This is a genomic window from Huijunlia imazamoxiresistens, assembly GCF_037132455.1.
GTDB lineage: Bacteria > Bacteroidota > Bacteroidia > Chitinophagales > Chitinophagaceae > Flavisolibacter > Flavisolibacter imazamoxiresistens.
Genome location: NZ_JBBBEI010000003.1, coordinates 1 through 115,343, shown reverse-complemented (window position 1 = coordinate 115,343; position 115,343 = coordinate 1). Strand labels below are relative to the sequence as shown.

Annotated in this window: 81 protein-coding genes; 41 read left to right on the top strand and 40 right to left on the bottom strand. The window is 59.2% G+C overall.

Annotation, left to right across the window (positions count from 1 at the left end; genetic code table 11):
- Positions 1–177 precede the first annotated feature (177 nt).
- The 9 genes from V9K67_RS04360 (at position 178) to V9K67_RS04320 (ending at position 11,654) form a co-directional block, all read left to right on the top strand.
- Positions 178–435 (top strand): hypothetical protein, encoded by a 258-nt coding sequence (locus tag V9K67_RS04360; RefSeq protein WP_336720357.1) that lies wholly within the window; start codon positions 178–180, stop codon positions 433–435.
- A gap of 508 nt (positions 436–943) precedes the next feature.
- Positions 944–1,075, top strand: a complete 132-nt coding sequence (locus V9K67_RS04355) for a hypothetical protein (RefSeq protein WP_336720356.1) — start codon at positions 944–946, stop codon at positions 1,073–1,075.
- Between the two features lie 35 nt (positions 1,076–1,110).
- Positions 1,111–2,610, top strand: coding sequence for a calcineurin-like phosphoesterase C-terminal domain-containing protein (locus V9K67_RS04350; RefSeq protein ID WP_336720354.1), 1,500 nt, complete (start codon positions 1,111–1,113; stop codon positions 2,608–2,610).
- Between the two features lie 716 nt (positions 2,611–3,326).
- Entirely contained in the window at positions 3,327–3,806 is a 480-nt protein-coding gene (locus tag V9K67_RS04345) for a hypothetical protein (RefSeq protein ID WP_336720352.1), read from the top strand.
- 547 nt (positions 3,807–4,353) lie between these two features.
- Positions 4,354–6,018: a T9SS type A sorting domain-containing protein gene (locus V9K67_RS04340; protein WP_336720350.1), complete on the top strand. Its 1,665-nt coding sequence runs from the start codon at positions 4,354–4,356 to the stop codon at positions 6,016–6,018.
- Between the two features lie 215 nt (positions 6,019–6,233).
- Positions 6,234–8,885: a PAS domain S-box protein gene (locus V9K67_RS04335; RefSeq protein ID WP_336720349.1), complete on the top strand. Its 2,652-nt coding sequence runs from the start codon at positions 6,234–6,236 to the stop codon at positions 8,883–8,885.
- Positions 8,878–9,321: a response regulator gene (locus V9K67_RS04330; RefSeq protein WP_336720347.1), complete on the top strand. Its 444-nt coding sequence runs from the start codon at positions 8,878–8,880 to the stop codon at positions 9,319–9,321. The genes V9K67_RS04335 and V9K67_RS04330 overlap by 8 nt, the downstream gene beginning before the upstream one ends.
- Positions 9,314–10,918: a sensor histidine kinase gene (locus V9K67_RS04325; RefSeq protein ID WP_336720346.1), complete on the top strand. Its 1,605-nt coding sequence runs from the start codon at positions 9,314–9,316 to the stop codon at positions 10,916–10,918. Before V9K67_RS04330 ends, V9K67_RS04325 begins: the two co-directional genes overlap by 8 nt.
- Positions 10,919–11,231: 313 nt before the next feature.
- Complete coding sequence (locus V9K67_RS04320) at positions 11,232–11,654, top strand: response regulator (protein WP_336720345.1); 423 nt, start codon at positions 11,232–11,234, stop codon at positions 11,652–11,654.
- A gap of 66 nt (positions 11,655–11,720) precedes the next feature.
- On the opposite strand, the gene V9K67_RS04315 is transcribed toward V9K67_RS04320, so the two are convergent.
- Positions 11,721–12,614, bottom strand: coding sequence for an aldo/keto reductase (locus V9K67_RS04315; RefSeq protein ID WP_336720344.1), 894 nt, complete (start codon positions 12,612–12,614; stop codon positions 11,721–11,723).
- Positions 12,615–12,709: 95 nt separating this feature from the next.
- Complete coding sequence (locus V9K67_RS04310) at positions 12,710–13,747, bottom strand: LacI family DNA-binding transcriptional regulator (RefSeq protein WP_336720343.1); 1,038 nt, start codon at positions 13,745–13,747, stop codon at positions 12,710–12,712.
- A gap of 548 nt (positions 13,748–14,295) precedes the next feature.
- On the opposite strand from V9K67_RS04310, the gene V9K67_RS04305 reads away from it, so the two are divergent.
- Positions 14,296–14,595, top strand: a complete 300-nt coding sequence (locus tag V9K67_RS04305; RefSeq protein WP_336720342.1) for a hypothetical protein — start codon at positions 14,296–14,298, stop codon at positions 14,593–14,595.
- Positions 14,596–14,816: 221 nt separating this feature from the next.
- On the opposite strand, the gene V9K67_RS04300 is transcribed toward V9K67_RS04305, so the two are convergent.
- Genes V9K67_RS04300 through bamJ form a run of 3 tightly spaced genes read right to left on the bottom strand, consistent with a single transcriptional unit; the run spans position 14,817 to position 17,401 of the window.
- Positions 14,817–16,373: a protein adenylyltransferase SelO gene (locus V9K67_RS04300; protein WP_336720341.1), complete on the bottom strand. Its 1,557-nt coding sequence runs from the start codon at positions 16,371–16,373 to the stop codon at positions 14,817–14,819.
- Between the two features lie 54 nt (positions 16,374–16,427).
- Positions 16,428–16,907: a DUF4112 domain-containing protein gene (locus V9K67_RS04295; protein ID WP_336720340.1), complete on the bottom strand. Its 480-nt coding sequence runs from the start codon at positions 16,905–16,907 to the stop codon at positions 16,428–16,430.
- Positions 16,908–16,966: 59 nt separating this feature from the next.
- Positions 16,967–17,401, bottom strand: coding sequence for a BamJ family beta-barrel-assembly machinery protein (gene bamJ / locus V9K67_RS04290; protein WP_336720338.1), 435 nt, complete (start codon positions 17,399–17,401; stop codon positions 16,967–16,969).
- A 193-nt stretch (positions 17,402–17,594) separates the two neighbouring features.
- Between bamJ and pfkA the strand changes: the two genes are divergently transcribed.
- The gene (gene pfkA / locus V9K67_RS04285; protein ID WP_336720337.1) at positions 17,595–18,578 is read left to right on the top strand and encodes a 6-phosphofructokinase; all 984 of its coding nucleotides are present in this window, start codon (positions 17,595–17,597) and stop codon (positions 18,576–18,578) included.
- Positions 18,579–18,656: 78 nt separating this feature from the next.
- On the top strand, positions 18,657–22,010 hold the full coding sequence (locus tag V9K67_RS04280) for a DEAD/DEAH box helicase (RefSeq protein WP_336720732.1): 3,354 nt from the start codon (positions 18,657–18,659) through the stop codon (positions 22,008–22,010).
- Between the two features lie 20 nt (positions 22,011–22,030).
- Here the strand turns inward: V9K67_RS04280 and V9K67_RS04275 are convergent, their stop codons facing one another.
- The 4 genes from V9K67_RS04275 to V9K67_RS04260 form a co-directional block, all read right to left on the bottom strand.
- Positions 22,031–22,483: a hypothetical protein gene (locus V9K67_RS04275; protein ID WP_336720336.1), complete on the bottom strand. Its 453-nt coding sequence runs from the start codon at positions 22,481–22,483 to the stop codon at positions 22,031–22,033.
- 220 nt (positions 22,484–22,703) lie between these two features.
- Positions 22,704–25,124, bottom strand: coding sequence for an ABC transporter permease (locus V9K67_RS04270; RefSeq protein ID WP_336720334.1), 2,421 nt, complete (start codon positions 25,122–25,124; stop codon positions 22,704–22,706).
- Between the two features lie 36 nt (positions 25,125–25,160).
- Positions 25,161–25,838, bottom strand: coding sequence for an ABC transporter ATP-binding protein (locus tag V9K67_RS04265; RefSeq protein ID WP_336720333.1), 678 nt, complete (start codon positions 25,836–25,838; stop codon positions 25,161–25,163).
- 29 nt (positions 25,839–25,867) lie between these two features.
- Positions 25,868–27,127 (bottom strand): efflux RND transporter periplasmic adaptor subunit, encoded by a 1,260-nt coding sequence (locus V9K67_RS04260; protein WP_336720332.1) that lies wholly within the window; start codon positions 27,125–27,127, stop codon positions 25,868–25,870.
- Positions 27,128–27,362: 235 nt separating this feature from the next.
- On the opposite strand from V9K67_RS04260, the gene V9K67_RS04255 reads away from it, so the two are divergent.
- Complete coding sequence (locus V9K67_RS04255; RefSeq protein WP_336720330.1) at positions 27,363–28,709, top strand: sigma-54-dependent transcriptional regulator; 1,347 nt, start codon at positions 27,363–27,365, stop codon at positions 28,707–28,709.
- Positions 28,709–30,049 (top strand): sensor histidine kinase, encoded by a 1,341-nt coding sequence (locus V9K67_RS04250; RefSeq protein WP_336720329.1) that lies wholly within the window; start codon positions 28,709–28,711, stop codon positions 30,047–30,049. The genes V9K67_RS04255 and V9K67_RS04250 overlap by 1 nt, the downstream gene beginning before the upstream one ends.
- A 12-nt stretch (positions 30,050–30,061) precedes the next feature.
- On the opposite strand, the gene V9K67_RS04245 is transcribed toward V9K67_RS04250, so the two are convergent.
- The 3 genes from V9K67_RS04245 to modA are packed head-to-tail and all read right to left on the bottom strand — an operon-like array spanning position 30,062 to position 32,106.
- Positions 30,062–30,679, bottom strand: coding sequence for an ATP-binding cassette domain-containing protein (locus tag V9K67_RS04245; RefSeq protein WP_336720328.1), 618 nt, complete (start codon positions 30,677–30,679; stop codon positions 30,062–30,064).
- Positions 30,676–31,347: a molybdate ABC transporter permease subunit gene (gene modB / locus V9K67_RS04240; protein WP_336720327.1), complete on the bottom strand. Its 672-nt coding sequence runs from the start codon at positions 31,345–31,347 to the stop codon at positions 30,676–30,678. The genes V9K67_RS04245 and modB overlap by 4 nt, the downstream gene beginning before the upstream one ends.
- 9 nt (positions 31,348–31,356) lie before the next feature.
- Entirely contained in the window at positions 31,357–32,106 is a 750-nt protein-coding gene (modA, locus tag V9K67_RS04235) for a molybdate ABC transporter substrate-binding protein (RefSeq protein WP_336720326.1), read from the bottom strand.
- On the opposite strand from modA, the gene V9K67_RS04230 reads away from it, so the two are divergent.
- Positions 32,105–32,254: a hypothetical protein gene (locus V9K67_RS04230; RefSeq protein ID WP_336720325.1), complete on the top strand. Its 150-nt coding sequence runs from the start codon at positions 32,105–32,107 to the stop codon at positions 32,252–32,254. The genes modA and V9K67_RS04230 overlap by 2 nt on opposite strands.
- Here V9K67_RS04230 and V9K67_RS04225 read toward each other — a convergent pair.
- Both V9K67_RS04225 and V9K67_RS04220 read right to left on the bottom strand, forming a co-directional pair.
- Positions 32,251–32,676, bottom strand: coding sequence for an SRPBCC family protein (locus V9K67_RS04225; protein WP_336720323.1), 426 nt, complete (start codon positions 32,674–32,676; stop codon positions 32,251–32,253). The two genes, V9K67_RS04230 and V9K67_RS04225, sit on opposite strands and share 4 nt — an antisense overlap.
- A gap of 46 nt (positions 32,677–32,722) precedes the next feature.
- On the bottom strand, positions 32,723–33,823 hold the full coding sequence (locus V9K67_RS04220; RefSeq protein ID WP_336720322.1) for an AI-2E family transporter: 1,101 nt from the start codon (positions 33,821–33,823) through the stop codon (positions 32,723–32,725).
- A 151-nt stretch (positions 33,824–33,974) separates the two neighbouring features.
- Here V9K67_RS04220 and V9K67_RS04215 point away from each other — a divergent pair, with 151 nt between their 5' ends.
- The 4 genes from V9K67_RS04215 (at position 33,975) to V9K67_RS04200 (ending at position 42,891) form a co-directional block, all read left to right on the top strand.
- A complete protein-coding gene (locus V9K67_RS04215; RefSeq protein ID WP_336720321.1) occupies positions 33,975–37,331 on the top strand; it encodes a PAS domain S-box protein in 3,357 nt (1,118 codons plus the stop codon).
- A gap of 200 nt (positions 37,332–37,531) precedes the next feature.
- Positions 37,532–38,470 carry an ROK family protein gene (locus V9K67_RS04210; RefSeq protein WP_336720320.1) on the top strand — a complete coding sequence of 313 codons (939 nt, stop codon included), beginning with the start codon at positions 37,532–37,534 and terminating at the stop codon, positions 38,468–38,470.
- Positions 38,471–38,580: 110 nt separating this feature from the next.
- Positions 38,581–41,409: a glycosyl hydrolase gene (locus tag V9K67_RS04205; protein WP_336720318.1), complete on the top strand. Its 2,829-nt coding sequence runs from the start codon at positions 38,581–38,583 to the stop codon at positions 41,407–41,409.
- A 15-nt stretch (positions 41,410–41,424) separates the two neighbouring features.
- On the top strand, positions 41,425–42,891 hold the full coding sequence (locus V9K67_RS04200) for a glycoside hydrolase family 28 protein (protein WP_336720316.1): 1,467 nt from the start codon (positions 41,425–41,427) through the stop codon (positions 42,889–42,891).
- An 8-nt stretch (positions 42,892–42,899) separates the two neighbouring features.
- Here V9K67_RS04200 and V9K67_RS04195 read toward each other — a convergent pair whose 3' ends face one another.
- The 3 genes from V9K67_RS04195 to V9K67_RS04185 form a co-directional block, all read right to left on the bottom strand.
- Complete coding sequence (locus V9K67_RS04195; protein ID WP_336720314.1) at positions 42,900–43,565, bottom strand: phosphoribosyltransferase; 666 nt, start codon at positions 43,563–43,565, stop codon at positions 42,900–42,902.
- A gap of 119 nt (positions 43,566–43,684) precedes the next feature.
- Positions 43,685–44,170 (bottom strand): YbhB/YbcL family Raf kinase inhibitor-like protein, encoded by a 486-nt coding sequence (locus tag V9K67_RS04190; protein WP_336720313.1) that lies wholly within the window; start codon positions 44,168–44,170, stop codon positions 43,685–43,687.
- Positions 44,171–44,395: 225 nt separating this feature from the next.
- Positions 44,396–45,904 carry a hypothetical protein gene (locus V9K67_RS04185; protein WP_336720312.1) on the bottom strand — a complete coding sequence of 503 codons (1,509 nt, stop codon included), beginning with the start codon at positions 45,902–45,904 and terminating at the stop codon, positions 44,396–44,398.
- A 419-nt stretch (positions 45,905–46,323) separates the two neighbouring features.
- On the opposite strand from V9K67_RS04185, the gene V9K67_RS04180 reads away from it, so the two are divergent.
- Positions 46,324–47,304, top strand: coding sequence for a dihydrodipicolinate synthase family protein (locus V9K67_RS04180; RefSeq protein ID WP_336720310.1), 981 nt, complete (start codon positions 46,324–46,326; stop codon positions 47,302–47,304).
- Between the two features lie 149 nt (positions 47,305–47,453).
- Positions 47,454–49,055: a sodium:solute symporter family protein gene (locus V9K67_RS04175; protein ID WP_336720308.1), complete on the top strand. Its 1,602-nt coding sequence runs from the start codon at positions 47,454–47,456 to the stop codon at positions 49,053–49,055.
- Positions 49,056–49,149: 94 nt separating this feature from the next.
- On the opposite strand, the gene V9K67_RS04170 is transcribed toward V9K67_RS04175, so the two are convergent.
- Entirely contained in the window at positions 49,150–52,104 is a 2,955-nt protein-coding gene (locus V9K67_RS04170) for a M12 family metallo-peptidase (RefSeq protein ID WP_336720307.1), read from the bottom strand.
- Positions 52,105–52,213: 109 nt separating this feature from the next.
- A complete protein-coding gene (locus V9K67_RS04165; RefSeq protein WP_336720306.1) occupies positions 52,214–53,086 on the bottom strand; it encodes an AraC family transcriptional regulator in 873 nt (290 codons plus the stop codon).
- A 288-nt stretch (positions 53,087–53,374) separates the two neighbouring features.
- Here V9K67_RS04165 and V9K67_RS04160 point away from each other — a divergent pair, with 288 nt between their 5' ends.
- The 3 genes from V9K67_RS04160 to V9K67_RS04150 all read left to right on the top strand — a co-directional run bounded on the left by V9K67_RS04160 (position 53,375) and on the right by V9K67_RS04150 (position 56,213).
- Positions 53,375–54,913, top strand: a complete 1,539-nt coding sequence (locus V9K67_RS04160; RefSeq protein ID WP_336720305.1) for a hypothetical protein — start codon at positions 53,375–53,377, stop codon at positions 54,911–54,913.
- Between the two features lie 163 nt (positions 54,914–55,076).
- Positions 55,077–55,427, top strand: a complete 351-nt coding sequence (locus V9K67_RS04155) for a cupin domain-containing protein (RefSeq protein WP_336720304.1) — start codon at positions 55,077–55,079, stop codon at positions 55,425–55,427.
- A 105-nt stretch (positions 55,428–55,532) separates the two neighbouring features.
- On the top strand, positions 55,533–56,213 hold the full coding sequence (locus tag V9K67_RS04150) for a LamG domain-containing protein (protein ID WP_336720303.1): 681 nt from the start codon (positions 55,533–55,535) through the stop codon (positions 56,211–56,213).
- 325 nt (positions 56,214–56,538) lie between these two features.
- Here V9K67_RS04150 and V9K67_RS04145 read toward each other — a convergent pair whose 3' ends face one another.
- Positions 56,539–56,997, bottom strand: a complete 459-nt coding sequence (locus V9K67_RS04145; protein ID WP_336720302.1) for a hypothetical protein — start codon at positions 56,995–56,997, stop codon at positions 56,539–56,541.
- A 477-nt stretch (positions 56,998–57,474) separates the two neighbouring features.
- Complete coding sequence (locus V9K67_RS04140; RefSeq protein ID WP_336720301.1) at positions 57,475–57,873, bottom strand: hypothetical protein; 399 nt, start codon at positions 57,871–57,873, stop codon at positions 57,475–57,477.
- Between the two features lie 134 nt (positions 57,874–58,007).
- Between V9K67_RS04140 and V9K67_RS04135 the strand changes: the two genes are divergently transcribed.
- The 4 genes from V9K67_RS04135 to V9K67_RS04120 all read left to right on the top strand — a co-directional run bounded on the left by V9K67_RS04135 (position 58,008) and on the right by V9K67_RS04120 (position 63,137).
- Entirely contained in the window at positions 58,008–59,300 is a 1,293-nt protein-coding gene (locus V9K67_RS04135) for a TSUP family transporter (protein WP_336720299.1), read from the top strand.
- A gap of 260 nt (positions 59,301–59,560) precedes the next feature.
- Complete coding sequence (locus V9K67_RS04130; RefSeq protein WP_336720298.1) at positions 59,561–60,475, top strand: family 2A encapsulin nanocompartment shell protein; 915 nt, start codon at positions 59,561–59,563, stop codon at positions 60,473–60,475.
- Entirely contained in the window at positions 60,459–62,297 is a 1,839-nt protein-coding gene (locus tag V9K67_RS04125) for a family 2A encapsulin nanocompartment cargo protein cysteine desulfurase (protein ID WP_336720297.1), read from the top strand. The genes V9K67_RS04130 and V9K67_RS04125 overlap by 17 nt, the downstream gene beginning before the upstream one ends.
- A 36-nt stretch (positions 62,298–62,333) precedes the next feature.
- The gene (locus V9K67_RS04120) at positions 62,334–63,137 is read left to right on the top strand and encodes a serine O-acetyltransferase (RefSeq protein ID WP_336720296.1); all 804 of its coding nucleotides are present in this window, start codon (positions 62,334–62,336) and stop codon (positions 63,135–63,137) included.
- 250 nt (positions 63,138–63,387) lie between these two features.
- On the opposite strand, the gene V9K67_RS04115 is transcribed toward V9K67_RS04120, so the two are convergent.
- The 5 genes from V9K67_RS04115 to V9K67_RS04095 form a co-directional block, all read right to left on the bottom strand.
- Complete coding sequence (locus V9K67_RS04115) at positions 63,388–67,122, bottom strand: LamG-like jellyroll fold domain-containing protein (protein ID WP_336720295.1); 3,735 nt, start codon at positions 67,120–67,122, stop codon at positions 63,388–63,390.
- 67 nt (positions 67,123–67,189) lie between these two features.
- Positions 67,190–68,569, bottom strand: coding sequence for a DUF4861 family protein (locus tag V9K67_RS04110; protein ID WP_336720294.1), 1,380 nt, complete (start codon positions 68,567–68,569; stop codon positions 67,190–67,192).
- A gap of 163 nt (positions 68,570–68,732) precedes the next feature.
- A complete protein-coding gene (locus V9K67_RS04105; RefSeq protein WP_336720292.1) occupies positions 68,733–70,367 on the bottom strand; it encodes a pectate lyase in 1,635 nt (544 codons plus the stop codon).
- Between the two features lie 78 nt (positions 70,368–70,445).
- Positions 70,446–71,966 carry a RagB/SusD family nutrient uptake outer membrane protein gene (locus V9K67_RS04100; RefSeq protein ID WP_336720291.1) on the bottom strand — a complete coding sequence of 507 codons (1,521 nt, stop codon included), beginning with the start codon at positions 71,964–71,966 and terminating at the stop codon, positions 70,446–70,448.
- Between the two features lie 32 nt (positions 71,967–71,998).
- Positions 71,999–74,977: a SusC/RagA family TonB-linked outer membrane protein gene (locus V9K67_RS04095; protein WP_336720290.1), complete on the bottom strand. Its 2,979-nt coding sequence runs from the start codon at positions 74,975–74,977 to the stop codon at positions 71,999–72,001.
- 244 nt (positions 74,978–75,221) lie between these two features.
- Here V9K67_RS04095 and V9K67_RS04090 point away from each other — a divergent pair, with 244 nt between their 5' ends.
- A complete protein-coding gene (locus tag V9K67_RS04090) occupies positions 75,222–76,085 on the top strand; it encodes an MBL fold metallo-hydrolase (protein ID WP_336720289.1) in 864 nt (287 codons plus the stop codon).
- Positions 76,086–76,128: 43 nt separating this feature from the next.
- On the opposite strand, the gene V9K67_RS04085 is transcribed toward V9K67_RS04090, so the two are convergent.
- The 4 genes from V9K67_RS04085 to V9K67_RS04070 all read right to left on the bottom strand — a co-directional run bounded on the left by V9K67_RS04085 (position 76,129) and on the right by V9K67_RS04070 (position 79,018).
- Positions 76,129–77,583, bottom strand: coding sequence for an SBBP repeat-containing protein (locus V9K67_RS04085; protein ID WP_336720287.1), 1,455 nt, complete (start codon positions 77,581–77,583; stop codon positions 76,129–76,131).
- 172 nt (positions 77,584–77,755) lie between these two features.
- Positions 77,756–78,223 (bottom strand): RES family NAD+ phosphorylase, encoded by a 468-nt coding sequence (locus V9K67_RS04080; protein WP_336720285.1) that lies wholly within the window; start codon positions 78,221–78,223, stop codon positions 77,756–77,758.
- A gap of 2 nt (positions 78,224–78,225) precedes the next feature.
- Positions 78,226–78,717, bottom strand: coding sequence for an Xre family toxin-antitoxin system antitoxin (locus V9K67_RS04075; protein ID WP_336720283.1), 492 nt, complete (start codon positions 78,715–78,717; stop codon positions 78,226–78,228).
- 67 nt (positions 78,718–78,784) lie between these two features.
- Positions 78,785–79,018, bottom strand: a complete 234-nt coding sequence (locus tag V9K67_RS04070) for a DUF3820 family protein (RefSeq protein WP_336720282.1) — start codon at positions 79,016–79,018, stop codon at positions 78,785–78,787.
- Between the two features lie 130 nt (positions 79,019–79,148).
- Here V9K67_RS04070 and V9K67_RS04065 point away from each other — a divergent pair, with 130 nt between their 5' ends.
- From V9K67_RS04065 to V9K67_RS04040, 6 genes are all read left to right on the top strand, one after another.
- Positions 79,149–79,685, top strand: a complete 537-nt coding sequence (locus tag V9K67_RS04065) for a CdiA C-terminal domain-containing protein (RefSeq protein ID WP_336720281.1) — start codon at positions 79,149–79,151, stop codon at positions 79,683–79,685.
- Between the two features lie 348 nt (positions 79,686–80,033).
- Entirely contained in the window at positions 80,034–86,702 is a 6,669-nt protein-coding gene (locus V9K67_RS04060; protein WP_336720280.1) for an autotransporter-associated beta strand repeat-containing protein, read from the top strand.
- A 221-nt stretch (positions 86,703–86,923) separates the two neighbouring features.
- Positions 86,924–88,372, top strand: coding sequence for a gluconokinase (locus V9K67_RS04055; protein WP_336720279.1), 1,449 nt, complete (start codon positions 86,924–86,926; stop codon positions 88,370–88,372).
- Between the two features lie 85 nt (positions 88,373–88,457).
- Entirely contained in the window at positions 88,458–89,870 is a 1,413-nt protein-coding gene (gene gndA, locus V9K67_RS04050) for an NADP-dependent phosphogluconate dehydrogenase (protein ID WP_336720278.1), read from the top strand.
- A gap of 125 nt (positions 89,871–89,995) precedes the next feature.
- A complete protein-coding gene (locus V9K67_RS04045) occupies positions 89,996–90,907 on the top strand; it encodes an ROK family protein (RefSeq protein ID WP_336720277.1) in 912 nt (303 codons plus the stop codon).
- A 163-nt stretch (positions 90,908–91,070) separates the two neighbouring features.
- The gene (locus V9K67_RS04040) at positions 91,071–92,081 is read left to right on the top strand and encodes a GntR family transcriptional regulator (protein ID WP_336720276.1); all 1,011 of its coding nucleotides are present in this window, start codon (positions 91,071–91,073) and stop codon (positions 92,079–92,081) included.
- A 38-nt stretch (positions 92,082–92,119) separates the two neighbouring features.
- Here the strand turns inward: V9K67_RS04040 and V9K67_RS04035 are convergent, their stop codons facing one another.
- The 10 genes from V9K67_RS04035 to V9K67_RS03990 form a co-directional block, all read right to left on the bottom strand.
- Positions 92,120–93,559 (bottom strand): TolC family protein, encoded by a 1,440-nt coding sequence (locus V9K67_RS04035; RefSeq protein ID WP_336720275.1) that lies wholly within the window; start codon positions 93,557–93,559, stop codon positions 92,120–92,122.
- Between the two features lie 218 nt (positions 93,560–93,777).
- Positions 93,778–94,995 (bottom strand): HlyD family secretion protein, encoded by a 1,218-nt coding sequence (locus V9K67_RS04030; protein WP_336720274.1) that lies wholly within the window; start codon positions 94,993–94,995, stop codon positions 93,778–93,780.
- Positions 94,958–97,396, bottom strand: coding sequence for an ATP-binding cassette domain-containing protein (locus V9K67_RS04025; RefSeq protein ID WP_336720273.1), 2,439 nt, complete (start codon positions 97,394–97,396; stop codon positions 94,958–94,960). Before V9K67_RS04025 ends, V9K67_RS04030 begins: the two co-directional genes overlap by 38 nt.
- Before the next feature lie 10 nt (positions 97,397–97,406).
- Positions 97,407–98,618 (bottom strand): serine/threonine protein kinase, encoded by a 1,212-nt coding sequence (locus tag V9K67_RS04020; RefSeq protein WP_336720272.1) that lies wholly within the window; start codon positions 98,616–98,618, stop codon positions 97,407–97,409.
- Positions 98,619–98,733: 115 nt separating this feature from the next.
- On the bottom strand, positions 98,734–98,958 hold the full coding sequence (locus tag V9K67_RS04015) for a hypothetical protein (RefSeq protein ID WP_336720271.1): 225 nt from the start codon (positions 98,956–98,958) through the stop codon (positions 98,734–98,736).
- Positions 98,959–99,583: 625 nt separating this feature from the next.
- Positions 99,584–99,781 carry a hypothetical protein gene (locus V9K67_RS04010; protein WP_336720270.1) on the bottom strand — a complete coding sequence of 66 codons (198 nt, stop codon included), beginning with the start codon at positions 99,779–99,781 and terminating at the stop codon, positions 99,584–99,586.
- A 310-nt stretch (positions 99,782–100,091) separates the two neighbouring features.
- Positions 100,092–100,322 carry a hypothetical protein gene (locus V9K67_RS04005; protein WP_336720269.1) on the bottom strand — a complete coding sequence of 77 codons (231 nt, stop codon included), beginning with the start codon at positions 100,320–100,322 and terminating at the stop codon, positions 100,092–100,094.
- Between the two features lie 347 nt (positions 100,323–100,669).
- Entirely contained in the window at positions 100,670–100,900 is a 231-nt protein-coding gene (locus V9K67_RS04000) for a hypothetical protein (protein WP_336720268.1), read from the bottom strand.
- 99 nt (positions 100,901–100,999) lie between these two features.
- Positions 101,000–101,233 carry a hypothetical protein gene (locus tag V9K67_RS03995; RefSeq protein ID WP_336720266.1) on the bottom strand — a complete coding sequence of 78 codons (234 nt, stop codon included), beginning with the start codon at positions 101,231–101,233 and terminating at the stop codon, positions 101,000–101,002.
- Positions 101,234–101,432: 199 nt separating this feature from the next.
- The gene (locus V9K67_RS03990; RefSeq protein ID WP_336720265.1) at positions 101,433–103,331 is read right to left on the bottom strand and encodes a sensor histidine kinase; all 1,899 of its coding nucleotides are present in this window, start codon (positions 103,329–103,331) and stop codon (positions 101,433–101,435) included.
- 449 nt (positions 103,332–103,780) lie between these two features.
- On the opposite strand from V9K67_RS03990, the gene V9K67_RS03985 reads away from it, so the two are divergent.
- From V9K67_RS03985 to V9K67_RS03960, 6 genes are all read left to right on the top strand, one after another.
- The gene (locus tag V9K67_RS03985; protein WP_336720263.1) at positions 103,781–106,837 is read left to right on the top strand and encodes a SusC/RagA family TonB-linked outer membrane protein; all 3,057 of its coding nucleotides are present in this window, start codon (positions 103,781–103,783) and stop codon (positions 106,835–106,837) included.
- A 19-nt stretch (positions 106,838–106,856) separates the two neighbouring features.
- Complete coding sequence (locus tag V9K67_RS03980) at positions 106,857–108,599, top strand: RagB/SusD family nutrient uptake outer membrane protein (protein ID WP_336720262.1); 1,743 nt, start codon at positions 106,857–106,859, stop codon at positions 108,597–108,599.
- 144 nt (positions 108,600–108,743) lie between these two features.
- Positions 108,744–111,926 carry a SusC/RagA family TonB-linked outer membrane protein gene (locus V9K67_RS03975; RefSeq protein ID WP_336720261.1) on the top strand — a complete coding sequence of 1,061 codons (3,183 nt, stop codon included), beginning with the start codon at positions 108,744–108,746 and terminating at the stop codon, positions 111,924–111,926.
- A 12-nt stretch (positions 111,927–111,938) separates the two neighbouring features.
- Positions 111,939–113,690 (top strand): RagB/SusD family nutrient uptake outer membrane protein, encoded by a 1,752-nt coding sequence (locus V9K67_RS03970; protein ID WP_336720260.1) that lies wholly within the window; start codon positions 111,939–111,941, stop codon positions 113,688–113,690.
- 109 nt (positions 113,691–113,799) lie between these two features.
- Positions 113,800–115,110, top strand: a complete 1,311-nt coding sequence (locus V9K67_RS03965; RefSeq protein WP_336720259.1) for a family 16 glycosylhydrolase — start codon at positions 113,800–113,802, stop codon at positions 115,108–115,110.
- Positions 115,111–115,140: 30 nt separating this feature from the next.
- Positions 115,141–115,343, top strand: a 203-nt coding sequence (locus V9K67_RS03960; protein ID WP_336720258.1) for a hypothetical protein, incomplete at its 3' end; no start/stop codon positions are given.

Sequence of the window (115,343 nt, the reverse complement as noted above, 5' to 3'; positions counted from 1 at the left end):
ACAGGCGGATGAACGGTTTGAGCCTTTCTTTTTGGCTGGTTTTGGGGAGTGAAAAAATCTCCGTACCGGAATGCAACGAATGGAAAAGCCCGGCTGTCATCATGGAAGTTGAATCCTGCTAACCCCAGGGTCGCCTGCTCCCGGATCGAGTCCTTTCACCCCCACAATACCTGTAACATGAACCAACTTTTAAGCTTCATCGGCTTTTTCCTCTACCTCTGTGTAGTGCCGTTCATCGCCCCCCTGCTGGCGTTGTTATACGCCGTTCTTGGTTTGTCCCTCTTCACCCGCTCCCTGTTCCAGGGTCTACGAGCGTTCCGTATCCGGCCGTCCCGGCGCTCCCGCCCCCAATACGCCTTCCCGGAAAAACGGGGATTGTTGCAGGGCGTGCTTTTGCGAGCGCATTTGGTCAAGAACCTTTCCTCCAATCCCTAGCGGCCTATGGCGCCGTTCGGGACCGTGCTGCCGGTTAGGTATTTGCCGGCGGCAGGACAAGATCCTAAAAACAATATTGCTTCACCGGCCCTGCAGCCAAAAGTTGCAGGGCTTTTTCGTGCCCGCACCGCACGGAAAAATTGTGGAATCGACACAGGTTGTGTAAAGAACGCATCAAAACTGTACAGCTGCCGGGCAGCACCTTCCTTCCTGCGTTTACCCCGGACAGAAAGTTCGGTGCCGGCAACAAAAAAGTTTGGGACCGGGCAGTGCTGTCGGCAGGCCCGGGCTCCATCCTTTACGGAAAATTATATGGGAAAAGTTGCCCGGGCCGATTTGTTTTTCCCAAAGGCCCGGGGCGGCCGGTGGCGGATAAGAAGATTGTTTCATGCATGGGAGCACCGCTGCTATGCCGGCCCGGGAAGCGGGAGTTCATTTATTCTTAATATTCGATTTACCCAGAGTTTACACGGCTGGTCTTTTTTTGAACCCGATCAACGATCCTGTTATGGTCAACAACAAAAAAAGCAGTACGGAAACGATGTTCCTGGGCCTGGTATGGCTGGTGTTTCTCTCCATCCTGGGCTATTGCTTCTATACCATCAGTTATATGTTTACCGTGCTGCTGCACAACCACTGATAACCGGAAAATGTCCTTAATCAATCGAACCCAATATGTCTGACAGAAGAAGTTTTTTGAAGCAGTTAGGATGGGCCGGTGCCGTCCTTACCCTGCCGGGCGCCGTCGTGCAGGCTGCCCCTGCTCCCGGTGCTAAGACCGGCCCGGTGGACCTGGCCAACCTGCGGCTGAAAGGAAAAGTGACCGGGGGCGGCAAGGGCCTGGCCGGCGTCGCCGTTACCGACGGCTGGAACGTAACCACCACCGATACGAAAGGTTATTATGAGCTGTTGAGCAACAATACCGCCGAGTTTGTGTATATCAGCCTTCCCGCCGGCTACGCCTTCCCGCACGAGCAGGGCGTTGCTAAATTTTATACGCCCGTTACCGGCAAGCAGGGTGTTTTTACCGCCGACTTTTCCCTGGAAAAGCTGCCCGTGGACGACCGCAAACACCAGTTCGTGGTTTGGGCCGACCCGCAGATCATTTCCGAAAAGGATGCCGCCCAACTGACCGCCGAGTCGGCCCCCGACCTGGCCTCCCTGGTGCAGGAATATCCCAAAGACGCCCTGTTTCACGGCATCGGCTGCGGCGACCTGGTGTGGGACCACCACGAACTCTATGCGTCCTACAAGCAGGCGCTGCAGATCACGGGCATCCCGTTCTTTAACGTCATCGGCAACCATGATATGGATATCGATGCCCGGGCGGATGATTTTTCGGCCCGCACCTTCAAGCAGCAGTTCGGACCTACCTATTATTCCTTTAACCGGGGCGCCATCCATTACGTGGTGCTGGACGACGTTTTCTTTATCGGCGCCGCCAAAAAATACATCGGCTACCTGACCGAGCCCCAGCTGCGCTGGCTGGAGCAGGACCTGGCGCTGGTGAAGCCCGGCTCCACGGTGGTGGTCAGCCTGCACATTCCTTCCAATACCGGCGCCGCCCGCCGCGCCAAAACAGAGGAGGAGCTGGGCGGAACGGTTTCCAACCGCAAGCAACTGTACAAGATACTGGCGCCCTTCCGCACCCATATCATGTCGGGGCATACCCATGTGAGTGAAAAGTGGGAGGAGGGCAGCGTCATGGAGCACGTGCACGGCACCGTTTGCGGCGCCTGGTGGACGGGGCCGATCTGCTCCGACGGTACGCCCAACGGCTACGGGGTGTACGAAGTGGACGGCAGCGAGATCCGCTGGTACTACAAGTCGACCGGCAAGGGGCGTGAACACCAGCTGCGGGTGTATGAAAAAGGCAGGGTTGCGGATAACCCCGCCGAGATCGCTGCCAATGTCTGGAACTGGGACCCGTCCTGGAAGGTGGAGTGGTTCGAGGACGGCGAGGCCAAAGGCGCCATGGAGCAGCGCACGGCCTTTGATCCCTGGGCGCAGGAGCTGTTCGGGGGACCCGAGCTGCCGCGCAAGCACCGGTTCGTCGAGCCCACGCCCACGGACCACCTGTTCTTTGCCCGCCCCTCCGCCGCTGCCCGCGAAGTGCGGGTAAGGGCCACGGACCGCTTCGGCAACGTCTTCGCCGAATTCCTCCGCCTTTCCTAGAATAATAGACAATGGGCAATGGAAAAGAGCCAAAAGAAAATGTTGGAACCGTAAAAAACACGGACAGATTTTTAAAACTTGTCAAGTTTAGAAGTACCCGGAAACTTTGGAACTCAGCAACTTGTTTTCGTTGGTGCGATTTTTTTTGAATGCGATAATTGAGGTGGAATATCACCGGTGCGGCCAGATGGCCCCGTGGGGCGTTCTTTTCCTCCCCGGGGTCGTTTTTTAAACCACTTACGGGGGTAAGCTGTTGATAATCAATGGGAGGGACGGGCTGTTGTCGCCCCTGCCGGGGAAAAGACCGGGGCAAGGTTGGGGAAAAACGTACAAGAAGGCCCCACTGGGGCTTGTGGTCTATGAATATCAGTCATTTGTATGATCGGAAAAATTTAACTACCAGCCGCAGCCGCCAACGGAACGTAATGGATTGAATGGTAAAAATACTTCATATTGTTTAGCTTAATTATGAGCTGTTTGTAAGAAGTGGGGGCGTCTCTGCCGGAAGTCCTTGTCCCGATACCGGGCCACGAGGGAAGACCGGGACCGGACCGGGGGATAATAATTCCTTAAAAGCTCAGGAACTGGCGCGATATTTTTAGGGCTTTTACGTGGTGTTTTTACGTAACATGTCGGAAGAGCACCCCAAGCCAGTCATCGTGCTGCAAGGCCCCTGTTGCGGGATATTATTCACGTCAAAAACTTTTCAAATGCAAATGGCACTTCCACACTCCTTTAAAACCAATCACGACGAACTATTAAGCCGGTTGAACCATGCGGTGATTCTATGTGATAAAACCGGCCGTACAGCCCGGAAAGTAGCGCAGTTACTGTCGCTGCATCCCCACTTTATCAAAAATGAGCAGTATGCCCTGGCGCCCCTGGCCCTGTTGCCGGCCCTGGCGGAAGGGAACGTGCTTTCGGATATGACCCCCGTCATCGGTCTGGCGGACCAGCTGAAGCGCTACCTGCCGGAAATGCTGGCCGAAAACCAGATCATGGAAGCTACCCTGCAGGAACTGATCAATAACGCCACCGAAGAAGACCATCCCGAAGTGGTGAGCTTTGCCTGCCAGCTGATGCAGCTGGCGAAGATGGAAGACGACATTCTTTATCCCGCGGCCATCCTCATCGGTGAATACCTGAAGCTCCGCCTGCGGGACGAGCAGATGGTGCCGGCCGCCGCCTGTGCCTGAGCGTTAGCACAGGGGTAACAGCATTTTTCGGAAAGTCCGGAATTCCTCCCTGGAAAAGGGAAGAATTCCGGGCTTTCCGCTTTTTACCCTTTGCCGCACCGTGGGGCCCAGCCGCGCATTTGGGGCGGCCCCAAACCGCTTCGGTGGAAAGGTTTCCGCAATTTGGGCGGGACCTGCCCGATCACCCGGTAGCCGCGCCCAGCCGGATAGAGGAAAACAAACGGAAGCCTGTAAGGGAAAACCTGTGCCGCAGGAAAGCTGTTCTTCCCTTTCCGCCTTTGCGGCCCCGCCTGCTTGCCCGGGCCAGAATTTTAAGCCCGGCAGTGGCATAGAATTTTATATTTCTTAATTTGTAAGTCGTTTTTTTTCAGCTGGTATTTCGGATAAGGTTTTTTCTGCTTCCCGGGTTGGCCCTTTCCGGTAAAAAGGGCGCCCCGTCGTCTCTGTTCCCACAGCCGGGCATTATTCACGAGCAAGGACCCTCGATCTCCTTTTTTCCAGATGGAACGTTTACCTATTGAATTGTCACCACCAAAACCATGAGGTCATGAATAAAAATTCACGTTTAATGAGGCGGCTGATCGTGGCTGCACCAATGCTGTTCTGCTTTTTCCATTTTGCGCCCCTCCAGGATTGGGCCGGCCGTTACAACGGCCCTGCCAACGGGGGCGACCGCCCCAGCGCCCTGGCCGCGGATGCGTTAGGGAATGTGTATGTGACCGGCGAAAGCTCGGGCAGCCAGGAAGACTTCGCTACCCTCCGCTACGACGCCGGGGGCGTCCAGAAATGGGTTGCCCGCTATAACGGCCCCGGCAATGCCTACGATAAGTCCGAAGCCATAGCGACCGATGCGGCCGGCAACGTGTACGTGGGAGGCACCAGCACCGGCTCGGGCAGCGGTATGGACTTCGCCCTCATCAAGTACGACGCCGGGGGCGTCCAGAAATGGGTCAGCCGCTACAACGGCCCCGCCAACGACCGCGAACAGGTGGGCTCCGTAGCGGTAGATAAAGCCGGTAACGTGTATGTGTACGGCACCAGCGCCGACGGCAACGGCCAGTTTTCCTATGCGACCATTAAATACAACAGCAGCGGGGTACAGCAGTGGGTGGCCCGCTATCCTGCCGGGAAACAGGAAATCAACGCCTCCGCCGTGGACGCCTGGGTGAGCCGGGGCCTGGCCGTGGATAAGGACGGCAACGTGTTCATTGCCGGCTACCAGGCCAAGGGCGATACCTACCCCGACTTTGTGACCATCAAGTACAACAGCAGCGGCAAGCAGCTCTGGGCCAACACCTTCGACGGCACCGGCAATTCCTACGACCTGCCGGTAGGCCTGGCCCTCGACCCGGGCGGCAACGTGTACGTGGCCGGCGTGAGCTACGGCAGCACCACCAGCTGGGACTACATGACCATGAAGTACAATACCGGAGGCACCCGGCTTTGGGCGAAACGCTACAATACCGGCAGCTCCGGTTACGATATTCCCACCTCCCTGGTGGTGGATGCAAACAGCAACGTTTACGTCACCGGCGGCGCCGGCCCCGACGACGAGTCCATGGACTTCACCACCCTGAAATTCAACAAGGACGGCGAGCGCAAATGGGTGGCTACCTATAAGGGTCCCTATGGCGACGACATGGCGTATTCCGTGGCCGTGGATGCGGGCAGTAACGTGTTTGTGACCGGCTACAGCGCCGGCCCCGGCAGCGGCGGTGCCACCGTCAAGTACAGCTCCAGCGGCAGCCAGCAGTGGGTGGAACGCTTTTCGGGCACCCGGGCCTCCTGCCTGGCGCTGGGTGGGAGCAAGCTGTTCGTTACCGGCACCAGCTATACCGACGGGGCGGGCGAGGATTACCTGACCGTTCGCTATTCCGGTGCCGCCGCCAAAAGCGAAGCCGTGACCACCGCCCCGGAGCAGATGCTGCAGCCTTCCTCCCTGCTGAAGGTGACGCATTATCCCAACCCGGTGGCCGCCACCGCCACCATCCGCTACGAGCTCCCTTTTGAGGGCCGGCTCTCGCTGCGGGTGTATGACGGGCTGGGCCGGGAAGTGGCTACCCTGGCTAATGCCACAACGGCGAGAGCAGGCCTGCACACGGCAGCCTTTGATGCCTCTTCCCTGGAAAAAGGCGTGTATTTCTACCGGCTCAGCCTGCAGGCCCCGGCGGGAAAATGGACCCAAACCAATAAACTGATCGTGGTAAAATAGAGGGGTAATTTTGAAAGGAAAGGGCGGCCGCATCTTCGGGCCGCCTTTTTTGTGTCCCGGTATACCGGTGCGGAATAAAGATTGCAATCCTTCCTGAAAGTGCAGTATCTTGTAGTTTTTCGGATGATCTGTAAAAACCCTTAGTAGTTCTAGGTATTTTGCTGGAGCAAGGGTGGCTTTCCAAGGGTCGTTCGCTGCACAGGAACCAATAAATAATGGGGCTTAGCCATCTGAATAAAGAACCGGCGGGGCAGTACCTGCAGCTCGTCCTGGATCATATCCCGGATGCCCTTGTCGTGTTGGATGACCAACTGAAGATCCGGGACCTCAACGCCCGCGCCCGCGCCCTTTCCTCCCTGGTGCTGGGCAAGACGTACGAAAAAGGGGAAGATTTTCTCTCCTACTTCGGAGACGCTGAAATCGCATCGCTGCACGATTGCCTCCGGCAGGCCACCACTTCGGATGGAGGGGAAGCCCTGGCCGAGATCGAAAGCGGGAAGGGCCACCTGATCGAAAACCGCATAAAACCCCTGCAGGCCCCCCCGGGCCAGCGCCCCACCCGCACCTGCCTGGTGTTCCAAAAAATCCGGGAGGCCGGAAACCCCGCCAACGGCACGGCCACCGCCCTGGAGATCGAGTGCCTGAACCTGGAAAACCTCGTCCGCTACAAAAAGCAACTGAACCTCTTCCTGGCCAGTACCCGCGAGGGCATCATCATCCTGGACAATGCTTACCACATCGGCATCATCAACGAGGCCGGCCGCGACATCATGGAAAAGATCACCGGCCACCTGCTGCAGGTGGGCGACAACCTGCTGTACAACCTGGCCCCTCACCGCCAGGAGGCGGTCCGCTCCCTCACCGAACCGGTGGAGCACGGCATCGTGGTCGATTACGAGATCGACTACCCCGACGGCTCCAAGACCTTCTGGCTGCTGGTACACGTGGAGCCGCTGCAGGATACGGACGGGCAGGTAGTGGGTAAGGTGGCCTCGCTGCGCGATGTGACCGCCCGCAAGGAAGCCGAGCTGGCCCTTAAAAACAGCGAGGAACGCTTTCGTTTCCTGCTCGAAAACATGCAGGAGGGTATCCAGGTGCTGGGCTTCGACTGGAAATACATCTTTGTCAACGAGGCGGCGGTCTGGCAGGGCCGGTACCCCCTGGAAACCTTGAAGGACCATACCCTGATGGAAAATTACCCGGGAGTGGAAGAAACCCGGGTGTTCCGGGTTTTCCGGGAATGCATGGAAGAACGCACCGCCCGGGTACTGGAAAATGAATTCGTCTTTCCCGACGGCACCCGCCGCTGGTTCGAGCTGCACATCCAGCCGGTACCCGAAGGCCTGTTTGTGCTGTCCATGGACATCAGCAAACGCAAGGCGCTGGAACTGCGCCTGAACCGCTTTTACCGGGCCGGCATCACCGGGGTGTTCTACTGGTCGGTGGACGGCCGCATCCTGGAGGCCAACGACAAGTTTTTGGAAATGACCGGCTATACCCGGCAGGACCTGGAACAGGGACGGATCAACTGGACCAAAATGACGCCCCCCGAGTATGCGACGCAGGACCGCAAGTCGCTGAACGACCTGCTGGTTACCGGCACCCATACGCTTTACGAAAAAGAATATATCCGCAAGGACGGCACCCGCATTCCGGTGGAGATCGGGACCGCCGCGCTGGTGGCGGACGGCTCGGAAGGCATGTCCCTGGTGCTGGATATCACCGACCGCAAAAAAGCGGAAGAAGAGATCCGCCGGTCCAACGAACGCTTTCGCCTGGCCACCCAGGCCTCTTTCGACATCATCTGGGACGTGGACCTGGAAACCCGCGAACTGTTTGTCAGCGACGCCCTGGAAAAGCTCCTGGGCGTGCCGGTGGGCCCTTCCCCCGATCCCCTGGAAGTCATCGCTTTTATTCATCCCGACGACCGGGGCCGGATGGGGCAGGAGTTCCGGGCTTTTTTACAGGCACCCGACATGAACTATACCGGCCAGTGCCGCCTGCTGAAGGCCGGCGGCTCGGAAGCCTACATCAACGTGCGGGCCCTGGTGCTGCGCCGCCCGGACGGGGAACCCTACCGGATCGTGGGCGTTACCCGCGACATTACCGATGAAAAGAAACACGAGCTGCAGCTGCAGCGGCTGAACGAGGAGGTGAACCGGAGGGCGGCCCAGCTGCAGGCCTCCAATACCGAGCTGGAACGTTTTGCCTTCGTGGCCTCCCACGACCTGCAGGAACCGCTGCGCATGGTGAGCAGCTTCATGGCCCTGCTGGAAAAACGGCTCGAAGGCAAGCTCGACGACTCTACCCGCCAGTATTTTCATTTTGCCATGGACGGGGCCGAACGCATGAAGGGCCTCATCCAGGACCTGTTGCAATACAGCCGGGCCGCCAGCAACAAGGAGCTGTTTGCCGAGGTGGACCTCAACGGGGTGGTGCAGAACGTGCTGCAGTTGCTCTACCTGGCCATCCAGGAATCGGGGGCCACCGTCCGGATAAACTGCCCCCTGCCGGTGGTGCTGGCCAACAAAACCCAGATGACCCAGCTGTTCCAGAACCTGCTGGGCAACGCCCTCAAATACCGCAGCGACCAAAATCCCCGGATCGAGATCGACTGCGAGGACCTGGGCGACTCCTGGAAGTTTTCGGTCCGCGACAACGGCATCGGCATCGATCCCAAGTTCCATGAAAAGATCTTTGCCGTCTTTCAGCGGCTGCATACCAAAGCCGAATACCCCGGCACGGGCATCGGCCTGGCCATCTGCAAGGTCATCGTCGAGCGCCACGGGGGTAACATCTGGGTGGACTCCACACCCGGCGGCGGCAGCACATTTTTCTTCACCCTGAATAAAGCTGTACATGAATAAGGAGGTGCATATTTTGCTGGTCGAGGACAACGAAGGCGATATCGTGCTGACCCGCGAAGCCATGCATGAAGCACAACTGCACAACAAAATGGATGTGGCCCGGGACGGGGAAGAAGCCCTGCAGTTCCTGCGCAAGGAAGGGCGGTTCCGCGAAGCCGTTACCCCCGACCTCATACTGATGGACATCAACCTGCCCCGCCTGGACGGGAAAGAAGTGTTGTCCATCATCAAAATGGACGATTTTTTGAAGATAATCCCCGTGATCATGCTCACCACCTCCAATTCCGAAAAGGACGTCATGGAATCGTACCTGAACCATGCCAACTGCTACATCACCAAACCGGTAAAGCTGTCGGATTTTATGGACGTGATCCATACCATCAGGGACTTCTGGATCAGTATTGTAAAACTGCCAAAAACCCACGATCATGAATAATCTTCCCGTCCCCAGGAACCTGCTGATCGTTGAAGACAACCCAGGCGACTTCCTCCTGTTCAAAACCTACCTGGAGGAAACCCATATTCCCATAGGCAGGATCTATCATGCCGGCTGCCTGGCCGATGTGCCCGAACTGCTGAAGGAGGGGCGCGTGGACCTGGCTTTCCTGGACCTGAGCCTTCCGGACGGCACCGGCACCGGGTCTTTCGTGGTGCTCAACAACCTGATCCCCGAGGTGCCCATCGTGGTACTGTCGGGCCTGCAAGACGAGGCCGTGGCCCTGGAAGCCATCTCGCTGGGCGCCCAGGACTACCTGCTGAAAGACGACGTGAACCCGGGGGTGCTGAAAAAATCGGTCTTTTACAGCCTCGAGCGCAAAAAAAGCCTGCAGGCGCTCTGGGAAAGCAACGAGCGCTTTCACGCCCTGGCCAAGGCTACCCACGATGCCATCTGGGACTGGGACCTGACGCAGGGAACCCTGTGGTGGAACGAAGGGCTGAGGTCCCTTTTCGGCTACGACGGCAACCCCCAGAACCTGCTGCCGGAATTCCGTTACCACCGCATCCACCCCGCCGATAAGGAACGCGTGATCCAGTCGCTGCAGCGGGAAATCGCCCAGGGCGGGAAGAACTGGTCGGCCGAATACCGCTTCCAGAAAGCCGACGGCACCTATGCCCACGTCTACGACCGGGCGTATACCCTGTTTGACGAAGAGGGAAAACCCAACCGCATGGTGGGCAGCATGATGGATGTGACGGCCAGCAAGATGGCCGAGCAGGCCCTGAAGAAAAATGCCGAAGACCTGGAGCAGGTAGTGCAGGAGCGTACCGCCGAGCTTACCGAAACCAACGAGCAGCTGACCAAGTCGAATGCCGAGCTGGAGCAGTTTGCCTACGTGGCCTCCCACGACCTGCAGGAACCCCTGCGTAAAATATTGCTGTTCAGCGAACGCCTGAAACTGCAGACCGCCCAGCTGCCCACCGCCGAAGGCCTGCTGATGAAAATCGAAACCTCGGCCAAACGTATGAGCGACCTGATCAAGGGGCTGCTCGACTACTCCCGCCTCAAACACCACAGCAGCCACCAGGAGTTCGTGCCCGTCAACTTAAACAAAGTATTGCAAAATGTGCTCTACGACCTGGAGGTCCGCATCCAGCAAAAAAATGCCCGGGTAGAAGCAGAGGAACTGCCGGTGATCGAAGCCATCGAGCTGCAGATGTACCAGCTGTTCTATAACCTGGTGGGCAACAGCCTTAAATTCATTCCTCCCGACCGCCAGCCCCATATCCGTATCGCCAACGGCACCGTCACGGCCGAGGAGATCCGACAGTTCCGCCTCCCCGACGAGCGGGAATACCGCAAGCTGGTATTTTCCGACAACGGCATCGGCTTCGAGCAGGCCTTTGCCGAAAAGATCTTCGACCCGTTCCACCGGTTGCATTCCCGGGAAGAATACCCCGGCACCGGCATCGGGCTGGCCCTGTGCCAGCGGGTGGTGGAAAACCACCAGGGACGGATCCGGGCGGAAGGCCAGCCGGGAGAAGGCGCCACCTTTATTGTGCTGCTGCCCGGCCGCCATGCCGAGGAAGGCTGATCCTTAAGTCCATCGGCTGGAAGATCTTTACAGTTGGTGGTTTGTTATAATTTGTTGGAAGGCAGGGTTTTACACAGGATTTTTACTTTGTTGAAGGCTTTCCCCGTCTTCATTCCCTGTTTTTAAACAGTTTCACTTCGAACAAATTTTTTTCTTAAAAGTTTTGTGAAAAGAGGGGAGAAAAGTTGGCCTTACGCCCATTAGGTAGGAAATTCGAAAAGATTCGAAAACGGAAGCTCCTTCCATCCACCTCCCTTTGAAATCTTGCCATTCTGCATTATGAGTGCCCTACACTCTAAAAAAGAACAGTAAAATGAAACCGGAAAAAACAGTTCTCCTGGTGGAGGATGATCTGGATGATTGTTCCTTCTTCCAGGAAGCCCTGGCGGGCTTATCGCCTGATATAAATGTTGAATGCCTCCGGCATACCGGCGAATTATGCAACGTAATCGAAGGCACAAAGCCCTTCCTGATCGTGTTGGACTATAAGCTGACCGGCGAAACCGGGGTGGATTGCCTCAAACGCATCAAAAAGAATCCTATCTGCCGGCATATCCCGGTGGTCATGTGGAGCACGTCGAATTTCTCCCGCAATGTGGAGGAAGCCTACGAGGCGGGCGCCCTGCACTACCTAGTAAAGCCCTGGCATATAAAAGTACTGGCCGCCGAGCTGCGGAAGCTCATGGTAAAATTTCTTCCAGGGGAACTGGCCTGGAGCCAGGCATGCCCCTGTTAGCGGGTCCACAGTAACTAAGAACAAAACCGGCAATAGAGCGCTTCGGCCTCTATTGCCGGTTTTGTTTTACAGCCCGCCCTTGGCGGCGGTGTACAGTTCGTACCAGTCCTGGTTGTCGAGCTGGATAGCGAAGGCACCGGCAATGTTGCGGATGCGCTGTTCGCTGGTGGTGCCGATCAGCGGCAGGGCGCCGAGCTTCACCAGCCAGGCCACCGCCAGGGACTCCAGGTCGGCCCCGTACTTGGGTGCGATCTCTTCCAGTTTGGTCCGCAGGCTTTCGGCCAGCCCGTCGGTGCCTTCGGCAATGCGGCCTTCGGCCAGGGGAGCGGAGGCCAGGGGCCGCATGAACCGCTGGCGGATGTAGTCCACCTGCCCGTTGTCGAGGGCCGAAGTGTTCAGCAGGTTCAGCTCGATGTGGTTGGTCACGATGGGCGCATTGAGGTACGAGGCCAGCAGCTGGTGCTGGAAGACCGAGAAGTTGGCCACCCCGATATTTTTGATCTTGCCCGCCTCTTTCAGCCGCTGCAGGGTCAGGGCGGTCTCTTCCAGGTGGGCGATGGGGTCGAAATGGTTCAGCAGGAAGATGTCGATATAATCGGTATGCAGGCGGCGCAGGGAGGCCTCCACGCTTTTTTGGATATGCTCCTTCGAGGTGTCGATATGCGGCAGGCGCACCCCGGGCTGGCTGGGGTGGGGGAGGCGCAGGCCGCACTTGGTAAAGAGCACCACCTGTTCGCGCCTGATGGATTTGGTGCGCAGCAGGTTGCCGAACTGCTCCTCGCATTGGTAGCCGCCGTAAACGTCCGCATGGTCAAAGGTGTTGATTCCCAGTTCCAGGCACAGGTGCACGATCTTTTCCATGGTGCCGGCAGCGGCCGCCTGTTCTTCGCTCCAGCGGTAAAAGCCGTAAATGGCCGGCGACACCTTGGGGCCGGCATCGCTGAGGTAAATTTTTTCCATTGCAATTGATTTCCGATTGGCTGCAATGATCGGAATTAATCCCGCCCATCAGGCGCAGCCCGGCATTTATTTTTTCTTTCCTGGTTTCTATTTCCTCACTTCGTATTTCCTACTTCGTACCTCCTACTTGATTTTCCCATTACCAGTTCGGCTTCCATAAATACGCCACGGGCAGGCGCCTTTGGGCTGCCCAGGCTTTCCAGCAGCATTTGGGTGGCCTGGCGGCCCATTTCCCGCAGGGGCTGGTGAATATGGGTGAGGGGGGCATAGAACAGGTCGGCCGCATCCGACTGGTCGAAGGAAACCACCCCCAGGTCGGCCGGTACGGACAGATCCAGGGTATTGAGGTACTTCAGGCCGTGGGTGGACAGCAGGTTCGATACGAACAGCAGGGCGTCCACCGGCTCGGGCAGGGCCAGCAGCTCGTCGATGGCCTGTTCCACCTGCCGGTGGGTAAAGCTAAGGGGCAGGGATTTGATTTGCCGGGCTTCCGGGGGCAGCCCGTGCTGCCGCAGGGCGTCGCGGTAGCCCCTGCCGCGTTCTTGCAAATGGTTCAGGGGGGAGTCGAAGCCCACAAAGCCGATGCGGCGGTAGCCGTTGGCCAGCAGGTGCTCCACGGCCGAAAAGGCCGCCCGGTAGTTGTCGATGGCTACAAAGGGCGCTTCCAGCCCGGGGAAGAAGCGGTCGATCAGCACAAAGGGCACGTTCTGCTGCTGCAGGGAGCGCAACTGGTCGGCGGCATCGAAGGGAGGCGCGATGATCAGCCCGTCCACCTGGTGGTTGAGGAACACCTGGATCAGCTTGGCGCACTTCTGCCCGTTCTCGTCCGAAGAGCCGAAAATGACGGTATAGTCGTTCTTTTCGGCCTCGTCCTCGATGATGCGCGCCAGGGAGGAGGAAAAAGAATTGGAAATGTCCGCCACGATCAGGCCGATGGTAAAGGTCTTGTTGGTTTTGAGGCTTTTGGCAATGTGGTTGGTCCGGTAGTTCAGTTCCCGGGCGGTGTCCTTGATCTTCTGGGCCACTTCCTTCCGGATGCGGTCCACCTTCTGATTGTTCAGTACATAGGATACCAGGGCGGTGGAAACCCCCACTTTCTGGGCGATATCCTTTAAGCAAACGCGTTTCTGCATGGCAAGGGTGTTTGGGGAGGGGCGGCAGGGGTTTAAGCGCCGGCCGCACCGGTGAATTCCGCCAGGGGCCGGAAAGCAATCGTTTCCCCCCGTGACCGTAGCGGACGGGGAAGGTACAGCATAGTTTAATCGGTTAAACAGTTGGGCAAAATAAATTTTATGGCTGATAATCAGTTGGTTATCAGCTACGTATAATTACTTATAAAAAATATTCGGTGTTTTAACATCGGTCTTGTTTAATCGTTTAAACTTTTGCCTTAGTTTTGCGGTATCGAAATCAAACAAGATTAATGTATTTCATGAGGCCGGTTTCCGAGGCCGGTCCCTGATGGAAGATTTTCATATGGCAAGCAATCGTTAGTCGCCCGCTGTTTCTACAGTGGGCTTTTTTTAAACCCTACCGGACCTCACTTGTCCCGCTTGCTTGCCAAAGCTGCTGACCTGCTTGCCTTAAACGAATTCCCGAAGTACCGCCGATGTTCGGCGGGGGAGAACGTTGTTTTTTGAAAACGTTTGTTCTATTTATTCGTCATTAAAAAATAAACAAGATGAGTGCAGCAAAGAATATTGCACTGGTGGATTGCAGTGTATCCAAACAGGATTTACAATTAAACTACCTGCAGCGGATCTGCGGGTACAACTATAACTTAAAAAAGGTATTGCATACCGCCCAGGAGCCTGCAGGGTTCCTGGTGGCCCAGTATCCCGAGATGGAAGTGGTGCAGGACAAAGCCGCGATTATTGATGACCAGTCCATTGACCTGGTGATCGTGTCGGCTCCTCAAAAGAACGACCTGCAACTGGTGGGTGCTCTGCTGCGTTCCGGCAAGCAGATACGGATTCTTTAAGGCGTTTCTTTGTTGGCAGAAAACAACGGTACATAAGCCTCTTTTGGTAACAGGCCCTACTTCGGTAGGGCTTGTTTTTTTATGTAAGTTTCGTTTCAGGGAAGAATTGCTTTTCCTGTTTTTGTACAAGTCCTTCGGGTACCCGAAGGACTTGTACAAGATAAAGACTCATAATTCTTCCGCTTAAAGTAAGCTGCTAAAAAACAAGGCCCTAACGCTCTTTACGAACTGCACGACAGCATCGAACATCCGGCCTTGGACGTAGCCCATTCGGGCCGCTTGGCAAAGAACTGGTCGAAGCGGCGCGAATAGGGATCCCGCAGGGCTTCCTGCAACTGGCGGAAGAGCACATCGCTGCCCTTTTCCAACTCCTCGATAGCCTGCGACAACAGGTAATTACGCAAAATAAAACGGGGATTGGCTTTTCGCATATGCAGCACCGATTCCTCCCGTGAACAGGTATTCAGCAGCAGGCGTTCGCCATACTCCCGTACCAGCTGGAACAGCGCTGCGCGGCCGGCCGCATCGGGCTCTTTGTAAAAGCTGGGGGCAAAATGCGTCCCTACCTGTTCCTCGGTGGAAAGGTCCGGGGGCAGGTCGGTCAGCAGCTGGTAAAAAATGGTCATGTCGGGCTTCAGTGTAGACAGGACCCGCTCGAAGTTTGCGAACAGCTCATTGTCTTCTTCCAGCAGCTCGTTCAGTCCCAGCTTGTTGGCCATCATCAGGTAATATTTTTCCAGCAGCACCTCCTGGTAGCCGTCCAGGATCGCTTCCAGTTCGTCGGTGCCGGGCAGTAGGGCCGAAACGGCGCCGGCCAGGCAGCCCAGGTTCCACAGGCCGATGGACGGTTGGCGGCCAAAGGCGTAGCGGCGGCCCGGCAGGTCGGTGGTATTGGGCGTAAAGCTGGGGTCGTAATCGTCGAGGAAGGAGTAGGGGCCGTAGTCGATGGTCAGGCCCAGGATGGACATATTGTCGGTATTCATCACGCCGTGCACAAAGCCCACCCTTAGCCATTCCACCATCAGGGCGGCGGTGCGTTCCACCACTTCCTGGAACCACAGCAGCACGCGGTCCTTGCCCTGCAGGTGCGGGAAGAAGCGGGCGATGGTCCAGTCGGTCAGTCGCTCCAGGTTAGCGGTTTCGCGCCGGGCCGCCGGCATTTCGAAGTTGCCGAAGCGCAGGAAGGAGGGAGCTACCCGCATCACGATGGCGCCGGGCTCGAAGGCCGGGTGGCCGTCGTAAAACATATCCCGCAGCACCGGGTCGCCGGTGGTTACCAGGCCGAGGGCCCGGGTGGTGGGCACGCCCAGGTGGTGCATGGCTTCGCTCATGAGGTACTCGCGGACCGAGGAGCGCAGCACCGCCCGACCGTCGGCCCGGCGGCTGTAGGGGGTGGGGCCGGCGCCTTTCAGCTGCAGCTCCCAGGGCTGGCCGTCCGGGGCCGTCCATTCGCCCAGGGTGATGGCCCGGCCGTCGCCCAGCTGGCCGGCCCAGCTGCCGAATTGGTGGCCGGCATAACAGGCGGCATAGGGCTGCATGGAAGGGGTGACGAGGTTGCCGCCCAGGATGTTGACGTCCTCCGCAGCGGGGGCGCTGATGCCCAGTTGTTCCGCCAGGTCGGCCGACCAGGCCAGCAGGCGGGGCTCCTTTACCGGGGTGGGCAGGGCCTTGCTGTACAGGACGCCCGGCGTCTGCCGCGGGCTGAGGTCGCCGCTCTGGTCGCCGGGAAAAGTGGTAACGAAGTCGTTGCGATAGGCTTTCGTGTGCAGATGGTCCATAGTTGGGAAAGTCAGGGGGTCAAAGAAAGCAAAAGGGTCGCAAGACCCTTTTGACTAAAAAATGGCTGCCAGCAGTTTATAAACGGAAAAAACGATGGCCGCGATCACCAGGAGCAGGACCAGCATTAAGGGGACCACCACTTTCCAGGCGCCGCCGCGGTGGCGTCCTTCCTGGTAGTGTTCCTGCATCAGGCGGAGGTTGCGCATATTGGACTTGAAGGCAAAGTCGAACAGGTCGCCGATGAGCGGGATGGAACCAAGGGCCGTATCGATGAGCACGTTCAGAACCATCCGGGCCAATATATTCCCGCTGGCCCCGTTACGGGCCATGATCCACAGCATATAAGACGAGACGGCAAAGGTGGACAGGTCGCCGGCACCCGGTATGAGGCCGATGATGCCGTCCAGCCCGAACCGCATGTCGGTGCCGGGAATGCGGAACTGGGCGTCCATCAGTTTCGCCAGGAGTTCCACCTCTCTCAAGCCGCGCCGGGTAGGGGCGCCCTCCCGGGGGTACATTCGTGTTGTTGCCATGGCTTCGGAGGTGAAATTCCCGTGCCATTTTGGGCCGGAGGCGCCGGTTCCCGGCATTATTAACTAATGGCGATCAGCTCCACTTCGAAAATGAGGGTGCTGTTGGGGCCGATCTGGGCGCTCACCTGCTGTTCGCCATAGCCCAGGTGCGGCGGGATAAAGAAGCGCCATTTGCTGCCGGTGGGCATCAGCTGCAGGCCTTCGGTCCAGCCTTTGATCACGCGGTTGAGCGGGAAGGTGGCCGGCTGGCCGCGGCGAACCGAGCTGTCGAACACGGTGCCGTCGATCAGCGTGCCGTGGTAGTGGCAGGTCACATTGCTGGTAGCGCCGGGCTTTGCGCCGGTACCCTCGGTGATGACCTCGTATTGCAGGCCGCTGGGCAGGGCTACGATCCCGGGCTTTTGTTGGTTGGCTTCAAGGAATTCCTGGCCCGCTTTCAGGTTGGCGGCGGCTAATTCTTTCTTTTTTTGAAACAGGATGTCTGCTATTCCCATAAAAGTATTTTGGCCAAAAGTAAAGACAGCCTGACGAACAACAGTGAAAAAGTAAATGCAAATCATCTGCGGCACGTACAAAACCACTTTCTTTGCGGCAGAACTGTCCTGTTTCCCATCAGGACGGTTCCTCCTTTGCCCAAAGCAGGGGATTTTTAGCTAAACCAATCAGGTTCAAGAAATTACAGAAGCAATGCAAAAGAAAGTTAACCGTATAGCCGTACTGACCTCCGGGGGCGATTCTCCCGGCATGAATGCAGCCGTAAGGGCTGTGACCAGAACCGCCCTGTACCACGGACTGGAGGTGTATGGCGTCATGAGGGGCTACCAGGGCCTCATTGAAGAAGACCTGTTCAAAATGGAGTCCCGCTCTGTGGCCAACATCATCCAGCGCGGCGGTACCGTCCTCAAAACTGCCCGCTGCAAGGAATTTTATACCCCCGAAGGCCGCAAAAAGGCCTACGACGTGCTGAAGGCCCGCGGCATCGACGGCCTGGTGGTCATCGGCGGCGACGGCTCCTTCAAAGGCGCCATGGCCCTGAGCAAGGAGTACGACATCCCCGTCATCGGCCTGGCCGGCACCATCGATAAAGACATTGCCGGCACCGACTTCACCATTGGCTTCGACACGGCCGTCAATACCGCCGTAGAAGCCATCGACAAGATCCGCGATACCGCCGACGCCCACGACCGCCTCTTCATCGTGGAAGTAATGGGCCGCGACGCCGGCTACATCGCCCTGCACTCGGGCATCGCCACCGGTGCCATCAGCGTGCTGGTACCGGAGCGCAAAACCGACCTGGACAACATTATTTCCGAACTCCAGGAAAAGGAGCGCCGCAAAAAGCTCGTAAATATCATCGTGGTGGCCGAAGGCGACGAGTTCGGCGGGGCCGAAACCATCGCCCAGGTGGTGCGCAAGCGCCTGCCGCAGATGGACACCCGGGTCTGCATCCTGGGCCACATCCAGCGGGGCGGCTCGCCTTCCTGCCTCGACCGGCTGATCGCCAGCCGCATGGGCTACCATGCCGTGGAATGCCTGCTGGAAGGACGCCACAATGTGTTTGTCGGCATCCTGAACAACCGCATGAACTACATTCCCCTGGACGAGGTGGGCAAGAAAAAAGGCAAGATCAGCGAAGACTGGATGAAGATCATCAAGGTTTTGGCCAGTTAACCGCTACTAAAACCGCTCCTCTGGTCTCCGACGAGACCGGGGAGCGGTTCATCATCTAAATCCATCCGATCCTTGAGCGTGGTATTTCATAACCTCGAGATTTCCGGGGTGAACGAAGTCTTTATCCGGCGGCAATGCCCCTCCTGGCAGTTTCCCGACAGCCGGGACAGCGTGCGGATACAGCCGGAGGAAATCGGGCTGCATGCCGCCACCTTCGAACTGCAGGCTGCCGCCGGCGAGGCTTTCCGGGTACACCTGCGCCGCCAGGGAAAGGACCTGCACCTGGCCTGTTCGTGCAACGGCCCCACGGGCAAGCTTTGCGAACACGGCGCCCGGGTGCTGTACCAGCTCACTACCCGCAACGACCTGCGCCTGTTCTTCGACGACCGCCAGCGCCACGATGCGCTGCGGAAGTTCGCCACCCCCTACGGCCTGCAACACGAGCCCGATCCCGACGAATTTTTCGTGCTGGCCTACGAAGGCAACAAACTCGGTATCCGGCCCCGGGCCGTCAACCTCTTTGCCGTTACCAGTGATACGACGCGGGCGCTGCAGCAGCAGGTGCTCCGCGACGCCCCGGCGCTGCCGCGGACGGAGGGACCGCTGCCGGCCGGCCTGTTGCAAGGGGTAGTGCTGCGGCAGCACCGCTTTTACCACCACCTGTGCCTCGACCTGTTCGAGGGCGCCACCACCCGGGAAGCAAAGCTCCGCAATCCGTTACGCCTCCTGGAGCCCCAGGATTTTCTGTGGAAAGCTTCGGATGGGGCCGAAATCAAGTTTTTTACCGGCCTCTGCCAGTTTCGAAACAACCACACCACCCCCAAAACGGCCCAGGGCCTCGAAGCCCTGAAGGCGGTCGTGAAAAATCCCCGCGGCCTGCAGTTCTTTGGCCATAACCAGGAAGGGTCGGACAATATCGTTGCCGCCGCGCTGGAGGAACTAAAAATGGCTCCCCTGCTGAAGGAGCTAACGGTAAAGGTAAACCGCAGGGGCTCCTTTTACGAAGCCACCGCCCAGGTGCGCCTGCAGCAGCAGGTGCTGGACCTGGCCGAGCTGCCCCTCTGCTACGATTATTTTCTCCGTTACCAGGATACTTTATACCTCCCGGCCACCTTTCACCTGCTGAAGCTGGTGGAGTTTTTCCGGCAGCACCACTACAGCCTGCTGATCCACGAATCGAAATTCGAAGCCTTCCGCAAGGAGGTTCTCGACGGCCTGGGCGAACGCGTTCCCGTGCGCTACACCTGGCTGCAGCCCGCTACCAAAGAGCAGGCGGTGAAGGCCGGTCTTACGGCCTCCGTGGAACGCATCCTCTACCTATCCGATATGGACAACTACATCCTGCTGGAGCCGGTAGTGAAGTACGGCACCGTGGAAGTGCCGGTCTTTTCCCGCCGCCAGGTGCAGGCCACCGATGCCACGGGCAACCTATTTTTCCTGCCCCGGGATACGGCGGCGGAGGACGCCTTCGTAGGACTGCTCCTGCGGCAGCATCCCCTGTTTGCCGAACAGCTGGAGGAGGAGCTGCCTTATTTTTACCTGCACCGCGACCGTTTTTTGGCGGAGGACTGGTTCCTGGAAGCCTTTGACGCCTGGCAGCAGGGCGGCATTGCCATTTACGGCTTCAACAAATTAAAAGGCAACAAACTCAATCCCCACAAGGCCAAGGTGACCGTGCAGGTGCGCAGCGGCATCAACTGGTTCGATACCGACATCAGCGTGCGCTTCGGCGGCAAGAAGGCGGGGCTGAAGCAGCTGCAGAAAGCCGTCCGCAACCGCAGCCGCTACGTGCAGCTCGACGACGGCTCGCAGGGCATCCTGCCCCTGGAGTGGATGGAAAAATTTGCCGCCTGGTTCCAGGCAGGGGAGGTGCTGCCCGCCGATCTGCTGCGGACCCCCAAGATCAACTATGCCGCCGTGGAGGAACTCTACGACCCCCACTTCCTCGACCCGCAGGTGCTGTCGGAGCTGGCGCTGCTGCAGGAAAAGCTGTCGCGGTTCGAGGCGATCGAAGAGGTGCCCCTGCCCGAGGGATTGACGGCGGAGCTGCGGCCCTACCAGCACCAGGGCCTGAGCTGGCTGGCCTTCCTCGACCACTTCAATTTCGGCGGCTGCCTGGCCGACGACATGGGCCTGGGCAAGTCGGTACAGGTGCTGGCGTTCGTGCTGCTGCAGCGCCAGAAAATGCCCGGCGCCGCCAACCTGCTGGTGGCGCCCGCTTCCCTGATTTTCAACTGGCAGGCCGAGGTGCGGAAGTTCGCCCCCTCGCTAAAAATAGTTACCCAATACGGCCCGCAGCGGGCGCGCAACACGGCCGCCTTTGCCGCGTACGACCTCGTGCTGACCTCCTACGGCACCCTGCTGTCCGACGTGGATTTTTTGAAAAAATACACCTTCAACTATATCTTCCTCGACGAGTCGCAGAACATCAAAAACCCCGATTCGCAGCGCTACCGGGCCGCCCGCCTGCTGCAGGCCCGTAACCGGCTGGTGATCACCGGCACGCCCCTGGAAAACAACACCTTTGACCTGTACGGCCAACTGTCCTTTGCCTGCCCGGGACTGCTGGGTGACAAGCGCTACTTCCGCGACGTGTACGCCAACCCCATCGACAATTTCAAAGAAAGCCGGCGGGCCCGCGAGCTGCAGCAGCGGATCGCTCCCTTTATCCTGCGGCGCACCAAGGCCCAGGTGGCCACCGAGCTGCCCGACAAAACGGAGATGGTGCAGTACTGCGAAATGGGGCCGGCCCAACGGGAGATCTACGAGCGCTATGAAAAGGAGCTGCGCGACTTTTTGGAATCGAAATCCGAGGAGGATTTACCCAAAAGCGGCATGCACGTGCTGCGGGGGCTTACGCGTTTGCGGCAGATCTGCAACTCGCCGCTGCTGCTGCAGGATGAAACCCTGTATGGCGATACCTCGGCCAAGATCGGCACCCTGCTGGAGCAGGTAGAGAACAAGGCGCCTTACCACAAGATACTGGTGTTTTCGCAGTTCGTATCCATGCTGCAGTTGATAAGGAAGGAACTGGACGCAAGGGGCATCGGCTACGAGCTGTTGACCGGCAGCACCCGCAACCGCGAAGCGGCGGTCACGAATTTCCAGACGGACGAGAACGTACGGGTGTTCCTGGTGAGCCTGAAGGCCGGGGGGACGGGCCTGAACCTGACCGAGGCGGAATACGTGTACCTGGTGGATCCCTGGTGGAACCCCGCCGTGGAGAACCAGGCCATCGACCGCTGCTACCGTATCGGGCAGCACAACAACGTGGTGGCCGTCCGCTTCATCTGTCCCGGTACCATCGAGGAAAAGATGCTGAAGCTGCAGACCACCAAGCGAGAGCTGGCAGAAGGCCTGGTGCGCACCGACGCGTCCATTTTCAAATCCCTTACGAAGCGTGACCTGGTAAACCTGCTGGGAGGGAAATAAGGGGCAAAAGAAGCGCCCACCTACAGGTTTACATCTTCAAAATAGGTCAGGAACCATTTATTTCCTTTGCGTTCGAAGCGCCGCTCCGTCATCATTCCACTGTCTTCGATCCAGAGTTTTTCCGTCACGGTGGAGTCGGTCCGGTTCAGGCCGCGGCGGTACCCCGGAGGGGCACCCTGTTCGTTTACCGGCTGTTTCAAAAAATGCCAGTTTTGGCGGGTCCATGCGTGTTGTTCATTGCCTTCTATCGACTTTCCTTGAAGAGGAAAAGCGATGCGGGAAAGTTGGAAAGCGGAGTCGGCATGAAAGCGCTTATTAAAGCTCTCGAAGGCTTCAAGCGTGTCTTTAGCAAGGGCGGTAGCATCTGCTTCGTGTTTACCGGACTCCTTGACTCCAATAGACGAGCAGGAAATCATTGCCGCCAGCACCGCAGCTGCAAAAAAATGTTTTAAGGCAAAGGTGGAAAGGGCCATAGGCCCTAAAGTTAAGGGCATTGCCTCTTTGAACGCATAAGAAGCTTTGTAGTGCCGGGCATCGTCCTCTTAGAGCAGGACCACGTACCCCGGAATTGCATTCCGGGTAAGGACGGTTCGACCTATCATTTTTTTAGGATGAAGTGAACTTCCCCGGAATACAATTCCGGGGTACGTGGACAGGCCTAAAGCAGGAGTGCTAACGGCCAGCTACAACCGTTTACTCGTACTTTAATGCAATGATGGCTTTCTGGTGGTACACCCGGTACACCTGGAAGGCAATGACTAGGACCGCCAGGACGGTCAGGAACAGGGTGGGCACGGCGAAATAATGCCAGCTGACGGGTATGTGGTAAATGTAATACGTGCTGATCCACCAGGAAAAACCCCAGACCGAGGCCGGGATGCCCACCAATAGTGCTATGGCCAGGGGAGGAGCAAACTTTTTCGCCACCAGCAGGGCGATATCGCCAAATCCCGCCCCCATCACCTTGCGGATGCCCAGCTCTTTCACGCTTTGGTTCAGGCTGATGATCACCAGTCCCAGCAGCCCTGTCAGTGAAATAAGAATGGACAAAAGGGAAAAGGCGCCAAAAATGTTGGCGAAGTCCAGGTCGGCGCGGAGGTCTTTTTTCATGGCTTCCTCGAGGAAGAAATATTCAAAAGGGTTACCGGGAAATTGCGCCCCATAGATCCCCCGCAGCACCTCCAGGTGCTCCCGCACCTGCGCATCGCCGGGAAACAGTTTTACGGCAAAATAGCTCAACCCCTTCTGCTGGTAGTTGAACATGGTGGCCACGGGTTTTACCTTGATGGACCGGTAGTGAAAGTCCTGCACCACGCCCACGACGGTCCTTTCCTTTTTCCCCGACCCCACCCGCAGGTTGATGACGTCTTCGGGGCGGTCGTAGCCCAGCTTTTTGACGGCGCTTTCGTTCAGCACCACGCCCAGCTCGTCGGATTTGATGTCCTGCGACAGGAAGCGGCCGGCCACCAGCCGTACCTTGAAGAAGCGAAAATAATTGTCGTCGGCCCCCACGCGGAAATACGCCTTTTCATCCACCTTGCCCCTTTCGCGCCGGTACATCGACCCAAAGTTCTCGATCTCCTGTTCGGGCACGTCGGTGGCGGCGGTGTAATCCTTTACCCAGGGCAGGGGGCGTACCTTATCCCGAAACAGGGCCGCCTGCTCCTTCGTATCCAGGGTGGAATCGAGCACTTTGGGAAAGCGGATTGCCACCACCGAGCTGTTGTCCAGCCCCCGGTCCTTGTTCAGCAGGTAGGTGCCCTGGTTGTGGATGAGGAGGGCGCCGGTGATGAGGATAAAGGACACGACGTACTGGAAGCCCAGCAGCGCCTTGCGCAAAAAAAGGTTCCGGAAGGTAGGGGCCAGGCGCCCCTTGAGCACGTCGGCCGGCAGGTAGCGCGACAAGGGCAGGGCCGGCAGCAGGCTGGTGGCCAGGATGCCCGCCACCGCCACGGCGGCAATGATGCCCCAGAAGACAGCGTCGGTTAGCACTTCCGGTGCGAAAAAAGCCGATGCGGCCGGCAGGCGGCTGGCCAGGGCCAGCAACAGGGCGGCAGCCAGCAGGCTGAGCACGGGCAAGGCGGCAAACTGCCCGGCCAGTTCGCCCATAACCAACCCCCGGGAGGCGCCCAGCGTTTTGCGCACGCCCACCTCACGGGCCCGGCCGGGCGACTGGGCGGAAGTGAGGTTGATGTGGTTGATCCAGGTGATCAGCAGCACAAAGACCGAAAAATACAGCAGGATGCGGATGGCCTCGCCGTTGCCCGGCTTTTCGGTCTCCCACTCCAGGCTGGAATGGAGGTGGATGTCCGCCAGGGGCTGCAGGAAGAATTCATCCCGCTTACTGGCTCCTTTCAGCTGCTCGCCGTAGTTCTTCTCCACCATCACGGGCAGCATCTGCTGAACGGATGCCGGGTCGGCCCCTTCCTTCAGCTGGATGTAGGTATAAAACAGGTCGTAGCCGTACCAGTGGTTGTTGATCCAGTCGCCCAGCTTATGCAGGTGGGTGGTGAGCGAAAACAGGAAGTCGAACCGCAGATGGGTATTGGAGGGCGGGTTTTGGAGGATGCCGGCCACGGCATAGGTATCCCGGCCGTTCACCTTCAGGGTACGGCCGATGGGATCGGCGGAGCCGAAATATTTTTGGGCGGCCCTCTCGGTCAGAAAGACCGTATTGGGTTTGTCCAGGTCCCGGGGATTGCCTTTCAGCAGGGGAAAGGAAAAGACCGAAAGAAAGGAGCTGGAGGCAAAATAGGTTTTCTCTTCGTTGAAGAACACCTGCTGGCCGCCTGCGCTTTCTGAGGCGATGGTGAGGTTGTAATTACGGGCAAGGGTGGTATGGTTCACGATCGAGGGAACGTTTTCCTGCAGGTACCGGCCTTCGGGGTAAAAACCGTTGGCGGTTTCGTATTCCATTACTTCCTGGTTGAAGCGTTTGTACGCCACCCGGTAGGTGTTGTCGCCGTTTTTATGAAAGCGGTCGAAGCTGCGTTCATAGCGGCAGTAGGAGAGGATCAGGAAAAAGCAAATGTAGCCCAGGGTCAGTCCGCCCAGGCTGATTAGGGTCAGGTCTTTTTGCCGGCCGAGCCGGTGGAAGATTTGTTTCAGCTGCATCAAAATTCGTTTGTGCGGTGGCGTGGTTCGATTCGGTTATACGGCCAGGGTTTCCATAACGGTCTGCCCGTCGAGCATCCGGAGGATGCGGTGGCTGTAGCGGGCGTCCTGGTGGCTGTGGGTGACCATCACGATGGTGGTGCCTTCTTCGTTCAGCTCCGTCAGCAGTTGCATTACCGCCGTGCCGTTGGCCGAGTCGAGGTTGCCGGTGGGTTCGTCGGCCAGGATCAGCCGCGGGCGGTGCACCACGGCCCGGGCAATGGCCACCCGCTGCTGCTGCCCGCCGGAGAGCTGCTGCGGGAAATGGTGCCGCCGGTGGGCGACCTGCATCCGCTCCAGCACGGCCTCTACCTGCTGCTTGCGTTCGCGGGCCGGCGTGCGGTTGTAGATCAGCGGCAGCTCCACGTTGTCGTAGACAGACAGCTCGTCGATCAGGTTGAAGCTCTGGAAGACAAAGCCGATGTTTTGTTTGCGCAAAGAGGTCCGCTGCTGTTCGGACAGGCCGGCGACTTCGGTTCCGCGAAACCGGTAGCTGCCTTTTCCGGGCGTGTCCAGCAGGCCCAGGATGTTGAGCAGGGTGGACTTGCCGCAGCCCGAGGGGCCCATGATGGCTAAAAATTCGCCTTCCCCGATCTCCAGGGAAACGGCGTTGAGGGCGATGGTTTCCACTTCCTCGGTGCGGAAGTGTTTGCTGAGTTCGGTAATCTGGATCATATGCACGAATGGTTTTTGTTTTACAGGGCTTACTGGTTTGGTTCCAGGACCAGCTCCTGTACCTGGGAAAAAGTTTCATAGCCGGAGGTCACTACCCGGTCGCCCGGCTGCAGGCCGCCGATCACTTCGTAAAAGTCGGGATTTTGCCGTCCCAGTTGGACGGGCACCCGGTAGGCCTTGCCTTCTTTTTCCGACAGCCGGAATACCCAAAGGCCGCCGGACTGCTGGTAAAAGCCGCCGCGGGGCAGCCGTACCGCCGGCTGCTCGTCGCCCAGGGCCAGCCGCACCTGCAGGGTCTGTCCCCGCCGGATGGCGGGCGGCACCTTGCCGGCAAACGCCATATCCACCTGGAACAGGCCGTTGGTCACCTGCGAAAACACCTTTTTGATTATTAGCGGGTAGCTGTTCCCGTTAAAGGTATAAGTGGCCTCCAGGCCGGTAAATATTTTGGAAATATAGTGCTCGTCGATGTCGGCCCGCACCTTGAAGCCATTGGTGGCGTCGATCTGGCCGAGGCGTTCGCCCTTGTTCTTGTTCTGGCCGATCTCGGCGTCCAGGGAGGTCAGCTGGCCGCTGACGGGCGCCCGCACCACCAGGTCCTCCACCTTGCGGCGAAAGACGGCCAGGGCGTTCTGCATGCGCTGGTAGGACTGCCGTGCCTGCCGCTCTTCTTCCTGCACCGCCAGCGAATCTTCGCGGACCACCCGGCTGGTCAGCCGCTTTTTTTTCAGGCAGTAGTCATAAGTGAGCTGCGATTGCATGAATTCCTGGCGGCTCACCGCCCCATTCACCACCAGCCGCTCGTTCTGCCGGTACACCCGTTCCGCCTCCTTCCAGGCGTGTTCGGCCTCCGCCATCTGGTTCAGGCGGCTGATGCTGTTCTGGCGGGCCGCGTTGCGGGAGATCTGCATCTGGGTCAGCAGGTTAAAGACCGCCGTTTCCTGGTTCACCAGGCTCAGTTCCAGGTCGGTGTTGGCCAGCTTCAGGATGGGCGCTCCTTTTTGCAGCAGGGCGCCGTCCTCCGCGTAGCGTTCCTCCACCCGTCCGCCTTCCAGGGCATCGAGGTAAATGCTGGCCAGGGGCAGCACGATGCCGTTGACCGGGATGTATTCCCCAAAAGGGCCCCGGCTGACAGTGCTGATGGTGACCCGGTTTCGGGGCACATAGGCGCGGCTGTGGGCCGGCGACAACAGGAAGCCCCAGGCGGTGCCCAGGACCAGCACCGCCAGGCCGCCGGCCAGTGCCCACTTCTTTTTGCCCCATTTCTTTTTCGGAAGCACGATGTCCATTGCTGAAATATTTGGTTTGGTTGCGCCTCTGGTGCCTACAGGATGATGCCGGAAATGCAAGGGCTTCATTGCCAGTGGTTTGTTGTGTTGCCCGGTGAACGTGTTGTCCGTTTCCGGACAACCGGTGTCCGGTTTTGATACACCCGGGCTTCCGGTGCCGGTTTGCGGGAAAGAGGGGAAGTGGTATACTTGCAGTTTGGAGTAGCGGGACGCTGCCGGAAAAATTTTTTAGCCCATGCAACTCAAGAATGCTGTCGTACTGGTCATCGACGATGACCCCGATGTGCTCACCAGCCTCCGGCTGCTGCTGAAAACCCAGGTGGGGGACCTCCACATCGAAAAGAACCCCGAGCGGATCCCCGGCCTGCTCCATTCCGAGCACTTCGACCTGGTGCTGCTGGACATGAACTACAAAAGCGCCGTGACCAACGGCAACGAAGGCTTTTTCTGGCTGCGCAGGATTCGCGAATTGCGGCCCGGTACCGGCGTGATCATGATCACCGCCTACGGCGAGATCGAGCTGGCGGTAAGGGCCCTGAAGGAAGGCGCCCTGGATTTCGTGGTCAAACCCTGGTACAACGACAAGCTGCTGGCAACGCTGCGCGAAGCCCTTTCCCGTAAGAGTGGTGCGGCCGCCGGCGCTCCTGCTGTAAAGAAGGCCGAAAGCGATTTGATCGGCACCTCGGAAGGCATGCAGGAGGTGTTTTACAAGATCAGCAAAATAGCGCCTACCGAGGCCAACATCCTGGTGCTGGGTGAGAACGGCACGGGCAAGGACCTGGTGGCCAAGACCATCCACCGGCAGTCGCTGCGGGCGCAGGCGCCGTTCGTGAAGGTAGACGTGGGCGCCCTGTCGGAAACCCTGTTCGAAAGCGAACTGTTCGGCCACAAAAAAGGTGCGTTTACGGATGCCCGTGAGGAACGTGTAGGGCGGTTCGAGGCGGCTGGTGGCGGCACGCTCTTCCTCGACGAGATCGGCAACATTTCCCTGCCCCTGCAGGCCAAGCTGCTGACGGTGCTGCAGAACCGGCAGGTGACGCCCCTGGGTTCCAACCACCCCCGCCCCGTGGACATCCGCCTGCTGTGCGCCACCAACGTGCCGCTGCGCGAGCTGGCCAACGAAAGCCGCTTCCGCAAGGACCTGGTGTACCGCATCAATACGGTGGAAATAACGGTGCCGCCCCTGCGCGAACGGGGGGAGGATATCCTGCTGCTGGCCCGCCATTTCAGCGAGCTCTACGCCCGCAAATACCACAAGCCGCTCTTTGAGCTGGATGCAGGCGCGGCGGACAAGCTACTGCGCTATTCCTATCCCGGCAACGTGCGGGAACTGCAGTACACCATCGAGCGGGCCGTGATCCTGGCGGAGGGCAGCCTGCTGCAGGCAAAAGACATCCTTTTCTCGCCCCTGGAAGCCGAATTTGCCCGGCCGCAACTGTCGGAGACCAACCTGGGACTGCTGGAGCGCAACGCCATCCTGCGGGCCATCGAAAAAAACAAGGGCAACATCACCCAGGCCGCCCGGGAGCTGGGCCTTACCCGCACCGCCCTTTACCGCCGCCTGGACAAATACGATATCTGATGCAGCGAACGCCAAAGGTCCGTTTCCGTTTTTTTCTGCCCCTGCTGGCCGCCGGCGCCGCCGCTTTCCTGGCCGGCTGGTACCTGGCCAAAGGGGAGTGCCTGGCTGCTACAGCGGCGGCGGTGTTGTTTGGGTATACGGCCTGGAGCGCCTGGAGGCGCTACCAGCGGATCTTTACCGGTCTTAGTGAGTTTGCCGCCGCCGCCCGCTACGGCGATTTTACCCGCCATTTTGCGCCGAACGGCGATCCAGCCCTGGGAGCGCTGCACGAAGGGTTCAACGACCTCAGCGCCCGCTTTCGCGAGCTGGCCCGCGAAAAGGACCGGCACTACTGGTACCTGCAAAAAGTGCTGGAAATGGTGGGCACGGGCATCCTGTCGTACGAGCAGGAAAGCGGGGAGGTAGCCCTGATGAACGAACCGCTGAAGGAAATGCTGCAGGTGCCTTACCTCAAAAACATCGCGGCCTTTGCCCGCCGCAACAACGACCTGTACGAACAGGTGGTGTCGCTGCCGGCAGGAGAGACGCGGGTGGTGGCGATCCCCATCGAGCAAACGGCCCGCAAGGTGTTGCTGTCCGCCACCACTTTTGCCACCGGCGGCCGCTCGTTCCGCATCGTGGCCTTTCAAAATATTCATGATGCCTGGGAGGAGTCGGAAGCGCGGGCCTGGCAAAAGCTGCTGAACGTGCTGACCCACGAGCTTATGAATTCCATTACCCCTATCACCTCGCTGGCCGAAACCCTGGAAGGCAGCATCGCCCTGCTGAAGGAGGAACGCCTCCCGCCCGCCCTGGTGGAGGATTTTGAAACGGGCATCCATACCATCAAGAACCGCAGCCGGGGGCTGGCGCGGTTTGCGGAAACCTACCGCCACGTGAACCGGGTGGCACAGCCCGAGCGGCAGCGGTTTTATGTCCGCGACCTGTTCGAGGACCTTTGCCGCCTGATGGAGCCCGGTTGCCGGCAGAAAGGGGTGGAGCTGTCCGTTTTCCTGAACGAGCCTTCGCTGGCGCTGGAGGCGGACCGCCACCTGGTGGAGCAGGTGGTCATCAACCTGCTGTTGAATGGCCTGGAGGCCGTTCACGGCCGGCCGGGGGCTGCCCTTACCCTTTCCGCCGCCACCGCTGCCCACGGCCGCGTAGGGATCCGGGTGGGCGACAACGGCCCGGGCATCCCCGCCGACCTGCAGGAAAAGATTTTTATTCCCTTCTTCAGTACCAAGCCCGGCGGCGCCGGCATCGGCCTCACGCTGTGCCGGCAGCTGATGGCCCTGCACCGGGGCTCCATCCATGTGCAGTCGGAAGTAGGAGCGGGCACGGTATTCCTGCTGCAGTTTTGAAGCCGCTTGGGTCTATTCCATGGTAAAGGAATGGTCGGCGAAACCTTCGGTTTCGGTGGGGTAGTGGGTCACGATCAGGCAGGTGGTGCCCCCTTCGGTAAGGAGTTGCTTTAATTCGGGGATCAGGCCTCCCTTCAGGTGGCGGTCCAGGGCCGAGAAGGGCTCGTCCATCAGCAGCAGGCCGGGGCGGGTGGACAGCGCCCGCAGGATGGCCAGCCGCTGCTGCTGGCCGCCGGAGAGCTGCCGGGGCCGGTGATGGGCAAAGGTTTCCATCCGGCCCAGGCGCAACAGCCGCTGTACATAGCCGTTATCCCGGGTGCCGTAGTGCAGGTGCTGCTCCACCGTCATGTTGGGGAATAGGGCATAATCCTGGAACACGAAGCCCACCCGCCGCTGCTGGGGCGGCAGGCTGATGCGGGCGGCCGTATCCAGCCAGGTTTCCCCTTGCACCCGGATAAGGCCCTGTTCGGGCTGCACCAGCCCCGCCAGGATTTTCAAAAAAGTGGATTTGCCCGACCCGGAAGGGCCGAAGATACCGGTCACCTGCCCGGTGGCGATGGTGGTTTTTACCCGCAATTGGTCGGCCCCGCTGTAGGTGCGCAGGCGTTTCGTAATATCGATCTCGATCATTCCAGGGGACTTTTAGCGGCCCGCCGGTTTAGGGCGAACACGGCGATCACGATCACAAAGGTGAAGGCAAACAACAACAGCGAATACTGGCCGGCCAGTGCATAATCCATTCCTTCCACGGCGTCGTAAATGGCGATGGAGGCTACCCGGGTCACCCCGGGAATATTGCCGCCGATCATCAGCACCACGCCGAATTCGCCCAGCGTATGGGCGAAGGTGAGGATGCAGGCCGTGAGCAGGGGATAGCGGATGTTGGGCAGCAGCACCCGGAAAAAGGTTTCCCGCCGGGATTTTCCCATGGTATAGGATGCTTCGGAAAGCGAAGGCGGCAGGTGGGCGAAGGCCGACTTTACCGGGCTGACCATAAAGGGAAGGCTGTACAGGAGGGACGCCACCACCAGGCCCTCGAAGGAAAACACCAGCTGCAGGTCCAGCGCCTCCCGGAGCCACCGGCCCGGGGCGTTCTGCGGGCTGAAGGCCAGCAGAAGGTAAAAGCCCAGCACCGAGGGCGGAAGTACCAGCGGCAGGGTGATGAGGGCTTCGATCACCAGTTTTACCCACGTGCCCCGGCCCGCCAGCCAGTAGGCCACGGGCACCCCCGTCACCAGCAGGATGGCGGTGGTGACCAGGGACAGTTTCATGCTTAGCCAGACAGGGCTCCAATCCATAGCGTTCGGTTATGAAGGCAGGCGGTAGCCATAGTGAAGCAATAGTTTTTGCGCCGGCGCCGACAACAGGTAGTTATAAAACTTCAGCGCCTGCCGGTAGCGCTCCTTTTGGGCGTGCTTGAGCACCAGCATGCCCTGCCGGATCGGGTCATAGGCTTTTGCTTCCACTCGTGCCCAGTGTAATTTTCCTTTGGAGGCATATTCGTGGATCAGCGATTCGGTGGTGAAGCCCAGGGGGACCACACCCGTGGTGATGTACGTATTTACCTGGGCGATGCTTTCGCCATAGACCAGCCTGGTTTTTATTTTCTCCCAGATGCCGTATTGCTGCAATGCCTGCCGGGCCGCTTTGCCATAAGGCGCCAGGTCGGGGTTGGCCAGGGCGATTTTGTTCGTACTTGTTTGCAGCAGCAGGCCACGCCAGTTTTTCAGGTCGGCAGCCGACGCGCTGCAGACGATCAGGCTGCCTTGTGCATATTCCTTAGGGGAGGTGGCGCCAAAGCCTTCTTTATACAGCTGGGCCGGGAAATCCATATCGGCCGACAGGAAAAAATCGTAGGGGGCGCCGTTTTTGATCTGGGCGGCAAACTTGCCCGACGAGCCGATGATGGCCTCGGTTTCGATGCCGGTCCGCTTTTTAAAATCGGCCTGCAGCTCCTTTATTACGAACTGGGCGTTGGCGGCAACGGCCAGGCGCAGGGGCTGGGCGTTCACCGCCAGGGAAACCAGCAAGGCGAGAAAGGCAATGATCCTTTTCATGATGTTACAATTTGGATGCGCATTGGCGGCGGAAAGCTACCACCTTCCGGCTAAACCGGGACTTGCCGGGCAGAAAAAAAAGCCAGGGACGTTTGCCCCTGGCCTGCCGCATAAAAAAGATGGCAAGAAAGTCTCCTTTACCGTTTAATGGGATTCGGCATACCGTTTAAAATTGTCGAGGATCGACTGCCAGCCTGCCTGCTGCATGTCTGCCGGGTGGGTGGTCTCGGCATCAAAGGTTTCCTCCACATAAGTTTCCTGCCCGTTGGCGGTAAACGAAACGGTTACCGTTCTGCCGTCGCCCATGGTGTAGGCAATGCGTTCGTTGGGGAGGACCTCGTCGTACACGCCGCCGAAGTCGAAGCCGAAGCTGCCGTCCTTCGCTTCCATGCGGGACGAAAAGGCGCCGCCGGTGCGCAGGTCGTTTTCGGCCTTGGTGGTATGCCAGTCCTCGGAAGCGCTGTTCCAGCGGAGGATGTGTTCGGGTGTGGTCCAGAATTCCCAGACTTTTGCTACCGGGGCCTGGATGGTGGCGGCTACCGTGATCTGTGTTTTTTCTGCCGTTGTCATTTTTAGAGGGTTAATGGGGTTTGGTGAAAGTTCGAATTTAACGGAATCATCCCTTCACTTTTTTCCACCAATCCTTTATTTTCTTTTTCAGTCCCTTGTCCTCCTTTTTCTTTTCGGCTCCCAGCAAAAAGCCGAAGGGCTGCAGGGGCGGCACCCGGTCGCAGACAATTTTGACGATGCCGGCCAGGGGGATCGCGAGGATCATGCCCGGGATGCCCCACAGTAGTTCGCCCGCCACCAGCGCCAGGATGGTAAACAGGGGATTGAGGTTTACTTCGGCGCCCACGATCAGCGGTTCGAGGATGTAGGTCTGGAGAAACTGCACCAGCCCGTAGGTTACCAGGATGCCCACGACCAGGTTGGTGCCGCCGCCCTGCACCAGCGACATAGCCAGGGTAAGGGCGGTGCCGGTGATGTTGCCCACAAAGGGCACGATCTCCAGCAGGCCGCAGAGGATGGCAAAGAACACGGCGCTCTTGACCCCGGCAATGGAAAAGCCGATGCCGTAGAGCACCCACAGCAGGCCGATCATGGCCGACAGGCCGCCCAGGTATTTTTGCGCCACCTGCTGGCTGTTGTGGACGATGTCCAGGGCCGTGGTCCGCTGGTCGGCCGGCACCAGCCGCAGGATAAATTGTTTTAAATGCCCGCGGAAAAAAAGAAACAGGAACAGGTACACCAGCACCAAGATGGTGTTGGTGAGCAGGCCGCCCAGCCCGGCGAGGAAGCCCGAGATGAAGCCGCTGGTCTTTCCGGCCGAGGACGCCTGCTGCTCCTTCAGCATCTGCTGCTGCTTTTCGGGCGGGATCCCCATTTTTTCCGAGATAAATGTGCGGAGCTGCTGGTACTTGGCGCCCGCCTGCTCTTTCAGTTGCCCGGCATCGCCGGCCAGGTCGGAAACCTGCCAGCCCAGGAGCCAGAAGACGCCGGCAAAAAAGCCCACCAGCAGCAGCACCGCTGCCAGGGCCGCCACGGCCTTGTGGGCGCCCTTACCCTCCAGCCACCGGGCCACGGGCACCAGCAGCATGGCCAGCAGCGCCGCAAAGGTCAGGGGCACCAGGAAGGGTTTGGCATATACGAGAATGACCACAATGGCAATCAGGATCAGCAGGACCAGGGCTGCCTTCAATAATTTTTGGATCTGCATGTAAGCTGTACAGAAACAATTGTACCACCACCGGAATGCTCCCCATTAAGCTGCAAAAAGCCTTCGTTCGTCGTTTCGCGTTACAAACTGCAGTGCTTTGCCTTATTTTTAGCGGACGGCAGGTTCTGCCCGCCCCGGAAAAAATGAATTTATGGAGAAACTGACCTTCTTTTCGCCTGCGGAAAAGGCGCCGGCCAAACTGCTGTTTTTTGCGGCGGTGGTGCTGCTGTGCGGCCTGTCGGGCCTTTTTATCAAAAGGACCCGCGACCTGAACCAGGCAGAAAAATGGGTCACCCAGTCGCATGTGGTGCGGCTGAACCTGGCCGAAACCCTCTCCAAGCTTAAAGAGGCCGAGGCCGACCAGCGGGGCTTCCTGCTGTCGCAGGACGCTTCCTTTCTGCAGCAATACAACAGCAGCAAAAGGCGGTTTTACAGCCACCTCGACCACCTGCGCGCCCTGGTGGGCGACAACCCGGGGCAGGTGGCCAATGTGGACTCGCTGCGCCGGCTGGTGAGCCGGCGCCTGCAATTGCTCGAAGGCATGCTGGCTCGCCACCAGGACGGGCTGATCAGTCCAGGCGAACCCTACCGGGGCTTCCTGCTGGGAAAAGAGGTCATGGAAGCCATCAAAGTACAGCTGGGGCGCATGGATGCCCTGGAAGCCCGGCTCCTCGACGACCGCACCGCCCTCAGCAGCCGCTACAAGGCCTCCCTGCCGCTCTATGCCGGCCTGCTGTCGGCGCTGGCCCTGGCCCTCCTGGGCTTTGTGTTCTACCGCCTCATGCAACAGCTCCGCCTCTCCAAAAAATATTTGTCCCACAGCCGCCAGGCCGAAGAAGAAGCCCGCCGCAACTACCTGCTGCTGGAGCGGGCCGAAAAGCTGGGCACCATCGGTTCCTGGAAATGGAATACCGTTTCCAATAAAGTGGATTGGTCGAAAAACCTGCTTACCCTTGCCGGCCTGGAAGCCCCGCCGGGCCAGCCCTCCCTGGCGCCCTTCCTGGAGCTGGTACACCCCGGCGACCGCGGGCGGGTAGCCGCCCTGCTGCAGGAACAGCGGGAGGCCGACGCGGTCTTTTCCACCCGCTTCCGCCTGGTACGCCCCGACGGCGCCCTTCGCCACCTCAAATCCAACGGCCGCCTGATCCGCAACGAGGAGGGCCAGCCCATCCTGCTGGCAACGGTGCAGGACGTGACCGAAGAATACCTGCTGGAACAGAAGGCCCGCCAGCGGGCCAACTTCATGGAGCTGATGCTGCAGAACAACGTGGACATGATCGCCGCCTACGACACCGAGCTGCGGGTGACCCACTGGAACAGGGCCTGCGAAAAAATGTACGGCTTTACCCAGGAAGACGTGCTGGGGAAAAAGATCACCGACCTGCTGCCCGGCCTGCTCGACGATGAAAAGCTGCACCTGATGGAGGCGGCCCTGCAGGGAAAGGAAACCCTCTGCAAGGAGATCTCCTTCTTCCACAACCGCCGGACCGCCGAGATCTGGTTTATCCCCCTGAAAAACGGTGAGGACGAGGTGGAAGGCCTCCTCGTGCTCGTTCATGATATCACCCAGATCAAGGAAGCCATGGGCCAGCTCAAGGAAAACAACATCCGCTTTGAGCAGGCCGAACAGGCCGGCCGCCTGGGGTCGTTCCGCTGGGATACGCAAAGCGACGCCTTCAGCTTTTCGCAAAACCTCTACCGCATCTTCGGCGTCGAGCCGGGCTCGGTCAGCCCCTGTGCCGACTGGTTCCACCGGCAGGTGCATCCCGATGACCGGGAGACCTTCCTGGACTACCGCCGCCAGACCCGGGAAGGGGGGGACGTGTCCCCGCTGCACCTGCGCATCCTCCGGCCCGACGGCTCCGTACGCTACATCCGGGGCTTTCAAACCTTTGGCGAAAAAGAGGTGGTGTTCGGCAGCATCCAGGATTGCACCGAAGAGGAACTGCTGAAGCAGGACCTGCAGCGCCGCAACGAGCTGATCGAAACCCTGCTCGACAACAGCACCGATACCATCTTTGCCGTGGACGGCGAGCAGCGCATCACCACCTGGAACAAACCCTGCGCCGAGCGGCTGGGACTGGAAAAGGCCGACGTGCTGGGCAAAAAGCTGCCGGACCTCCTTCCCTCCATGCTGAAGGACGGCTGCATCGGGCTGGTAGAGGCGGGGCTGAACGGCACCGCCACCCTGAAGCACGAATGTGCCGGTGCCGGCGGCCGGGTGGAGGAGTTCAACTTCATTCCCCTGAAAGACAGCCGGGAGCAGGTGAAAGGCCTGCTGGTGATGGGACACGACATTACCGAGCGCATCCAGGCCGCCAAAAAGCTGGAAAAGGCCAATATGGACCTGCACCTGCGCAATAAGGCCCTCCAGGAGGCTTATGCCTTCAACCGCCATATCAGCGAGCTGGCGCCCATCTCGATCTACGTATTCGACCTGATGCGGGGCTCCCATGTCTTTGCCAACAAAAGCCTGCTCGACACCCATGGCTTCAGCGAAAAGGAGCTCCAGGAAATGGGGCCGGGCATCATGCAGCACCTCCTGCACCCCGACGACATTGCCCGGGAGCAGGAAAACCACGAACGCCTGAAAACCGCCGTCGACGGCACCGTTCTGGAAACCGAATTCCGCCTGCGCAACCGCGAAGGGCACTACCGACACCTGTATGCGCGCCAGGCCATCTTCCGGCGCAATGCCAAAGGCGAACCCGAACAGATCATCGGCATGGCCCTGGACATCACCGCCCTGAAAGCCGCGGAGAAAGAGCTGAAGGAAAAAAATATCGAGCTGCAACAGACCAACGAGGAGCTGGCGTCCTTCAACTTCATCGCTTCCCACGACCTGCAGGAACCCCTGCGCAAGATCCAGACGTTCAGCAATATGCTGGAGGCGAGCGAGCCGGCGCTCAGTGAGGAGGGCCGCAGCAAGATCCAAAAGATCCTGACCGCCGCCGCCCGCATGCGGGCCCTGATCCACGACCTGCTGTCGTATTCGAAGGTGGACATGGCACGCGAAGAGCAGGCGCCGGTAGACCTGAACGAGGTGCTGGAGCAGGCCCAGTTTTCCCTGAAGGCCTCCCTGGACGAAAAGGGCGCTACCGTGGTGGCCGACCGCCTGCCAAGGGTGCGGGGCGTGGAGTTCCAGATGCGCCAGCTGTTTGAAAACATTATCGGCAACGCGGTCAAGTACAGCCGGCCCGAAGCGCCGCCGGTGGTGACGATATCGGCCCGTGAAGTGCCCGCCCGCCTGGCCGGCACCGGTAGTCTACGCCTGGGCGACAGCTGCCTGCACCTGCAGTTTTGCGACAACGGCATCGGCTTCGAGCAGGAGTACGCGGGCAAGATCTTCGAACTGTTCCAGCGCCTGCACAACCGCAGCGAATACCCGGGCACGGGCCTGGGCCTCGCCATCTGCAAAAAGATCGTCCAGAACCACGGCGGCTATATCGAGGCTACCGGCAAGCCCGGCGAGGGCGCCGTATTCGATGTGTTCCTGCCGGTGGGGTAGCCTCACCCCCGGGCCCTCGTTGTTTTTTAATTCCGGGTGCCCTATCTTGGACCGGAAAAGGACAAAACAACCGGGGCCGGCGGGCAGCGAATAGCCCGGCGGTAAATAGGGCCCGCTGAAAAAGTCGGGCAGGCTCCGGGCGGATTTATTTGGATATTTGCGGCTGGAAATGAAATTGGACACAACTAATACACCTGTTTATGGAAACTACTGACAACGCTGCAAACGAGCCTTATGCCCTGGGGGTGAATATCGGGGGCGCGCATATTACGGCAGCAGTAGTGGATATGGAAACCGAGAACCTCCTGCCCGGAACCATGGAGAGCGCTCCTGTGGACGCCCAGGGACCGGCAGCGGAAATTCTGCAAAGCTGGTACGACCTCATTGAAAAAGTGCGCGCGAAAAGTCCCGTGCCCCTCAACAGCCTGGGGATGGCGCTGCCCGGACCCTTCAATTACCAGGAGGGCGTGTCGCTGATCCGCCACATGAAAAAATACGATTCCCTTTTCGGCCTCAACATCAAGGAATACCTGGCGGAAAAGCTCCGGATCGACAAGGACAACATCCGCCTGCGGAACAATGCCGAAGCCTTCCTGGCCGGGGAAATGATCCATGGGGCCGCCCGTTCCTACAAGGACGTTATCGGCGTGGCCCTGGGCGCCGGCCTGGGCTCCGCCCGCAGCCGTAACGGCCTGGCAGAGGATGTCAACCGCGGTTCCTCGCTTTTTCCCGAAGGCATAGCCGAGGACTACCTGTCCTCCCGCTGGTTTTTACGACGCTACCACGAGCTGAGCGGTGAAGAGGTGAGGAGCGTCAACGAGCTACTCGACAAAGGCGAGGACCACAAGGTGGTGCACCAGATGCTGGTGGAGTTCAGCAATAACCTGGCGTTCTTCCTGGGGGGCTTTATCCAGGCCGAAAAGCCCCAGGCGGTGATCATCGGCGGCACCAACATCCGGCTGTACGACCTCGTCTATCCCCTTTTGAGCAAACTGCTGGAGCGCCACCTGGAACGGGTGGAGATCCGCAAGGCGATGCTGGGAGAGGGCGCCGTGGTCATCGGTGCGGTCAGCTACTGGATCAAGCTCAACCGCCTGCGCACCGGCCGCCAGCCCAGGCATACGCCCCGGGAAGGATGATGCTATTTCGGATGTCGGATGTCGGAACCCTTGTTGGCTGTAAGACTCCTTCTCCTTTCAAGGCTTCCGAAATCCGACATCCGAAATCCCAATTCCGTAAATAGAACCTCTTGGATAGGAGAACCTTTATCTGGCAGGGTTCCCTGGCGGCGGCCGGCCTGGCTTTCCGCACCCGGGTGCCCGCAACCCCCGCCACAGCGGAGGCATCGCTCTATGCGCTGTTTCAACACCCGCCGGCTGCCTACCGCCCCTTTGTCCGCTGGTGGTGGAACGGCAACCGGGTGGAATGCGACGAGCTGGCCCGCGAACTCCGCCTGCTCCAACAAGCCGGCATCGGCGGAGTGGAGATCAACCCGGTCAAATTCCCTGCAAATACCCCCGACCTGGGGATCAAAGCGATTCCCTGGCTGAGTCCCGGCTGGATGGACCTGGTGCGGTTTGCCTGTACCGAAGCCCGGCAGCTGGGACTGGCCTGCGACCTCATCGTGGGCTCGGGCTGGCCCTTTGGCGGGGAGTTCCTGGCAGAAAACGAACGGGCGCAGGGGGTGGTCGTCGGCACCAAAAAGCTCCAGGGCCCCCTCGACTACGAGGTGTCGGTCTACGAGCTGTGCCGGGAAGCGGACCCCACCATCAGTTCTCCCTTCCCGGGCCGGAAAATGGACGTCCTGTCCGTTTTGCTGGTGCCCGCCTGGATCAACCGCCTCGAAGAGGCGACCGACCTGTCGGCCCAGGTGCCGTCCGGCACTATAAAATGCCGCATTCCCGAAGGAAAATATGTGCTGTATGCCCTGGTGCGGGTACAGGGATTTATGGAAGTGATCCAGGGCGCCCCCGGCGCCGCCGGTCCCGTGCTGGATCACTACAACGAAGCGGCCGTGCGCAAATACCTCGACCGCATGTCCGGGACCCTGACCGCCCGGCTCGGGCCCCTGTCCCAACATTTTCGTTCCTTGTTTACCGACAGCCTCGAGCTGGAGGGCGCCAACTGGTGCGCCGACCTGGCCGCCGAATTCCGCCGCCGCCGGGGCTACGACCTCGAGCCCTGGCTGCCCTTTATCCTGTTTCGCATCACGGCCATGGGCAATACCTGGGTGTACGACCATGGGGCGGAGTTCGGTCCGGCTTTTGGGGAAAGGATCCGCCGCATGCGCTATGATTTCGAGCGGACGAAGGCGGAGCTGATCCACGAGCGCTTCCTGCTTCCGTTTGTCCGCTGGTGCCGCCAAAACGGGCTGCTGGCGCGCATGCAGGCCTACGGCCGGGGATATTTCCCGCTGGAGGGCAGCCTGGCGCCCGACATTCCCGAAGGCGAAACCTGGATCCGGCCCGGCCTGGGGGCGGAGATGAGCGAAGACGACTACCGCCAGGGGCGGGCCTACACCATGGTCAACAAGTTGGTGTCTTCCGCCGCCCGGCTGGAGGGCAAAAAGCGGGTCAGCAGCGAAGAGCTGACGAACATCCATTCGGTCTTTAACGAAACCCTGGAGCTGATGAAGGTCGCCGGCGACCAGGGCATTCTTTCCGGCACCAACCACCCGGTTTTTCACGGCTTCAACTATGCGCCGCCCCAGGCGCCTTTTCCCGGCTGGGTGCTCTACGGCACCTACCTGAGCGAGCGCAATCCGTGGTGGCCCTATTTCCCTTTGTTTACCGCTTACCGGTCCCGCCTCTCGGCCGTGCTGCAGCAGGCGGAGCCCTTTGCCGACATGGCGGTGCTGCCCGCCACGGCCGACCTGTGGAGCCGCTACGGCGCCCAGAACGACCCCTTTCCCGGCCTGATGGACCCGCCCTGGCAAACCCTGGTGTGGGAGGCGATCCACCGCAACGGCAGCGCCTGCGACTTTATCTCGGAAGGCGTGATCGCTCAGTCGGTTATCCGTGACGGTTATTTGCGATACGGTCCCCGCCGCTACCATACGGTCTTCCTGCTGCAGGTGGAAAGCCTGGAGCCTGCCGCCGCCGCCCGGCTGGCGGAGTTGGTGGCCGCCGGGGGGCGGGTGTGCTGCATCGGGGCTTTTCCCGACAAGGCGCCCGGCTGGAGCAACCACCTGCAGCGCGACGGGGAGGTAGTGGAGGCCGTGGCCCGGATGCAGGCCATTCCCCGCCGCTGCCTGTTGCTGCCGCCGCCGGGCAAAGACGTGACCGCCTGGTACAAAGGCGTGCAGGAGCAGCACGGCCTGGCACCCTATGTGCGCCTCGACGCGCCCGACCCCTTTGTGTCCCAGGCCCGCTACCGGGTGGGCGCCACGGAGTTGCTGCTTTTTATGAATTCATCTACCCGGGAGGGCCGCCACCTGGTAATCACCCCCGAGCCCGAAATGATCGCGGGAAAGCAGGCCTGGCTATGGGACCCCGAGACGGGTACCCGGGGACGCCTGCCGCCCGACGCTTCTTCCTTTACCCTGGACCTGGGACCGGCCGAGCTGAAGCTGCTGGTTTTTGATAAGGAAAGAAGAGGACCGCTCTACCGGCCCGTACCCAAAGGGGGGGCGCAGGCGATCCAGCCATTGCTACCCTGGTCGGTAACGGGGCGGCATACGAATGGTACGGTAATCAGCGGGGCGTTTGCCGAACTGAAAGACCTCAAAGAAGTGGAGGAGTGGACCCGGTTTGCCGGGACGGTTACCTACCGGGCCTCCTTCGAGCTGCCGGCGGAGGGCCGGCAAGAATGGCTGAACCTGGGCCGGGTGTTCGGGGTTTCGGAAGTGTGGGTCAACGGGCAGCCGGCCGGAACGAAGTGGTACGGCCACCGGATCTTCGACGTGAAAAAAATGCTGCGGCCCGGGCAGAATTTTTTGGAAATAAAGATCGTGACCACCCTGGGCAATTACCTCAAAAGCCTCACCGGCGACCCGGTGGCCCGGTTCTGGACCAACGAGGGCCGCGCGGTGCAGCCCCTTCAGTCGCAGGGGCTGGTAGGACCGGTAACGATTTATTAACCTAAAATCTTTCCTGTGCCGCTACTCCGCCTTGTGTTCCTCTTCCTGTTTTGCCAGGCCTCCTTTGGCGCCCGCGCAAAGGATTACCCGGCCTCCCTGTTCGGCATTCATTCCGACGGGCGCACCCTGAATACCCGCTCTATTCAATTCGCCATCGACTACATCCACGGGCAGGGCGGTGGCCGGCTGGTGTTTGATGTGGGCCGCTTCCTCACCGGCTCGCTGCACCTGAAAAGCAACGTTACCCTGCACCTGCTGGAAGGGGCGGTGCTGCTGGGGGCGACCAATCCCTTCGATTACGACCGCAAAGGCTATACGGCCCTGGTGCTGGCCCACGACCAGGAAAACATCGCCATCACCGGCAAGGGCGTGATCGACGGGCAGGGGCGGGAAGTGGCGCGCCAGACGGTGGCCCTGGTACACAAAGGCCTGGTGAAGGACCTGTTTCGCAACGACCGGCCCGAGGTGGAGATCCGGCCCATGCTGGTGTACTTCCGCTCCTGCCGCCGGGCGCTGGTGCGGGGCGTGACCCTGCGGAACGCCGCCGCCTGGGTGCAGACCTACGACCAGTGCCGCAACCTGAGGGTGGACAGCATCACCGTCGACAGCCGGGCCTTTTGGAACAACGACGGCATCGACCTGGTGGACTGCGATTCGGTGGCGGTGACCCATGCCTATATCAACAGCGCCGACGACGGTATCTGCCTGAAGTCGCACGACCCCGCGCGCCTTTGCCGCAACATCCTCATCCGCGACTGCACCCTCCGCTCCAGCGCCAACGCCATCAAATTGGGCACCGCCTCGCTGGGCGGTTTCCAAAGCATCCGCATTCGTAACATCCGGGTGTACGATACCTACCGGTCGGCCCTGGCCCTGGAAGCGGTGGACGGGGGCTTTATCGAGGACGTAACGGCCGACAGCCTGCAGGTGGTGAACACCGGCAACCTGCTGTTTTTGCGCATAGGCGAAAGGGTAAGTGGCAGAAAAGGAAGGCTGGAACGCATACGGGTGCGCCATGTACAGGCGGAGATAGCGGCCGGCAAGCCCGATGCCGGGTACGAATACGAAGGGCCGGTTGAAGACATGCCCCGGAATATTTCCCCGGCGGTGATCCTGGCGGGACTGCCGGGTGCGCCCATCCGCGACATCGTCCTGGAACAGATCGATATCCAACATCCCGGCGGGGGCGATCCCTTCTTTGCCCGGGCGGCGCCCGGCACCAGGGACAGCGTGGTGGAACGGGCGGCGGCCTACCCCGAATTCTCCATGTTCCGCGAGCTGCCGGCATGGGCGGTCTATATGCGGCATGCCCGGGAGGTGCGGTGCGTAAAGCTCTCCCTGGATTGCGAAAAGAAAGATTACCGGCCGGCGGTGGTGGTGGAGGAGGTGCAGGGGGTGCAGTTCACGGGTACGGCGGTGCAGCAGCCGGGGAAGAAAAAAGAACTCTACCAGCAGCGTTCTTCGGGTGTGCTTTTCCGGTAGCCGGGAATTTATTGCCCCTCTTTGCGTTGCCGGCGATATTCGGCGTGATTGTTCCGCCACCTGTTCAAAAAGTCAACCGTCTCTTCGTCCTGCATTTCGGGAAAGGAGCCGTAAGCCTGGGAAACGGCATAATACAGCTCGGGGAGCTCCAGGATCACCACTTCATCGGCCTGGCGGGCCAGGTCGGCTTCCTGCTCGGCCCCGGCCACCGGCGCCGCCACCACCACCCGGGCGGCCTTGCCGTTGCGGCACATGCGGATGGCGGCAAAAAGGGTGGCGCCGGTAGCGATGCCGTCGTCCACGAGGATAACGGTGCGGCCGTGTAAGGGAGGAAGGGGGGTGCCCCCACGCAGCGCCCGGATGCGGCGTTGCAGTTCTTTTTGTTCGCGGGTTTTCACTTCTTCGATGCTGCCGGGCGACAGCCCCCGGAGGGCGTCGGGGTTCAGGTACAGGGATCCGTCCTCGGCAATGGCGCCCATGGCGTATTCGGGGTTGGCAGGGTGCCCCAGTTTGCGGCAGACCATCAGCGAAAATTCCCCTTCCAGGTAATCGGCCACGTAATAGCCTGTTTCCGCCCCGCCCCGGGGAATGCCCAGCACCAGCACATTGCTGCCGCGGTAGGCTTCCAGCGCCCGGGCCAGCCTTATAGCCGCCTCTTTTCGGTTGGCAAACATAACTTTAGGTTTAGGGGATTGGTTAATTGGTTAATTGGGGTATTAGGAAAGGATGAACCCTCTTATAATGCAGCTCCAATCCCTAATTAACCAATTAACCAATTAGCTAATGAACCACACTACTGCCGTTTGTACAGACCTAACAGTTCGCCGTAGCCGATAATATGGCCGGCCATGGCCTGTTCCAGTTCTTCGCGGGAGGCGCCGGGCGCCAGGTCGATCGGGGCGTCGAGCGCATACACCTTAAAGTGATAATGGTGCGTTCCGGAGGGGGGGCAGGGACCTCCGTAGCCCTGTTGGCGAAAACCGTTGGTGCCCTGGATGCCGGGAGCTTGGTCTTCCGGCAGGTGGTGGATCAGCGGGATGTTCCACAGCAGCCAGTGGGTAAAGGTGCCCGAAGGCGCATCGGGGTCGTCCACGATCAGGGCCAGGGAGGCGGTGTCGTCGGGTATGCCTTCAATATCCAGCGGAGGATTGATGTTCGCCCCGTCGCAGGTATATTTTGAAGGAATGATACCGATCGACGTAAAGGCCGTGCTGCTGACCTTCAGGGTCAGTTGGTCCACGCCCCGGGCCGGTTGGTAATCTTTCAGATGTTGAGCCATAATTGACAGTGTTTTGTAATAAAATGGTAGCCAGCAGGGTGCCAGATATTGAGGATGGGTTTAAAGTTATCTATCTGTTAACGGGCCGCAGGGGCAAAAAAATTTCGGATGTCGGATTCCGGATTTCGGAACCCTTGAAAGAACTCGGCGTCTTACCGCTATCAAGGGGTCCGAAATCCGGAATCCGACATCCGAAATTCATCCGGGTTGCTATTTCCGGCGGGCTTAGCTGTCCGTGGCGCGTACGGCCACGGCCAGCAGGGGATCGGATTCCACATTGGTGGCCAGCACCACCACGTCGCCGTTGCACACCTGGTGGGTGCCGGTGGCATAGTTGTACAGGCTGTTGCCGCTGATCAGGGTAAAGGGCGGGCCGAAGGAGACCGGCGCCAGGGAGGACTCACGGTACAGGATATCCCCGCCGTTTTCCAGCGAGCTGTACACCACCCGCAGCTTGCCCGCGGCCTCGTTCAGCAACACAAAGGGACGGGTGCCTTCGGCCGTGGTAACGGGGTAGGGGTCGTCCCAGCTGCCGTCGGGGCGGCGCACCAGCAGGCATAGCTTGATCATCCTCGATTTGTCATAACTGGTTTTTACCGCACAATACAGGGTGCCGTCGCTGGCGGTCATAATGTTCAGGTGGTCGTCGCCGAATCCTTTGCCTACGTCCTGGGCGGTGGCGGCGCCCGGCGCTTCATCGGGCGACCAGTCCCTTGGATCGTCGCCGTTGGCATGGGTGCGGAAGCCGAAGCGTTTGGTGTTCTGGTCCGACCACAGCAACCCGATCTTCCCGGGCAGGGCCGCAAGGGCGCAGATGTCGTCGTCCATCATGCCTGCCGCTACGGTAATGGGCGAGCTGAAGTCGGTATAGGGCGCATCGCTCCAGCGCAGCTCCATTTCATCGTTGCCGTCGGAGGCCACCCACAGGCGGCCGCCTTCCTCCAGCACCAGCGTGGCCGTTTCGGAATCGTCGTGGAACACGATGGTGGAGCGGCCGGGCCGCTGGCTCCAGGGTTTATAGTTCTGGGCGTTGGCGTCGTATTCCACCGACACCAGGTAGGAATTTTTGCCGCCGCCGCGGTACAGCAGGAGGTGCACCACTTCGCCCGCCACCCGGCAGTCGGCCTTGGCATTGGTGGAGGTGGCTACCTGCAGCACGGGGGTCCACTGGGCCCCGTCGAGCCGGAAGATGTTGGTGCCGTCCCCCGTGGAGAGCACCGTCCACCAGGCGCCGGCATGCGTCCACAGCTTGGCCTGGGGCTTCTGGCCCGTATGGCTGGCGATGGGCAGGGGGGCGATGTCGGAAAAAGCGGCAAAGCCGCCGCCCGAGGGTTTGATGGTATAGGTTTCGCCGGCCGCGTAGCCGCCACTGACGATATTGCCGTCGGAATCGCGGATGCGGCTGTCCGCCTTCAGGTCGAGGCGCAGGGTGCCGCTGCCCGACAGGGCCCGCACGGACACATCGTAGGTGGTACGGTCGTCGCCCACGGGAACAACGGCGCTGCTGCCTTTGACCCCCAGGGTTTCAAGGGCCAGGTCGGCCAGCGTGCCCCGGACGTTGCCGCTGAGGGCGAGGGCGATAAAGTCGGAGGCGTCCACGCCCGATACCTTTTCCGAAAAGGTAACGCGGAAGGTGACCGAGGAGGCATTGGTGGTTTCCGTGGCGGGCGACTGGCGCCGGATGCCCACGACAGTGGGTGCTTTTTTTTCGGTTGCGGAAGTGGTGAGGGACATAATTTATGGAATTGCGGGTTTTGAGGTACTTGTTGTACAGGATTGTACAGGTAAAATAGAGGGATTTTTTATTATTTAAAAATGCATTTTCCTCTGCCCGGGAGGGCGGGCGCCGCCGGGGGAGGACAGCGGTCGTATAAGGGAGGATGATCATGATAAGATCGTATAAAGGAAGGGCAAAAGCCTACACTGCGAGGTGCCGGTTTTTTTCTTTCTTTACAAAAGCATATCAGGCCCGGTGGCGGCCTACCGGCTTTAAAATTAGGCGGTTATATATGTTTGCCGCCCTTATGGGGCGGAGGGGCCGGCTTCCGGCGTCCCAAAAAGGCCTTCCGGCTTTTGGGCGCTTGTGTAGCATATTTTTCGCTTATTTTCAACCGATTCTGTAAACGAACTCTAAGCAAATAAAAAACGATTGTATGGACGCAAATGAAAAAAAGTTTGTCCCGGTAATGATCACCCCCTTCAACCTGAAGGCGAAGGTGGACCTGGAAGTGGTATCGAACCTGGTGGATTTTTACCTGGCTGCCGGCGTGAAAGGCTTTTTCGCCAACTGCCTGAGCAGTGAGATGTACAGCATCAGCGAAGACGAGCGCCTGGAGCTGACCCGCCATATCGTGCAGTATGTAAAAGGCCGCGTACCCGTTGTGGCGACCGGTTCCTTCGGCCTGACCATCGAGGACAAGGCGGAATTTACCAGGAAGATCTATGAGACGGGCGTGGATGCCGTGATCCTGATCACCGGGCACTATGCCAACATCGAGGACGGCGACGACGTGCTGCTGCGCAATTTCGAAAAAATGCTCCGCCTGACCGGCGACATTCCGCTGGGCCTGTACGAGTGTCCCGCTCCCTACAAGCGCATTATTTCCGCGGAAATCCTGAAAACCCTGGTGGATACCGGCCGCCTGGTGTACCACAAGGATACCTCCATAGCCCTGGACAGCGTAAAGGCCAAGCTGGACCTGGTACGCGACAACAAAACCCTGGAGTTTTACGATGCGCACACCCCCAACGCGATGTACTCGCTGCAGATGGGCGCCCGGGGCATGTCGTCCATTTCCGGCAACTTCTACCCCGAGGTGCTGGTATGGATGTGCGACAACGCCAATAACCCCGACCGCCAGGAGGACGTAAAGTGGCTGCAGGCCGAACTCTCCCGGGTAGACCCCCTGATCCACCAGGCCTATCCCATGAGCGCCAAGTACTTTTTGCGCAAGCGCGGCCTGCCGGTACGCACCATCAGCCGCACCCACGTGCTGGAGCTGACGCCGCAGCAAAAGCAAACCCTCGACGAGATCCACGAAAGCTTCCTGGGCTGGTGCGAACGCCTGCAAATTACGCCCGTGGATATCGAAGAAGTGCTGAAGCCGGCCGTGCCCCTCGACCCGGCGATTTAAGCCCGGCCCGAATCTGCACAAAGCCAATGGAACGTTAGCGACTATACGATTGTATCACCAAAGAGCAGGCAGGTTATTTCCCGGTAAGCTGCCTGTTCTTTACCTAAACCTGTACCTCCATCCCCCGCCGGGGGCAGGGGGCTTCGCCAATGAAAAATTTGCCCTTCCTCGACCTCGCCATTATTTTCCTGTACCTCATCGCCATGGTGCTGATCGGGGTGATGTTCTCCCGGAAAAACAAGAATGCCGACCAGTTCACCAAGGCCTCCGGCGCCATTCCCGGCTGGGCCATCGGCCTTTCCATCTATGCCACCTTTTTAAGCTCCAATACCTTTTTGGGGGTTCCCGGCAAAGCCTTCGGCAGCAACTGGAACTCCTTTGTCTTCAGCCTGTCCATGCCTTTTGCGGCCTGGGCGGCCTCCAAGTATTTTGTGCCTTTTTACCGCAGCTCCGGCGAGATCTCCGCCTATACCCATCTCGAGCACCGCTTCGGTCCCTGGGCCCGCACCTATGCCGTGGTCTGCTTCCTGCTGACGCAGCTGGCCCGCATGGGATCGGTCTTTTTCGGCATTGCCCTCAGCCTGCAGGCGCTGACGGGTTTTCCCATGGCGGCCATCATGGTGGTCACGGGCATTTGTATTATCCTGTACACCGTGCTGGGCGGCATGGAGGCCGTCATCTGGACGGAGGTGGTGCAGGGCATCATCAAAACCCTGGGCGCCCTGCTGATCCTGTACCTGATCGTGGTGGATACGCCGGGCGGCATTTCCAAAATCATCGACATCGGCAGCAGCGAAGGGAAGTTCAGCCTCGGCTCGCTTTCGCCCAACTTTGCCGAATCCACGTTTTGGGTGGTGCTGTTCTACGGCTTTTTCATCAACCTGAATAATTTCGGCATGGACCAGAACTACGTGCAGCGCTACCATACCGCCACCTCGGCCCGGCAGGCCGCCCGGTCGGTCTGGCTGTGCGTGGCCATGTACGTGCCGGCCTCGCTGCTGTTCTTCATCATCGGCTCCTGCCTGTACGCTTACTACCAGATCCACCCCGAGCTGATCCTGGCGGTGAAGCAGCAGGTGGCGGGCGAGAAGCTGGGCGCCGGCGCTTCGGCCGCGCAGATCGCTGCCGGTGCGGCCGCCCTGGCTCCCGCCGACTACGGCGACAAGGTGATGCCCCACTTTATGGTGACGAAGATCCCGACCGGGCTGGTGGGCCTGATCGTATCGGCTATCCTGTCGGCGGCCATGAGCACCATCTCCTCGGGTATGAACTCCTCGGCCACCGTCTTTTCCGCCGACATCTACCAGCGCTATTTCCGCCCCGACCTGACGGATAAACAGAACCTGTATGTGCTGCATGTGTCCACCGTGGTGTTCGGTTTGCTGGCCATTGCCACCGGCATTGCCATGATTGGCGTAAAGAGCGTGCTGGACATCTGGTGGGAGCTGTCGGGCATTTTTGCCGGCGGCATGCTGGGACTGTTCCTGCTGGGCATGATCAGCCGCCGTACCCGCAACCACGAGGCGCTGACCGCCACCATCATCGGCATCCTGGTGATTCTGTGGATGACGTTTTCCCGGTTCTTTCCCGAAGACTATGCGTTCCTGCGGAGCCCCTTCCATAAGAACATGATCATCGTGATCGGCACCCTGAGCATCTTCCTGGCCGGTGTGCTGCTGACCAAAAACAAAAGAAAGGGACAGGAAGAACGGGTGGTGAAGGCACATGCCGCGCCGACCGTTGTAGAATAATTCCCCAAACGGGGTTATAGAAAGAAGCCCGCTGCCGGTAACGGAAATCGTTACCGGCAGCGGGTTTTCTTTTGTGGGTGTGATCGATGGCCCCTTAGGGGTGATACACCTGCAGCTTCAGCGTTTCCCGGCGGCCGTTCACCTGGATGCGTACCAGGTAGATCCCGCTGGGCAACCGCGAAACATCGAGCGGGACCAGGGCGTGGCCGGCCGGGCGTTTTTCGGCGATCGGGGGCAGCACCTGCTGTCCCAGGGGATTGCAAACCGAAACGCCCAGGGTAAAGGTTTCGGGGGAAACCACTTCCAGCAGGGTGTGGGCATGCGCCGGGTTGGGGAACAGCTGGATGTAGGCGGACCCGCTTAAGGCCGGCGTCCGGAGGGTTTCCAGAGCCGAAGGCAGGAAGTCCTGGGTGGTGGTGCACAGCGGCACGACGCGGTATTCGTACCGGGCGCCCGGCTGCAGGCCGGTCAGCTGGTACTGCTGCCCGGTGACAAAGACCTCCGTCCATTCGGTAGCGCCCGCCGGGCGGTACTGCAGCGTATCGCCGGTGGCATCCAGGGGGTTGGTCCACTGCACCAGCACCCGGGAAGGACTGAAAGCGGTGGTGGTGAGCCCGGTCACTTCGCCGCAGCCGATCACCTTTACCAGGGCGGAGGCGGTGTTTTTGCAGCCGTTTTGGTCGGTGCCTTCCAGCAGGTAGGCGGTGGTGGTCAGCGGGCGGAGGGTGGCGCTGTTGCCACGGCTGCTTACGACGGCCGGCTGCACGCTCCAGTTGACGCTGTCGGCCCCGTTCACGGTCAGCGCCTGGGTGGTGTACTTGGTGATGGTAGGCGCAGACGGACTGACGGTCAGCGCCGGCCGGGGCCAAACGGTGATGTTGACGGCGGAAGAGGTGCTGGAACAATTGCCCCAAGTCACCCTTACCTGGAAGGAGCCGCCGGCCGTCACCGGGTAATCGACCGCCCGGGCGTCGGGGATCGCCGCATTGTCCTTGAACCACTGGTACGTATAGGCCGTGTTGGTGGGGGCTGTCAGGGTAGTGGTACCACCGGGGCAAAAGGCCAGCGGGCCGCTGGCGGTCACCCCGTTGGGCACGGTGGTGACGCTGACGGCAACGTCGTTGGAAACCGCCTGGCAGGGACCCGAAGTGACCACCACCCGGTAGGTACCCGAAGCGGCAGCGGCATACGAAGCTGCGGCAGCCCCGCCAATGGCGGTGCCATTTTGATACCATTGGTATTGGTAGCCGGTTCCCTGGGCGGCATTCAATACTACGCTGCCGCCGGCGCAGAAGGCGGTGGGCCCTGCCGCCGTTACCGATGCTTCCGGGGTGGGGGCGATGCTCACCGTAACACCGGCCGACGTGCCGCTGCAGGTATTCAAGGTAGCTTTTACCGAATAATTGCCCGCGGCGGTAGCCGTATAGGCAGCACTATTGGCACCGTTGATGGGAGCGTTATCCTTAAACCACTGGAAGGTATAAGGGGCACTGAGGCCGCTATTCAGGACGACGCTGCCGCCGGCGCAGAGGGTGGTGGGGCCGGAAGGGGTCAGGGCGACGTTCAGGGACGTGCCCCCGCCGCCGATATCTACCTGGCGCACCAGGCTGCAGCCGGCGCCATCCTGTATCTGCACAATGTAGGAGCCGGGCAAAACCCCCACCAGCGTGGCGCCGGTTTGCCCGTTGCTCCACGAATACGTATACGTTCCGGCCCCGCCCGTAGGGGTAAGGGCGGCGGAGCCATTGCTGACGCCGCAGGTGGCATTGACCACTGCAACGCTGGCGGTAAGGTTGCAGCTGAAGCAGGCAGCGCCGGCCACCACGCTCCGGATCCTGGCCCCGGGCTGCGGGCCGAAACCCTTGCTGAAATTGACGCCCGCCGACGTGAGGTGGCAGTAGCTCATGATGGTGCCGCCCCCTGTGGCGGCCGGGCCCGGGGCGCAGCTGCCTTCTGCCGCCACGCAATTATCCAGGGGCCCGCCCACCCAGCCGCACCATTGGGTATGCTGGGAACCGAAATTATGCCCCATTTCATGGGCCACTACGTTAACGGTCCAGGAGTAAAGCGGGAAATTACTGTAGGAAGGAAGGATGCCGCTGACCGCGGTTTTATACCGCTGGGCCGTGTTACAGGGGTTGTCCAGCACATAGGCCCTGCCTCCGCCGATGGAGCGGGTGGAAAGGAAATGGGCATAGTCGCCGGTGTAGGATGTGGTCGCCATCTGGTCGGCAAAGGCATTTAAAATGTCTGCCGTGTTTCCGTAACTTCTATAGGGATCGGCCACCGTCCAAACCTTTATCTGCGACACCTGCACGTTGACGCTTTCGTTGGCATACAGCAAGGCTACGTTGTTGAAAAATCCCAGCGCGAAGGATAGGACATTGACGCTGCTGCTGCCTCTTTTCAGGAAAAAGTCATAGTCGCATTCAAAATAGATGTCGGCGGAGCCGGTGGCGGCCGGGGCGGCTTCCGCCGCTATGCGGGCGGAAGGACTGGCGTGGGCCGTCGGCCCTTCGTCGGTAAAGCATTTCAGGGGGTTGGGCACCAGCAGGTCGCTTTCGCGGTAGAGGGCATATTCGGCGGCGGCCGGGTCCCCGGCGGCGCCCAGGATGATGTTGCCCCGTTCGTCGCTGATAAGGGCCATCACCTGGCCGTCCAGGACGCTCAGGCAGGCAAAGGAGCCCTGTTTTCCTTTAAGGGTGCCCCGGTAAAAAACCGGCAGGGTAAAGGCTACCTTCCGGGTCTGGCCGTCGGCCAGTGCCTCCACGAGGGAAAAGTCGGGGGAGGTGATGGTGGTTTTTTCCAGGTCCAGCTCCAGGGTGCCCTGTTCGAAGGGAAGCGCCAGTTCCAGGCTGGCCGGGGCCTGGGCCTTCAGCCGCTGCGCCTCGGGAAGATGCAATTCCAGCGCTTCGTATTTTCTAGAGATGGTATGGTAGTCGTGTTGCAGGGTGGTTTTTCGGGTAAACAGCCCCGGGAAGGAGGACTGTGCATCCAACCGGGTGCCGGCACACAGGTACAGGAATAAAAAAAGCAACAAGTGTCTCATAAACAAAAGGCAGCATGCAACAGGTGCAGCAGTTAATTTTATTAGTTACGTTGATCAGCAAAGGTTTGGAAAAAAGCTGAAAGGCCCAATTCCGGTAAAGGGAAGGTCCTCAGCTTACCCCGATATACTTCCGTTTGAATTCGAAGGGGGTGGTGCCCGTGACCTTTTTAAAATGGCGGTAGAAATTGGAAATATTGTTGAAGCCGCACTCGGCGCAGATCATGCCGATGGGCAGCTTGTCCTCGATCACCATGCGGCAGGCATGGCTGATGCGGATCTCGATGAGGAAGTCGAAATAGGTCTTTTTGGTCATCAGCTTGAAATAGCGGCAGAACGAGGTGACGCTTAAGTTGGAAACGGCGGCGATTTCCTCCAGCGTAATTTCCTTTTTGTAATTCGAGAGGGTATAGGAGCAGACCTCGTTGAGGCGGGCGGTTTCCTGCGCATTGGATTTGTAAAAGGCGTGGGCCGAGGTGATGGGTTCGAACTCCTCCGTTTCGGCTAAAATCTTCAATAGCGACAGCAGGAGGATCAGCCGGTCGAGGTTGGTGGCGCCCACCGCCTGCCGCATCAGGGCGGCCACCCGGTCGCGGGCCTCCCCCCGGATCTCCATGCCTTTTTTGGCCTTTTCCAAAAGATTGCGGATCAGGAAGGCTTCAGGCAGCAGCAGCAGGTCGCGGCCCAGGCAGTGCGGCAGAAAGTGGATCACGATCACTTCCACCTCCAGGCCGGTTTCTGCTTCATAATAGGGCTCTTCGCAGCGCCAGGTATGGGGCAGGTTTTCGCCCAGCAATAGAATTTCGCCCTCGGAAAAGTTGCTCACGTTGTCGCCGATAAAGCGGACGCCCTCGCCTCGGATCACGTAATGCAGCTCCAGCTCGGGATGGTAGTGCCAGACGGGGTCGAAGTTCGGCAGGATATCGTGCCGGACGCTGAAGGAGCTTTGCAGCTGCGTGGGGACTTTATGGAAATGCGGTTTCATATCGGAAGCAGGTGCGCCGAAAATACTATAAAATCTTCCCGCCTTTGGGCCGTCTTGATGGATTATTCGGCTAAGATGCTACACTATTTGGGTAACATCCGCGAAAAACGGGGGCGAAGGGCCTCGAAATTTGCAGTATCCGGACGCCTCTTCCGGTTTCCGATCCATCTATTCAGCATTCAAAAAACAGATACGGTTACTATGTTCAACAAAAACGAAGTTTTGCTTGTCGCCAGTGGAGACCTTCGGCTTTCTGCCAACCAGAATTGCTGGGCTGCACAGGCTGAAATGGAAAAATTATTGACCCAGGCCTTGGAAAAGCAGGGCTGGACCGTAAAGCGGGCCCACCCCTACGACGCCGAAAAAGGCCACGGCTTCATCGATTCGCAGAAAATGGGCATGGACGTGTTCCGCAACCTGCCGCCCGACCAGCCCCTGATCGTGGCGGAAAGTGTTTGGCAGTACTCGCACCACGTGCTGGCCGGCCTGACCACCCACCGCGGGCCGATCCTGACGGTGGCCAACTGGAGCGGCCAGTGGCCGGGCCTGGTGGGCATGCTCAACCTCAACGGCTCCCTCACCAAGGCCGGCGTCCGCTACAGCACCCTGTGGAGCGAGAACTTCGACGATGCCTTCTTCGTGGACGGCCTGCACGAATGGCTGACCACCGGCACCATCCGCCACGACCAGCGCCACGTGAAAAGCTTCGACCTGGTCAAACTGCCCCTGAAAGAAGAGCAGCAGGGCCGGGGCTTCGCCCGCCAGCTGCGCGACAACAAAGCCATCATGGGCATCTTCGACGAGGGCTGCATGGGCATGTTCAACGCCATCGTGCCCGACGACCTGCTGCACCGCACCGGCATTTTTAAAGAGCGCCTGAGCCAATCCACCCTCTACGCCCGCATGCAGGAGGTGACCGAGGCCGAGGCCCGTAAGGTGCTCGACTGGCTGCTCGAAAAGGGCATGACCTTCGCCTGGGGCACCGACGGCGCCACCGAGCTGACCGAAGCGCAAACCCTGGAGCAGTGCAAAATGTATATCGCCTCCCTGCGCATTGCCGATGAATTCGGCTGCGACACCATCGGCATCCAGTACCAGCAGGGCCTGAAGGACCTGACGGTGGCCTCCGACCTGGTGGAAGGCCTGCTCAACAACCAGCAGCGCCCGCCGGCCTATTCCGCAGACGGAAGGGAGCTGTTTGCCAACCACGCCCTGCCGCACTTCAACGAGGTGGACGAATGCGCCGGCATCGACGCCCTGGTAACCTACCACCTGTGGCAACAGCTGGGCATGCCCGGCGAAAATACCCTGCACGACCTGCGCTGGGGCCAGCACTACAAAGGCGACGGCATCGACGATTTCGTGTGGGTGTTCCTGATCTCCGGCGCCGCCCCGCCGGCCCACTTCACCGGCGGTTATGCCGGCGCTTCCAGCGAACGCCAGCCCGCCATGTACTTCCGCCTGGGTGGCGGCAGCCTGAAGGGCGTGAGCCGCCCCGGCAATATCGTCTGGAGCCGCGTCTACGTAATGGACAACGAGCTGCATTGCGACCTGGGTGTCGGCGAGGTGGTGGAGCTTCCCCAGGAAGAGACCGACCGCCGCTGGCAGGGCACCACGCCCCAGTGGCCCATCATGCATGCCGTGCTCAAAGGCGTCAGCCGCGACCAGATGATGGCCCGCCACAAGGCCAACCACATCCACGTGGTGTACACCACCGGTGAAGCCGAGGCCCACCGTGCCTGCCGCATCAAAGCGGCTGCCCTGGCCGAGCTGGGACTGAAGGTGCACTTCTGCGGCGCCGTACAGCTCGATGGCGTGCCGGCTTAACCGAATTTTATGGGATGGTCCCGGGGCGGAAAAGACCTTTCCGGCCCCCGGGACCATTTTTTTCGCCCTGCTGATTCTGCTTCATGGAAGGGCTTTCATTGGGCCGGTAAGAGTATATTTGTCCCCTGCCCGAACCCAAACCAATAACCTTAAATTAAAAAATATGTCTGTACTGGAATCCCTGAAAGGAAAAGCCTTTATCCCCGCCGGCGCCATCGACTGGCAAACCGTGGGCGAAGGCGTGCAGCGCAAGATCCTCGGCTACGACGACGAGGTGATGATGGTGGTGGTCCGCTTCGAAAAAGGCGCCATCGGCTCGCTGCACCACCATGTGCACCGCCAGATCTCCTACGTGGAATCCGGCAGCTTTGAAGTGACCATCGACGGTAATAAAAAAGTCCTGGAAAAAGGCGACTGCTTCTTTGTGGCGCCCGACCTGGTCCATGGCGTGGAAGCCCTCGAAGAAGGCGCCCTCGTGGATATTTTCGTTCCCGCCCGCCAGGATTTTTTGTAACCGTCCGGAAGTCGGAAAGTCCGGAAGTCCGGAAGACCCTTCCTGGTTAAGGAGCGCTTCTTTCGCACTGCCGGACTTTATTTTTTATTAAAAAAGCCCCGGTACATGTCCTTTTTCAAAAGAGCATTGCTTAAAAACTTTTCGGTAGTCCTTTTCCTTTTCCCTTTCTTTTCCGGCGCACAGGCCCAAACTATATGGAAACTGACCGATACGCTCCTGGTGGGTGGGCAGCAGCCCACCGTTTTGGGCCGCCCCCAAATAGTTGCGGGAGCGAAAAACACAACGTCGCTTTTTTTCGACGGGGTCGATGATGGCCTGGTCGTGCCCGTGAACCCGGTTGCGGGCCGCAAGGCGTTTACCGTGGAAGTGCTGTTCCGGCCCGACGGCGATGGTCCAACGGCGCCGAGGATGCTGCACTGGGAAGATGCGGAAGGCAACCGCGGCACCATCGAAGGGCGCCTCACGCCGGACCGCCAGTGGTACCTCGATGCCTTTTTAAAGAACGGTAAATTAAACAAAGGCCTTACCCTCATCGACTCCACCAAACTGCACCCCACCGACCAGTGGGTCTGGGCCGCAATGGTGTACGACGGCAAAACGATGCGCAGCTACATCAACGGTAAGCAGGAATTGGAAGGCATGGTGGATATACCGGTAATGGGTAGTGGCAATATCGCCATTGGCGTCCGCCTCAACAAGGTCAACTGGTTCAAGGGGCAGATCGGTGAAGTCCGCTTTCACCCGAAGGCGCTGAAGCGCAAAAGGCTGCAAAGAGTTGGAAATTAGGCAGATTAGTGATTGTGGAATTGGCTGATGACACTGTGATTAAAGTAAATTATTATCCATCGGGAAAGGGCGCCGTAGGTGCCTCCTGTTTATAGAAGCAACCTTAGAGATATTCCCGGGCTCCGTAGGAGCCACCTGTGCAGAACGGAAGGCTCCATTACAGGAAGGGAAATGCCCGGGGCTTCACAGGGCGCTCCTACGGAGCGACGTTCCCCGGTTGTTGATTTGCTATAAACAGGAGGCACCTACGGTGCCCTAAAACCAGAAACAAGAACAGGGATACCGCCATAAAATGACTTTCATTACAGTGTACTGATGAAGCGTGTCAAAATAAATTTTCTACCGGTGGAAGGCCATAAGCCTGTTTTATCCAGAGTACGTCTGGTTGAAAACTTCGGTGAATGATATAGGCGTTCTCCAATGTCACGGCAAGTTCTTCGAATTCTATTTTTCTGTAGTACAATTTGGTTAATTCGTTTTCATTTTCATCACTGGTGAGGAAAATAAGAGCTGGGTATTCATAGTACCACCATAGCTCCGATACCAACCGGCGATTGAACATAAACGCTGTTGGTTTTAGCTTTAAAAGAACTTCATGGTAGTTGGCGTTATCTAATACTTTTCCGGTCAGGAAATCAATGGTGCTTTCAAAGTCCTTGTCTTTAAAATTGAGGCGATGGCCCAGAAAATAATAGTCCGTTGTTTTGTTCGTCATAAAATCGAACAGAAAGTCCCATTTCTGATGGCGGATATCCAAATCTTCCTGCAGGTCCCTGACCGACATGCTGTTTAGGTTATAAATGCAGGTCTCCAGGTTTTTTTTAATTCTTATATCGGTTGATTTTTTCATTTTGGATGAAATGCGCCTTATGGGTCTATTGTTCCGGACCTTTTCTGATCAAAGCCTGACCACGTACCCCGGAATTGTATTCCGGGTGAGGACGCTTCGACCTATTATTTTTTTAGGATGAAGTGTACTTCCCCGGAATGCAATTCCGGGGAACGTGGGTCGCCTTGGTTTTGTCCTGCGATTATTTCTGTTGCCTTCCTTTGGGGTAGTTGCAGAAAGCCTTTCTCGATGGCCAAAGGAGCTTTTCAAAACACGGAGGGATAACGTACCCCGGAATTGTATTCCGGGGAAGGACACTTCATCCTAAGGAACCATATAGGTTGAACCGTCCATACCCGGAGAATTCAATTCCGGGGTACGTGGTCAGGCTTTATTCGAAAATAAGCCGTGGTGTTGGATGCAAACCGCAATTTATTCGTTTAAGGCATCGAGCAGGGCGTGCCGTTCTGTTTCAATTTCCTTTTGGGTGCGCACGCCCAATTTTCGGAAAAGGGGCAGGGGCGGGCACCAGCCCTGGAGGGCATGCTGCACTAAAAAGGCCGTAACCACGGCGGGCAGGATCAGCCATTTTCTGTGGACGGTGGCGCCTAATATTATCCCGGTAAGCGCAAGAGTGGAGGCATTTAATTCCAGCACCCGCTCAATATCCCATTCCTTGTCCAGTTCGTGGATCCGTTGCCGGATCGCTTCGGGGTTGGCGGAAGCATAGCGCCGGATATTTTCCCTTGTTTTTTGGTCGATCTGCGCATTGAAGCTGTCGGGAGTGGTTTCCCGTACCCGGTCGCCGCCCGGCATGGATACTTTTTCCATAATTTTTTGCATTATCCCTCCAGGGGAATCAACTATTATGCCTGCATTTTTTGGTTTCAATATGCTATATTTGTCTACAGAATAAGTAGACTAATGGCCCCGCCGCAGGCCCGACCTTTCCTAAACTGTTTATTATGACGACTCCCTTCGCTCTTGCAGACGACCTGGAAACGGGTAAGGCTGACCGCAACACTTCATTTCCTGCGTTTATCAACCTCAGCAAGATGGTGCTGCTGATCGCCGGCGGCGGGCCGGCCGCCCTGGAAAAGTTGAGGGAGGTGCTGCGCATCGCCCCGGCCGCCCATGTAAAAATCGTGGGCTTCCCCGCCGGCGACGCCTTTCGGCAACTGGCAGCGGCCTACCCCCACGTGGACGTGGCCGACCGGCCGTTCCAGGTCAGCGACCTCCAGGAGGTGAGCCTGGTGATCGTGGCGGAAGAGGAGGAGGGGGCCGTGCAGGCGATCCGGAAGGCCGCCGCGGAGCAGGGCATACTGGTGTATCTGGCCGGCGCACCGGCGCTACCGGCATGGGCAGCCGAAGAAGCGAAAAATTCGGTCCGCTGGAAAAAGGTGGCCACTTATTCCATCAGCGTTTTCGCCCTGATGCTGCTGGGCCATATCCTGTTTTCCACCCCGCCGATCCTGGCCATCAGCAACTACACCCTTAAGTTTTACCAGACCCTGGATGCCAACTTTCACTGGATGGTGCTGGCGGGCTTGGTGGCCCAGTTGGTGGACGGCGCCCTGGGCATGGGTTATGGCATCACCAGTTCGGCGATCCTGCTCTCCACCGGCATCAACCCCGCGGCCATCAGCGGCAGCATCCATGCGGCGGAAATGTTTGCCAGCGGGGCTTCGGGTTATAGCCATTACAAATTCGGCAACGTCAATAAAAAGCTGTTCCGGCTGCTGCTCATTCCCGGCATTGCCGGCGCCGTCCTGGGCGCCCTGCTGCTGATCGGGTTGGGCAGTTCCCGGGCCGATTATGTACGGCCCCTGCTGGCGGCCTATACGCTCCTGATGGGCTTGCGGATCCTCTACAATGCTTACCGCAAAGAAGCCCCGCAAAAGAAGTTCAAACAATTCGGGTGGCTGGCGGGGTTCGGCGGGTTTTTGGATTCGTTCGGGGGTGGGGGATGGGGCCCGATTGTGACCACCACCCTGATCACCACGGGCCGGAGTCCCCGGTTCGTGATCGGGTCGGTCAGCCTGACCGAGTTTTTTGTCACCCTTTCCAGCGCCTTTACCTTTTTTACGTTCATGGGCGTCAGCCACTGGCAGGTGATCGCGGCCCTGGTGATCGGCGGGCTGATCGGGGCACCCCTGGCCGCCCGGCTGGCCGGCCGGTTGCCCCGTAAAACTTCCATGATCTTATTGGGTGTGCTGGTCATCTTCTGGAGCATCCGCATCCTGGTCAACCTGTTATAAAGTTTCAGGCAGGGCAGCTGCCCGGGAGGGGCATAGGACGTAAAGGAATAGCCGGGCGTTGCCCTGTCCGGAAAAACCGGCAATATATTTTTTATAAAAATTATTAATAATAAATTGTTTATAGTAGCTGATTTAATTAGTAAGTGGATTTTACGGGGCGGGGTTATGAAATTTAAAGATTAGTTACTATTATTATACTCAATCCTTCACCTCTGAATTCGAAATACAAGTTTTTCTAATTAAAAAATCCACCAGGAATTATGGCAGATTATAAACAAACCGCCTTAGGCGACGTGGCGGCGCGGCAGCTAGCGATCGCCACCCGCACCGTACCGCAAATGGTCACCATCACCCCCCGATGGCTGACGAAATTATTAAACTGGGTGCCCGTGGAATCGGGCGTGTACCGGTTGAACAAGGTAAAAGACGCTTCGGCCATTGAAGTGGATTGCACCAACCGCGGCGAGCACGAGCTGCCGACCACTTTTGTGGATTACGTGGAAAACCCGCGGGAGTACAACTTGTCCACCGTGCAATCGATCGTGGAGGTCAACACCCGCGTATCGGACCTGTACAGCCGGCCCTATAACCAGATCAGCGAACAGCTGCGCCTGACCATTGAAACCATCAAGGAACGGCAGGAAAGCGAATTGATCAACAACCGGGAATACGGGCTGCTGAACAGCGTGGCGCCCTCCCAGGTGATCAGCACCCGCGCCGGCGCGCCCACCCCCGACGACCTGGACGACCTGCTGGTAAAGGTGTGGAAAGAACCCGGCTTCTTCCTGGCCCACCCCCTGGCCATCGCCGCCTTCGGACGGGAGTGTACCCGCAGAGGGGTGCCGCCGCCCACCATCTCCCTGTTCGGCTCGCAGTTCATTACCTGGCGGGGCATCCCGTTGATCCCCTCCAACAAACTGCCGGTAGAGGAAGGCAAATCCAAAATCATCCTGTTGCGCACTGGCGAAAGCAGGCAGGGGGTCGTGGGCCTGTTCCAGCCCGGCCTCCCGGGTGAGCAAAGTCCCGGCTTGTCGGTACGCTTCATGGGCATCAACGACAAAGCAATCGCTTCTTACCTGATCTCACTGTATTGCTCACTCGCCGTATTGGTCGATGATGCCATCGCCGTATTGGATAACGTTGAAACCGGAAACTACCATGAGTACAAATATTAATCCTCCCCATTTCCCCGAAACCGGCTGGATCGAGGAGCTGGCGAACCGGTTTTTCAAAGATTTTTCGGAAAAGCTTCCGCATCCACAGGATGCGGAAGCTCCGCCTTCCCGCTACGACCCGCTGCTGCAGGCCGGGAACAGGGAGGTGAAGGTGGAGCCTTCCCTGGAGGCGTCGCCCCATTTTACGCCGCCGCTGGAAAAGCCTTCCGTTGCCGGCGCCGGTATTTCCCCCGGTGGCTTTCAGCAGCTTTCCGCCATCGACCTGCGCGGGGCGGAGGCGCCCAACGGCCACCACCACTATACCAACTCGCTGCAGGAGCAGCCCTCCGTCGCCGGCAGCGGCATCTCGCCTTCGGCGGTAAAGCAGTACAACGAAGTGGATGTGAGCAATCCGCAAACCTCTTTTCCCGATCCGCATTTCAAGGACACCGGGGGCGTCCCCCGGATCCTGAACGGCCAGGAGCCGGCGGCAAATGGGCAGTTGCCCCACTTTCCCGCCGGCTTTCCGGAACCTTCCTATTATTTCCTGAAGGAGAACAGTCCCGGCTTTTTGCAGCAAGTGGCTCCCATCGTAAAGCCCGACGCCGCCCCCTTCAGGGACGTCTCTACCGGCTTTGATGCCGCCGCCGTCAAAAAGGATTTTCCCATACTGCAGGAGCTGGTGAACGGCCGGCCGCTGATCTGGCTCGATAATGCCGCCACCACCCAGAAGCCGCAGCAGGTGATCGACCGCCTCAGCTACTTTTATGCCCACGAAAACTCCAATATCCACCGGGCGGCGCACGAGCTGGCGGCACGGGCCACGGAGGCCTACGAAAAAGCCCGCGAAAAGGTGCGCAGCTTTTTGAATGCGGCCTCGGTGAACGAGATCGTTTTTGTCCGCGGCACTACCGAAGCCATCAACCTGGTGGCCAAAACCTATGGCGAGCACTTCCTGGAGCCCGGGCACGAGATCATCATCTCGCACCTGGAGCACCACGCCAACATCGTTCCCTGGCAGCAGCTGGCGCTGAAAAAAGGTCTCAAATTGAAGGTGATTCCCGTGGATGAGACCGGGCAGATCATTTTGAGCGAATATAAAAAGTTGCTGACCAGCAAAACCAAGATCGTGGCCTTCACCCAGGTGTCCAACGCCCTGGGCACCGTTACCCCGGCCAAGGAAATAATAGACCTGGCCCACAGCGCCGGCGCCAAGGTGCTGCTGGACGGGGCGCAGTCCGTTTCGCATTTGAAAGTGGACCTGCAGCAGCTGAATCCCGACTTCTTTGTTTTTTCCGGCCACAAGATCTTCGGTCCCACGGGCATCGGGGTGCTCTATGGCAAGGAAGAACTGCTGAACGCCATGCATCCCTGGCAGGGCGGGGGGAACATGATCAAGGACGTGACCTTTGAACACACGGAGTTTCATTATGCGCCTTCCCGTTTTGAAGCGGGGACCGGCAATATTGCCGATGCCGTGGGGCTGGGCGCCGCCCTGGACTATGTCACCAAAATCGGCATGGACAACATTTGCCGGTACGAAAGCTTTTTGCTGGATTATGCCACCCCGCGGATGCGGGAAGTGCCGGGCCTGCGCATCGTGGGAACCGCGCTGCATAAGGCCAGCGTGCTTTCGTTTACCCTTCAGGGTTATAAAAATGAGGAAGTGGGCAGGGTCCTGAATCAGGAAGGCATTGCCGTGCGCACCGGCCACCACTGTGCCCAGCCGATCCTCCGGCGGTTTCACCTGGAAAATACGGTGCGGCCTTCGCTGGCATTTTACAACACCCCTGCGGATGTGGATGTGCTGGTATCGGTGCTGCACCGCCTGGCGGACCGGTAACCTGCAATTTTCGTGGAAAGAGAAATCCTACTTGCTTTGAACCATCAACATTTTATTGACCTTTTATACCACACGCACAAAGCCGAATGGGAGGCCACCCCTTCCGCCCAGGAGGCTATTTCCTGGCTGAACGACCTGGTGCAGTTCATGTTCCCGGGCGGCAACCACCTGCCCAACCAGAAATCCTATAAAAGCGTTTTGAAAAAAAGCCAGGTGGACCTGGAAAATATTTTATTCAGCTACCTGGATAAACAGCCCCTGAACGTGGAAGGCACCGTAAGCGCGTTTTACAGCGAGATTGAAACGATCTATAAAAAGCTGCGCCTCGACGCCTCGAAAATTTACGAGTTTGACCCGGCGGCCTCCAGCGTCAACGAGGTCATCACCTGTTATCCGGGCTTTTATGCCATTACGGTCTACCGCATTGCCCATGAACTGGTAAAACTGAATGTGCCGGTGCTGCCGCGCATATTGAGTGCTTTTGCCCACCGCAATACCGGCACCGATATCCATCCCGGCGCCGTTATCGGCGTGCCGTTCATGATCGACCACAGTACCGGCATCGTTATCGGCGGCACGGCGGTTATCGGCGATAATGTATCCATTTACCAGGGCGTTACTCTGGGGGCTTTGCAGGTAGCCAAGGCGCAGGCCGAAGTAAAACGGCACCCCACGGTGGAAGACAACGTCATCATTTATGCCCGCTCCACCATATTAGGCGGCAATACGGTGATCGGCAAAAACAGCATCATCGGGGGCAGCGTCTTTTTAACCCAGAGCGTGGAGCCGGATTCCGCCGTCTTCAACACCCACCAGCTGCGGAAAACGCAGCGGAAATGAAATCGGGATTTTATTCTGAATTATGGTCACCTGGCCACATCATAAATCGGGTGTTAACCTGTAGAGCTGTCATGCCGAACGCAGTGAGGCATCCCGTCGGGACAGGAAAGCTGACTCTTCTTGAAGAAGTGGTTTCCTCTTCCTGAACCATACTTTTCGGGTATCGACGGGATGCCTCACTGCGTTCGGCATGACAGCTCTACAGGTTGCCATCCGTATAATAATTGTTGCTGAAATATATCTTCGCCGATCACCACTTCACTTCATCATTTGCCCTGGTTATCTGCACTATTTTTTTATCGGGATCGATTTGTACGCTACCGCCCGTTAACACGGTGCCGGCTGGTATGGGCAGCTTTACTTCCGCCCATTCGGGCAGCAGGTTGACCGGGGCGCGCAGGGGCGGCACGGTGGCGGAAGCAATAACCTTTCCGGTAGCATCCTTTAATACCACCGCGGAAGCGGGGGCGTTCACCGCGCCCATGCTGTATACTTTTACCGTTACCAGGGAATCGGTGACCTTTACCTCCCTGGGGCCGATGCCCAGGTCGGGCCGCTCGTGGTAATCGGTAGGGGCCCGCTCCAACAGCTCCAGTTTTATAAGGGTGGTTTTCCGCGGGGGAAACTGCAGTTGCAGCGCCTCGCTTTGCTGCAGCTCCACGATGCGCTCGGCCGGCTTGCCGTCCATGGTTCCATCCTCGTTTTCATCCAGGCCCTGGCGCAGCCGCCAGCGGCCCGGCTTTATATTCCAGACGCTCATGGCGGCACTCACCGGCGCCGGGTCAAGGTTGTAGGCCATCAGCTCGATGGTGGTGGGATTGGCTTTGGACACATAGACCGCCAGGCTCCGGTAGGTGGCGGGCCGGTCGATCTTCCAGCTCAGGAAATTTTGCTGGTACAAATTGGTGATGCGCCAGAGCGCCACCCCGCCCAGGCGGTCGGTCTGGAGGTCGCCCTGCGGCGCGATGATCCGGTCGATCCACTGGCTGCCCTCGGTATTGATGTATTCGCGCACCGCCAGGTCCTGCACGCGGCCGGTGTAGCGGGCTACGAGGCTGTCTTTTTGAAAAGGCCGCGTGTCCTGGTTTTTGCCGGGAATAGGCTGGAGGTATTTGTCGTCGCCGGTAAGGTCGTAGGCCGCCATGAGGATCGGCCAGGTGGCCAGGGTACCCGGGTTACCCCGCCGCTCGTCGCTGCTGAAATGAAAGTCGGTATACGCCCGTCCCTTTTCATCGCGGTGCGCCAGCAGGCCGTCGGCCATTTCGGTGATCAGCTTTCGGCAAAGGGGATTGCCGTTGTAGCGGGCGATGTTATAGGCGGTATGCAGCATGTGGTAGGAGTGGTAGGTGGACCACTGCCAGGGGTCCACGGTGGCCATGCCCGTGCCGCTGTAGTTGCGCGAGCGCACGTGGCGGTGGCCCTTGCTGTTGACCTGGGTCACGTCCTCCAGCACCCGCTTGGCGATCTCCATGCCGTGGTTGAAGTGCAGCGGGTTGGCGTAATCGAGCAGCTGCAGCTGGCCCACGGCTTCGATGCCGTCCTCGTAGGCATGCAGCATATCGGTATTGATGGTGGCCAGGCCGTTGGTGAACAGGGGCAGGCTGGGCTGCCGCAAAGGGGCGTCGTAGGGATCGCGTTCCTGGTCGTAATAGCCTTCCATCAGCAGGCGCAGGGAGCGCAGGGTTTTTTCGGGCTCGATGCCCATCAGGGCGGTGCCCGGCAGCATATTGGTAAAATCGTCGTCGTCCGACAGGCCGCCGCCAAATTCGCCGTTGGCGATCTGGCGCCGGTCGATGTAGTAGTTGACGATGTTGGCCAGGTGGCGGAGGTACTCGGTCTGCAAAAACGCCCATTGCGGCACGCCCGCCGGGGCGGCGGGAATAACGTAATCCGGTCCGTCCTTGCCGGTGATGACGTAGCGGTAGGCTTTGGCCAGCCAGTGGTCCGGCGCTGCCTGCTGCAGGTCCGTCAGGTCGGCCATCAGGCGGTTGTACAGGTTCAGGCGGGGCGTATAGGTTCGTTCCTCCACGATAAAGGCAAAAAGGTCGCGTACCTGCGTAAAGCGGTCGGCCACGTGCTCGGCCAGGGCCTGGTCCCTTGCCTTGTACACCAGCCGTACGCGGGCGCCTTTGAGCAGGGCGGGGGTGAGGTCGCCGCCGGCACCGGCAAGCGTCAGGTAGAGGGCCCGGCCCCCGGGCAGCAGCCGGTCGCGGGTGTCGATCCAGAGGGTGTAGGGCTGGTTCGGCCGCAGGGAGCAGGAGAAATCCGCCAGGTCGCGCAGCGGCCAGAGGGGGTCTTTGACCCGGACGTTTAGGGGATAAACGTCGCCGTGGGTGGGTTTGACCGGCAGGGCGGGCAGCTCGATCTCCACGCCGTCGAGGCCTTCGGGGTGCGACTCGTAGGGCAGCAGGATATGGAAAAAGGGCAGCGGCTTTTCCGCTGCGGGGGCGGCGGGACCGGGCGCACTGTCGCCGGCGGCCACGCCCACCAGTTTCGTTTGTTCGTCGGCGGGGTAGCGGCCATTGACGAAGGCGGCCAGGGCGGCGATGCCCGGGTGGGCCATTTCGGCGGGCGCGGGGAAGAGGGCAAAGGTTTCGGTACGGCTGCCGCGGGGCGCCCGCCCTTCCTGTACGTTATAAACACCCAGCTCGCCGATGGGCTCTTCGATCAGGGCGTTGTCGAACCGCAGGGTGCCGCCCTTTACCGGTGCTTCGTAGCGGTGGACGGTTTTTTCCTGGCCCTTTTTGCGCACGGCAAAGGTGTGGTCGTAGCCTTTTTCCTTTTCGTAGGTCAGCTGTCCCCAGGCGGTGCCCCAGATCTCCACCTGGTTCCAGGGTTCGTCGGGCAGTTGGAAGCGGACGGTCTGGCCCGATCGGGAGTAGGTGTCCCAGTCGGGTAAAACGAAATAGTCGTAGCGGCCCGGCAGGCGCGACATGTTGTACACGCCGGGCCAGGTGGTTTCGCGGATGCCGTCAGTGCCCTTCCAGTACCAGCGCTTGATATCCCAGGCGTTGTGCACCTCCACCTTACGGACAGCCGTATGCGCGGAGGGCAGTAGGGGCGGGGCGGGTTGCGGCCGGTTCCAGCCATTGCGGGTCCACCATTCGTCGCGCCAGCGCCGCTCGGCCAGGTTGCGCGCCAGTGGGGGAATCTTTGCCGGGGCCTTGCCGCGGGCCAGGGAGGCGATGTTGTCGTCGGTCAGCGGGCGGTCGTAGATGCGCAGCTCGTCGAGGTCGCCGCCGCGCACGAAGTTGAAGTCGCTCTGCACCTGGTAGGGACTGATGACGCGGGAGTGGGCGCCGAACTGGTCGAGGCCCGTATCCCAGAGGCTGCCGGACACGCCCTGCTTTTGCGCCAGCCGGCCGTTGATATACAGGCGGATGCCCTCGGTCTCGTCCCACGACAGGGCGATATGGGTCCAGGTCTTCGGTCCCGGCAGGGTATCCACAAAGTGCGATACGCGGGTGCGCGACAGGCCGATGTCGGTGACGAAGGCGTCGAAGCCCGCCCCGTTGTAGTCGATGCGGAGCCACACCATGTCCCAGCTCGAATGGTCGGCAAAGGCCACGCGGAAGAGGGGGAAGGGCTGGGGGCTCAGCGGGTAGCGCGACCGCCAGAAGAAGGAGAGCGTGCCCCTTTGGGCGTAGATGTTGCCCGGCGCCCAGTAGGCCAGCAGCTGCTCGTCGCCCGCCTGGATGCCTTTTCCAAACGCCCCGTCCGGTATGGAGACGACCTCTTTCAAAAAGTTGGGCGCGCGCTGGCCGCCGGCGGCGAAGTCGGCCGTAGGCCCCCCTTCGCCGGAAAGGTAGAACAGCAGTCCCGGTTCGGGAGAGCGGGCGGGCGCCGATGCCTGGCCGGCCAAAAGGCCTTCGGGCGGTTCGGCACCCTGCTGGGCGGAGGCTTTGCGGTGGGTGAGGGCGATTAGGGTAATCAGCAACACGATTGGCCTGATGATCCTCAGGGGGGACGATCGTAAGTTCCTCATATGTGCAATTTTTTGAAGAAATCCCTGGCGGGACGGACGAATGTTGACCCAACTAGGGAAGGCGCCTTTAGCGTTCCTTCCTGTCTTCTATCCTTCCGGCATCATGGCGTACCGGCGCGTTGTATTCCTTTGCCGTTTTGAGGACGTATGCTTTGAACTTTTCCGCGGTATTCAGCACCGGGCCTTCGCTCCAGGCGGCAAACAGCATGTATTCATAGGCGTTACCCGGCGCTGCCGTCACCTTCAGGGCATGGTTTCCTTCGAAGGAAGGCACATATTGATACCGCGGTTTGTATTGATCCTTTATGACGATAGCCTTGCCGATAAAAGGAACGATCAGGCTCATGCGGTCGTCGATGTGCTCGGGGTCTTTGATGCCTTCCGGGCCCGAAGAGATCACGATCCCTCCCTGCTGAAATAGGTCTTCCGCTCCCGGTTTTTTGCGGATGCCGGCCCCCATCAGCACGCCTTTGCCGGCCGGGGCGAACCGGGTGTATTTTACCTGGCAGGTGGTATAGCTCTGGTGCGCATAGGCCGTATAGTATTGTTCCAGCTCGTAGGTGCCGCTGCCGCTCTTCCAGTTCATGGTTTTGATCTTGATGATGGACCGCAGCGGGCCGTTCACCACCACTTCGTAGGCGTAGCGGGTATCGCTGATCTGGCCGGCATTCCAGAAGCTTTTGGGCGCCAGGCGGGCATGGGCGGGCGTAAACCGGGGCCGCGAAATCGAATCGGGCAGGGCGGGGTGCTCGAACAAACAGATAGCGCCCCCGCCGAAGGAGCCGGCCACCGACTGGATATCCGAACCGTAATCCTCGTTCAGCTGGCCGATGCCGTAGCCGTCGATGTTTTCCATATACAGGCGGTGGGCGATCAGCACCGGTTTTCTTTTGGCAAACACATCCACCGAGTTGGCGAACCAGATCTTCCAGCCCACTTCTTCCGACTCCCAGAACGGCATCTGGTGCCGTACATAGCTGCCGATATTGGCATGGGTGAAATGGCGGTTCCATCCCCGGATGTTTTCGCCGAAGTAGAGGTAAATGGTTTTTTTCTCTTTGGGTTTCAGGTCCGTAATGAAGTACAGCTCATCCCAGATGCCATCCTTGTCCAGGTCGTCCAGCTGGTGAAAGAGGGCATGGCCGTTGGTTTCCTCGCGGAGCTGGTGACCGCCCTGCAGTTTCAGCAGGCTGTCGCCGGGTTTGCCTGCGGGGGGAAGCTGGGGGTCCACTACGGTGATCCACATTTCGTGGATGTCGGGGAGGGGAAATCCTTTCCGGGGGATCACCACCGGGCAATGGGTCCGTTCCATGTCGAGGTCGTTGATCAGGGTGTATTGGATCCGTTGGGCAGGGGTGAAGTCGCCTTGCGTGTACCAGTTGTTGGTTTGCGTCCTGCCGGAAACCAGCGCCAGGATGCAGGCAAGCAGAAGGGCTGTTTTTTTCATCATCATATGGTTTGTTGGTTGCGCGAATCATTCCTTTTTCGAGAAAGTTGTTTCCATATGCCGGTTACTTTTAATGCTACAAGGTAACAAAAAAGCCACCTCCAATAAAAAAAGGGAACCGGATGGTCCGTTTCCCTTTTCAGCATCTGCTGCATGCGTACATCTATTTTGCCGCCGCTGCCTTGTTGTTCCCGGAAGGGGCGGGTTTTGCCGCTTTGATATAGTCCATCAGCAGGGTCATATTTCGGATATACGCCGCCGTGGAAATGTACAGCTGGTCCGATGGGTCGCGGTAAGGCGAGGTGTCGGTTTTGTCGCCGGCATGGGAGGTGGCGTATTCCTCGGTGGGCGCCTGTTGCTGTCCGTCGCCGGTGTAGGGGTTGCTGATCATGGCGTGCTTCACCAGCCAGCGGTTTCGGCTGTCCAGCGCGCCAAGGACCTCCCGCACCCGGCTGTCGGTTACGGCCTCCGGTTGGCTGCCGGCGGCGCGGTTCAGGGGGTAGGCACCCTGCGGAAGTCCCTGCCCGTCGAAGGGTTGCGGCCGCAGGGGCGAAGCTTTTGTGGCCTCCTCCACCGGCAGGGCGCTGATGCGCCGGTATTCCTCCTTCAGCCGCTCCACCGGGATAGCCGTTTTGCCGCCGTAGTGCGCCAGCAGCTTCTGGTCGTTGGTGTCCACGTAGTAAAAGCCAAAGGCCGCATTGGAGCCCTTGCGGTGCACGAACAGGGGCTTGCCGGTGTCGACGTCGATGAAGGTGGGGTGGGTGTAGCGGCCGCCATCGGACAGGTGCTGCGGCAGGCGGGTCTTTTCGAGCCAGGCGATGGCGTCGGGCACGCGGGCCAGGAACTTGCGGTCGCCGGTGTACTGGTAAAAGCGCAACAGCAGCAGGGCGTTGCCGAAGGTGGTGCGGGGCAGCAGGGCCGCGGGTTCGTAGGTGCGGGCGCCGGCCGGTTTCAGCTGCCCGTCGTACTGCTGCGCCCAGCCGCCGCTGCCGGTCTGGGAGAGCACGTAAAAGTTCATGCCCCGGTGGATGGGTTCCAAAAAGCGTTCCTCCCCCAGCGTCAGGTAGCACTGGATCAGGAAATTCACGTTTTCCCAGATCACGTCGTCGTTGAAGGTGTTGAAGGAGGTGTAGTCGGGATGGCCGTTCTTGTTGAAGTCGAATTTGAGGGGGTAGCGCTGGGGCCAGCCGCCGGAGGGGTACTGGCTTTTCAGCACAAAGCCGATGGCCTTGTCCAGGGCCGGTTTGTACTTTGGATCCAGCTTTTCCAGGTACAGGCGCAGCAGGAAGCGGGCGGCGTCCGAGGTCACGTCGTCGTCGTAGGTGTCGTTGCCGTAGTAGTGCTGGAATTCTTCCAGGCGCCAGCCGTTGCGGCCGATGGTGGCGTACCATTTTTTCAGCGAGCGGTCGCCGGCGAAGTCGATCATGTAGTTCCAGCCCCCGGCGGCGCTCTGGCCCCAGATGAGGGCGGCGGCCGCTTTTTCGGCGGCGGTATAGTAGTATTCGTTTTTCGTGGCGCGGTAGGCGTCGAGGAACAGGTGGCCCATGCCCACGGTGCCCCCGTCCTGGGTCCACACCATGGTTTTGTAGGCTTCCATTTCGCCCCAGCGGCGCGACAGGTCGGGCAGGTAGTACCAGACATAGCCACCCTGGGTGCTCACTTCTTCCACCATGTACCGGGTGGAGCGGAGCATGGCGGCTTCGGCTTCTTTAATCAATTGGGGATTCTGGGCGCCTGCGGGCACGGTAGCGAGCAGGGCGGCCAGGGGCAGGCAGCGCAATACGTTTTTGAGGGGCATAGATCGTTAGCGAAATTTTCCAAAAGATAGGAAAATTTCGGATGTCATCTCGCCCCAGGCAGGACGACATCCGAAATCTCAATAGCCCTCGTTTTGGCGCAGGTTGCGGTTGGCGATGAGCTGCTGGGAGGGGATGGGGTACAGGCCCCGGAAGGCGGGGGTGGGGGAGGTATGGAACTTCCAGGTGCCGGTGAAATAATCGCCGAAGCGGATCATGTCGCGGCGGCGGTGGCCCTCCCAGAGCAGTTCGCGGCCCCGCTCGTCTTCAATCGTTTGCAAAGTCAAAGCCCCCAAGGCGCTGGCGTTGCTGCGGCGGCGCACCTCGTTCAGCGGGGCCAGCGCTTCGGTGGGCTTGCCGGCCCGCAACAGGGCTTCGGCCTTGACCAGCAGCACGTCGGCATAGCGCACCAGCACGATGTCGTTATTGGCATCCCTTCCGGTCCATTTGCCGTCGGGCAGGTATTTCACTACCCGGTAGCCTTCGTTGTCCTCGGCCTTCGTGGGGTCTTTGATGGGTACCAGCACCAGCTGCTGCCCGTTGGCGTAGCGCAGGGGCGCCCCGGCCGCGTCGTACTGGGGACCCCACCAAATGTACTGGCGGCGTACGTCCTGGGATTCGTACCTCGCCAGGGCTTCCTCGTAGGTGTTGTAGCCATTGGCCGGCACAAAGGGCAGCTTGGGCGTAAAGGAGGCCACGTGCAGGGGATGGAGGGCGCCCCGAACATAGTTGTTGGCGCCGGCATTCTGCGCCGGGTCGATGGAAAAGGAGGCGATCAGTTCTTTGGACAGGTGGTTGTCGCCGGTAAAGGAGGCACTGAAGTTGGGCTCGAGTATATAGGCTTTGGAGTCGATCACCTTGTTGGCCATCTCCAGGGCATTGGTCCAGTACGCGGTGCCGGTATACACCTGGCCGTTGAGGTACAGGGTGGCCAGGGCCGTGTAGAGGGCTTCCCGGGTAAGGCGGGGATAATAAGCGGTGCGGTTGACGGTGGTTACCGAAGGCAGGGCGGCGGCCGCCGCCAGCATTTCCGTTTCCACGAAGCGGAACACCTCCGCCCGGGTGGCATTTTTGGGTGGCTGCGCCGCGTTCACCCGGGCGGCCGTCACCAGGGGCACGTTGCCCCAGTAGTCGAGGGCGTAAAAATAAGCCCAGGCCCTCAGGGCTTTGAGTTCGGCAAAGAAGGGGGTGAAGGCGTCGCGGCGGGGGGAGGCTTCCAGGTGGTGCAGCACGGCATTGGCGGCGCCGATGACGCCGAAGACGGTGTTCCAGGCGTCGTTGTTCATGCTGTTGTCGGAACTTACCTGGTGGCGGAGGTACTCGAGGTAAATGCCCCCGTCGTACCAGCCGCCGTTGGTGCGGGCGGCGATGATGTATTCGTCGGTGCCCAGCTCCGAGGCCCGCCAGGCGGCTTCATAGTTCACTACGGCGGCCATGCGCTGGTACACGCCGGCCACCGACGACAGGGCCTCCTCCTCGGTGCGGTAGTAATGCTCGGGCACCAGCACGCCGAAATATTCTTCGTTGAGCTTTTTGGTGCAGGAAGAAAGCGCCAGCAGGAGGGCCAGGAGCAGGTTCAGGGTTTTATATGCAGGGGTCATGAATCAAATTTTTGGTTGCCCAAAGGGCATTTTCAAAAAGTAAAGCTGCCGCCGATGGAAAAGGTGCGGGAGCGGGGGTAGCTGAGGTAATCGATGCCCAGGGGTACGGTGCCGCTGCCGTTGACGTTGGAGTTTACCTCGGGGTCCTGGCCGGAGTAGCCCGTCAGCAGCAACAGGTTCTGGCCGCTGACGTATACCCGGAGGTTGTTCGACGGTTGCAGTGCCGGCAGGGTAAAGGTGTAGCCCAGGGTCAGGTTGTCGAGGCGCAGGTACGAGCCGTCCTCGATCCAGCGCGAGGAGTAGCGCTTGGGCGCCTGTCGGTCCAGGCCGGTTTCCAGGGCGCTCTGCAGCACGTTCTTGCCCGGGAGGTTGCTCTGGTAGGAGAGGTTCAGGCGGGTAAGGTTGAGGAGGTCATTGCCCTGCGAACCCCGGAAGGCCAGCTGCCCGTCGAATTGTTTCCAGGTAAAGGTAGCCCCCAGGCCGTACAGGAAGTTCGGCTGGGCATTGCCGATAAGGGCCTTTTGGGGGGCAAACTGCTCGGCGCCGTCCTTGGTGCCCAGGTATACCAGGCCGTAAAAGGTACCCAGCGGCTGGCCGGGGGTGATCAGCTGGGCCGTCACCCCGTTGAGGCCTGAGCCCTGCACGGGTGCGAATTCGATCTTGTCGGTGCTGAAGGCGGCATTCGACAGGCTGAGGACCTGGTTGCGGTTGACGCTGAGGTTGCCATTGACCCGCCACGAGAAGTCGGCCGTTTGCAACAGGCGGGCGTCCAGGGTCAGCTCCACGCCCCGGTTGCGCACCTTGCCCACGTTGGCCAGCTGGTCGGCCACCACGGTGGGGGAGGGCAGGTTGACGCGCAGCAGCAGGTCGGAGGTGATCTTGTTGTAAAAGTCCAGCGTGCCCGACAGGCGGCCGTTCCAGAGCTCGAAGTCCAGGCCCGCATCCAGCTGGGCGGTCTGTTCCCATCTAAGGTCGGGGTTGGCGTACTGCTGCGGCAGCACCACGGTTTGGCGCACACCCCCGATGATATAGCCGGTGGTGCGGGCACCCAGGGTGGAGACGGCGTTGAGGTTGCCGATCTCCTGGTTGCCGGTAAGGCCGTAGGAGGTGCGCAGCTTCAGGTCGGTAACAAAGGAGGCGGGAAAAAAGGCTTCCCTGGAAATCCGCCAGGCGATGGAACCCGAAGGGAAGGTGCCCCATTTGTTGCCGGAGCCGAAGCGGCTGGAGCCGTCGCGGCGCAGGGTGGCGGTCAGCAGGTAGCGGTCGGATAAGCTATAGTTCACCCGCCCGAACCAGGAAAGCAGGGCGTTGCTGCTTTTATACGACGACAGGGCCCGGATGGAGCGGGCCGCCTGCAGGCTGTTCCACTTGAAGTCGTCGGAAATAAAGTCCGAGGCCTGGGCCCGCCCGCCTTCCTCCACGAAGTACTGGATGGAATAGCCCGCCACGGCCTGCAGGCGGTGGTCGCCCCACTGGCGCTGGTATTGGGGGGTAATTTCCAGCAGTTGGCTCCAGTCCTCATTGTTTTGCGCGTTGGCCAGGCCGCCCCAGGCATTGCCCAGCGGGCTGGCCTTGCGGATGTAGGAATGGCGCACGATGTTCTGCCAGGTATAGCCCAGGTTGAGGTTCAGGCGCAGCGCATCGGTCAGGCGGTAGGTGGTGGACAAGCTGCCCAAAAACCGCCGCGTGGTGGATTCGTCCTCGATTTGTTTGGCGTAGGAAACGGGGTTGACGGTAAACTGGCTGTACTGCTGGAAGTCGCCGTTGGGCTTGTATACCGGGAAGGTGGGGTTGAACACATAGGCGTCATAGAGCATGTTGGTGCCGCTTTCGTTCGAAACGGTATTGGAGATGGGGGCGTTGCGGGCGGCTATCTGGGCGCCGGTGATACGGAAGTCGAGGTCCAGCTTATTGTCCAGCGCCTTGTGGCGGATGTTGATGCGGGCGGTGGCAATGGATTGTTTGGAGCCGAGCACCACGCCTTGCAGGTTGTTGTAGCCCAGCGAGGCCCGGTACTGGGTGGCCGTGCTGCCGCCGCTGAGCGAAAGGTTGTGGTCGTGCGAAAAAGCTTTTTGAAAGATCTCGTCCTGCCAGTTGGTGGCCGCCCCGGAATCCACCAGGGTCAGGTTACGGTCCGTCACGGCCTTTTTATATTCCTGGGCGTTGAGCATGCGGAGCTGGCGGGTGACGGCCGAGAGGCCGAAGCGGTTGGTATACGTGGTGCGCACGGCCCCGGCGGCGCCGCTGCGGGTGGTAATGAGGATGACCCCGTTGGCGCCCCGGGCCCCGTAGATGGCGGCGGCGGAGGCGTCCTTCAGCACAGTGATGTTTTCGATGTCGGCGGGGTTAAGGCTGTTCAGCGGGTTGACGGGTTCCTGGTCGAACATCTGGATGTCGGCGGTGTTCAGGTTCACCTGGCGGCCGGAGGAGGTGGTGGCGATGGCCACGCCGTCGATCACGTAGAGCGGTTCGTTGGAGGCGGTGATGGAGGTACCGCCGCGGATGCGCACGGTGTTCGAGCCGCCGGGCTTGCCGCTGTTCTGGGCCACGTTCACCCCGGCCATCTTGCCCTGGATCAGCTGCTGCGGGCTGAGCTGCGCTCCCTGGTTGAATTCTTTGGCGCTGAGCGTGGCTACCGAACCGGTCACGTCTTTCTGTTTCTGGGTACCATAGCCCACCACCACCACAGTGTTCAGGTGGGCGCTGCCGAAGGGCAGTTGCACGGCTATTTCCGTTTTACCGGCCACGTCCAGGTCCTGGGTTTCCATGCCCACGAAGCTGACGGTCAGCTGGTGGCTGCCGGCGGGAAGGGAAAGGGAGAACCGGCCCAGGGAATCGGTGGTGGTTGCCACCTTTTGCCCCCGGATGTTAACGGTGGCCCCAGAAAGCGGGGACCCGGTAGGGTCGGTGACCGTGCCACTGACTACCCGGGGTTGGGCAGCAGCGGGCCCGCAGAGAAGCGCCAGCAGCAAAAGTGCGCACAGGCATTTGGGCAAAAGCGTTCTGTTCATATGGCGATTTTTCGTTACGGTAGCAGGAAAGAAATGCAGTATCCAGGGGCGGACGTAGTGTTGTCCAGGGGAAAACGGTCGATTGATCACGGGGGCAAGGTACGGAACCCGGTCGCAGAAAATGTTAAAAAAGCTTGCCGCAGGCCACCTAACTTTGGAACTCTGGAACTTTGGAGCGTTGGAGCTCCCCAGGGCCCCACCTACAACCCGTAACCTTGTAAACTTGTAAACGCGTAAACTGTTCATGTCTCTCTTCATTACCTCCCTGAATTCGGGAAGCAACGGCAACTGTTATTATGTAGGCAACGGCCAGGAGGCGGTGCTGGTGGATGCGGGCATTTCGTGCCGCGAGACGGTCCGGCGCCTGCAGCGCCTGGGGCTGTCGATGGATGCGGTGAAGGCCATCTTCGTATCGCACGAGCATTCCGACCACATCCGGGGCATTCCCACGCTGGCGCAGAAGTACCGACTGCCCATCTATGCCACGCCGGCCACCTGGCGGCACTGCCGCATTTTTATGCCCGAGCTGGAGGTGCGACCGTTTACCGGTTATGAGCCGGTGGCGATCGGCGGGCTGTCGGTGACGGGTTTTCCCAAGCGGCACGATGCCGCCGAACCGCACAGCTTCGTGGTTTCCGGCAACGGGGTAACCGTGGGGGTGTTTACCGATATCGGCGCTCCCTGCGAACACCTGGAGGCGCATTTTTCCCAGTGCCAGGCTGTTTTCCTGGAGTCCAATTACGACGAGGAAATGCTCGACAAGGGGCATTATCCCTACCACCTGAAAAACCGCATCCGCGGTGGCCACGGCCACCTGAGCAACCGCCAGGCCCTGCAATTTTTCCTGCAGCAGCGGTCCCCGGATCTCAGCCACCTCATTTTAGCGCACCTCTCCAAGGAGAATAACCGGCCCGAGCTGGTGGAACAGCTGTTTACGCCCCATGCGGGAACAACCAAAGTGGTGGTCGCTTCCCGTTTCGAGGAAACGCCGCTGTTTAGGGTTACTGCCGGCACGGCGGCACCGCTTCGCCGCCCGGTGGTCCGGCCCGGCAGCCGCAGCAAGGCGGCGCCCGCCCCGGACAACACGGTGCAGTTGTCGCTGTTCTAGGCCTCACCCCCGGCCCCGCTCCCTGTGGAGCGGGGTGCCCACATCAGTAATTTAGCTTACGGGTGGGAACCGTGAATTTCTTATTTGTGGTGCGGGTGATGGGCCCTTCGGCCATTTTTGCCGAAGAGGGGGCATACCTTTTGGTCCATTTGGTGCTGCCGTCCGTGCCGTATTTCAGCAGCAAATAGTCGTCGGAGGTTCCCGCTCCCACGCTTCTGCCGGCAACATAGAGGTTGCCCGATTTGTCCAGCTTCAGGGCACGTGCGCCGTCGAAGCCGTTGCCGGTGCCGTTAAACCTTCTCAGCCATTTCTGCACGCCGTTCTTGTCGTACTTCAGGGTGGCGAAGTCGAGGCCGGTGTCCCCTCCGTCGCTTTGGCCCGTCACGTAGATATTTCCCGAACCGTCCGTTGCGAGGTCAAAAGGGTAATCGTTGCCGCCGCCGGGCCCGTCGTATTTGGCGGACCAGAGCTGGACACCGGCAGGCGAATATTTTACGGTGGCGTAGTCCTTCTGGTCGCCGTCATATTCGCTGCCCCCGGCCACGATCACGTTGCCCGAGCCATCGAGGGCCAGGGCATAGGCCTGGTCAATGTTGTTGCGGCCGTCCACAAAGCCGCTGTTGAAGGCTTTGCTCCAGATGGGGGCGCCGGCCGGGCTGTATTTGACCGTGTAAAAGTCGGCGACCCCATCGTAGATCCCCCCGGTTACATACACGTTGCCGGAGCCGTCCACCGCCAGGTCGTTGGCCGCGCTGTGCGCCGGGCCGGTGGCCACCCATTGCTGCAGGCCGTTCGCATTGTACTTGATGGTGGTATACGTTTCCTGGCCGCTGCTGTTGAAGCCGGACCCGGTGATATAGATGTTGCCGGAAGCATCCAGGGCCAGGGCCTTGGCCGTTTTCCGGCTGGTTTCCTTCCCCAGGCTGTTGTAAAGGGCGTACCACAGCCGGACCCCGTCCTTGTTGTATTTGATGGTGATAAAGTTGTCGTTGTCCGGTGCGAAGGCTACTTTTCCCGTTACCACCACGTTGCCGGAACCGTCCACCCCCAGTGCATAGGGGCGGTCCTCTCCACCCAGGGGGCCGTTATGCCGGGCGACCCATTTGGTGCTGCCGTCCGTTCCGTACTTGATGGTGACAATATCGGTGCCGGAGCCGCTGCCGGTGCTCCAGCCCGTGACATACACGTTACCGGAACCGTCAACGCCTATGGCAGTGGCGCCATCGGCGGAACTGCCGGTGCCGTTGTAGGTGACGGCCCATTTGCGGCTGCCGTCCGGGTTGTATTTCAGGGTGAGGAAGTCGCCATTGCTTTCCCCGGTAATATAGGCATTACCCGAACCGTCCAGGGCCAGTGCTTCGGCTTTGTCGGAGGAGAGGGATGCAGTACTGCTGAATTGGTTGAGCCATTTTTCGCTTAGCTGTGCGGGGGAGAGGGCGGGCCACAGCAACAGCAGGGAAAATAGAAAGAAGCGGCCAGCGCATAAAGGTGTTTTCATGACCAAAAAATTTACGTTTGGAAATAAGAGAAAACCAACGTCATAGGTGGAGAAAACGTTATTCGCGGGAAGGCGGATCGGGGAAACGGGGGAGGCGCCGGGCAGCACCTTGATGGAAGCCGGTAGTAAAGGTAGGCCAAAGTGGCGAAACCACCCTGCAGCGGCTATTGCGTTAAGAGGAACCGCTGTCTTTTATCCGGATGTCATAGATAAAATCCACCACTTCCACTACTTCCAGCTTTGCAATATCCGGGTGCAGGGGATTGACCAGGTAATTGAATTCCTGCGGCACGACGGCGGAGGGGATTTTCAGAACGGGATATTGTGCCGCCTTTAAAAGTTTAGTGCCGAAATCCTTTGTTTCGGCCGGGGCGGGCGCCGCGGCCCAGTTGCCGGGAAGCGAGGAGAGGGGGCACTCCAGCATAGGGACGTCGGGCAGGCGAAGGGTAACGATGCAGAGGGTGCGGGGGATGCTGAAGAGTTCTACGTTGACCGAGTACTCCAGGATGGCCAGCGACCGGCTTTCCGCCGTGTACAGGCAGGGCGTGCCGATATGGTTCCAGCGGCCCCCGTGGAGCCGGGCGCCTTCACCCGTAGTATCCCGTGCATATTTGCGGTTGGCGAGCCGGTAGACTTTCATTTTCAGGAAAATACGCCGTAGGCAACCCTGCCGGCTAAATGATAAATTTCCTCGATCCCGAAAATCGTGTCCAGCAGGTCCATCGGGGCCTGGCCGCCCAGGGCTTTATTGGACTGCTCCATCCATTTGTTGAAGAGGTCGGGCGCGCCGAACACCTCGTAACCGTAGGAGTAAAGGTGGGCCAGGGCAAAGATCTTTTCGCTGAGCGAGGGGTTGAATTTTTCCTCCCCTTTTTTATTGAAGAGGGTGGCCTTGGCGACCGAAAAGATCCGGGCAAGGCTGTCGTAATCCAGGCCGGTCTTTTCCTTAAGAACCTCCAGGTCGTTTTTGGAAATGCCTTCCCGCACCTTTTGGATCTTTTCCATGCCGGTCAGGGCGTGGACCGGCCGCAGCGATCCGCTAGCAGGCGCACCGATCGCTACAAACAAACTGTTGCCCCGGACCGCTGCCAGGGGCTTTGTTTTCGGGGAGGCTTTTTTCTTTGGAATCGCCATGAGGGAATGATTGTGTTTTTATACTCTTTGTAGTATAAAATTATACCAACTGGGCCGGTAATAAAAATTACATTTTTTTCAGGGGCTCCAGCAGGTCCGACAGGCCGTTGATCTTGATCTCGTGCACGGTTTGCAGCTGCATGCCCAGCTTGCCTTTGGGAAAGCCCTGGCGGGCAAACCAGTCGAGGTAGGAATCCGGCAGGTCGCAGAGCAGTTTGTCCTTGTATTTGCCAAAAGGCATTTTGGTTTTTACCAGTTCCAGCAGGATTTCGCCGTTGGGAAGAAAAGGGTCTTGGGTCATGGGAGGAATAAGCGTTTGAATGGGTGCAAGTTTACGGGGATTTCACGGAAAATGTCCAATGACCATTGACTATTGCCCATTGTCCCCTGACCCGTTATCCTTTCGTACCTTGTTCCCTTAATCATGGTTCATGGCTGCCGGGGCCAATAATTATATAACGGTGTACGAATCTCAGAACGGGGGATGGGTGCTGCTCCACCCCCTGCATGGGGCAGGGGAGCTGCGGGGCAACCTCGAAGCCGCCCGCATTCTGGCCGACGAGGGCTGCCGCATCCAGCTGCTGCCGACCATTGCCCCGGCCGAGGTGGCGCTGCGCGAAGCCCTGCTGCCGGATGTTTGCGGCAACAAAAACCCCGACGTGCGCATCAACGGCAGCCTGATCGGCGACATCAAAACCCCGGCAGGGGAGCGGGCCGTGCGCCAATGCGTCCTCAACCGCGAGATCTACAGCGCCGCCCGCCAGGGGGTGGCCGTGGTGATCCTCAACCTTTTTGACCGCCTGTACACCGTGCAGGACGTGCGCAAAGGCATCGTCGGCGCCCTGCAGCCCTGCCGCAACCGCTGCATCCAGCAGGTATGGGTCATCACCCGCGGCCGCCACCTCTTTATTGTTCCCCGCCCCGTGGTCTTCGACGACCGCATCTACGAACCCCTCCACCGGTTGTAAGGGACAGGGCCCCGGATTCCAGGATGGCTAAGCTGAAAGGCAGGATGGGGCAGGTCAGTTGCGTACGTGTTTTAGCGTAATCTTACAACCACATCCGGACAGTGATGCTTGCTGCCCGGTCCTACACTACACTTGTATGCTAAACAAAAGGCTGCCGGACAGAACCTGGCCATTGCCTCTGCGCTTCCGTGTTTGCCCACGAGCCGGAAGGCGGTCTTTTTTTCGGAACACCAGCCACAGAAAATTAGTCCTTAAATAAGAAGATATGCCGAGCCGCGGCGGGATCGACCCGGCCGGAAAATTCTAACGATTGTAAACAGTTGTAAACACAAATTGTACGATTTGCCAATGAGAAAACTCTACCCTGGCAGGGGCAAGCCTATCGCTTTGCTGACCCTGGCCCTTTCCCTTTTTTCCGCTCAGCAGGCCCAGGCCCAGCTCCCGGCTTTCCCGGGAGCCGAAGGTTTTGGCAAGTACGCCACCGGCGGCCGTTATGGTTCGGTGTACCGGGTGACCAACCTGAATAATTCCGGTGCGGGCTCCCTGCGGGATGCCGTAAGCGCTCCCAACCGCATCGTAGTGTTCGACGTGGCCGGCGTCATCCGCATCACCGAGCGCCTGATCGTATCGGCCAACATCTACCTGGCCGGCCAGACCGCCCCGGGCGAAGGCATTACGGTCTACGGCAACGGCTGGTCGTTTTCCAATGCCCACAACACCATCTGCCGCTACATGAAGATCCGCATGGGCGCCGTGGGCAGCAGCGGCGTGGACGCCAACGGCCTCGCCTCCGGCCACGACATCATCTTTGACCACTGCTCCGTTTCCTGGGGCCGCGATGAGAACTTTTCCATCAACTCCTCCACCGCCCAGAACATCACGATTCAAAACTCCATCATCTCCCAGGGCCTGCTGACCCACTCGGCGGGCGGCCTGATGCAATGCGACGGGGGCATCACCCTGTACCGCAACCTGTATGCGGACAACGGCACCCGCAACAACAAGGTGAAAGGGGTGAACCAGTACGTCAACAACATCGTGTACAACTGGAGCGCCGGCGCCTACATCATGGGTGGCGAATCCAGCGGCAACTCTTACGTCAATGTGACCAACAACTGCTTTATCCAGGGCCCCACGGACGGCGTACGCCCGATGAGCCTGGGTAATTCGCTGTTCCATATTTATGCGGCGGACAACCTGTACGACAATAACCGCGACGGCGTCTTCAACCCCTACACCCTGCCGCAAAGCGAATACGAGGGACCGCCCGACTTCCAGGCAACGCCCTACAACTATCCCGCCCTGCCCACCGTGCCGGCAAAAGACCTGGTGGCCGACCTGCTGCCCACCGTAGGGGCCAGCCTGCCGTACCGCGACTATGCCGACTATTACGTGGTGAATGAAGTGAAATCGCTGGGCAAGAAAGGTGAGCTGATCGCCAACGAAAGCTCCCTGCCTTTTGGCGTGCCCACTACCTGGAACCTCTGGGCCGGCACCGCCCGCACCGATTCCGACCAGGACGGCATGCCCGACGCCTGGGAAGCCACCCACGGCACCAATCCTTCGGTAGCCGATGCGATGGTCGTCACCCCTTCGGGCTATACCAACATCGAAACCTATATCAACGGCCTCACCGCCGCTGCTTCGCAGGAATACCTGCGCACCCCCATGAAGCTGAAGGTAGAGTCGGCCACGCAAAATTCCGTGCTCCTGACCTGGCTGGATTATACCGAAAAGGAACAGGGCTACATCATCGAGAAAAAAGTGGACGGCTCTTTTGTGCAAATCGGCACCACCGGGGTCAACCAAAATACTTTTGAGGTAACCGGCATGCAGCCGGAGCAGACCGATATCTTCCGGGTAAAAGCCTTTAACGGCAGCCTGCAATCGGCTTATTCCAACGAGCTGGCGGCCAAGTCCAAACCGGTGGAAGTACCCGTGCTGGACCCCGCCACCTTTGCGCCCGGCCTCACCTGGACCGGCGCCCTCAACGGCACCTGGGATAAGAGCACCCAAAACTGGAAAACTGCGGACAACAGCCCGGCGGTTTATACCGACGGCAGCAGCCTGCACTTTCCCGAAGCAGGCCCTTCGGGTCAGACCATCAGCCTGGCCGAGCAACTGGCGCCCGGCGACCTGCTGGTGAACAGTGGGGGCAATTACACCTTCTCGGGTACGGGCTTTATCGCCGGCAACAAGTCGGTGAACAAATCAGGCGCCGGTACGCTGGCCCTGGGAGCGGCCAATACGTACACCGGCGCTACCGTAGTGCACGAAGGCACCATCGAATTTAGTAAGCTGGCCAACGGCGGCGCCGCCTCCTCGCTGGGCGCTTCGCCCAACTACGGCTTTAACTGGGTATGGAAGGGCGGCTCCTGGAAATACACCGGTCCCACCGTGGGCACCGACCGCAACGCCGTGCTGGATGCCACCACCGAGTTTAATGTGAGCAACAGCGCCAGCACCGTTACCTTCAACGGCGTACTGACCGGCGAAGGCGGACTGGTGAAGTCGGGCCCGGGCAAGCTGGTACTGAAAAATGCCAACCCCTACGCCGGCGAAACCATCATCAACGGCGGTACGCTGGAAGTAAGCCCCGTGAGCAGCGCCACCCTGGCCCAGGACATTATCGACAACAACCAGGGCATCGGCACTTCCAACGTGCTGCGCCTGCACAACGGCACCTACAAAACCTCCAACGGCAGCGGCGAAATCTATGAGAACTACCCCCTGCAGCTGTACGTGGACGACAGCACCGTCAACGGTTTTGAACCTTTCCGCAACGCCAACCTGTCGATGACGGTACACGGCAACGGTACCCTCAACTACACCATTCCTTACCTGCGCGAACTGGTACAGGGCGACTGGAGCGACTTTACCGGTACGCTGGTGGCCAATGGCGTGAACACCGCCGATACCTACAGCCTGCTGCTGATCGATAACGGTACGGGCTTTCCCGCCAACCGCATCGTGACCACCGGCAACACCAAGATCGCCTCCTGGCAGAACAACAATACCCTGTACATCGGCGGCCTGTCCGGCAATGCCGGCACCTGGCTGTCGACCGGCGGTACCAAGTCGCCCTCCTTCGGCGAAGGGTTTACCACCTATGTAGTGGGAGCAGCCGGCACCGATGAGACCTTTAACGGCGTCATCAACAACCACCTGTACGGCAATGCCGCCGACGGGTCCGGCACCACCACCATCGTCAAGGAAGGCAGCGGCCTGTGGCGCCTCACCGGCAACAACACCTATGTGGGCACCACCACCGTTACCGACGGCAAGCTCATTGTGAACGGCGCCCATTCGGGTCCCGGCAAGATCACCGTGGAAGAAGGGGCCATCCTGGCCGGTAAAGGCAGCCTGGCCGGGGCCGTGGACGTTTGGGGCACCCTGGAACCGGGCGACAGCTCCCGCAGCACCTTTACGCTGAAGGACAAGCTGACCCTGCAGGCCACCGCCCTGACCTCCGTGGACATCAACAAAACCGCTAACAGCTGGGATAAGCTCGCCGTTACCGGCAACATCGCCTACGGCGGCACCCTGAAGATCAACTTTACGGGCACGCCTGTTTCCGGCGATACGTATAAGATCTTCAGCACGACAGCGGCCGTAACGGGCACCATCACCGGCTTCGAGCCCGCCACGCCGGCTCCCGGCCTGCTGTGGGTGTTCAAGCCCGCCACCGGCGAACTGCAGGTGCAGGCGCCCAACTACGTGGAAGCCCCCGCCAGCCTGCACCTGGATGCAGCCATCGCACCGGGCGGCGGCGCCAGCAACATCAGCGTCAGCTGGGACGATCTTTCCGACAACGAAGATTACTTTATCCTGGAGCGCAGCACCGACAGCATCAACTTTGCCGACGTGGCCCATCCTGCCGCCAACACCACCACCTACAGCGACAACGGTTTGCAGGGCGGCATGCGCTACTACTACCGCATCAAGGCCCACAGCTCCCTGAGCGCGTCCAACTACAGCAGGGTGGTGGGCGTTACCACCCCGGCAGCGGATATCCTGCCCACCGTCACCGCCACGCCCTCGCCGGCAAACAACGCGACCAACGTGTTCCTCAACGGGCGCAGCATCGACCTGGACTGGACCGGCAATTATGCCGACACCTACCAGGTGTACCTGGGCACCAGCCCCTCCGCTTTGACCAAGGTGGCCGAAGTGGCCGCCACCGCAGGCGGTTATACGCTCCCGGCCCTGGAGCCCAATACGGCTTATTACTGGCGGATCGATGCCCAAAACGGCAACGGCACCACCACCGGCACTACCTGGAACTTCAAAACCGCCAATGTGCCCGTTACGGTAGCGGGTGATTTCCGCTCCGCCGCCACCGGCAACTGGGGTACCACCTCCGTAGCCACCAACATCTGGGAAACCTTCGACGGCACCAGCTGGAAGGCCACCACGGCAATCCCCTCTAGCAGCACCAACACGGTGACCATCCGCTTCGGCCATACCGTGCGCCTCAATGCCACGACTAACGTCAACAACGTAGTGGTGGAAAGCGGCGGCACCCTGGTGTCCGGCACCGACGGCTCGAGCACAACCGTCACCAACCGGAACCTGCGCGTTGTGGGCAGCATCAACAACTTCGGTACGGTGGGTTCCTCCACTACGTCTACCAACCGGATCAACTTTGAAGGTACCCGTACCAACGGCACCACCTACATAACCGGTACCAGCACCTACTACCTCAATACGTTTACCATGAACAGCGGGGTGCAGGATGTGGAAGTGATCATCGACGCCGACCTGAACCTGGCCTCTTATATGCGGGCTTTCGGTTCCACGGGCACTGCCGCGCAAAACGATGATGACGTGACCCTCACCATCAGCGAGGGAAAAACGGTAACGATTACCGGCAGCAACAGCTACCTCCATTCCGGCAGCACTCCCACGAACAATACCATTGTCGAGTTCGGCCGGTATACGTACAACATCAACGGTACACTGGACATGCGTTCCACCGGCACTTCCTGCATCGTGGCGCATTCCACCCTGGCCAACAGCAATATCACCATTAACGTGAACGGCTCCTGGCTGACCGGTAACGCCATGCGCTTTGCCAGCACCTCGGCCACCGCGGGCACCATGAATGCCAACATCGGCCCCAACGGCGTGGTGGATGCGGGCATCCGGGCTACCGGCTCCAATACGCCTACGAACATGGTGTTTAACAATGCCACCAGCGGCCAGATCTTCTACAACATCAGCGGAAACGGCGTGCTGAAAAATAAGGTCGGCACTTCGGAAGTACTGTTTCCCATCGGCTCCGGCAATACCTACAGCCCGGTGAAGCTGACGAATTCCGCCACAATGGATATCGCAGTCGGTGTAAAAACCGGTCTGTCCTACCCGGTAGGCGATGCTTCCAAAGTAGTGAACAAACAATTCAGCGTGACGCCGGCCGGCAGCGTTTCCAACCTGGCCGTCAGCCTGGGCTGGGTAACCGCCAACCAGGGTTCCGGCTTCAACCCCGCCGGTGCAGTGGCCCTGGGCCGCTACAACGGCAACCAAACCTGGTCGGAAGCCGCCGCCGCCATCTCCGGCTCGGGCACCGTTTCCATTCCCTATTTTGCCAGGGTTTCCGGCAATACCCAAACAGGAACCTTCGTGGTCAGCCAGGCGGGCATTGCATCGCCCACCGTAACGGCCATCACCCGGCAGGCCCCGGCAACAGAAAACACCTCGGATTCACTGCTTACGTACCGTGTCCAGTTTTCCGAAAACGTGCAGGATGTGGATGTGTCCGATTTTGCACTGACCCCCGGCGGAAGCATTACGGGTACCGTAGCCTCGGTAACGCCGGTTTCGGGAGCTGCCTATGATGTTGTGGTCAACAGCATCAGCGGTGAGGGTACGCTGCGCCTGGATATTAAGGGCACCGGTATCACCGATTTCTGGAGCAACGCCCTGGCAGCCGGCTTTACGGCAGGCGAGTCCTATACCCGCGAGAAGCGGGAGCAAACCATCACCTTCGCGGCACTGGATACCCAAAAGGTAGGTGATGCCGATGTGCCACTGACAGCGACCGCTACCTCGGGCCTTGCCATCAGCTACAGCAGCTCCAATCCGGAAGTGGCTGTCGTGAGCGGCGCCACGCTGCGCATCCTGGGAGCAGGCACCACCACCATCACGGCCCGCCAGGAGGGTGATAATTTTTACCATGGGGCTGCCGCCCTTGTCCGCGAACTGACCGTGGAGAAGCGGGACCAGGTAATCAGCTTTGCCCCGCTGGGCGAGAAAGCCTACGGAGCGGCCGACTTCGATGCCGGTGCCACCGCTTCTTCCAACCTGGGCATCGTTTATACGTCTTCCAACACCGATGTGGCGACGATCGTCAACGGCCAGGTGCATATCAGGGGCCTGGGTACTACGCTGATTGCCGCTGCCCAGGAAGGCAACTACATGTATAAGAGCGCCCCGACCATGGTGCAATCCCTGACCGTTTCCGATAAAACAGCCCCCCTGCAGCCGCAGGCACTCACCGTCACCAAAACGGCGGATGGGAAAGTGGGCCTGATGTGGCAGGCGACCACCGACGACATCGGCGTAGCGGGTTATTTTGTTTTCTTAAACGGCAAACAGCTCAACGAACAGCCCTTAACCACTACCAGCTTTATTACCGATGCCCCTGCCGGAAGCCTGGTATATGCCTACACCGTGATCGCTGCGGATGCGGCGGGCAACCTGTCGTCCGAAAGCGCCACGGCCCTGTTCGCCAACAGCAACGGGGGCGGCAGCGCCAACAGTTCGCTGGAGACCATGAAGGTGTTCCCCAACCCGACGGACGGCAATTTCAAGGTGCGGCTGAACAGCCGGGAAACCGGCACCGTAGTGATCGGCATCTACAACAGCAATGGTGTATTGATCCAGGCGGTGAGCGAAGGCAAGTCGGGCGATGTGTACCAGCGTGAATTCAAGCTGCAGGGCGTGCCCAAAGGCATGTACATGGTCCGTGTGGCTGTTGGTTCCTTTGTGCAAACCAGCATGGTCCTCATCCAGTAATTTCCCGATCTCCTTCCGAGTCCATTTATTTCTCTCCAAAGGAGGGCGCCCCCGGCGCCCTCCTTTTTCTTTTCCGGCCCGGCGCGTTATGGTGCATTTTGTTCCCAATCAGGCGACTAGGAAGGCCAAACCTTATTGGCCTGATTGGTGCATACATAGGGAGGACGAAAAAAGGCATACTTCGTGGAGAGAGGAATTACCTAAATACTATCGTTGAGCTTATGGATTATTACCTGGGCATTGATATCGGGACCACGGCCACCAAGGCGGTGGCTTTTTCGGCAAAAGGAGCGGTCCTGGCCAGCCATAGGATCAGTTACGGCATGCAGCATCCCCAGCAGGGCTGGAGCGAGCAGGACCCGGAGGAGATCACGGCAGCCGTGGTCAACTGCATCAACAAAATGGCGGCGCAACTGTCGCCCAATTCGCCGCTGCTGGTTTCCTTCAGCGCCGCCATGCACAGCCTGCTGGCGGTGGATGCAAACGGCAACGCCCTGACGCCCGTCATCATCTGGGCCGACAACCGGGCCCGCCGCATCGCCGAAATGTTGCGGTTTACCGAAGACGGCAGCGCCTTTTACCAGGCCACCGGCGTGCCGGTCCATGCCATGTCGCCCTTTTGCAAGCTGATCTGGCTGCGCGAGCACGACCCGGTCACCTTTCATACTGCGCATAAATTAATCGGCATCAAGGAGTACGTGTTCTTCCGGCTCTTTGGTGCCTTTCTCGTGGATACATCCGTGGCCTCGGCCACCGGCCTGCTCAACAGCAAAAGCCTGCAGTGGGACGACAGGGTGCTGGATTTTTTGGAGCTGCCCGCCGACAAGCTGTCGGAAGTGGTATCGCCCAAGCAGGTGCTGCCTTACAAAGGCAACAATCCCCGCCTGTTCCTGCCCGCCGGCACCCCCGTGGTGATCGGGGGCTCGGACGGGGCCCTGGCCAGCCTGGGTGCCGGCGCCCTCCAGAAACACAACCTGACCGTCACCATCGGCACCAGCGGCGCCGCCCGGATGGTGGTGGACGGCCCGGAGACGGATCCCGCCATGCGCACCTTCTGCTACCACCTGAAGGACCGCTCCTATATTGCCGGCGGCGCCACCAACAACGGCGCCGTGGTGCTGCAATGGCTAAAGGAAAAGCTCCTGCAGACCCCGGACACCTACGAGGAGCTGTACCAGGGCGCCGGCGACATCGCCCCGGGCAGCGACGGCCTGCTGTGCCTGCCTTACCTGCTGGGCGAACGGGCCCCGCTGTACAATGCCTCCGCCAAAGGGCTGTTCTTCGGCCTGGGCATCCACCATACCCGGGCGCACCTGGTACGGGCATCGGTGGAAGGCGTGATCTACTGCCTCTACAGCATCGGGAAGATCCTGCTGGAGCGCAAAGAGGTGTCCGGCGTGAACGCCAACGGCGGCTTTGCCCGCCACCCGATGTGGGTGCAGATCCTGGCCGATGTATTCGGAAAAGAGGTGGTGGTGTCGGGCTCGGTGGAAAGCGCCGCCCTGGGCGCCGTCATGATCGGGAGCGAAGCGCTGGGGCTCCCCTTTAAACCCAACACCAAGGTGGCCTCCCGGTTTTCGCCCGATGCCGCCCTGCACGGGCGCTACCAGGAATCTTTTGCCAAATTCGAACGGCTGTACGGCCTGCTGAAGGAGGAAATGAACTACTGAGGAGCAAGGCAATTGGTGAATTGGTTTATTAGTTACTTGGGGAAGGGGAACATTTCCTGCTATTTCATTTATCAATCATTACATTATGAACACATTATACGACTTTGGAATGATCGGCCTGGGGGTTATGGGCAGCAACCTGCTCCTGAACATGGCCGACCAGGGGTTTGCCGCCATCGGCTTTGACCTGAAACCCGAACGCTGCCGGGCCCTGGAAGCAGCCGCCAAACCCGGCACGGTGGTCAAGGGCGTGGAACAGCTCGATACCCTGGTGCAATCGCTGAAAAAGCCCCGCAAGCTGATGATGCTGGTGCCCGCCGGCGGGCCGGTGGACGACGTGCTGCACTCCCTGCTGCCCCTGCTGGAGCCGGGGGATATCGTCATCGACGGCGGCAACTCGTACTACAAGGACACCCTGCGCCGCGTCAACTGGATGAACGAGAAGAGCCTGCATTTCTTCGGCATGGGCGTGTCGGGCGGCGAGTTGGGCGCCCGCCTGGGACCCAGCCTGATGCCGGGGGGCGACCGCCAGGCCTACCAATACCTCAAGCCGGTGCTGGAGGCGGTGGCGGCCAAAGCCAACGGGCGGCCCTGCGTGGACTTTATGGGCAACGGCGCCGCCGGCCATTACGTGAAAATGGTGCACAACGGCATCGAATACGCCCTGATGCAGCTGATTGGCGAGGCCTACGACCTGTTGCACCGCTCGGCCGGCCTGACCAACGAACAGCTTCACAACCTCTTCAAGGAGTGGAACAAGGGGCCCCTCCAATCCTTCCTCGTCCACATTACCGCCAACATCTTCCAGACCAAGGACGCCGGCAGCGACAACTTCCTGGTGGACGTGATCCTGGACCAGGCCGGCTCGAAGGGCACCGGCAAATGGACCTCCCAGGAAGCCCTGGACCTGCCCGTGCCCATACCCAGCATCGATGCCGCCGTGGCCGCCCGCAACCTTTCGGGATTTAAACACGAACGCAAAGAAGCCGCCGCCCTTTACGGACCGGGGCGCTCCGGGCAGACCGGGGCCGACCCGCAGTTCCTGGCCGACCTGGAGCAGGCGCTCGTATTCGGCTTTATCATGGCCTATGCCCAGGGGCTCGACATGCTGGGCCGGGCCTCGGTGGAACAGGAAATGGAGATCCCGCTGCCGGCGGTGGTGCAGGTATGGCAGGCCGGCTGCATCATCCGTTCGAACCTGCTGGTGCATTTCGCCGCCGCCTTTGACCGCCACCCCGAGCTGGCAAACCTGCTGCTCGACGGGGACGTTGCCGCCCTGGTGCAGGCCGGAGAAGAGGGGGTGCGGAAAACCATCACCCGGGCGGTGGAGGCCCGGATCCCCGTGCCGGCGCTGATGAGCGCCCTGGCCTATTTTGACAGCTACCGCAGCGAGCGCCTGCCGACCAACCTCATCCAGGCACAGCGCGATTTCTTTGGCGCCCACACCTACCAGCGCATCGACAAACCGGGTGTTTTTCATACCGAATGGCACGAATAACAGGGGGAAGAGAGAAATCGTTGAAGAATTGAGATGGTGGTTAACCCACAACCCGGTACTTTTGCTGCCGCAAATGGCAGGGGATTAACCTTTTGCCTCCGAAACCGTCAAAGAAAAAAAGCGTTATGATGCGAGCAAACACAGAGAGTGAGTCTTTTGCTCTGGGGGTGGATGTGGGCAGCGGGCATGTTTCCGCTGCGGTAGTGGACCTTGAAAATAATCAGATCGTACCCGGTACCCGCCGGCGTTCGTGCGTGGACGCCCTGGGGCCGGCCGAGGATATACTCGGGGCCTGGGGCCAAACGGTGGGCGATGCCCTGGCCCAAAGCCCGGTGCCGGTCGATTGCCTGGCGATCGCCATGCCGGGACCCTTCGATTACGAAGGGGGCGTGTCGCATATCCGCTACCTGAATAAATATGATGCGCTTTACGGTTTTAACGTAAAGGAATTCTTTGCCCGCAGGTTTTCCCTGCCGGTCGACCATATAAAAATGCGCAACGAGGCCGAGGCCTTCCTGGCCGGCGAGGTGCTCTGCGGAGCAGCCGCCGGTTTCGGCAACGTGGTGGGCATCAAGCTGGGCGCCGGCCTGGGATCGGCCCGCTGCCGCCACGGGCGCACCGAGGACGCCCACCTGAGCACCTCCCAGTTCCTCGACGGCATCGCCGAAGATTACCTGTCCACCCGCTGGTTTGTAAAACGCTGCGGCGAGCTGGCCGGCGGTCCGGTCCGGAATTTCGGGGAAGTGCTGGAGCGCGAATGCGGCGAGCCGGGCGTGCAGCGCCTGTTCCAGGTGTTTTCGCACAACCTGGCCCACTTCCTGGGCGGGGTCATCCAGTCCGAAAAGCCCGAGGTCCTGCTCATTGGCGGTTGCCTGGCCGATGCCTACGACCGGTTTTTTCCCCAACTGAGCCTGCTGCTGGAAAAGCACCTCGATAAGCTGGTGATCCGCCGGGCCGTGCTGGGCGAAGACGCCGCCCTGATCGGCGCCGCCAGCCTCTGGGCGAACAAGATGCGGCCATGTGCCGCATTGGTATAGGGGAATTAGGTAATTGGTTAATTGGTTCATTGGGCCTTGGCCGGAAACGTTTTTCCCGGCGGGGAAACCCCTAATTCCCAATGAACCAATGAACTAATTCCTTGATTAATCGTAATTTGGGCGACCGAAATTTCCGGGTGCAACCAACTACGATTAAACGCTTATGTTCTCCATCCGTATCAATCCCAAAAACAAACAACCGAAATTCCAGCAGATCGCTCATTCCTTTATCCGCAACATCGAAAAGGGTGTTTTGGAGAAAGACTTTCTGCTGCCTTCCATCAACGAGTTCAGCGAGAAATATTCCGTGGCCCGCGACACGGTGGAGCGGGCCTACCGCCTGCTCAAAGACCAGGGCTACATTACCTCGGTAGCCGGCCGGGGGTACTTTGTGGCCGGCAAAAAAGATCAAAAGCTGAAGGTCCTGCTCCTGTTCAACAAACTCAGCTCGTATAAAAAGATCGTGTACGACAGTTTTCTGGAATCCCTGGGCGACAAGGCCACCGTGGAACTGCAGATCCACCACTACAACCCGCAGCTGTTCCGGGACATCATTGAAAGCCACCTGGGCCGGTACCATTATTATGTGATCATGCCGCACTTTTTTCACCAGGCCGAGATCAACCAATACCTGCCGGTGCTGAAAAAGATCCCGGCCAACGAGCTGGTGCTGCTCGACCGGCATGTGCCCGGGCTGGAGGCGGGCCATATGGCCGTTTACCAGGATTTCCGCCACGACATCGACGGGGCCCTGGAATCGGCCCTGGACCTGTTTGAAAAATACGACCGGCTGGTGCTCCTTTTCCCGCAGCACAGCAACCACCCGGTGGAGATCATTGAAGGCATTGGCGATTTCTGCAGCCGCCACCAGAAGGCGTTCACCGTCACCGACGGGGCGGCAAAGGTGGCCCTGGAGGCCCGCACCGCCTATATTGCTATTAAGGAGGCCGACCTGGCCGTGCTGGTGAAAGCCATCCGCAAATCGTCCCTGGCCCTGGGAAAGGAGGTCGGCATCATTTCCTTCAACGAAACCGTGCTGAAAGAGCTGCTGGACATCACCGTGGTAACCACCGACTTTGCCGGCATGGGCTGCTCCGCCGCCCAGCTGATCCTCAACCGGCAGTTCGAGGAAAAAAAGAATCCCTTTTACATGATCCGCCGCCATTCGCTCTGATGCCGGGTGAAACAGGCAGGCGTCGTTGATCGTACCCGTTAGCGGGCATTGCGCAGCAGTTGCAGCAGCTGGTGCTGGAAGAACAGCTCCAGCTTGGCCTGGAGGTGGCGGGCCTGGGCGGCATACAGGAGGTCTTTGGCGGTGACCAGCTCCAGCGAGCCGGCCCGCCCCAGGCGGTACTTTTCGGTATAAACGGCATAGGCCAGGCTGCTTTGCTCCAGGGCGGCCTGGGTGGCCCGGAACTTTTGCTTCGCCAGGTTGAAATCATTGACCAGCCGCAGCACGCCGCCCACCACCGTTTGTTCCGTTTCGGTCAGGGCCAGGCGGCTGTTGGCGCTGCTGATCTTTTCTTTTTTTACCCGGTTACTGAATTCCTTTTGCGCGTAGATCGGTACCCGCAGGGTGAGGTAAATGTTCTGCCCGAAATTGTTATTGAGCTGTGCCCGCAGCGGCAGCTTGTCGCCATTGGCGTCCACCAGGCTGCGGTTGTAGTTGGAAACGAGGTTGCCGCCTACCGAAAGCGTAGGAAAAAGGCTGCTGCGGGCGACCTTCTCGCCCATTTGGCTCGCCTGTTCGGTCATGCGTGCCTGTTGCAGGGCCGGGTGGCGGGACAGCACCTCCTCCAGCAGGGCGGCCAGCGGGAAGTCGGCCTGCAGGATCCGGGCCAGTGCCGCCGTATCCGGCGGGGCGATCTCTATTTTTTCGGTGTAGGGAAGGTTCAGCAGTTGTTTCAGCTCCTGCGCCCGGGCCATGGAGTCGTTGCGGGCCGATACCAGGTTGGCCTCCTCGGTATGCTGCCGCGACAGCAGCAGGTAATATTCGTTCTTGTCGGCCCGGCCCACCTTTATTTTTTCATTCGCTATTTCAAGTTCGCGGGCCGTGGTCTGCTGCTGGTTGCGGACGATCAGGAGTTGTTCCCTGTTGTACAGCATTTGCGCATAGCAAAGGGTGGTGTTGGTCAGCACTTCCAGTTCCGTCCTTTTCTTTTCGTATTCGGAAGCCTGCAGCAGCAGGCCGCTTTGTTTGATCGTGTAAAAGGTCTGGAGGCCGGAAAACAGCTTCAGGTCGATGTCCAGGCCCATGTTGCCGCCGCTGAACGATTCGTTGATGAATACGTTGGTCACGGGGTCGATGTTCTTGCCGTAGGAAAACCAGTGGCCGAAGTTCATGGAGGCGGTAGGCAGTTGCCGGTGCCGGGCAGTCTGCCGGTCCAGCAGCTGGGCGTCCACCGTATTTTGCGCCCGCTTGAGCGTGGTATTCTGTGCCCGCGCCAGTTCATAACAATCTTCCAGCGTCAGTGTTTTCTGGCCAATGGCCAGGAACGTTATGAGCAGGCCTATAATCAGGATACCTGTTTTTAGGGGAAGGCTAAAAGGAAGCCCGAAGGGCTTCATTGTGAATAGCCCCGGGTGCCACCCGGGGAACAGGCGCCCATCGAGGACGCAACCCCGAATGGGGTTGATTGTGGGATTCTCCACAGGGGATAATTCCCTATCAGGAAGGCTTTCCGGAGCATCCTTCGAAATGGGAGGCTGCTGAAAATCGGCGAGGACACCATCAACCCCTTCAGGGTTGTCGGGACGAACTACTGCTGAACCCGGGTTGCACCCGGGGCTATTCATAGTGAAGCCCTCCGGGCTTCTGCGGAAGCCGGTTGTCTCCAACAAACTGTTTTTACTTGAATGTGGAACACGGGTCATGAGTCGAGGTTTTTGAACAGCTTTTTGCAGCAATACCGGAAAAGGGTCAGGCGGCCCGTGATGATCTCGCCGCGGAAGGAGTAGCCCGAGCGGAGCTGGAGGTTGCGGGTGGGGGGCAGCCCGATCAGGGCGTAGTACTTGTCGCCTTCCTTGCGTTCGGCCATGTAGGTGACCTTTCCCCGGATGGGGCCGTGCTCGAAGCGGTAATAGGCATCCAGCCGCAGGTGGGCCGGCAGGCCGGCCCGGACATAGCGGGCTTCTTTTTCCGGGATGATGGCCTTGGCATAATAAACCGTATTCCGCGGGGCGATGCTGAGGAGCAGGTCGCCTTTGTTGATCAGGTTGCTGGTCTGTCGGGTGTTGTACACGAAATTGACAATGCCCCCCCGGGCGGCCCGCATGTATTGCCGGTCCAGGTCGGCCTCCAGCTTGCGCAGGCTTTGCCGCGCCTGGGTCAGCAGGCCTTCCAGCTCGTTGCGGGCCTGCTGCAGCGCCTGGGCGGATTCTTCCAGGTCGATGCGGCTCATGGCCAGGGTGTTCTGTTCGCTGTGAAAGCCGGTGCCGGCGATGCGGCTTTCCGCCCGCTGCCGCTGCAGCTGGCTGTGCAGGCCGGCCAGGGCTTCCTTCGCTGCCAGCCAGGCGTTCCGGCTGGTGTTGTAGTCGGCCTTGCTCAGCATGTCTTTTTTATACAGCTCGGCATCGGCATTGAAGTTCTCGGTCAGGGTGGCCACCCGTTCCTGTTGCAGGCGGTATTGTTCTGCCAGCGCCCCGCTTTCCTGGGTGCGGCGCTGTTGTTCCTGCAGGTGCTTTTGGTGGCTGATGCTGCCGCCTTGCGCCAGGGCCGCCTTTTTCCGCTGCACGGCTGCCTGCTGCAACGCCAGGGTCTGTATCTTCTGTTCCAGGTTGACCGTTTCGGCTTTTTTGGCGGCCTGGTCCACCGTCAGGGTTTCGTTTTTGAGCACCAGCAGGGTGTCGCCCGGCGCCACCGGTTGTCCTTCGGTGACATAGAGCTTGACCAGCTGGGCCTCGAAGGGCGCCTTGTAGTCGGTTTGAGGGTTGGCGGCCACGATCTCGCCTTCGCGTACCACCACCGTTTCGTTGATGCGCAGTACGAACAGCAGGGCAAAGCTCGTCGCCAGGATAAAGAGCAGCAGCCTGAAGAACCAGGTAGCAAACCTAAATCCCCTGATAGTGTAGTTGTTCCAGTCTTCCATTGTTCATGATTAGCGTGGTGTTGAATTGTAAATGAAACAGCGGCTCGTGCGAAATGACGATAAAGGTTTTGTCGCTCTGGGTATTGATGAAGCGTTCGATCTTTTCGCGCGATTCCCGGTCGATGCCGGCCAGCACCTCGTCGAGCAGGATGATCTCGGCCCCGGAAAACAGCGCCCGCATCAGCAGGATCTTTTTGCGCTGGCCGGTAGAGAGGTTGCGGCCCTGTTCGTTGATGATAAAGTCCAGGCCTTCGCCCTGGCTGGTCAGGAAGTCGTACAGCCCCAGCTCTTTGGCCAGCGTCAGCACCGGACCGGCATCGGCCTGGTGGCTGAAGGTGATGTTGAAGCCGGCGGTATCGTTGAACAGCACGTCCTCGTTGCTCACCAGCAGGATCTTTTCCCGCAGCTGCGACTGGTTGTAGAACTGCCATTTTTGCCCGTTCACCAGGATGTCGCCGCCATCGGGCGGGTACAGCAGCGACAGCACCTTGCAAAAAGTGCTTTTGCCCGTGCCGTTGCCGCCGTCCAGGCGGATCCTTTCGCCTTTTTTCAGGGTAAGTTCCAGGTTGGTGAATACGGGTTTCTGGGGCACGTACTGGAACGACAGGTTGCGGAATTCCAGCGTTTCAATGGTAAAATCCTGGATCTTTTTATGCAGGGCGGGAGTGGCGGCCCCCTCCTGGTTCTTGTTGAAATCGTAATAGCGGTTCAGGATGATGCTGTTTTCCTGGAGGTTCAGGTTTTGATCCAGCAGGCTGCCCACCCCCGACAGTACCTGGTAGGTGAGGGACAGGAAGGTGAGGATCTGGCCCATGCTGATGCCCTGGCCGCCCGGGACGTTCTGGCCCGTGATGGCGCCGTGGGTGAGCACGACCAGCACCAGCAGGCCGGCCGCCGTGCCGATAACGCTGGTGACGGCCGAGTTGACCAGGCCCACGTACTTCATTTTCATCGAAATGCGCAGCAGGTTTTTGATCCGCGGCGCCAGCCGTTGCACAAACAAGGTTTCCAGCCGGAACGACTTGATCACCTGCAGGCCCTCGATATTCTCGAACAGGCCCGAAAAAAGGTTGGACTTTTCCAGGAACCGGGCCTTTTCGTATTCGCGGATATAGGGCGTGATGACCGTGAACCAGATGGTGAACAGTACCAGCACACCCAGCACGATCAGGGTGACCTTCCAGTTGATCAGGAACAGGATAACTAAGGAATACAGGGTGATAAAGCCGTCGATGAGGACGTTGGTGCAAAAGCTCATGAAGAAGGTCTTCAGGGCGAGGCTGTCCTTGAGGCGTTCGCTCAGGTCGCCCTTGCTGAAGGCGTGGATATAGCGGATGGGAAAGTTGTTGAGCCGTTCGCTGAAGGTGGACAGGAAGTGATGGTCGAGGATGTTGGACAGGTGGATGGAGATAAAGCTTTTATAGAGGGAAAGGGCCAGGTTGAACAGCTTGAACAGGCCCAGGCCCACGGCAAACAGCACCAGCAGATTGGTATTGAAGGCGGGGAGCACGTTGTCGATCAGGATCTGGTTGCTGAAAACGGTCAGCTGGGCAAACAGGGCGGCCACCAGGGCGGCGGTGATGTAAATGCCCCAGAGGCCGTGGTATTGCCTGAGTTCGCGGTACAGGCGCTTGTAGGGGTTCAGGGGTGCTTCGGCCGGCCGGGGGGTGGCGGCAGGGGCGGTGATGGCCGGGGGCTTGACGGTCAGCACCACCGGCGCCTTTACTTGGAGGCGCGACCCGGCCACCTTGAGGGCACGGAACTGGGCAGGCAGGGGGCCGAGCTCCTGCTGGTACAACAGGTCCTCCAGGAACGCTTTTTCCGCCGGCGGGCCCGAAAAGCCGAAGTGCTCTTTCAGGTAGGAAAAATAGGTGAGCTTATTGATAACGGTGGCGGGGTCGGCCGGCGGCAGGCTTTCAGGGTCGAGGCCGTAGGGTGCCAGTTCTTCCCGGATGATGTGCTCAAAGAGGTCTTTGCTGCTGACCCAGTCGTAACAGGTGGTAGCGGTATGGGCATTGTTCATCAGCTGGGGGAAGGTCCATTTTTCCACCGTTCCGTTGGCGGGGTCCAGCACCACTATTTTTTTGCCGGCCAGGCCCCGGATCACCACGTAGTGCAGCCCCTGGGGGGTTTTGACCGGCAGGATGCACGGGGTGAATTCCGCCAGCTTTTGGGCGTTGAATTTCAGGAAGTTGAGGTCCAGCAGGTTATAGGTGGTAGGAAACTGGTGCCGGTCGAAATAGTCCCGTATCTCCTGCAGGTCGATACCCTGTTCGTCCAGGTGCAGGTGTTCGTCCAGGTACGCCCGGCTAACGGGTATCTGGTGCAGGTTGTAGATCGTTTTCACGGCACAGATGCCGCAATCGTTTTGTTTGAGCTGTTGTTCGATTTTTGCGGGCATGGCAGACGGGTTAAAGGTTCGGGACCGGGGGCACCAGGGCGGCTGCCTTGCGGAAGTCGCGCAGGAGGGCGCCCCCGTTTGGGTAGCGCCCGGAAGGTTTTTTATGCAGGCATTTGCGCACCACCGCCAGCAGGCCTTCGGGCACCGGCGTTCCCAGGAAAGACACATCCGGGAAGACCGGTGGCGTCTCTTTTATATTCCGGGAAAGTTCTTCCCAGGTAAAGCCCCCAAAGGGGTCCTGGAGGTAGAAGGCCTCGAAGAGCAGGACGCCGAGCTGGTACACATCGGACGAGACATCGGGGCCCCGGCTATACTTATGGAGGCTGGTGCGGTGGATGCGCTCCGGCGGCATGAAGGCTTCCACGCCCCCGAACCGCATGATCTCGTCTTTGGTGGGATGGACGTGGCGCGACATGCCGAGGTCGATGATCTTCACGCTTTTATCGGCGCGGATCAATACGTTGGAGGGATGAATGTCGCCGTGGATGAGTCCTGCCTGGTGCAGGCCGGCGAAGCCCTCGAGGATTTGGTCCAGGATGGCCAGGCAGTCGGGCAACTGCAGCTGGGGCGTTTTCCGGAAATAGCCCGTCAGCGACTGGCCGCTGATATGTTCCAGCACCATGTAGGCGGGGCGGGGCGACAGGTGCAGTTCGTAGGCGCGGCAGAGGCTGGGGAGGTGTTTTACCTGTTGCAGCAGGGCGTATTCCTGGCGGATGATGGAGAGGCTTTCTTCCAGTTCGCGGGCATGGCGGCAATGGGCGCCGTTGAGCACTTTGAGGGCGAAAAGGGTGTCGTCGCCACCGGTAAGGGTGGCGCGGTAGATTTCCATTTCCTGGTTGTTGGAGAGGAGGGCAGTGATGGTGTAGGTGCCGAGGGTGTCGCCGGCTTTGAACAGGGGTTCGCTGGGGCGGTCTTTTTCTTCATAGTCTTCCGGCACGACGATGCGCCGGTGGCGCAGGAGGCGGAAGAAGTCGGTGCACTGGCTTTCGATGGTAGCGGGGCTGCAGTGCAGTTCGGCGGCGATTTCCGCCACCGCCTCTTCCCGGGTTTTGGGCTCGGCGAATTTGTCGATAAAGTATTTGATGGTTTCGTTGACCAGGAATTCCTGCTGGCGGGATTTATCGGCCAGGATAAACTCCCCTGGCTGGAAGTGGTGGCCGTCATCCGGTAGCCCGGCGGGGTCCAGCAGCTCCACGTGTTTGGATATCCGGTATTTCTCCATATGGACCATTTTGGCGCGGAAAGGAACGGGAAGGGTTCCCGTTCCTATTGGTGTTTTTTAATAAATCGTGCGTCGGCGCGCAGGCGCTGCAAAGGGAGCGCCCTATCGCCAGGGCTTAATGCCAGCGGCTCCAGCGGCGGCTCCAGCGGCTATGTCTGCGGCTGTGCCGGTTGCTGTGCCAATCGCTGTGGTTGCTGTGGTGATTGCTGTGGTCGCTGTGGTTGCTGTGGTGGCTGTGGTTGCTGTGATTGCTCCAGGAGCGCCATCTTCTCCAACCACCGACGATTTCGCTGAAGGATTCTTCCTTCAGCCCGGTGAGCAGATTTTGTAAGCTAACCATAAAAGACAATTTTGGTGTTTTTAATCAGCTACTCTGTTAAAGGGTTTTCGCTTTCTTCCCTTGTATTTCTGTCCGTTGGCACGGGGAAATAGTCCGTGTTCAGGCTGGGTGGAGGGTTGCCCGTGTGGGTGCACAACATCAGGTCTCCGGTATTCGTACAGGGGCAACGGGGATGGGAGAATAGGTATGCGGTTTCGGGTAGGGTTGTTGGGGCGGGGCGTGTGCCTGCAGGAGGGTCTGGCCGGGATTGCCGGAACAAGGCAGCACCTTTCGGGGGTATAACGGTCAGGCTCAGGGTGAAGGTACCATCGCGCCGGATACAGAGGTTTGTGGGCTTTTCTCAGGAGCTGGGAGAGGAAAGGCACGGCCTCAATCGGAGAAAGGCTACCGGCAACTACGGGTGCGATCCGGAGGATAAACAGATCAGGCCGTATAGGGTATTTTTTGCAAGTAGGGGATTTACTGATTGAGCTTGAGTCTATAAAGCTAAGTGGATAAAACTGAACGAACAAATATTTTTCGGAATATGTAAAGCGGCCCCAGGCAATGGGATAGGGGTAGAAAGGAACGGGAAGGATTCCCGTTCCTGTTTCCTTTGATAAGAACGTGCTTCGGGCTTTGGTCGCTAATCATGCCAGCGGCTGTAGTGTTGGCTCCTGCGGCTTTGGCGACGGGTTTGTCGACGGCTTTGCCGGTTGCTCTGGTGCTGGCTGTGCCATTCATCGTGGTGGCTGTGCCAGGTCCCTTCGCCCTTATAACCCCCCACGATTTCGCTGATGGCTTCAGCTTTCAGGTCGGTAAGCAGCTGTTGCAAGCAAATCATAAGAGACATTTTTGGTGTGGAATAGCGCTACTCTGTTAAAGGGTTTTCGCTTTCTTCCCTTGTAATGCAATCCATGCTGATTGTGCCTATAAAGCTAGGTTGTACGAACCTGATATAAAAATAATTTTTACAATGTGTAGGCGGGGTTTCTGCAGGCTGATAGGCGGCGGCCCGGGGAAGGAGATAGGAGGGGCGGAGGATGCGGGTATGCTTGTGGACAAAGGAACGGGAGGGGCTCCCGTTCCTTTGGTTGGCTCTAAAAAATACGTAAGGCGGGCAGGGCTCTGAAGAGCAGCGCCCTGTTCCTGCTTTAATGCCAGCGGCTGTAGCGGTTGCTGCGGCGACTTTGGCGGTTACTGTGGCGGTTGCTGTGTCGGTCACTGTTGTAGTTACTGTGGTGGTTGCTGTTGTGATTGCTGTGGCGATTGCTGTGGTGATTGCTATGCCACCGCCGGCGGCGCCAACGGCGCCAGCCACCGCCTACGATTTCACTGATGGATTCGGGTTTCAGCTCGTTGAGCAGGTTTTGCAGACTAATCATAACATTCGCTTTTGGTGTTTTAGAAAGAGCTACTCTTTTAAAGGGTTTTCGCTTTCTTCCCTTGTATTTCTGTCCGTTGGAACGGGGAAATCCTTGATATGGATGCGTGTGACCAGGGCCCTTGCGGCTGCACAATTTCTCGGCTCCGGTTTCCGGCAGGGGCGCTGGGTGAGATCAGGTTTACGGCTTCAGACCAGTTCGTGGCCCGAAGGGGCCGGGCTTCGCCAGGGGCGATGCCCGCTATTGGGCCGTTTGAGGCCTGGAAAGGAATGGGAGGATCTCCCATTCCTTTGGATGGTCGTGGAGGGTGCACCTGCGTCCGGTGCAGCCCGGCAGCGGCCAGGGGCTTAATGCCAGTGATTGTGATGAGTGTTGTGGTGGTTGTGATCGCTGTAGTTGTGGTGATTGCTGTTGTGGTGATGGCTGTAATTGTGGTGGTTACTGTTGTGGTGATTGCTGTGATGGCGGTTGCTGTGGTGGTGCCAGGTGTTCCAGTGCCACCTTCTCCATCCACCGCCTACGATTTCACTCATGGATGCGGCTTTCAGCCCGGTGAGCAGGTTTTGGAGACTAATCATAAAAGACAATTTTGGTTTGGTGCGATAATCAGCTACTCTTTTAAGGGTTTTCGCTTTCTTCCCTCTATTTCCCGGCACGGGAAATAATACGTGTAGCGATTAGGTGTTGGCTTGCCCTTGCGGCGGCACCATTTCCGGGCTCCGGTATCCAAACAGGGGCAAGGGGGAACAGGTGTTCGGTTTCCGGTAGGGTGGTGGCTGGGGCGGGAAGTTGTCTCCGGGAGCCGGGCAGGTGGTTGTCGGGATCAGGTAGTTGCTAAAAGGAATGTAGGGAGCCAGGCTCAGGGTGAAGAAACGACCGCTCAGGATACAGGGGTTTCCGCGGTTTTTCATAGAAGAATAGTTGGAGGTGGTCAGGCACGGTCTCAGGAAGAACAGCTACCGGCAGCTACGGGTGAGACCCTGAGGATAAACGGTTCAGGCCGTATAGGGTAAATTTTGCAGGTAACCGATTTTCCGATTGAGCTTGATATCATAAAGCTAAGTTGTAAAAATCAAACGAACAAAATTTTTTTGCATATATAAAGCGGCCTCAGGCAGGAAGATAGAGGCTAAAAGTGGCGCCGGCGCCGGGCTGGCTGGTGGCGGTGATGAAGCCGTGATGGTTATCCACCACCTTGCGTACAATGGAGAGCCCCACGCCGGTGCCCTTGTATTCCGAGTTGCCGTGCAGGCGGTGGAACAGGAGAAAGATGTTTTCGGCTTCCGCCGGGTCGAAGCCGATGCCGTTATCGGTGATCTCGATGAGGTGGTATTCCCGCGCAGGCGTTTCGCCGGCCCCTTTATAGGGGATTGTGGTGCCGTCGACCTTTCGGTAACGGATCTGCACCACCGGCGGCACCTCGGGCTTGCTGTATTTGAGGGCGTTGCTGATAAGGTTTTGAAACAATTGCTGTACCTGTCGGCTGTGTCCCCGGATGGGGGGCAGGTCGTCCAGTTCGATCCGGGCCTTTTTTTCTTCGATCACCAGTTCCAGGTCGCCCAGCACCCCCCGCACTTTTTCGTTCAGGTCCACCTCCTCGGTTTCTGCCGGGTGCATGCTGACCTGTGAATAGGTCAGCAGGTCGTCGACCAGGTGGTGCATACGGTGGGCCGCCAGCAGCAGCCGGTCGAAGATGCGCAGGCCGTTCTCGTCCATGACGCCGGCGTACTGGTCCTTGAGGCGGTTGGCGAAGAAATGGATCTTGCGGATGGGTTCTTTCAGGTCATGCGAGGCCACGTAGGCGAATTCCTCCAGGTTGGCATTGGAGCGCTTCAGCTCTTCCAGTGACCGTTCCAATTGCAGCTGGGCTTCTTTTTCGCGGGTGACGTCGGTAAAAATGTTCACCAGGTGGTCGTCGTCCATTTTCGATACGGCCATTTCCAGCCAGCGCTGGGAGTGGGGCGAGAAATACTGGCTTACAAAGGGGGTACCGGTGGCCAGGGTGTTGAGCGATCCTTTGACGAGGGGCGATGTCATGATCTCGGGGTTCAGGTCGCGCAGGGTTTTCTGGAGGTACGTTTCGTGGCCGGTGATCCGCTGGGCCGCCTCGTTGGCGATGATAATGCGGAAGTCTACCACTTCGCCCTGCTCGCCGCGGATGGTTTCGGTCACGGTGATGCCGCTGGCCGAATGTTTCAGGATGTTGTGGAGCAGGAGGCGCTTTTGTTCCCGGGCGATGAGGGCCTGCTTTTTCTCGGTGATGTCGTCGAAGTTCACCAGCAAGCGCCGGTCGCCCAGTTGCGTGATGGTGAAGTCGTACCAGCTGCCTGCCGACACGTACTGCAACTGGAGCTCCTGGCGGATGGGCGTGCCGCTGCGCAGCGCCTGGCAGAACAGCTGGAAGAACCGCCCGGTCCGGTCCTGGGGATACAGCTCGCCCAGGGTGCGGCCGATCAGTTCGCCGGGCTCTTTCCCCAGCAGTTCGGTTACCCGCCGGTTGATACTGATAAAGCGGAAATCGGCCACCGCCCCTGCTTCGTTTTTCACCACTTCCAGCACCACGATACCGTGGAGGGTGCCGTCCATCACGCGGTCGTAAAAGGCGTTCTGCTGTTGCTGTTCCTTCAAGGCCTCGTATTCGGTGGTGCGGTCCGTGGCGATGGTGAGTACGCCGTTGCGCACGCGGCTGCGTTGCACATGCACGTAGCGGTTGTGCTCGCTGTCATAGTAAACGCCTTCGAAGAGGTTGCCGGTACAGAAAACCTCCAGGGTCTGGGCAAAGACCTCCTGTTTCTGGGCTTCGGTCCAGGTGCCCTCCGACAGGATCCCTACCTGTTTGCCCTGGCCCGGGCGGTGGCGAAAGTAGGTGCTGCCGATTTCGTTGCAATAACGGATCTCGAAGTCGGTGATGTTCTGCTGGGAATCAAAAACAGGCACCGCCCAGGTAATTGGTTGCCGGAAGGAGTCAAACAGCTCGGCAAGTAGCATTTCGTGGAGATCGGCAGGCATGGTAAAGCGTACTACAATTTACGCTATTTGGCGCGGATCGGGAAAAGTTACCATTTTCTCCCTTGCCGCCGCCTGCTTTCTCCTGCCCGGCGGGTTTTCCGGGGGAAAGCCGGGGCGTGCTTACCAAAAAATCCCCCCTTTTATGAGAATACCCCCCTTATTGATGAGTGAAGCCTGGTCTATTTTGCAGTCTGTTAACAAAACGGCCGGCCATGTCGCCGGGAATAAGAACCGTTTCGGCGACTTTAAGTGTTTTCGGTTTCCTTTGAAATGTTATTTGCGAACCCATTGCTTGTATGTTATGATGAATCAGCTTGCAGCCCCCCGGGCTTCTCCCTCCGTTTGTCTTTTCCCTCCGGGTGCTTTTTCCTGTGGAAGCAAAGTGCCGGCCGGCTCCCGGTAGCCGGTGATTGTCCGAACCATTTATCTATCAAACTGCCATATACTATATGAAGAGGTATTTCCCAAAAAACCTGCTGCTGTACTGCTCGCTTTCAGCAGGATTATTGACATCCGTCACGGCCCTGCATGCCGGGGAGCGCACCGACCGGCCTGTATCCGGTAAAGCGGCTCCTTTTTTCCAGGATAGCACCGATACCTATACCGGTGTCGTGCTGAATGAAAGCGGCTTCCCGGTCGTGGGCGCCCAGGTAAGCGTAGGCGCTGGCCCGGCCGTGACCACCGACGATAAAGGCGTGTTTTCCCTGAAGGGCGGCAAAGGCGATCCGTTGCTGGTCCGCTACCACAACATCCTGGTGAGCCGGCTGCAGCTGACCGACGATAAGGCCCCGCAAATCCGGTTGCGTAACACCAACTTGGCCTGGAAGGCCTCCCAGGAAGTGCAACTCCTGCATAACCTCCAGGCCCAGCCCGCGCTGACCGCCGCTTCCACCCAGGCGGTCTACAACACGGATATCCAGAAAATGCCGGTGACTTCGGTAAGGGCGACCCTGCCGGGCCGCCTGGCCGGGTTGTATACCAACCAAGTTTCCGGCCGTCCCGGATCCGACGACGTAAACCTGACCCTGCGGGGCGCAGGCAGCCCCCTGGTGCTGGTGGATGGCATCCCCCGCGACATCACTATATTTGACCTGGCCGAAATAGAATCCGTGACCTTATTAAAAGATGCCCTGGCTACGGCCATGCTGGGCGTAAGAGGTTCCAACGGCGCCCTGGCCATCACCACCAAAAAAGGGATAAAGGCCAAACAGCAAATTTCCTTTACCGCCCAGTCGGCGCTGCAGCAGCCCATGAAGGCGCCGAAAGCATTGAATGCCTATGACTATGCCCGCCTGTACAACGAGGCGGCCCAGAATGACGGCCTCGCAGCCCCCTATTCCCCATCCGACCTGGACCTGTACCAAAACGGCAGCGATCCTTATGGCCACCCCGATGTGGACTGGCGCAAACAGGTGCTGCGCAATTCCTCGCGCTTTGACCGGTACACCCTGGATGCCCGGGGCGGCAACAATACGGCCCGTTATTACGTAGCGCTGGAGCACTTCAACCAGACCGGTATTTTCAAGACCGTGGATACCAACACGTACAATACCAACAACAATTTCAAAAGCTACGTGATCCGCTCCAACGTAGATATCAACATTAATTCCAAGCTCAGCTCGGGCATCTACCTGCTGGGCCGGATCCTGCACGGCGATGGTCCCGGCAACTTTGCCACCAATACCATCCTGAATTCGCTGCTGCAGACGCCCAACAACGCCTACCCGGTGTTTAACCCCGACGGCAGCTACGGCGGTACCGACATCTACACCAACAACATCTGGGCTACCGCCACCGGAATGGGCTATACCCAGAACTACAAGCGCGACATGCTGACCGACGTGTACCTGAAACGCACCCTGGACGAGCTTACCAAGGGTCTGTGGGTAAAAGCTACCGCTTCCTATTTTTCCAACATATCGGAAAATATCGTCCGCAACAAAACCGTGGCCGTGTTCCAGCGCGTGGTCGATCCGTCCACCGGTGCGGTTTCCTACAAGCAATTCGGCACCAACGGCACCCAGAGTAACACCAACTATGTGGAATTCCAGGGCCGTTCCAACTACCTCGAATTGGCGCTGGGCTACAACCGTACCTTTGGCCATCATGGCGTGGACGCGATTGTACTGGGCAACCGGGATAATTACGTAACCGGTTCCGACCTGCCGCTGACCTATACCGGTACCTCGGGCCGTGTGGCGTATAACTATAAAGGAAAATACGTGGCGGAAGCCTCCTGGGGCCTGAACGGTACCAACCGGTACCCCGAAAAAGCGGCTACCCGGCTGGGCTTTTTCCCTGCCGTGGGCCTGGCCTGGAACCTGCACCAGGAAGCTTTTCTCCAGGACCAGCAGTGGATCGACAACCTGAAGCTGTTCGGCTCGTTCGGTAAAACCGGCTCGGGTGCTCCCTGGGATTACGATTACATCCAGCGCTACCCCGATGCCGTTTCCCCCCGCTTTGGTACCGGCAGCGGTTCTACCCAAACCGCTATTATGCAGGGCGACCTGGTGAACCCCAACCGGACCTTCGAGCAGGCCCAAAAGCTGAACCTGGGTGTGACGGGTTCGCTCTTTGCCAGCAAGCTGTTCTTTACTGCCGAATACTACCGCAATAAGTTTTACGACCTGCTGATGCAGCGCGGCCGCAGCAATGCCATGCTGGGTGCCAACTACCCGCTGGAAAACCTCGGTTCTTCCCGTTTCCAGGGCATGGACCTGCAGCTGGGGTACAACAACAAGCTGGGCGGCTTTGAATACTTCATCAGCGGCAACGCCGGTATCGTCAACTCGGAATTGCTGTTTGCCGACGAGGTTTTCCGCCAATATGACTGGATGAAACGAACCGGGAAGCGGGTAGGGCAGGATTTTGGCTATGTCGCCCAGGGCCTGTTCCAGACCGATGCCGAAGCCACGTCCAGCCCCACCATTGAAGGCTATACCCCGCAGGCCGGCGACATTAAGTACCAGGACCTGAATAAGGACGGCGTGATCAACCAGTTCGACCAGGCGCCCATCGGCAACCAGAAGCCGGTGATCACTTATGGGGTGGACCTGGGCTTCAACTTCAAAGGCTTTGACTTCAGCGCCCTGCTGCACGGGGTACAGAACCGCCAGATTTACCTGACGGGTATCGGCTACCTGCCCTTCCAGCAATTCGGCAACGGTTTTGGCCAGGCCTATGCGCACAACCTGAACCGCTGGACCCCTGCCACCGCAGCTACCGCCGATTACCCCCGTCTGAACCTGGGGTACAATGCCAACAACCACGCGAACTCCTCTTACTGGTACCGTTCGGGCAACTTCCTGCGCCTGAAGAACGTGGTGCTGGGGTATACCCTGCCTTCCCGCATCACCAGCCTGGTAAAGCTCAAGGGAGCCCGCGTATTTGTGACCGGCACCAACCTGCTGACGTTCAATTCGCTGAAAGACATCGATCCGGAAGTGTACAACGGCGCCTATCCCATTCAACGACTGACGAACATCGGCCTCAACATCAAGCTGTAAAACTTATAAGAAAGCGTACATGAAAAAGACTACTATACATTCATTGCTGATCCTTGGTCTTTCCTGCTCGGCATTTTTTGCCTGCAAAAAGATCGAAGCGGAGCCGAAAGGTTACCTGACCGAAGACCTGCTGTGGGATACAACCGACTCCACCGGTACCGTAACCGCTTTTTTCCTCAACAACCTCTACAATTATATTCCCGACGGTTTCAACCGGGTCTACGGTGATTTCCTGGATGCCGCCTCCGGCGATGCGATTCCTTCGCGCAACAATACGGCCGTTGAATTTTATACCAACGGGCTGGTGAGCATGCTCAACAACCCCGATCCCTACTGGGGCAACAGCTACTACGGCATTCGCCAGGCGAATATTTTTCTTCAAAACTACCAGAAGGCGCCGCTGAAAGCCAGCATGGCCAGCTTCAAAACCTCCTGGCCGGCAGAAGCCCGGTTTATCCGCGCCCTGCTGTATTTCGAACTGGTGAAACGCTACGGCGGCGTGCCGCTGGTGGGCGACAGCGTTTTCAACTTCACCGACGACCTGTCGTTCAAACGCAACACCTATGAAGAATGCGTGAACTACATCGTAAGCGAATGCGACGCCATCAAAAACGACCTGTATAAAGAGCAGATCTCCGACCAGAACTGGGGCCGCATTCCCCGCGGCGCCGCCCTTGCCCTGAAGGCCCGCACCCTGCTGTATGCCGCCAGCCCCCTGATGAACGGTGGCGGTATCGAGACCGATCCCGCCAAAAAAGCCCTGACCGGCTACGTGACCGCCGATCCCGCCCGCTGGCAAAAGGTGGTGGACGCCTGCAAGGAACTGAAAGACCTGAACGTGTATGCCCTGCAGACCAGCGGCGCCTCGCTCCAGGCCAACTACAATACCCTGTTCCTCAGCCGCCGGATTAGCGCTTCGGCCAACGAAATCATCCTGGCCCGGCAGTCGGCCCAGAATACCGACCTGGAGCGCCTGAACGCCCCGACCGGCGCTTTCGGAACCATTACCAATAACGAAGGCCGTACCAGTCCCACCCAGGAATTCGTGGACGCCTTCCCCATGAGCAACGGCCTGGCCCTCACCGAACCGGGCTCGGGCTACAACGCCAATAACCCCTATGCCAACCGCGATCCCCGCCTGGCGGCCGCTGTATTCTACAACGGGGTGACCTGGCTGAAGCGCCCCGTGGAAACCTTTGAAGGCGGGCTGGACAAGCCCACCTCCGGCACCCGGGTGCGGACCAAGACCGGCTACTACCTAAAGAAATTCCTGTACGACGCCAGCGCCGCCACGACCTATGCCAACCAGAACCACAACTTCATCCTGTTCCGCTATGCCGAGGTTTTACTGAACAACGCCGAGGCGCTGAACGAGCTGGACCGTACCGAAGAGGCCGTGACCGAGATCATCGCCATCCGCAAACGGGCCGGCATTGCAGCGGGAACCAACAACCGCTACGGTATCAAGGGGGGCATTGCCAAAGAGGAAATGCGTAACCTGATCCGCAATGAGCGCCGCCTGGAGCTGGCATTCGAGGAACACCGCTTCTGGGACGTGCGTCGCTGGAAGATCGCCGACCAGGTATTGTCCGGCCCCGTGCACGGCATGAAGATCACCAGGGATGCCGCCACCGGTGCGCTGACCTACCAGAAGGAGCCCGTGAACACCCTTACCTGGAACAACAAGCTGTACCACATGCCGGTCCCGTATTCCGAGGTCGTGAAAAATCCCAACCTGGTTCAAAACGAAGGCTGGCACTAGGGTAGGAGGTATTGGGCAATTGGGATATTGGGTCCGGACAGGTGAACAGTCGCCTCCGAATACCCAATGAACCAATGAACCAATATCCATTGACACTAACGACGATTGATTTCATTCATAACTGCTGATAATTCTTTATACAACATGAAAAAATTTATTCTGTTCCTGTTGCTGTTGCAGGTGCTGGCGGTGGCCGCCATTGCCCAGGGCAAGATCGTGACAGGGATCGTAAGCGATAGTACGGGTCCCCTCGGCGGCGTATCCGTCTGGGAAAAAGGCCTGAATGCCAATGGAACGGCTACTAATAATGACGGGAAGTTCACCCTGACCCTGAAAGGGAAAGGCACTTCCATTATTGTCAACAGCGTGGGCTACCGCCAGCAGGAGGTCAACGTGGCCAAAAGCGGTGCCGTGGCCGTACTGCTGTCCGCCGAGGTGAAGAGCGACGAAGAAGTGGTGGTGGTGGCTTACGGCAGGCAAAAGAAAATTACCATGACCGGCGCGGTCAGCGTGGTGTCGGGCGACGAGATCCGCCTGAACCCCGCCGCCTCCATCCAGAACGCCATGGTGGGCCGCATGCCGGGCCTGTTTTCGCAGCAGGTTTCGGGCCGCCCCGGTGCGGATGCCGCCAACCTGTTCATCCGCGGGCAAAGCTCCTTTAACGCCGGCGCCAATACGCCCCTGCTGATCGTGGACGATATTGAAGTGGGCTACGACCAGTTCCAGCGCATGGACCCCAACGAAGTGGAATCCCTGACCATTCTGAAAGACGCTTCCACCACGGCCGTTTACGGCATCAAGGGCGCCAACGGGGTGATCGTGGTCACTACCCGCAGGGGCCGCCTGGGCGCGCCTAAGATTTCGTTTAACACCCAGTCCAGCCTGAACCAACCCACCAAGCTGCCGAAATACCTGGGTTCGTACGAAACGGCGAAGCTCTACAACGAAGCCCTGTACAACGATTACGTGCGCAACGGCGGCATCGTGGGTCCCGGTTCCACTTTTAAACCCCGTTTCGACTCTACGGACCTGGCCCTGTTCCAGAACGGCCAGGATCCCTACGGTCACCCCGACGTAGACTGGAAAAGCGTCCTGTTCAAGAAGTTTGCCCGGCAGCATAAAGGCAACCTGGACGTTTCCGGCGGTACCGAAAGCGTCAAGTACTTTGTATCCCTGGGCTACCTGTACCAGGACGGTATGCTGAAAAATTATAGTGAAGACCAGGACGTGAAAGGCAACTACTTCCACAAGCGGTACAACTACCGCTCCAACCTGGACGTGAAGGTGACGCCGACCACCGACCTGCGCCTGGACCTGTTTGGCAACCTGGGCGAGGTGAATACCCCCCGTGTCAGCAGCCCCAACGGGATTGAAGCCCCCAATGGCGACCTGTTTTATGATTTTTCCAGTTTCAAAACGCTGTCACCCTTCGCCTACCCGGTTTATAACCCCAATGGAAGCTTTGGCTACAGCAAATGGCAGCGCGACGAGATGGAGTCGGCCTACAACCGCAACAACGTGGTAGGCCGCCTGACCTACCTGGGCTACAGCCGCAACTACGAAAGCAATATGAGCGTGGTGGCCAATGTCAACCAGAAGCTGGCCTTCCTGACCAAAGGCCTGAGCTTTACCGGTCGCGTGGCCTATAATTCCAACTACGGCTACAACCGCACCGTAACCCGCGAGGTGGCAGATTTCCCTTCCTATATCTTTAATCCGAAGGACAGCTCGTATGAAAACCGTACCCCCGACCTGTACCGCGTGCGCCGCTTCTTTACCGGTTACGGTGGCGGCAGCACCGTCCGTGTGCTGGATATGCAGGCGATCCTGAACTACGACCGTACTTTTGGCGTGCACCACCTGTATGGCCTGTTCCTGGCCCGCACCAACTCGGACCTGCGCCGCAACGACAACGTCATTTACAACTTCGTGCCCAACAACTCCCGCGGCTATTCGGCCCGTATCGGCTACGACTACCGGCAGAAATACCTGTTCCAGTTCAACGCCGGCTACAACGGGTCCGACCGCTTCGTGGGCGACAAGCGTTATGGGTTCTTCCCGGCCGCCTCTGCGGGCTGGAACATATCCGAGGAGCCTTTCTTTAAGGACAACATCCACTTTGTCGACCGCCTGAAACTGCGCGGATCCTGGGGCGTGGTGGGGAACGACAAGCTGGGAAACAACTTTACCTACTATTACCTGTATGAATTCAACCAGAATAACGGTACCGGCGGTGCCGCCAACTTTGGTACCACGCCTACTTCGGGCGGTGTGAACAATGCCATCACCGAAGGCCGCCTGGGTAACCGCAACATTTCCTGGGAAAAGGAACGCAAAGCCGACCTGGGCCTGGAGATCGGCCTGTTCAAAAACCGCCTGTCCGGTACCTTTGAGTATTTCAACAACTACCGCTGGGATATCATCGTAGACCGCAACAGCACCAGCTCCTCCGTTTCCCGCATTTTCGGTGCCTCCCTTCCCCCGGTGAACCTGGGGAAAGTGGCCAATAAAGGATACGAGGCCGAACTGGCCTGGCGCGACGACCTGGGTAAGAACTTTTCCTACTTCGTGAAGGGCAACCTTTCTTTTGCCAAGAACAAGATCCTGTTCCAGGACGAGCCGCCACCGGCTTTTTCCTACCAGGCGCTGACCGGCAACAGCATCGGCCAGATCCTGGGTTATGTATGGACCGGCCAGTTTTACCAGGATGCCGACGACATTGCCAAAAGTCCCAAATCCGACGCCACCGTTTTCCCCGGTGACCTGAAGTATGCCGACATCAGCGGCGACGGCAGGATCAATGCCGACGACCGCACCATTATCGGCAACCCCAACCTGCCCAACACCACCTTTGGACTGAACCTGGGCGGCCGCTTCAAAGGCCTGAGCTTCAGCGTCCTGTTCCAGGGCGTGCGCGGTTCTTCGGTACGCGGTGCGGCGGAAGCCATCCAGGCCTTCGGCGCCAACCTGACGGATGTACACCGCTACGCCTGGACCCCGGAAAGAGGCAACGATGCCCGCTACCCGATCCTGACCAATGCCACGATGTTTACGAGCAATCCCTCTTCGCATCCTTCCTCGTTCTGGCTGATCTCGGCGGATTACATCCGCCTGCGCAACGCCGAAATGAGCTACTCGCTGCCGAAATCGCTGGTGAGCCGCGTGAAGTTGCAGGACATCCGGGTGTTTGCCAATGGCAACAACCTGGCCCTGTGGACCAACCTTTCCAAGCTCTATGATTTCGACCCCGAGATCAACTCGGGCAGCACCCGGAGCAATTACCCGCCCCAGCGTGTGTATAACCTCGGTTTTAATGTAACCTTCTAAAATTCTTCCTGTATGAAAAAATCAATCCTCATATGTTCCCTGGCAGCCGGCGCTTTGCTGGCCTCCTGCAAAAAACAGGGATTCCTCGATAACAAAGCCGATACGGCCATTAACGAAACCTATGTATTCACCGACTCGCTGCGGACCATGCAGTTCCTGACCCGGGTGTACCAGGATGTGGGTTTCAGTTTCCGTAAATGGCGCTGGCACGATCACGGCAATACCGAGCAGTCGACCGACGATGCGGAATACACCTGGTCGGGTCCCACCCAGACACCGGTGATCATCTACAACGGCAGCCTGTCGCCTTCGAGCTATGTCAACGGCAACTCGGCCCTGAACGATTTCTGGAACCTGCCCTACGAAAACATCCGCCGGGTGAACCTGCTGATCGCCAAGCTGCCCCTGGCGCCCCTCAGCGAAGGCAAGAAAAAACGCATGGTGGCCGAGGCCCGCTTCCTGCGTGCCTGGTATTACCACAACCTCCTGATCGCCTACGGTGGGGTGCCGCTGCTGGACGACCAGGTGTTTTCCCTGACCGATGTGGTGAACAAACCCCGGAATACCTATGCCGAATGCGTGGATTACGTGGTGCGCGAACTGGATGCCGCCGCGGCGGAACTGCCGGCCCCCGGCGGTTACGAGGATGCGGACCACGGCCGCGTCACCCGCGGCGCCGCCCTGGCCCTGAAAGCACGCCTGCTGCTGTATGCCGCCAGCCCCCTGTTCAATGCCACCCAGCCCTACGTGGGAAGCGCCACCGAACAACAGGTGAAGACCACTACCTATGGAGATTCCGCCGTCAGCCGCTGGCAGCGCGCAGCCCAGGCGGCCGAGGACCTGATCAACACCGGCTATTATTCCCTGAACGTGGATAATGCCACCGCGCCGGGTTACGGTTACTACGACCTGTTCCAGAAGCGCGTGAATTCCGAGTACATCTTTTTCTATAACCGCCCCGCCAACCGCGACTGGGAAGGGTTTTATTTCCCCGGCGGCTTCGGGGGCTCCAAGTATGTTTTTCCCTCGCACAACCTGGCCGTGGCTTTCCCCATGAGTAACGGCAAGGCCATCACCGACCCGGCTTCGGGCTACAACGCGGCCAACCCCTTTGCCAACCGCGATCCCCGCTTCGGCTACAGCATTATCTACAACGGAATGTCCATCTGGAGGAGCGGGTCCAACTCCAAACAGCCGGTATGGACGTACGAGGGCGCATCGGACGGGAACGGCTTTGTGGCGACCAACCAGAACACCGGTTATTTTGTCCGCAAGATGACCAATACCGAGAACGGCAACAATACCGACAGGGGATGGGGACTGATCCGCTTCGCCGAGATCCTGCTGAACTATGCCGAGGCCATCAACGAAACCGGCCAGACCGCCCTGGCCTATCCGAAGCTTAAGCTGATCCGCGAACGCGCCGGCATCGAGGCCGGAGCCGACGGCCTGTACGGGATGAAAGCCAATATGACCAAGGAGGAAATGCGGGAATTCATCCGCAACGAGCGCCGCATCGAACTGGCATTTGAGGACCACCGCTACCACGACATCCGCCGCTGGAAGATCGCTATGCAGGTGAACAACGGCTTTAACGACCGCCTGCGGATCGTTCGTGGCGGAACCTCACCCAACTTCACCTATACGTATACGGTAGTGCCGTCGATCCGCCGCCACAACTTCCGCCCCGAGCATTACCTGATGCCGCTGCCGGAACTGGAAGTGCGCCGGATGCCGGCCATGGTGCAGAACCCGGGGTATTAAACAGGCAATAAGCAATGAGCAATAGGCAATGAAGAAAACTATTGCTGCACGTTTCATAGAATTCCCGGGAGGACTGCTTCCCGGGAACTTTTTATCACCCGAGCATACCATGCGAAAGACGAACTTATTTACTGCAAAGACTTTGGTACTGGCCCTGGCATCGCTGCTGGGGAGCCGGGAGGGCCGGGCGCAAGCCATGGCCTGTGTGTCCGCCGCCACTACCCAGGCCGATACCGTGGCCGTTCCGGGCAGCCGCAGCATTCCCGTGCTGCGGATGGAAGTGACCACCGCCGGTGCGGCAACGCCCCTGTCGGTGACCGCACTAAGCCTGGACACGAAAGGAACCACCCGGGCTAAAGATATTACCGGCGCCACGGTTTATTATACCGGCAACAACGCTACTTTTTCTCCCGCCCGGCCTTTTGGCTCGGTAAAAAAAGCAAAGGGCGCCTTTACCGTAACCGGCGCACAGCAGCTGGCGGAAGGCGTGAACTATTTCTGGCTGGCCTATGACGTGGCCGCCGGCGCCGCCCCGGGCGGCGTGCTCGATGGTGCGTTTACCGCCCTGGCATTGGGCCACCAGGAATACCGTCCCGTATGGGCCGACGAATTTGACGGCGACTCGGTCAATACCGCCAACTGGAAGTTTGAAAAAGGCTTTGTCCGCAACAACGAGCTGCAATGGTACCAGCCCGAAAATGCTACCTGCAAGGACGGCGTTCTGACCATCGAAGCCCGCCGCGAACGCCGCCCCAACCCGGCCTACGTGCCCGGCAGCGGCGACTGGCGCCGCAGCCGCGCGTTTATCGACTACACCGCCGCCAGCATGAACACTGCCGGCAGGCAGGAGTGGCAGTACGGCCGCTTCGAGCTGCGGGCGAAGATCGACACCCAGGCCGGCTGCTGGCCCGCCTGGTGGACGCTGGGCGTAAAGGGGCAGTGGCCTTCCAATGGCGAGATCGACATGATGGAATTTTACAAAGGCGACGTGCTGGCCAACTATGCCGTAGGCACCCGCCGCGCCTACAATGCCCATTGGTACAGCACAAAAACACCGGTGGCCTCTTTGGGCGATCCCCAATGGGCCGACAGGTTCCATTCCTGGCGCATGGACTGGGATTCCCTGGGCATCGCCATCTACCTGGACGACCGGTTGCTGAACTACCAGCCGCAAAGCAACCTGTACAACCGCGACGGCAGTGAAAGCTTTCCCTTCCGCCAGAAACACTACATGCTGCTGAATTTCGCCCTGGGCGGCGACAACGGCGGCGATCCTTCGGGCACCGCCTTCCCCCGGAAATACGTGGTCGACTATGTGCGGGTAGCGCAAAAAATCGAGGGCCGCTTTACACCCGCCGGAAAGAAAACGCCCCTTGTTCCCGCTCCCCTCGGCGCCGTGAAGATTGGTAAACCGTATTAATTTATTCTTTATAAGAACATCCGTTCGATTATGAAAAAAGCATTCCTACTTTTCAGCCTTTGGACCGGCTTGCTGGCAAACGAAGCTACCGCCCAGGCGCAACCGGACAACATTGTTTCCGGCAGCCGCACAGGTACCTTTGCCGCCGGCAACAAGGAATTTGTCCTCAACGGCAAGCCCTTCGTCATCCGTGCCGCCGAACTGCACTACCCCCGCATTCCCCGCGAATACTG

What these genes read in the sequence shown, in the direction of transcription:
- V9K67_RS04360 (WP_336720357.1), top strand. Translation starts at nt 178, where the DNA reads ATGAACCAACTTTTAAGCTTCATCGGCTTTTTCCTCTACCTCTGTGTA.
- V9K67_RS04355 (WP_336720356.1), top strand. Translation starts at nt 944, where the DNA reads ATGGTCAACAACAAAAAAAGCAGTACGGAAACGATGTTCCTGGGCCTG.
- V9K67_RS04350 (WP_336720354.1), top strand. Translation starts at nt 1,111, where the DNA reads ATGTCTGACAGAAGAAGTTTTTTGAAGCAGTTAGGATGGGCCGGTGCC.
- V9K67_RS04345 (WP_336720352.1), top strand. Translation starts at nt 3,327, where the DNA reads ATGGCACTTCCACACTCCTTTAAAACCAATCACGACGAACTATTAAGC.
- V9K67_RS04340 (WP_336720350.1), top strand. Translation starts at nt 4,354, where the DNA reads ATGAATAAAAATTCACGTTTAATGAGGCGGCTGATCGTGGCTGCACCA.
- V9K67_RS04335 (WP_336720349.1), top strand. Translation starts at nt 6,234, where the DNA reads ATGGGGCTTAGCCATCTGAATAAAGAACCGGCGGGGCAGTACCTGCAG.
- V9K67_RS04330 (WP_336720347.1), top strand. Translation starts at nt 8,878, where the DNA reads ATGAATAAGGAGGTGCATATTTTGCTGGTCGAGGACAACGAAGGCGAT.
- V9K67_RS04325 (WP_336720346.1), top strand. Translation starts at nt 9,314, where the DNA reads ATGAATAATCTTCCCGTCCCCAGGAACCTGCTGATCGTTGAAGACAAC.
- V9K67_RS04320 (WP_336720345.1), top strand. Translation starts at nt 11,232, where the DNA reads ATGAAACCGGAAAAAACAGTTCTCCTGGTGGAGGATGATCTGGATGAT.
- V9K67_RS04315 (WP_336720344.1), bottom strand. Translation starts at nt 12,614, where the DNA reads ATGGAAAAAATTTACCTCAGCGATGCCGGCCCCAAGGTGTCGCCGGCC.
- V9K67_RS04310 (WP_336720343.1), bottom strand. Translation starts at nt 13,747, where the DNA reads ATGCAGAAACGCGTTTGCTTAAAGGATATCGCCCAGAAAGTGGGGGTT.
- V9K67_RS04305 (WP_336720342.1), top strand. Translation starts at nt 14,296, where the DNA reads ATGAGTGCAGCAAAGAATATTGCACTGGTGGATTGCAGTGTATCCAAA.
- V9K67_RS04300 (WP_336720341.1), bottom strand. Translation starts at nt 16,373, where the DNA reads ATGGACCATCTGCACACGAAAGCCTATCGCAACGACTTCGTTACCACT.
- V9K67_RS04295 (WP_336720340.1), bottom strand. Translation starts at nt 16,907, where the DNA reads ATGGCAACAACACGAATGTACCCCCGGGAGGGCGCCCCTACCCGGCGC.
- bamJ (WP_336720338.1), bottom strand. Translation starts at nt 17,401, where the DNA reads ATGGGAATAGCAGACATCCTGTTTCAAAAAAAGAAAGAATTAGCCGCC.
- pfkA (WP_336720337.1), top strand. Translation starts at nt 17,595, where the DNA reads ATGCAAAAGAAAGTTAACCGTATAGCCGTACTGACCTCCGGGGGCGAT.
- V9K67_RS04275 (WP_336720336.1), bottom strand. Translation starts at nt 22,483, where the DNA reads ATGGCCCTTTCCACCTTTGCCTTAAAACATTTTTTTGCAGCTGCGGTG.
- V9K67_RS04270 (WP_336720334.1), bottom strand. Translation starts at nt 25,124, where the DNA reads ATGCAGCTGAAACAAATCTTCCACCGGCTCGGCCGGCAAAAAGACCTG.
- V9K67_RS04265 (WP_336720333.1), bottom strand. Translation starts at nt 25,838, where the DNA reads ATGATCCAGATTACCGAACTCAGCAAACACTTCCGCACCGAGGAAGTG.
- V9K67_RS04260 (WP_336720332.1), bottom strand. Translation starts at nt 27,127, where the DNA reads ATGGACATCGTGCTTCCGAAAAAGAAATGGGGCAAAAAGAAGTGGGCA.
- V9K67_RS04255 (WP_336720330.1), top strand. Translation starts at nt 27,363, where the DNA reads ATGCAACTCAAGAATGCTGTCGTACTGGTCATCGACGATGACCCCGAT.
- V9K67_RS04250 (WP_336720329.1), top strand. Translation starts at nt 28,709, where the DNA reads ATGCAGCGAACGCCAAAGGTCCGTTTCCGTTTTTTTCTGCCCCTGCTG.
- V9K67_RS04245 (WP_336720328.1), bottom strand. Translation starts at nt 30,679, where the DNA reads ATGATCGAGATCGATATTACGAAACGCCTGCGCACCTACAGCGGGGCC.
- modB (WP_336720327.1), bottom strand. Translation starts at nt 31,347, where the DNA reads ATGGATTGGAGCCCTGTCTGGCTAAGCATGAAACTGTCCCTGGTCACC.
- V9K67_RS04230 (WP_336720325.1), top strand. Translation starts at nt 32,105, where the DNA reads ATGATGTTACAATTTGGATGCGCATTGGCGGCGGAAAGCTACCACCTT.
- modA (WP_336720326.1), bottom strand. Translation starts at nt 32,106, where the DNA reads ATGAAAAGGATCATTGCCTTTCTCGCCTTGCTGGTTTCCCTGGCGGTG.
- V9K67_RS04225 (WP_336720323.1), bottom strand. Translation starts at nt 32,676, where the DNA reads ATGACAACGGCAGAAAAAACACAGATCACGGTAGCCGCCACCATCCAG.
- V9K67_RS04220 (WP_336720322.1), bottom strand. Translation starts at nt 33,823, where the DNA reads ATGCAGATCCAAAAATTATTGAAGGCAGCCCTGGTCCTGCTGATCCTG.
- V9K67_RS04215 (WP_336720321.1), top strand. Translation starts at nt 33,975, where the DNA reads ATGGAGAAACTGACCTTCTTTTCGCCTGCGGAAAAGGCGCCGGCCAAA.
- V9K67_RS04210 (WP_336720320.1), top strand. Translation starts at nt 37,532, where the DNA reads ATGGAAACTACTGACAACGCTGCAAACGAGCCTTATGCCCTGGGGGTG.
- V9K67_RS04195 (WP_336720314.1), bottom strand. Translation starts at nt 43,565, where the DNA reads ATGTTTGCCAACCGAAAAGAGGCGGCTATAAGGCTGGCCCGGGCGCTG.
- V9K67_RS04190 (WP_336720313.1), bottom strand. Translation starts at nt 44,170, where the DNA reads ATGGCTCAACATCTGAAAGATTACCAACCGGCCCGGGGCGTGGACCAA.
- V9K67_RS04185 (WP_336720312.1), bottom strand. Translation starts at nt 45,904, where the DNA reads ATGTCCCTCACCACTTCCGCAACCGAAAAAAAAGCACCCACTGTCGTG.
- V9K67_RS04180 (WP_336720310.1), top strand. Translation starts at nt 46,324, where the DNA reads ATGGACGCAAATGAAAAAAAGTTTGTCCCGGTAATGATCACCCCCTTC.
- V9K67_RS04175 (WP_336720308.1), top strand. Translation starts at nt 47,454, where the DNA reads ATGAAAAATTTGCCCTTCCTCGACCTCGCCATTATTTTCCTGTACCTC.
- V9K67_RS04170 (WP_336720307.1), bottom strand. Translation starts at nt 52,104, where the DNA reads ATGAGACACTTGTTGCTTTTTTTATTCCTGTACCTGTGTGCCGGCACC.
- V9K67_RS04165 (WP_336720306.1), bottom strand. Translation starts at nt 53,086, where the DNA reads ATGAAACCGCATTTCCATAAAGTCCCCACGCAGCTGCAAAGCTCCTTC.
- V9K67_RS04160 (WP_336720305.1), top strand. Translation starts at nt 53,375, where the DNA reads ATGGAAAAATTATTGACCCAGGCCTTGGAAAAGCAGGGCTGGACCGTA.
- V9K67_RS04155 (WP_336720304.1), top strand. Translation starts at nt 55,077, where the DNA reads ATGTCTGTACTGGAATCCCTGAAAGGAAAAGCCTTTATCCCCGCCGGC.
- V9K67_RS04150 (WP_336720303.1), top strand. Translation starts at nt 55,533, where the DNA reads ATGTCCTTTTTCAAAAGAGCATTGCTTAAAAACTTTTCGGTAGTCCTT.
- V9K67_RS04145 (WP_336720302.1), bottom strand. Translation starts at nt 56,997, where the DNA reads ATGTCGGTCAGGGACCTGCAGGAAGATTTGGATATCCGCCATCAGAAA.
- V9K67_RS04140 (WP_336720301.1), bottom strand. Translation starts at nt 57,873, where the DNA reads ATGGAAAAAGTATCCATGCCGGGCGGCGACCGGGTACGGGAAACCACT.
- V9K67_RS04135 (WP_336720299.1), top strand. Translation starts at nt 58,008, where the DNA reads ATGACGACTCCCTTCGCTCTTGCAGACGACCTGGAAACGGGTAAGGCT.
- V9K67_RS04130 (WP_336720298.1), top strand. Translation starts at nt 59,561, where the DNA reads ATGGCAGATTATAAACAAACCGCCTTAGGCGACGTGGCGGCGCGGCAG.
- V9K67_RS04125 (WP_336720297.1), top strand. Translation starts at nt 60,459, where the DNA reads ATGAGTACAAATATTAATCCTCCCCATTTCCCCGAAACCGGCTGGATC.
- V9K67_RS04115 (WP_336720295.1), bottom strand. Translation starts at nt 67,122, where the DNA reads ATGAGGAACTTACGATCGTCCCCCCTGAGGATCATCAGGCCAATCGTG.
- V9K67_RS04110 (WP_336720294.1), bottom strand. Translation starts at nt 68,569, where the DNA reads ATGAAAAAAACAGCCCTTCTGCTTGCCTGCATCCTGGCGCTGGTTTCC.
- V9K67_RS04105 (WP_336720292.1), bottom strand. Translation starts at nt 70,367, where the DNA reads ATGCCCCTCAAAAACGTATTGCGCTGCCTGCCCCTGGCCGCCCTGCTC.
- V9K67_RS04100 (WP_336720291.1), bottom strand. Translation starts at nt 71,966, where the DNA reads ATGACCCCTGCATATAAAACCCTGAACCTGCTCCTGGCCCTCCTGCTG.
- V9K67_RS04095 (WP_336720290.1), bottom strand. Translation starts at nt 74,977, where the DNA reads ATGAACAGAACGCTTTTGCCCAAATGCCTGTGCGCACTTTTGCTGCTG.
- V9K67_RS04090 (WP_336720289.1), top strand. Translation starts at nt 75,222, where the DNA reads ATGTCTCTCTTCATTACCTCCCTGAATTCGGGAAGCAACGGCAACTGT.
- V9K67_RS04085 (WP_336720287.1), bottom strand. Translation starts at nt 77,583, where the DNA reads ATGAAAACACCTTTATGCGCTGGCCGCTTCTTTCTATTTTCCCTGCTG.
- V9K67_RS04080 (WP_336720285.1), bottom strand. Translation starts at nt 78,223, where the DNA reads ATGAAAGTCTACCGGCTCGCCAACCGCAAATATGCACGGGATACTACG.
- V9K67_RS04075 (WP_336720283.1), bottom strand. Translation starts at nt 78,717, where the DNA reads ATGGCGATTCCAAAGAAAAAAGCCTCCCCGAAAACAAAGCCCCTGGCA.
- V9K67_RS04070 (WP_336720282.1), bottom strand. Translation starts at nt 79,018, where the DNA reads ATGACCCAAGACCCTTTTCTTCCCAACGGCGAAATCCTGCTGGAACTG.
- V9K67_RS04065 (WP_336720281.1), top strand. Translation starts at nt 79,149, where the DNA reads ATGGCTGCCGGGGCCAATAATTATATAACGGTGTACGAATCTCAGAAC.
- V9K67_RS04060 (WP_336720280.1), top strand. Translation starts at nt 80,034, where the DNA reads ATGAGAAAACTCTACCCTGGCAGGGGCAAGCCTATCGCTTTGCTGACC.
- V9K67_RS04055 (WP_336720279.1), top strand. Translation starts at nt 86,924, where the DNA reads ATGGATTATTACCTGGGCATTGATATCGGGACCACGGCCACCAAGGCG.
- gndA (WP_336720278.1), top strand. Translation starts at nt 88,458, where the DNA reads ATGAACACATTATACGACTTTGGAATGATCGGCCTGGGGGTTATGGGC.
- V9K67_RS04045 (WP_336720277.1), top strand. Translation starts at nt 89,996, where the DNA reads ATGATGCGAGCAAACACAGAGAGTGAGTCTTTTGCTCTGGGGGTGGAT.
- V9K67_RS04040 (WP_336720276.1), top strand. Translation starts at nt 91,071, where the DNA reads ATGTTCTCCATCCGTATCAATCCCAAAAACAAACAACCGAAATTCCAG.
- V9K67_RS04030 (WP_336720274.1), bottom strand. Translation starts at nt 94,995, where the DNA reads ATGGAAGACTGGAACAACTACACTATCAGGGGATTTAGGTTTGCTACC.
- V9K67_RS04025 (WP_336720273.1), bottom strand. Translation starts at nt 97,396, where the DNA reads ATGCCCGCAAAAATCGAACAACAGCTCAAACAAAACGATTGCGGCATC.
- V9K67_RS04020 (WP_336720272.1), bottom strand. Translation starts at nt 98,618, where the DNA reads ATGGAGAAATACCGGATATCCAAACACGTGGAGCTGCTGGACCCCGCC.
- V9K67_RS04015 (WP_336720271.1), bottom strand. Translation starts at nt 98,958, where the DNA reads ATGGTTAGCTTACAAAATCTGCTCACCGGGCTGAAGGAAGAATCCTTC.
- V9K67_RS04010 (WP_336720270.1), bottom strand. Translation starts at nt 99,781, where the DNA reads ATGATTTGCTTGCAACAGCTGCTTACCGACCTGAAAGCTGAAGCCATC.
- V9K67_RS04005 (WP_336720269.1), bottom strand. Translation starts at nt 100,322, where the DNA reads ATGATTAGTCTGCAAAACCTGCTCAACGAGCTGAAACCCGAATCCATC.
- V9K67_RS04000 (WP_336720268.1), bottom strand. Translation starts at nt 100,900, where the DNA reads ATGATTAGTCTCCAAAACCTGCTCACCGGGCTGAAAGCCGCATCCATG.
- V9K67_RS03995 (WP_336720266.1), bottom strand. Translation starts at nt 101,233, where the DNA reads ATGAAAAACCGCGGAAACCCCTGTATCCTGAGCGGTCGTTTCTTCACC.
- V9K67_RS03990 (WP_336720265.1), bottom strand. Translation starts at nt 103,331, where the DNA reads ATGCCTGCCGATCTCCACGAAATGCTACTTGCCGAGCTGTTTGACTCC.
- V9K67_RS03985 (WP_336720263.1), top strand. Translation starts at nt 103,781, where the DNA reads ATGAAGAGGTATTTCCCAAAAAACCTGCTGCTGTACTGCTCGCTTTCA.
- V9K67_RS03980 (WP_336720262.1), top strand. Translation starts at nt 106,857, where the DNA reads ATGAAAAAGACTACTATACATTCATTGCTGATCCTTGGTCTTTCCTGC.
- V9K67_RS03975 (WP_336720261.1), top strand. Translation starts at nt 108,744, where the DNA reads ATGAAAAAATTTATTCTGTTCCTGTTGCTGTTGCAGGTGCTGGCGGTG.
- V9K67_RS03970 (WP_336720260.1), top strand. Translation starts at nt 111,939, where the DNA reads ATGAAAAAATCAATCCTCATATGTTCCCTGGCAGCCGGCGCTTTGCTG.
- V9K67_RS03965 (WP_336720259.1), top strand. Translation starts at nt 113,800, where the DNA reads ATGCGAAAGACGAACTTATTTACTGCAAAGACTTTGGTACTGGCCCTG.